Annotated in this window: 109 protein-coding genes and 5 pseudogenes (2 of these 114 running past the window's edge); 54 read left to right on the top strand and 60 right to left on the bottom strand. The window is 67.0% G+C overall.

All coding sequences use genetic code 11. From position 1 onward, the window contains the following. From HWX39_RS00810 to HWX39_RS00785, 6 genes are all read left to right on the top strand, one after another. Window positions 1-293 carry the 3' end of an ABC transporter ATP-binding protein gene (locus tag HWX39_RS00810; RefSeq protein WP_175965132.1) on the top strand. It extends 751 nt beyond the left edge of the window, so only the last 293 of its 1,044 coding nucleotides appear in the window; the start codon falls outside the window, past its left edge; its stop codon occupies window positions 291-293. Between the two features lie 26 nt (window positions 294-319). Then, on the top strand, window positions 320-1,408 hold the full coding sequence (locus HWX39_RS00805) for an extracellular solute-binding protein (protein ID WP_175965131.1): 1,089 nt from the start codon (window positions 320-322) through the stop codon (window positions 1,406-1,408). A 10-nt stretch (window positions 1,409-1,418) separates the two neighbouring features. Beyond that, the gene (locus HWX39_RS00800; protein WP_175965130.1) at window positions 1,419-2,252 is read left to right on the top strand and encodes an ABC transporter permease subunit; all 834 of its coding nucleotides are present in this window, start codon (window positions 1,419-1,421) and stop codon (window positions 2,250-2,252) included. Then, complete coding sequence (locus HWX39_RS00795) at window positions 2,245-2,778, top strand: TIGR00725 family protein (RefSeq protein ID WP_175965129.1); 534 nt, start codon at window positions 2,245-2,247, stop codon at window positions 2,776-2,778. The genes HWX39_RS00800 and HWX39_RS00795 overlap by 8 nt, the downstream gene beginning before the upstream one ends. Window positions 2,779-2,993: 215 nt before the next feature. Continuing rightward, the gene (locus HWX39_RS00790) at window positions 2,994-3,185 is read left to right on the top strand and encodes a YqaE/Pmp3 family membrane protein (RefSeq protein WP_175965128.1); all 192 of its coding nucleotides are present in this window, start codon (window positions 2,994-2,996) and stop codon (window positions 3,183-3,185) included. 62 nt (window positions 3,186-3,247) lie between these two features. Continuing rightward, window positions 3,248-3,400: a hypothetical protein gene (locus HWX39_RS00785; RefSeq protein ID WP_244134865.1), complete on the top strand. Its 153-nt coding sequence runs from the start codon at window positions 3,248-3,250 to the stop codon at window positions 3,398-3,400. Between the two features lie 77 nt (window positions 3,401-3,477). Here HWX39_RS00785 and HWX39_RS00780 read toward each other — a convergent pair whose 3' ends face one another. Further along, entirely contained in the window at window positions 3,478-4,383 is a 906-nt protein-coding gene (locus tag HWX39_RS00780) for a LysR substrate-binding domain-containing protein (protein WP_244134864.1), read from the bottom strand. 181 nt (window positions 4,384-4,564) lie between these two features. On the opposite strand from HWX39_RS00780, the gene HWX39_RS00775 reads away from it, so the two are divergent. Beyond that, window positions 4,565-5,179 carry a hypothetical protein gene (locus HWX39_RS00775; protein ID WP_244134863.1) on the top strand — a complete coding sequence of 205 codons (615 nt, stop codon included), beginning with the start codon at window positions 4,565-4,567 and terminating at the stop codon, window positions 5,177-5,179. 97 nt (window positions 5,180-5,276) lie between these two features. Here the strand turns inward: HWX39_RS00775 and HWX39_RS00770 are convergent, their stop codons facing one another. Genes HWX39_RS00770 through HWX39_RS00760 form a run of 3 tightly spaced genes read right to left on the bottom strand, consistent with a single transcriptional unit; the run spans window position 5,277 to window position 7,878 of the window. After that, window positions 5,277-5,456: a hypothetical protein gene (locus HWX39_RS00770; protein WP_175965126.1), complete on the bottom strand. Its 180-nt coding sequence runs from the start codon at window positions 5,454-5,456 to the stop codon at window positions 5,277-5,279. After that, entirely contained in the window at window positions 5,428-6,435 is a 1,008-nt protein-coding gene (cydB, locus tag HWX39_RS00765; RefSeq protein WP_175965125.1) for a cytochrome d ubiquinol oxidase subunit II, read from the bottom strand. Before cydB ends, HWX39_RS00770 begins: the two co-directional genes overlap by 29 nt. Before the next feature lie 30 nt (window positions 6,436-6,465). Then, on the bottom strand, window positions 6,466-7,878 hold the full coding sequence (locus HWX39_RS00760; RefSeq protein ID WP_175952640.1) for a cytochrome ubiquinol oxidase subunit I: 1,413 nt from the start codon (window positions 7,876-7,878) through the stop codon (window positions 6,466-6,468). A gap of 502 nt (window positions 7,879-8,380) precedes the next feature. On the opposite strand from HWX39_RS00760, the gene HWX39_RS00755 reads away from it, so the two are divergent. The 3 genes from HWX39_RS00755 (at window position 8,381) to ltaE (ending at window position 10,465) form a co-directional block, all read left to right on the top strand. Next, window positions 8,381-8,707 carry a hypothetical protein gene (locus tag HWX39_RS00755; RefSeq protein WP_175965124.1) on the top strand — a complete coding sequence of 109 codons (327 nt, stop codon included), beginning with the start codon at window positions 8,381-8,383 and terminating at the stop codon, window positions 8,705-8,707. 13 nt (window positions 8,708-8,720) lie between these two features. Beyond that, window positions 8,721-9,284, top strand: coding sequence for a YMGG-like glycine zipper-containing protein (locus HWX39_RS00750; protein WP_175965123.1), 564 nt, complete (start codon window positions 8,721-8,723; stop codon window positions 9,282-9,284). 167 nt (window positions 9,285-9,451) lie between these two features. Continuing rightward, window positions 9,452-10,465, top strand: a complete 1,014-nt coding sequence (gene ltaE, locus HWX39_RS00745) for a low-specificity L-threonine aldolase (RefSeq protein WP_175965122.1) — start codon at window positions 9,452-9,454, stop codon at window positions 10,463-10,465. 104 nt (window positions 10,466-10,569) lie between these two features. Here ltaE and HWX39_RS00740 read toward each other — a convergent pair whose 3' ends face one another. From HWX39_RS00740 to HWX39_RS36025, 4 genes are all read right to left on the bottom strand, one after another. Continuing rightward, window positions 10,570-10,782 (bottom strand): DUF1059 domain-containing protein, encoded by a 213-nt coding sequence (locus HWX39_RS00740; RefSeq protein ID WP_175965121.1) that lies wholly within the window; start codon window positions 10,780-10,782, stop codon window positions 10,570-10,572. Window positions 10,783-10,918: 136 nt separating this feature from the next. Then, window positions 10,919-11,824 carry an HTH-type transcriptional regulator ArgP gene (locus tag HWX39_RS00735; protein WP_175965120.1) on the bottom strand — a complete coding sequence of 302 codons (906 nt, stop codon included), beginning with the start codon at window positions 11,822-11,824 and terminating at the stop codon, window positions 10,919-10,921. Between the two features lie 123 nt (window positions 11,825-11,947). Further along, entirely contained in the window at window positions 11,948-12,223 is a 276-nt protein-coding gene (locus HWX39_RS36030; protein ID WP_244134921.1) for a tyrosine-type recombinase/integrase, read from the bottom strand. A gap of 32 nt (window positions 12,224-12,255) precedes the next feature. Beyond that, window positions 12,256-12,468 carry a hypothetical protein gene (locus tag HWX39_RS36025; RefSeq protein WP_244134862.1) on the bottom strand — a complete coding sequence of 71 codons (213 nt, stop codon included), beginning with the start codon at window positions 12,466-12,468 and terminating at the stop codon, window positions 12,256-12,258. A gap of 878 nt (window positions 12,469-13,346) precedes the next feature. Here HWX39_RS36025 and HWX39_RS36020 point away from each other — a divergent pair. Then, the gene (locus HWX39_RS36020) at window positions 13,347-13,493 is read left to right on the top strand and encodes a hypothetical protein (protein WP_244134861.1); all 147 of its coding nucleotides are present in this window, start codon (window positions 13,347-13,349) and stop codon (window positions 13,491-13,493) included. Window positions 13,494-13,837: 344 nt separating this feature from the next. On the opposite strand, the gene HWX39_RS00725 is transcribed toward HWX39_RS36020, so the two are convergent. After that, window positions 13,838-14,305, bottom strand: coding sequence for an avidin/streptavidin family protein (locus HWX39_RS00725; RefSeq protein ID WP_175965119.1), 468 nt, complete (start codon window positions 14,303-14,305; stop codon window positions 13,838-13,840). Window positions 14,306-15,635: 1,330 nt separating this feature from the next. On the opposite strand from HWX39_RS00725, the gene HWX39_RS00720 reads away from it, so the two are divergent. The 3 genes from HWX39_RS00720 to HWX39_RS00710 all read left to right on the top strand — a co-directional run bounded on the left by HWX39_RS00720 (window position 15,636) and on the right by HWX39_RS00710 (window position 18,288). Then, window positions 15,636-16,289, top strand: a complete 654-nt coding sequence (locus HWX39_RS00720) for a peroxiredoxin (protein WP_175965118.1) — start codon at window positions 15,636-15,638, stop codon at window positions 16,287-16,289. A 144-nt stretch (window positions 16,290-16,433) separates the two neighbouring features. Further along, window positions 16,434-17,504 (top strand): MBL fold metallo-hydrolase, encoded by a 1,071-nt coding sequence (locus HWX39_RS00715; RefSeq protein WP_175965117.1) that lies wholly within the window; start codon window positions 16,434-16,436, stop codon window positions 17,502-17,504. Between the two features lie 124 nt (window positions 17,505-17,628). Beyond that, window positions 17,629-18,288 (top strand): glutathione S-transferase family protein, encoded by a 660-nt coding sequence (locus tag HWX39_RS00710; RefSeq protein WP_175965116.1) that lies wholly within the window; start codon window positions 17,629-17,631, stop codon window positions 18,286-18,288. Between the two features lie 103 nt (window positions 18,289-18,391). Here HWX39_RS00710 and HWX39_RS00705 read toward each other — a convergent pair. Then, a pseudogene (locus tag HWX39_RS00705) lies at window positions 18,392-18,544 on the bottom strand (phosphoesterase); the annotation flags it as partial. A 466-nt stretch (window positions 18,545-19,010) separates the two neighbouring features. Continuing rightward, window positions 19,011-20,243 (bottom strand): MFS transporter, encoded by a 1,233-nt coding sequence (locus tag HWX39_RS00700; protein ID WP_175965115.1) that lies wholly within the window; start codon window positions 20,241-20,243, stop codon window positions 19,011-19,013. Between the two features lie 101 nt (window positions 20,244-20,344). Here HWX39_RS00700 and HWX39_RS00695 point away from each other — a divergent pair, with 101 nt between their 5' ends. After that, complete coding sequence (locus HWX39_RS00695; protein ID WP_175965114.1) at window positions 20,345-21,328, top strand: LysR family transcriptional regulator; 984 nt, start codon at window positions 20,345-20,347, stop codon at window positions 21,326-21,328. 37 nt (window positions 21,329-21,365) lie between these two features. Here the strand turns inward: HWX39_RS00695 and HWX39_RS00690 are convergent, their stop codons facing one another. The 3 genes and pseudogenes from HWX39_RS00690 to HWX39_RS36735 form a co-directional block, all read right to left on the bottom strand. Then, the gene (locus HWX39_RS00690) at window positions 21,366-22,004 is read right to left on the bottom strand and encodes a 2-hydroxychromene-2-carboxylate isomerase (protein WP_175965113.1); all 639 of its coding nucleotides are present in this window, start codon (window positions 22,002-22,004) and stop codon (window positions 21,366-21,368) included. Window positions 22,005-22,113: 109 nt separating this feature from the next. Further along, entirely contained in the window at window positions 22,114-22,590 is a 477-nt protein-coding gene (locus tag HWX39_RS00685; RefSeq protein ID WP_175965112.1) for an SRPBCC family protein, read from the bottom strand. Between the two features lie 121 nt (window positions 22,591-22,711). Beyond that, a pseudogene (locus HWX39_RS36735) lies at window positions 22,712-22,870 on the bottom strand (polyketide cyclase); the annotation flags it as partial. Between the two features lie 173 nt (window positions 22,871-23,043). Between HWX39_RS36735 and HWX39_RS00675 the strand changes: the two are divergent. From HWX39_RS00675 to HWX39_RS00665, 3 genes are all read left to right on the top strand, one after another. After that, the gene (locus HWX39_RS00675) at window positions 23,044-23,574 is read left to right on the top strand and encodes a GNAT family N-acetyltransferase (protein ID WP_175965110.1); all 531 of its coding nucleotides are present in this window, start codon (window positions 23,044-23,046) and stop codon (window positions 23,572-23,574) included. A gap of 11 nt (window positions 23,575-23,585) precedes the next feature. Beyond that, the gene (locus tag HWX39_RS00670; protein WP_175965109.1) at window positions 23,586-24,371 is read left to right on the top strand and encodes a YhfC family glutamic-type intramembrane protease; all 786 of its coding nucleotides are present in this window, start codon (window positions 23,586-23,588) and stop codon (window positions 24,369-24,371) included. Window positions 24,372-24,724: 353 nt separating this feature from the next. Next, window positions 24,725-25,303 (top strand): hypothetical protein, encoded by a 579-nt coding sequence (locus tag HWX39_RS00665; protein ID WP_175965108.1) that lies wholly within the window; start codon window positions 24,725-24,727, stop codon window positions 25,301-25,303. A gap of 34 nt (window positions 25,304-25,337) precedes the next feature. On the opposite strand, the gene HWX39_RS00660 is transcribed toward HWX39_RS00665, so the two are convergent. Next, the gene (locus HWX39_RS00660; RefSeq protein WP_175965107.1) at window positions 25,338-25,922 is read right to left on the bottom strand and encodes a TetR family transcriptional regulator; all 585 of its coding nucleotides are present in this window, start codon (window positions 25,920-25,922) and stop codon (window positions 25,338-25,340) included. A gap of 354 nt (window positions 25,923-26,276) precedes the next feature. Here HWX39_RS00660 and HWX39_RS00655 point away from each other — a divergent pair, with 354 nt between their 5' ends. Beyond that, window positions 26,277-26,981 carry an SDR family oxidoreductase gene (locus HWX39_RS00655; protein WP_175965106.1) on the top strand — a complete coding sequence of 235 codons (705 nt, stop codon included), beginning with the start codon at window positions 26,277-26,279 and terminating at the stop codon, window positions 26,979-26,981. Window positions 26,982-27,042: 61 nt separating this feature from the next. Here HWX39_RS00655 and fabV read toward each other — a convergent pair whose 3' ends face one another. Further along, entirely contained in the window at window positions 27,043-28,245 is a 1,203-nt protein-coding gene (fabV, locus tag HWX39_RS00650) for an enoyl-ACP reductase FabV (RefSeq protein ID WP_175965105.1), read from the bottom strand. Between the two features lie 164 nt (window positions 28,246-28,409). On the opposite strand from fabV, the gene HWX39_RS00645 reads away from it, so the two are divergent. The 6 genes from HWX39_RS00645 to HWX39_RS00620 all read left to right on the top strand — a co-directional run bounded on the left by HWX39_RS00645 (window position 28,410) and on the right by HWX39_RS00620 (window position 33,971). Then, window positions 28,410-28,943, top strand: coding sequence for a MarR family transcriptional regulator (locus HWX39_RS00645; protein ID WP_175966017.1), 534 nt, complete (start codon window positions 28,410-28,412; stop codon window positions 28,941-28,943). Window positions 28,944-29,031: 88 nt separating this feature from the next. Further along, window positions 29,032-30,339, top strand: a complete 1,308-nt coding sequence (locus tag HWX39_RS00640) for an SDR family oxidoreductase (RefSeq protein ID WP_175965104.1) — start codon at window positions 29,032-29,034, stop codon at window positions 30,337-30,339. Then, window positions 30,336-30,806 carry a DUF2269 domain-containing protein gene (locus HWX39_RS00635; RefSeq protein ID WP_175965103.1) on the top strand — a complete coding sequence of 157 codons (471 nt, stop codon included), beginning with the start codon at window positions 30,336-30,338 and terminating at the stop codon, window positions 30,804-30,806. The genes HWX39_RS00640 and HWX39_RS00635 overlap by 4 nt, the downstream gene beginning before the upstream one ends. Before the next feature lie 100 nt (window positions 30,807-30,906). Beyond that, a complete protein-coding gene (locus tag HWX39_RS00630; RefSeq protein WP_175965102.1) occupies window positions 30,907-31,779 on the top strand; it encodes a DUF393 domain-containing protein in 873 nt (290 codons plus the stop codon). Beyond that, window positions 31,776-33,275, top strand: coding sequence for a TIGR01777 family oxidoreductase (locus tag HWX39_RS00625; RefSeq protein WP_175965101.1), 1,500 nt, complete (start codon window positions 31,776-31,778; stop codon window positions 33,273-33,275). Before HWX39_RS00630 ends, HWX39_RS00625 begins: the two co-directional genes overlap by 4 nt. Window positions 33,276-33,347: 72 nt before the next feature. Beyond that, window positions 33,348-33,971 carry a glutathione S-transferase gene (locus tag HWX39_RS00620; RefSeq protein ID WP_175965100.1) on the top strand — a complete coding sequence of 208 codons (624 nt, stop codon included), beginning with the start codon at window positions 33,348-33,350 and terminating at the stop codon, window positions 33,969-33,971. An 89-nt stretch (window positions 33,972-34,060) separates the two neighbouring features. On the opposite strand, the gene HWX39_RS00615 is transcribed toward HWX39_RS00620, so the two are convergent. After that, entirely contained in the window at window positions 34,061-35,485 is a 1,425-nt protein-coding gene (locus HWX39_RS00615) for a serine hydrolase (RefSeq protein WP_175965099.1), read from the bottom strand. A gap of 262 nt (window positions 35,486-35,747) precedes the next feature. Here HWX39_RS00615 and HWX39_RS00610 point away from each other — a divergent pair, with 262 nt between their 5' ends. From HWX39_RS00610 to HWX39_RS00590, 5 genes are all read left to right on the top strand, one after another. Then, on the top strand, window positions 35,748-36,167 hold the full coding sequence (locus HWX39_RS00610) for an HIT domain-containing protein (RefSeq protein WP_043181059.1): 420 nt from the start codon (window positions 35,748-35,750) through the stop codon (window positions 36,165-36,167). A 254-nt stretch (window positions 36,168-36,421) separates the two neighbouring features. Beyond that, window positions 36,422-36,586 carry a hypothetical protein gene (locus tag HWX39_RS00605; protein ID WP_011353821.1) on the top strand — a complete coding sequence of 55 codons (165 nt, stop codon included), beginning with the start codon at window positions 36,422-36,424 and terminating at the stop codon, window positions 36,584-36,586. A gap of 163 nt (window positions 36,587-36,749) precedes the next feature. Next, window positions 36,750-37,409 (top strand): isoprenylcysteine carboxylmethyltransferase family protein, encoded by a 660-nt coding sequence (locus tag HWX39_RS00600; protein WP_175965098.1) that lies wholly within the window; start codon window positions 36,750-36,752, stop codon window positions 37,407-37,409. A 378-nt stretch (window positions 37,410-37,787) separates the two neighbouring features. After that, entirely contained in the window at window positions 37,788-38,225 is a 438-nt protein-coding gene (locus HWX39_RS00595) for a hypothetical protein (RefSeq protein ID WP_174942025.1), read from the top strand. Between the two features lie 875 nt (window positions 38,226-39,100). Continuing rightward, window positions 39,101-39,937: a bifunctional allantoicase/(S)-ureidoglycine aminohydrolase gene (locus HWX39_RS00590; RefSeq protein ID WP_039349877.1), complete on the top strand. Its 837-nt coding sequence runs from the start codon at window positions 39,101-39,103 to the stop codon at window positions 39,935-39,937. A 509-nt stretch (window positions 39,938-40,446) separates the two neighbouring features. On the opposite strand, the gene HWX39_RS00585 is transcribed toward HWX39_RS00590, so the two are convergent. After that, window positions 40,447-40,944 (bottom strand): hypothetical protein, encoded by a 498-nt coding sequence (locus HWX39_RS00585; protein ID WP_175965097.1) that lies wholly within the window; start codon window positions 40,942-40,944, stop codon window positions 40,447-40,449. Between the two features lie 73 nt (window positions 40,945-41,017). On the opposite strand from HWX39_RS00585, the gene HWX39_RS00580 reads away from it, so the two are divergent. After that, window positions 41,018-41,914, top strand: coding sequence for an AraC family transcriptional regulator (locus HWX39_RS00580; protein WP_175965096.1), 897 nt, complete (start codon window positions 41,018-41,020; stop codon window positions 41,912-41,914). 315 nt (window positions 41,915-42,229) lie between these two features. On the opposite strand, the gene HWX39_RS00575 is transcribed toward HWX39_RS00580, so the two are convergent. Further along, complete coding sequence (locus HWX39_RS00575) at window positions 42,230-43,024, bottom strand: aminoglycoside phosphotransferase family protein (protein WP_175965095.1); 795 nt, start codon at window positions 43,022-43,024, stop codon at window positions 42,230-42,232. A gap of 239 nt (window positions 43,025-43,263) precedes the next feature. Between HWX39_RS00575 and HWX39_RS00570 the strand changes: the two genes are divergently transcribed. After that, window positions 43,264-45,387: a PBP1A family penicillin-binding protein gene (locus HWX39_RS00570; protein WP_175965094.1), complete on the top strand. Its 2,124-nt coding sequence runs from the start codon at window positions 43,264-43,266 to the stop codon at window positions 45,385-45,387. Between the two features lie 8 nt (window positions 45,388-45,395). Beyond that, window positions 45,396-46,007, top strand: coding sequence for a trimeric intracellular cation channel family protein (locus tag HWX39_RS00565; protein WP_175965093.1), 612 nt, complete (start codon window positions 45,396-45,398; stop codon window positions 46,005-46,007). An 86-nt stretch (window positions 46,008-46,093) separates the two neighbouring features. Here the strand turns inward: HWX39_RS00565 and HWX39_RS00560 are convergent, their stop codons facing one another. The 10 genes from HWX39_RS00560 to HWX39_RS00515 all read right to left on the bottom strand — a co-directional run bounded on the left by HWX39_RS00560 (window position 46,094) and on the right by HWX39_RS00515 (window position 55,676). Beyond that, the gene (locus tag HWX39_RS00560) at window positions 46,094-46,480 is read right to left on the bottom strand and encodes a VOC family protein (RefSeq protein ID WP_175965092.1); all 387 of its coding nucleotides are present in this window, start codon (window positions 46,478-46,480) and stop codon (window positions 46,094-46,096) included. 136 nt (window positions 46,481-46,616) lie between these two features. Further along, window positions 46,617-47,438 carry a heme ABC transporter ATP-binding protein gene (locus HWX39_RS00555; protein WP_175965091.1) on the bottom strand — a complete coding sequence of 274 codons (822 nt, stop codon included), beginning with the start codon at window positions 47,436-47,438 and terminating at the stop codon, window positions 46,617-46,619. 19 nt (window positions 47,439-47,457) lie between these two features. After that, window positions 47,458-48,546 (bottom strand): iron ABC transporter permease, encoded by a 1,089-nt coding sequence (locus HWX39_RS00550; protein WP_175965090.1) that lies wholly within the window; start codon window positions 48,544-48,546, stop codon window positions 47,458-47,460. Window positions 48,547-48,561: 15 nt separating this feature from the next. Then, on the bottom strand, window positions 48,562-49,479 hold the full coding sequence (locus tag HWX39_RS00545) for a helical backbone metal receptor (RefSeq protein ID WP_175965089.1): 918 nt from the start codon (window positions 49,477-49,479) through the stop codon (window positions 48,562-48,564). Further along, window positions 49,476-50,567 carry a ChuX/HutX family heme-like substrate-binding protein gene (locus HWX39_RS00540; protein ID WP_175965088.1) on the bottom strand — a complete coding sequence of 364 codons (1,092 nt, stop codon included), beginning with the start codon at window positions 50,565-50,567 and terminating at the stop codon, window positions 49,476-49,478. Before HWX39_RS00540 ends, HWX39_RS00545 begins: the two co-directional genes overlap by 4 nt. 50 nt (window positions 50,568-50,617) lie before the next feature. Then, the gene (locus HWX39_RS00535; RefSeq protein ID WP_175965087.1) at window positions 50,618-52,885 is read right to left on the bottom strand and encodes a TonB-dependent hemoglobin/transferrin/lactoferrin family receptor; all 2,268 of its coding nucleotides are present in this window, start codon (window positions 52,883-52,885) and stop codon (window positions 50,618-50,620) included. A 238-nt stretch (window positions 52,886-53,123) separates the two neighbouring features. Continuing rightward, window positions 53,124-53,351 carry a hypothetical protein gene (locus HWX39_RS00530; RefSeq protein WP_175965086.1) on the bottom strand — a complete coding sequence of 76 codons (228 nt, stop codon included), beginning with the start codon at window positions 53,349-53,351 and terminating at the stop codon, window positions 53,124-53,126. A gap of 198 nt (window positions 53,352-53,549) precedes the next feature. Beyond that, the gene (locus HWX39_RS00525; protein WP_175965085.1) at window positions 53,550-53,933 is read right to left on the bottom strand and encodes a DUF6232 family protein; all 384 of its coding nucleotides are present in this window, start codon (window positions 53,931-53,933) and stop codon (window positions 53,550-53,552) included. A gap of 123 nt (window positions 53,934-54,056) precedes the next feature. Next, entirely contained in the window at window positions 54,057-54,317 is a 261-nt protein-coding gene (locus HWX39_RS00520) for a DUF2866 domain-containing protein (RefSeq protein WP_011548992.1), read from the bottom strand. A 207-nt stretch (window positions 54,318-54,524) separates the two neighbouring features. Beyond that, a complete protein-coding gene (locus HWX39_RS00515; protein WP_175965084.1) occupies window positions 54,525-55,676 on the bottom strand; it encodes a porin in 1,152 nt (383 codons plus the stop codon). 308 nt (window positions 55,677-55,984) lie between these two features. Between HWX39_RS00515 and HWX39_RS00510 the strand changes: the two genes are divergently transcribed. Next, window positions 55,985-56,791 (top strand): MetQ/NlpA family lipoprotein, encoded by an 807-nt coding sequence (locus tag HWX39_RS00510; protein ID WP_175965083.1) that lies wholly within the window; start codon window positions 55,985-55,987, stop codon window positions 56,789-56,791. 139 nt (window positions 56,792-56,930) lie between these two features. Here HWX39_RS00510 and HWX39_RS00505 read toward each other — a convergent pair whose 3' ends face one another. The 3 genes from HWX39_RS00505 to HWX39_RS00495 form a co-directional block, all read right to left on the bottom strand. After that, window positions 56,931-58,046 (bottom strand): succinylglutamate desuccinylase/aspartoacylase family protein, encoded by a 1,116-nt coding sequence (locus HWX39_RS00505; RefSeq protein WP_175965082.1) that lies wholly within the window; start codon window positions 58,044-58,046, stop codon window positions 56,931-56,933. Window positions 58,047-58,268: 222 nt separating this feature from the next. Further along, window positions 58,269-59,051, bottom strand: a complete 783-nt coding sequence (locus HWX39_RS00500) for an ABC transporter substrate-binding protein (RefSeq protein WP_175965081.1) — start codon at window positions 59,049-59,051, stop codon at window positions 58,269-58,271. A gap of 225 nt (window positions 59,052-59,276) precedes the next feature. After that, entirely contained in the window at window positions 59,277-60,197 is a 921-nt protein-coding gene (locus HWX39_RS00495) for a LysR substrate-binding domain-containing protein (RefSeq protein WP_175965080.1), read from the bottom strand. Here HWX39_RS00495 and HWX39_RS36730 point away from each other — a divergent pair. Next, window positions 60,169-60,514 (top strand): annotated as a pseudogene (locus HWX39_RS36730) (hypothetical protein). The gene HWX39_RS00495 and the pseudogene HWX39_RS36730 sit on opposite strands and share 29 nt — an antisense overlap. A gap of 41 nt (window positions 60,515-60,555) precedes the next feature. On the opposite strand, the gene HWX39_RS00485 reads toward HWX39_RS36730, so the two are convergent. The 3 genes from HWX39_RS00485 to HWX39_RS00475 form a co-directional block, all read right to left on the bottom strand. Continuing rightward, on the bottom strand, window positions 60,556-61,149 hold the full coding sequence (locus HWX39_RS00485; RefSeq protein ID WP_175965079.1) for a hypothetical protein: 594 nt from the start codon (window positions 61,147-61,149) through the stop codon (window positions 60,556-60,558). Window positions 61,150-61,359: 210 nt separating this feature from the next. Further along, on the bottom strand, window positions 61,360-62,748 hold the full coding sequence (locus HWX39_RS00480; protein ID WP_175965078.1) for an NCS2 family permease: 1,389 nt from the start codon (window positions 62,746-62,748) through the stop codon (window positions 61,360-61,362). 527 nt (window positions 62,749-63,275) lie between these two features. Continuing rightward, a complete protein-coding gene (locus HWX39_RS00475) occupies window positions 63,276-63,953 on the bottom strand; it encodes a TetR family transcriptional regulator (RefSeq protein WP_175965077.1) in 678 nt (225 codons plus the stop codon). A gap of 48 nt (window positions 63,954-64,001) precedes the next feature. Between HWX39_RS00475 and HWX39_RS00470 the strand changes: the two genes are divergently transcribed. Continuing rightward, window positions 64,002-64,667, top strand: coding sequence for an O-methyltransferase (locus tag HWX39_RS00470; RefSeq protein ID WP_175965076.1), 666 nt, complete (start codon window positions 64,002-64,004; stop codon window positions 64,665-64,667). A gap of 117 nt (window positions 64,668-64,784) precedes the next feature. Here the strand turns inward: HWX39_RS00470 and HWX39_RS00465 are convergent, their stop codons facing one another. From HWX39_RS00465 to HWX39_RS00445, 6 genes and pseudogenes are all read right to left on the bottom strand, one after another. Beyond that, window positions 64,785-65,306 (bottom strand): DUF3455 domain-containing protein, encoded by a 522-nt coding sequence (locus tag HWX39_RS00465; RefSeq protein ID WP_175965075.1) that lies wholly within the window; start codon window positions 65,304-65,306, stop codon window positions 64,785-64,787. A 159-nt stretch (window positions 65,307-65,465) separates the two neighbouring features. Further along, a complete protein-coding gene (locus HWX39_RS00460) occupies window positions 65,466-66,467 on the bottom strand; it encodes an aldo/keto reductase (protein ID WP_175965074.1) in 1,002 nt (333 codons plus the stop codon). A gap of 22 nt (window positions 66,468-66,489) precedes the next feature. Then, window positions 66,490-67,605, bottom strand: coding sequence for an alkene reductase (locus tag HWX39_RS00455; protein WP_175965073.1), 1,116 nt, complete (start codon window positions 67,603-67,605; stop codon window positions 66,490-66,492). 62 nt (window positions 67,606-67,667) lie between these two features. After that, entirely contained in the window at window positions 67,668-68,474 is an 807-nt protein-coding gene (dkgB, locus tag HWX39_RS00450) for a 2,5-didehydrogluconate reductase DkgB (RefSeq protein ID WP_175965072.1), read from the bottom strand. 139 nt (window positions 68,475-68,613) lie between these two features. Then, window positions 68,614-68,730: pseudogene (locus HWX39_RS36010) on the bottom strand (LLM class flavin-dependent oxidoreductase); the annotation flags it as partial. Between the two features lie 119 nt (window positions 68,731-68,849). Then, window positions 68,850-70,052 carry an MFS transporter gene (locus HWX39_RS00445; RefSeq protein WP_175965071.1) on the bottom strand — a complete coding sequence of 401 codons (1,203 nt, stop codon included), beginning with the start codon at window positions 70,050-70,052 and terminating at the stop codon, window positions 68,850-68,852. A 111-nt stretch (window positions 70,053-70,163) separates the two neighbouring features. On the opposite strand from HWX39_RS00445, the gene HWX39_RS00440 reads away from it, so the two are divergent. Further along, entirely contained in the window at window positions 70,164-71,105 is a 942-nt protein-coding gene (locus tag HWX39_RS00440; RefSeq protein WP_175965070.1) for a LysR family transcriptional regulator, read from the top strand. 87 nt (window positions 71,106-71,192) lie between these two features. Here HWX39_RS00440 and zwf read toward each other — a convergent pair whose 3' ends face one another. Next, a complete protein-coding gene (gene zwf / locus HWX39_RS00435; protein ID WP_175952588.1) occupies window positions 71,193-72,668 on the bottom strand; it encodes a glucose-6-phosphate dehydrogenase in 1,476 nt (491 codons plus the stop codon). A 113-nt stretch (window positions 72,669-72,781) separates the two neighbouring features. On the opposite strand from zwf, the pseudogene HWX39_RS36005 reads away from it, so the two are divergent. Beyond that, window positions 72,782-72,919: pseudogene (locus HWX39_RS36005) on the top strand (TetR/AcrR family transcriptional regulator); the annotation flags it as partial. Window positions 72,920-73,010: 91 nt separating this feature from the next. Here the strand turns inward: HWX39_RS36005 and HWX39_RS00430 are convergent. The 3 genes from HWX39_RS00430 to HWX39_RS00420 all read right to left on the bottom strand — a co-directional run bounded on the left by HWX39_RS00430 (window position 73,011) and on the right by HWX39_RS00420 (window position 75,341). Further along, complete coding sequence (locus tag HWX39_RS00430; protein ID WP_175965069.1) at window positions 73,011-73,589, bottom strand: peroxidase-related enzyme; 579 nt, start codon at window positions 73,587-73,589, stop codon at window positions 73,011-73,013. Between the two features lie 85 nt (window positions 73,590-73,674). Further along, a complete protein-coding gene (locus tag HWX39_RS00425; RefSeq protein WP_175965068.1) occupies window positions 73,675-74,658 on the bottom strand; it encodes an MDR family oxidoreductase in 984 nt (327 codons plus the stop codon). 44 nt (window positions 74,659-74,702) lie between these two features. Next, window positions 74,703-75,341, bottom strand: a complete 639-nt coding sequence (locus HWX39_RS00420; protein WP_175965067.1) for a TetR/AcrR family transcriptional regulator — start codon at window positions 75,339-75,341, stop codon at window positions 74,703-74,705. A gap of 228 nt (window positions 75,342-75,569) precedes the next feature. Here HWX39_RS00420 and HWX39_RS00415 point away from each other — a divergent pair, with 228 nt between their 5' ends. After that, window positions 75,570-76,760: a M20 aminoacylase family protein gene (locus tag HWX39_RS00415; protein ID WP_175965066.1), complete on the top strand. Its 1,191-nt coding sequence runs from the start codon at window positions 75,570-75,572 to the stop codon at window positions 76,758-76,760. Between the two features lie 58 nt (window positions 76,761-76,818). Further along, entirely contained in the window at window positions 76,819-78,150 is a 1,332-nt protein-coding gene (locus HWX39_RS00410) for an MFS transporter (RefSeq protein ID WP_175965065.1), read from the top strand. A gap of 46 nt (window positions 78,151-78,196) precedes the next feature. On the opposite strand, the gene HWX39_RS00405 is transcribed toward HWX39_RS00410, so the two are convergent. Beyond that, window positions 78,197-79,117 (bottom strand): LysR substrate-binding domain-containing protein, encoded by a 921-nt coding sequence (locus HWX39_RS00405; protein ID WP_175965064.1) that lies wholly within the window; start codon window positions 79,115-79,117, stop codon window positions 78,197-78,199. A 135-nt stretch (window positions 79,118-79,252) separates the two neighbouring features. Here HWX39_RS00405 and HWX39_RS00400 point away from each other — a divergent pair, with 135 nt between their 5' ends. Together HWX39_RS00400 and HWX39_RS00395 are read left to right on the top strand one after the other, a co-directional pair. After that, window positions 79,253-80,026, top strand: a complete 774-nt coding sequence (locus HWX39_RS00400) for a transporter substrate-binding domain-containing protein (protein WP_175965063.1) — start codon at window positions 79,253-79,255, stop codon at window positions 80,024-80,026. A 59-nt stretch (window positions 80,027-80,085) separates the two neighbouring features. Then, complete coding sequence (locus HWX39_RS00395) at window positions 80,086-81,201, top strand: succinylglutamate desuccinylase/aspartoacylase family protein (RefSeq protein WP_175965062.1); 1,116 nt, start codon at window positions 80,086-80,088, stop codon at window positions 81,199-81,201. 279 nt (window positions 81,202-81,480) lie between these two features. Here the strand turns inward: HWX39_RS00395 and HWX39_RS00390 are convergent, their stop codons facing one another. Further along, window positions 81,481-82,269 (bottom strand): IclR family transcriptional regulator, encoded by a 789-nt coding sequence (locus tag HWX39_RS00390; RefSeq protein ID WP_043180969.1) that lies wholly within the window; start codon window positions 82,267-82,269, stop codon window positions 81,481-81,483. A 227-nt stretch (window positions 82,270-82,496) separates the two neighbouring features. Here HWX39_RS00390 and pcaF point away from each other — a divergent pair, with 227 nt between their 5' ends. Continuing rightward, a complete protein-coding gene (gene pcaF / locus HWX39_RS00385; protein WP_175952576.1) occupies window positions 82,497-83,699 on the top strand; it encodes a 3-oxoadipyl-CoA thiolase in 1,203 nt (400 codons plus the stop codon). A 196-nt stretch (window positions 83,700-83,895) separates the two neighbouring features. On the opposite strand, the gene HWX39_RS00380 is transcribed toward pcaF, so the two are convergent. Beyond that, the gene (locus HWX39_RS00380; protein WP_175965061.1) at window positions 83,896-84,456 is read right to left on the bottom strand and encodes an N-acetyltransferase; all 561 of its coding nucleotides are present in this window, start codon (window positions 84,454-84,456) and stop codon (window positions 83,896-83,898) included. After that, the gene (locus tag HWX39_RS00375) at window positions 84,453-85,310 is read right to left on the bottom strand and encodes a class I SAM-dependent methyltransferase (protein ID WP_175965060.1); all 858 of its coding nucleotides are present in this window, start codon (window positions 85,308-85,310) and stop codon (window positions 84,453-84,455) included. Before HWX39_RS00375 ends, HWX39_RS00380 begins: the two co-directional genes overlap by 4 nt. Window positions 85,311-85,621: 311 nt before the next feature. On the opposite strand from HWX39_RS00375, the gene HWX39_RS00370 reads away from it, so the two are divergent. Both HWX39_RS00370 and HWX39_RS00365 read left to right on the top strand, forming a co-directional pair. After that, window positions 85,622-87,166, top strand: a complete 1,545-nt coding sequence (locus tag HWX39_RS00370) for a PAS domain-containing methyl-accepting chemotaxis protein (protein ID WP_175965059.1) — start codon at window positions 85,622-85,624, stop codon at window positions 87,164-87,166. Between the two features lie 414 nt (window positions 87,167-87,580). After that, window positions 87,581-89,125, top strand: a complete 1,545-nt coding sequence (locus HWX39_RS00365; RefSeq protein ID WP_175965058.1) for a PAS domain-containing methyl-accepting chemotaxis protein — start codon at window positions 87,581-87,583, stop codon at window positions 89,123-89,125. 119 nt (window positions 89,126-89,244) lie between these two features. On the opposite strand, the gene gabD is transcribed toward HWX39_RS00365, so the two are convergent. Together gabD and HWX39_RS00355 are read right to left on the bottom strand one after the other, a co-directional pair. Next, window positions 89,245-90,714: an NADP-dependent succinate-semialdehyde dehydrogenase gene (gabD, locus tag HWX39_RS00360; protein WP_059665218.1), complete on the bottom strand. Its 1,470-nt coding sequence runs from the start codon at window positions 90,712-90,714 to the stop codon at window positions 89,245-89,247. 91 nt (window positions 90,715-90,805) lie between these two features. After that, complete coding sequence (locus HWX39_RS00355) at window positions 90,806-92,095, bottom strand: 4-aminobutyrate--2-oxoglutarate transaminase (protein WP_175965057.1); 1,290 nt, start codon at window positions 92,093-92,095, stop codon at window positions 90,806-90,808. A 120-nt stretch (window positions 92,096-92,215) separates the two neighbouring features. On the opposite strand from HWX39_RS00355, the gene HWX39_RS00350 reads away from it, so the two are divergent. Next, entirely contained in the window at window positions 92,216-93,727 is a 1,512-nt protein-coding gene (locus tag HWX39_RS00350; protein WP_175965056.1) for a PLP-dependent aminotransferase family protein, read from the top strand. A gap of 120 nt (window positions 93,728-93,847) precedes the next feature. Here HWX39_RS00350 and HWX39_RS00345 read toward each other — a convergent pair whose 3' ends face one another. The 3 genes from HWX39_RS00345 to HWX39_RS00335 are packed head-to-tail and all read right to left on the bottom strand — an operon-like array spanning window position 93,848 to window position 97,037. Continuing rightward, on the bottom strand, window positions 93,848-95,338 hold the full coding sequence (locus HWX39_RS00345) for a YfcC family protein (RefSeq protein ID WP_175965055.1): 1,491 nt from the start codon (window positions 95,336-95,338) through the stop codon (window positions 93,848-93,850). A gap of 29 nt (window positions 95,339-95,367) precedes the next feature. Further along, complete coding sequence (locus HWX39_RS00340; RefSeq protein ID WP_175965054.1) at window positions 95,368-96,141, bottom strand: IclR family transcriptional regulator; 774 nt, start codon at window positions 96,139-96,141, stop codon at window positions 95,368-95,370. Next, window positions 96,138-97,037: an N-formylglutamate amidohydrolase gene (locus HWX39_RS00335; RefSeq protein ID WP_175965053.1), complete on the bottom strand. Its 900-nt coding sequence runs from the start codon at window positions 97,035-97,037 to the stop codon at window positions 96,138-96,140. The genes HWX39_RS00340 and HWX39_RS00335 overlap by 4 nt, the downstream gene beginning before the upstream one ends. Window positions 97,038-97,385: 348 nt before the next feature. Between HWX39_RS00335 and HWX39_RS00330 the strand changes: the two genes are divergently transcribed. Continuing rightward, entirely contained in the window at window positions 97,386-98,489 is a 1,104-nt protein-coding gene (locus HWX39_RS00330) for a porin (protein ID WP_175965052.1), read from the top strand. A gap of 34 nt (window positions 98,490-98,523) precedes the next feature. On the opposite strand, the gene HWX39_RS00325 is transcribed toward HWX39_RS00330, so the two are convergent. Further along, complete coding sequence (locus HWX39_RS00325; protein WP_175965051.1) at window positions 98,524-99,360, bottom strand: DMT family transporter; 837 nt, start codon at window positions 99,358-99,360, stop codon at window positions 98,524-98,526. 114 nt (window positions 99,361-99,474) lie between these two features. Here HWX39_RS00325 and selD point away from each other — a divergent pair, with 114 nt between their 5' ends. The 3 genes from selD (at window position 99,475) to HWX39_RS00310 (ending at window position 102,517) form a co-directional block, all read left to right on the top strand. Then, the gene (gene selD, locus HWX39_RS00320) at window positions 99,475-100,539 is read left to right on the top strand and encodes a selenide, water dikinase SelD (protein WP_175965050.1); all 1,065 of its coding nucleotides are present in this window, start codon (window positions 99,475-99,477) and stop codon (window positions 100,537-100,539) included. Window positions 100,540-100,611: 72 nt separating this feature from the next. Beyond that, on the top strand, window positions 100,612-101,202 hold the full coding sequence (locus HWX39_RS00315; protein ID WP_175965049.1) for a LysE family transporter: 591 nt from the start codon (window positions 100,612-100,614) through the stop codon (window positions 101,200-101,202). 247 nt (window positions 101,203-101,449) lie between these two features. Further along, window positions 101,450-102,517: a purine nucleoside permease gene (locus HWX39_RS00310; protein ID WP_175965048.1), complete on the top strand. Its 1,068-nt coding sequence runs from the start codon at window positions 101,450-101,452 to the stop codon at window positions 102,515-102,517. 94 nt (window positions 102,518-102,611) lie between these two features. On the opposite strand, the gene HWX39_RS00305 is transcribed toward HWX39_RS00310, so the two are convergent. The 3 genes from HWX39_RS00305 to HWX39_RS00295 form a co-directional block, all read right to left on the bottom strand. Further along, window positions 102,612-103,367: a hypothetical protein gene (locus tag HWX39_RS00305; RefSeq protein ID WP_175965047.1), complete on the bottom strand. Its 756-nt coding sequence runs from the start codon at window positions 103,365-103,367 to the stop codon at window positions 102,612-102,614. Window positions 103,368-103,380: 13 nt separating this feature from the next. Then, a complete protein-coding gene (locus HWX39_RS00300; RefSeq protein WP_175965046.1) occupies window positions 103,381-104,067 on the bottom strand; it encodes a M35 family metallo-endopeptidase in 687 nt (228 codons plus the stop codon). A 63-nt stretch (window positions 104,068-104,130) separates the two neighbouring features. After that, a complete protein-coding gene (locus tag HWX39_RS00295) occupies window positions 104,131-104,691 on the bottom strand; it encodes a PAAR domain-containing protein (protein ID WP_175965045.1) in 561 nt (186 codons plus the stop codon). Window positions 104,692-104,983: 292 nt separating this feature from the next. On the opposite strand from HWX39_RS00295, the gene HWX39_RS36000 reads away from it, so the two are divergent. Further along, complete coding sequence (locus HWX39_RS36000; RefSeq protein ID WP_244134859.1) at window positions 104,984-105,205, top strand: purine nucleoside permease; 222 nt, start codon at window positions 104,984-104,986, stop codon at window positions 105,203-105,205. Between the two features lie 220 nt (window positions 105,206-105,425). Here HWX39_RS36000 and HWX39_RS00285 read toward each other — a convergent pair whose 3' ends face one another. Both HWX39_RS00285 and ceoR read right to left on the bottom strand, forming a co-directional pair. Further along, entirely contained in the window at window positions 105,426-105,719 is a 294-nt protein-coding gene (locus HWX39_RS00285) for a DUF4148 domain-containing protein (RefSeq protein WP_175965044.1), read from the bottom strand. A gap of 434 nt (window positions 105,720-106,153) precedes the next feature. Next, a complete protein-coding gene (ceoR, locus tag HWX39_RS00280) occupies window positions 106,154-107,158 on the bottom strand; it encodes a putative multidrug efflux transcriptional regulator CeoR (RefSeq protein ID WP_175965043.1) in 1,005 nt (334 codons plus the stop codon). Between the two features lie 174 nt (window positions 107,159-107,332). Here ceoR and HWX39_RS00275 point away from each other — a divergent pair, with 174 nt between their 5' ends. The 3 genes in view from HWX39_RS00275 to ceoB are tightly spaced (at most 45 nt apart) and all read left to right on the top strand, a layout consistent with a single transcriptional unit that may run on beyond the window. Then, window positions 107,333-108,193, top strand: coding sequence for an alpha/beta hydrolase (locus tag HWX39_RS00275; RefSeq protein WP_175965042.1), 861 nt, complete (start codon window positions 107,333-107,335; stop codon window positions 108,191-108,193). A 32-nt stretch (window positions 108,194-108,225) separates the two neighbouring features. Then, window positions 108,226-109,443: a multidrug efflux RND transporter periplasmic adaptor subunit CeoA gene (ceoA, locus tag HWX39_RS00270; RefSeq protein WP_175965041.1), complete on the top strand. Its 1,218-nt coding sequence runs from the start codon at window positions 108,226-108,228 to the stop codon at window positions 109,441-109,443. Window positions 109,444-109,488: 45 nt separating this feature from the next. After that, on the top strand, window positions 109,489-110,595 hold the 5' portion of the coding sequence (gene ceoB, locus HWX39_RS00265; protein ID WP_175965040.1) for a multidrug efflux RND transporter permease subunit CeoB. It continues 2,094 nt past the right edge of the window; only the first 1,107 of its 3,201 coding nucleotides appear in the window; it begins with the start codon at window positions 109,489-109,491; its stop codon lies beyond the right edge, outside the window.

Raw genomic sequence — 110,595 nt, 5'->3', positions numbered from 1 at the left:
ATGTGCGTTTCGCGACGCTGCGCGCCGAGACCGGCGCGTATCAGCCGGGCACCGAGATCGAAGTGCTGGTGCGGCCCGAGCACGTGGAGGCCGATCCGCCGGAGCACGGCGTGAACCGCATCGACGGCTGTCCGGGCGAAGTGCGCTACTTCGGCGCGACGCAACGCTACGACTTCATTCCCGCCGGTTCGGCCGGCCCGCTGCTGTGCGAAGGCCGCGTGCCGGCCACACGGCGTATCGCGATCGAACCGCGCCATCTGCTCGTGCTGCCGGCCGCGCCGGCCGCCCAATGACCCTTTTCATTCAACGGAGATCCCCGATGCTTGCAGGCCACCCTCTTGTGAAGACCATGCGCGCCGGCGTGCTGGCGCTCTGCGCGTTCGCGGCGCTGGCTGCCGCGCCGGCGTTCGCCGCGCCGCTGTATCCGGGCGAGGACGCGCTGTATGCGAAGGCTGCCGACGAAGGGCTCGTCGTGTCGTTCGACACGGGCCCCGAATGGGCGAACTGGAAGGCGCTGTTCGCCGAGTTCCGCAAGCGCTATCCGAAGGTCGAGATCACGTACAACGACATCGGTTCGGCCGCGACCGTGGTCGCACTCGACAAGTCGCGCCGCCGTCCGCAGGCCGATACCGCGTACTACTTCGCCGCGTCGGCGCTCGATGCCGAAAGCAAGGACGTCGTCGCACCGTTCAAACCGCTGAACTTCGACAAGCTGCCGAACGTGTTTCGCGCCGCGGACGGCCGCTGGTTCGCCGTGCACTCGCTGAACATCGCGTTCCTCGTCAACCGCAAGCTCGTGAAGAACGTGCCGCAGCGGTGGTCCGACCTGCTGAAGCCGGAATACCGCAACGCGGTCGTCTATCTCGACCCGCGTTCGACCGGGCAAGGGCAGGTCGCGGTGTTCGCGGCCGCGTATGCGAACGGCGGCAGCGTCGAAAACCCGAAGCCCGGCGCGGAATTCTTCGGCAAGCTGAAAAGCGCGGGCAACGTGCTGCGCGTCGAGGGCACGACGCCGTATGCGAAGTTCGTGAAGGGCGAGATTCCGATCCTGATCGGCTACGAGAACGATGGCCTCAAAGCGAAGTACGTTGACGGCATGGGCGACGCGACCGACGTCGTGATTCCGCAGGACGGCAGCGTATCGGCGCCGTATGCGATGAGCCTCGTGAAGAACGGCCCGAACCCGTCGGCCGCGCAACTCTGGCTCAACCTGGTGATGAGCGACGTCGGGCAGGCGCTGTTCGCGCAGGGCTTCGTGCGGCCGGCCGTGCCCGGCACGCCGGTCGCGCCGGACGTCGCGGCGAAGCTGCCGAAGGCGCCGCAGGTGCGTCCGCTCGACGTGGCGAAGGCGGCCGCACGCAAGGCCGAGGTCGACCAGCTCTGGTCGCAGGCGACGCTCGGCAACTGAGGCGCGCGCGATGAAGACCTCCCTGGCGGAACGCGGCGCGCTGCGCCGCTTCGGCGCGGTGCCGGCGGCGGGATTGCTGGCGGTGTGCTTCGTGCTGCCGCTTGCCGCGCTGGTCGGCTCGGCCTTCACGGACGGCGGCCGTGCGTTCGGTGTGGTGCTGCGCGATCCGCTCGTCGCCGATGCGATCGCACGTTCGCTCGCGCTGGCGGTCGGCGCCGGCACGCTGTCGGTCGGTGTCGGCGTGCCGGTCGCGTTCGCGCTGGCGGGGCAGTCGCCTGCCCGCCGCCACTGGGCGCTCGCGCTGCTCGGCGTGCCGCTCGCGTTTTCCGGGCTGGTGATCGCTTACGGCTTCATCCTCGCGTTCGGCCGCGCCGGTTTCGTCACCACGCTGGCGGCGTCGCTGGGCGCGGACCCGAACGTGCTGGGCGGCGCGATCTACACGATGCCGGGGCTGGCGGTCGCGTATGCGTATTACCTGATTCCGCGGGTCGCGCTGATGATCTACCCGGCGCTCGCGAACCTCGACCGGCGGCCGCTCGAGGCGGCGCTGACGCTCGGCGCGCGGCCGTGGCGCGCGTGGCTCGACGTCGCGTGGCGCGAACTGTGGCCGTCGGTCGCGTCCGCGTGGTGCCTCGTCACGGCGATCGCGCTCGGCACCTACGGCACGGCGCTCGCGCTGGCCGGCACGCAGATCAACATCCTGCCGCTGCTGATGTACCTGAAGCTGTCGGACGGGCAAACCGATTTCTCGCAGGCGGCCGTGCTGTCGATCGTGCTGACGGCGATCTGCACCTGCGTTCTTGCATTGGGGGAAGGCCTTGTACGGCAACGACGTCATGGATGAGTGGTCGGACGCGGCGCGCGATGCGCTGGCGCAACTCGCGCAGCGGCAGCGCGGCACGCGGCGGCATCGCATGCCGGTCGGCGTGATCGGTCCGCGTGAGGCGACCGACGAGCAGATGCGGATCGCGGAACGGATCGCGCACGCGCTCGCGGCGACGGGCGTCGCGCTCGTCGGCGGCGGCAAGCAGGGCGTGATGGAGGCGGCCGCACGCGGCGCGCATGCGGCCGGCGGATGTGCGATCGGGCTGCTGCCGGAAGACGATGCGACGCTCGCGAATCCCTACCTGAGCGTCGCGCTGCCGACCGGGCTCGGCATCACGCGCAATGCACTCGTCGCGCGTGCGTCGCTGTGCCTGATCGCGGTTGGCGGCGGGCTCGGCACGCTGTCCGAGATCGCGCTCGGGTTGCAGTGGGGCAAGCCGGTGTTCGCGATTTGCGACGCGCCGCGCGTGGCCGGCGCCGAATGCTTCGACGAAGCGGATCCGCTCGTTGCGCGGGTCGCGCGGTGGCTGGCCGATTCGGGTTAGGGCCTGTTCACGCTCATAACGCACGTTCCCCTGTTTGGAAAAAATCATTCGTGGGGCCAGCGCAAGCCCGTTATTAGCGTGAACAGGCCCTAGCCCGGTGGCATGGGGTGACGGCTTCTCGTCCGGCGATCGTCTGCAGCGGACTTGAAATGGCGTGGGCAACTCGTCATATTGGCGATGCACGAACGTTCAACGACACCTCGAGAGGAATCCAGATGCGCCTGCTGCTTGCCCTGCTGCTGCCGTGGTTCCAGTTCTTCACGATCGGCCGCCCGATCGCCGGGATCATCTGCCTGATCCTGCAAATCACGATCATCGGCTGGCTGCCGGCCGCGATCTGGTCGGTGTATGCGCTGAGCCAGTACAAGACCGACCGGAAGATCGAGTCGGCGCTGCGCGGGCGGTGACCGATCGCGGAAGGGAATCCTGGCGCCATCCGAAGAGGACGATGCGGCTCACGAGCGCGGACATGGCCAAGCTCGCGGGTGTGCCGACGAAGACGATTCAGGATATCGAACGAGGTCGGGGCGACGGGACGGTGCAGACGATGAACCGCATCTTCGGCATGCGGGGATTGAAGCCCGGCGTCCTGCGACAGAACACGTCACATAGCCGGACGTGACGGCGCATCCGTCCTGTCGCCGGCAGCGCGTCCGTCTCGGGCTGCTACATCGGATTCTGCTTTCTCCCGCTCGCCGGCTATCCCGGCGTCGCCCCCTCCAGCGCCTCTGCCCGCGCCAGCAGCCAGTCGACGAAGGTGCGCAGCGACGGATCGTCGTCGTCGCGATACAGGCAGTGAAACGGCGGCCCTTCCAGGTGGACCTCCGGAAACAGTGCGACGAGCCGCCCGTGTTCGAGATCGTCGCGCACCACTGCGCGCGGCGCGAGGCACACGCCGAGCCCGCTCGCGGCAGCCTTGGTCATCAGGAAGAACTCGCGATAGAACGGCCCGCGCAGCGTCTCGGTGACGGCCGAGCCCGCCTGGTGGAACCAGTATTGCCACGCCTGCGGCAAGCCCGCGTAATGCAGCAGCGGCGCGTTGCGCAGGTCGGCCGGCGTACGCACCTGTTCGAGCACCGGGTGGCCGGGCGCGCACACCGGCACCGCGACGTTCGCGAGCAGCGGCCGCGACACGAATCCCTTGCGGCGCAGCTCCGGCGTATAACGGCGAACCACGATGTCGCAGGTTTCGTCGAACTGGTCGCGCTCGTTGTCGGGTGTCGCGACGAGTTGCACGTCGATATCCGGATGCTCGGCCTGGAACACGGCCAGTTGCGTGAGCAACCATCCGTGCGCGAATGACACCGACGCGTTGATCCGCACCGGATGGCCGCCGACGGGTTCGAACATCTGCCCCGTCGCCTGCGCGAGCCGGCCGAGACAGCTCGCGACGTCGACGAGGTAGTGCCGCGCGCGCGGCGTGAGCCGCAACGCGCGCCCGTCGCGCTCGAACAGCTTCTGCCCGAAGAACGATTCGAGCACGCGGATCTGCTGCGCGACGGCGCTCTGGGTCACGTTCAGCTCGTCGGCGGCGAGCGTGAGGCTCTGCAGGCGGCCCGCAGCTTCGAAGCTGCGCAGCGCGTTGAGGGGCGGCAATCGGCGCATCGTGAAATCGTGAAGAAAAGCTACACCGTGGGTTAAAAAATGTCGTTTGTGGCGGCTGGGGCGCCTCCCTATGATGGCGCCGACAGGAGAGAACGCCCCGATGACGATCATATCGCCACCCGATGCACGAGCAACCGGAATTCGCCACCGTCTTCGCCTCCGGCGCGCGGCGCGGCGCGCGATGCGCCGCCCGGCCGCAGTGTCGCCCGTGCGCGGCCGCGGCGCGCTGGCGCTCGCCTGTGCCGGACTGTTCGCGGCGCTGACCGGATGCGCGACGAAGCCGGACAACGAACGCCAGATCGGCAGCGGCGGATCGCTGGTGCGCTACAGTTCGAGCCAGACCGAGGTCGACCTGACCGATAGCGAGCAGCAGACGCTGCGCATGCTCAGCGACCGCTGCTATGCGGATGCGACGCAGGCGCGCGCGCTCGACGCGGTGGCTGGAGTGCTGCGCGCGCAGGGTTATGCGCCGGTGACGGTCGATCGCGATTCGGGGCTGGTGGAAGCGGGGCGCAGCGACACGCTGATCCCGAAATGGCGTCAGCTGTTGCGTGGTGCGCTGAAGGCGCGTATCGGAATGCTGCCGACGAAGCCCGATCACGAACGCGTGGCCGCGATCGTGACGGTTCGGGCGGGGCGGGACGCGCACGCGGCGATCGTGCGTGCACGATTCGATCGCACGGTGTGGGACAGTGCCGGCGATTCGCGTACCAAGACCGTCCTGGAGCCCGAGTACTACCAGGCGTTCTTCACGGAAGTGGACAAGGCGATGTGCACGACGAAGTGCGAGCGGTGAGCGGCGTGCCCGCTCGGTGTGTGAAAGCGGGGGCATGCGACCGCCCCGGCGGCGTGGCAGCGCCGGGATGCGCCCCGGCGTGCCACGCGGGTGAGGCCTACTTCACTGCAAACAGCGTCAGGTTCATGAAGATCTTGAACGCATAGCCGAGCGTGACGGCGCCGATCACGCCGCCCGCCCACAGGACGACGAACCACATCCAGCCGCGCATCCGCGACCGTGGCGCCGCGGCGGGGCGTTCGGCGGAATCAGTGGTGGTAGTAATGCTGGTCTTCATGGCGCACCTTGCCTCGGAATACCCAGTAGCCCATCGTCGTGTAGGCGATGATGATCGGGAGGATAACCGCTGCGCCGACCAGCGTGAAGGTCTGGCTGGAACGCGGCGCCGCGGCTTCCCAGATCGTCATCGTCTGAGGAATCGCATACGGGAACAGCGTGACGAGCAGGCCGACGTAGCCGAGCAGCACGAGTGCCAGCGCAAGCACGAACGGGGTCATGTCATGCCGGTCGCGCACCGCGCGACGCATCCACACCGCGCACCCGGCGACCAGGAACGGCACCGGCAGCAGGCGCCAGAACAGCCCCGAATCGAACCAGCGCTGCGCGATGGCCGGATCCTGCAGCGGCGTCCACAGGCTGACGACCGCGATGAAGCCGAGCAGCACGACCGTCAGCGGCCATACGACGCGATGCAGGCGCCGCTGGAGGTCGCCTTCCGTCTTCGCGACGAGCCAGCAGCAGCCGAGCAGCGCATAGGTCACGATCAGGCCGAGGCCGGTCAGCAGGCTGAACGGCGTGAGCCAGTCGAAGGCATTGCCCGCGAACGCGCCGTCCTTCACGTTGATGCCCTGCAGGAACGCGCCGAGCGCGATCCCCTGGAACATCGTCGCGCCGGCCGAGCCGCCGATGAACGCGAGATCCCACAGCTGCTTCGTGCGCCGCGCCTTCGCGCGGATCTCGAACGACACGCCGCGGAAGATCAGGCACACCAGCATGAAGATCAGCGGCAGGTACAGCGCGGACAGCACGGTCGAATAGACGACCGGGAACACCGCGAACAGCCCGGCGCCGCCGAGCACGAGCCACGTCTCGTTGCCGTCCCACACGGGCGCGACCGTGTTCATCATCAGGTCGCGTTCCTTCTCGTCCGGGAAGAACGGGAAGACGATGCCGATGCCGAGGTCGAAGCCGTCGAGCACGACGTACATGAAGAGCCCCAATGCGATGATCGCGGCCCAGATTACGGTGACGTCCATAGGATTTCTCGTGTGCGGAAAGGGTGGGGCTCAGACGGTCTCGAGCGGCTCGTCGACGGCCGACATCGGGCGGCGCGCGGTGTGATCGGGGCGCGTGTCCGGTGTGTCGTCGTGCTTCACGTCGGGCAGCGCGGGGCCGGCCTTCATCAGCTTCAGCATGTAGTACACGCCGGTGCCGAACACGAGGAAGTACACGATCACGAACGTCATCATCGACAGGCTGACCTGCTGTACCGACAGCGGCGACACGGCGTGCGCGGTGCGCATCACGCCATACACGACCCACGGCTGGCGGCCTGCTTCGGTTGTCACCCAGCCCGCGAGCAGCGACACGAAGCCGGTCGGGCCCATCACGAGCGCGAAGCGCTGGAACCCCTTCGATTCGTACAGGCGGCCGCGGCGGCGCAGGAGCCACGCGAGCGCGGCGAGGCCGATCATCGCGAAGCCGAGGCCGACCATGATCCGGAAGCTCCAGAACACGACGGTCGAATTCGGGCGGTCTTCCGGCGGGAATTCCTTCAGGCCGCGGATCTCGCCGTCCCAGCTGTGCGTGAGGATCAGGCTGCCGAGGTGCGGCACCTTCACCGCGTAGCGGGTCGTTTCCGCCTTCATGTCCGGAATGCCGAACAGGTTGAGCGGCGTGCCGCCCTTCTCGGTTTCCCACAGCCCTTCGATCGCGGCGATCTTCGCGGGCTGGTGCTTCAGCGTGTTGATGCCGTGCTGGTCGCCGATCACGGCCTGCAGCGGCGCGAGCACGAGCAGCAGCCACAGCGCCATCGAGAACATCTTCTTCACGCCCTTGTCGCGGCGGCCCTTCAGCAGGTGCCATGCACCGGTCGCGGCCACGACCAGCGCGGCGACGATGAACGCGGCGATCGCCATGTGGAACAGGCGATACGGGAACGACGGGTTGAAGATGATCGCGAACCAGTCGGTCGGCACGACGCGGCCGTCGACGATCTCGAAGCCCTGCGGCGTCTGCATCCAGCTGTTCGACGCGAGGATCCAGAACGTGGAGATCAGCGTGCCGATCGCGACCATCAGCGTCGCGCCGAAGTGCGCGCGCGGGCTCACGCGGTTCCAGCCGAACAGCATGATGCCGAGGAAGCCGGCCTCGAGGAAGAATGCGGTCATGACCTCGTACATCAGCAGCGGCCCGGTAACAGCGCCGGCGAAGCTCGAGAAGCCCGACCAGTTCGTGCCGAACTGGTAGCTCATCACGACGCCGGACACGACGCCCATCCCGAACGCGACCGCGAAGATCTTCGACCAGAACAGGCAGAGGGTCTTGTAGTACTGCTTGCCGGTTTTCAGCCAGCGATATTCGAGCACGGCGATGAAGCTGGCGAGGCCGATGCTCAGCGCCGGGAAGACGATGTGAAAGGAGACGGTGAACGCGAATTGCAGGCGGGCCAGATCGAGGGCCGAAAGAGCGGTGTCCATACCAGTTGACCGAGGCTGACGATACCCGCCGGCGGGTGCCGGCGGACCCCGGCGCACGGGCGTCGGGGTTGGCTGGAGTATGGGCCGCGATGTTGCGCCGCGAAATGCGCCAACTCGTCGCAGATGTCCAGCCCGCCGTGCGCAATTTCGGGATAAATCATTGATTCGTATCAAGAAGGCCGCTTGCGGCGCGCGCGGTCGCGGCGTGGCGGTCTGACGCACGTGCGTCAATATGGCGCGTCGCGTCATCGGAACGGTTTGGTGCGGATGCAAACGCCGCGTGACATTGCCCCATGCGGCGCCGGTGCGCGGCCGAACCGTTGCAATGCGTTATCGCGTAACGCGCCCGGCCGCGCCGGCGGGCCGTGGCCGATGGGGTCTGTCACATTGGTAACGCCGCGCAACATTGGCGCGTGCGCCCGTAATGGATGGCGGATCGCGCGCGGCGTAGCGTTCGGTATGTCGGGTTCGCATCGACGAACCGCCAGCCGGAGAACGTGACGTGAATGGATTGAAGCTCGCACTGGGCGCGGTGGCCGCAGTGGCGATCGCGACGGGCGGCGCGGCGCATGCCGCCCGGGTCGGAGTCTATATCGGCCCCGGCTATCCGTATTACTACCCCGTCGTCCCTGCGCCTTACTACTACCCGCCGCCCGTCGTCGCGGTGCCCGTCGATCCGGGGCCGCCGCCCGAGTACGTCGAGAAGGGGCAGCCGCAGGACGATGGCGACGCGAACGTCTGGTACTACTGCGACGCGTCGAAGCATTACTACCCATATGTGAAGACCTGCAAGTCGGGCTGGCGATCGGTGCCGGCGCGGCCGCAGTGACGGAGACGCGACGATGAAATCCGTATTTCGACCTTTGCGCGTGCCGGCCGCGCTGGCGCTGGCCGGCCTGCTCGGCGCGTGTGCGTACATCCCGACCGGGCCGAGCGTGATGGCGTTGCCCGGCACCGGCAAGTCGTTCGACCAGTTCCGCGCCGACGATGCGAACTGCCGTCAATATGCGTTCCAGCAATCGGGCGGCGTGAGCGCGGGCCAGGCGTCGACCGCGAGCGCGGTCGGCAGCGCGGCCGTCGGCACGGCACTGGGTGCGGCAGCAGGCGCGGCGTTCAACGGCGGCACGGGGGCGGCCGTCGGCGCAGGCGCGGGGCTGCTCGCGGGCAGCGTGGTCGGCGCCGGTGCGGCGCAAGGCTCGGCCTACGACATTCAGCGCCGCTACGACTACGGCTATCTGCAATGCATGTACGCGACCGGCAACCGTGTGCCGGTGCCGGGCGGGATGAGCGGCGGTGGCGGCGGTGGTGGCGGTGGTGGGTATGGCGGTGGCGGATATGGCGGCGCACCGCGCGCGGCGCCGCCGATGCCGCCGGCGGGCGTTCAGCCGCCGCCGCCGCGCTACTGACGGTGGTACGGGCGGTGCCGTGCGGCATGGCGCGCAGGTGCGCCCAGTGCGCCGTGCGCGCTTCAACCGTCGGTACGCACACGCCGCATGAATTGCGTACACTCTGAGTCTCGTTTCGGCAGGGCCGGACGCATCGGTTCCGGTCCGCGTTTACCCAGGACTCAGCGATGATCGATTTACGCAGCGATACCGTGACACGTCCGAGCCAGGCAATGCTGGCCGCGATGACTGCCGCCGAAACCGGCGACGACGTATGGGGTGACGACCCGACCGTGCTGCGCCTGCAGGCGGTGATGGCGGAGCGGGCCGGCAAGGAAGCCGGCCTGTTCTTCCCGAGCGGCACGCAGAGCAACCTGGCCGCACTGATGGCCCATTGCGAGCGTGGCGACGAGTACATCGTCGGCCAGCTCGCGCACACCTACAAGTACGAAGGCGGCGGCGCGGCCGTGCTGGGCAGCATCCAGCCGCAGCCGATCGAGAACGCGCCGGACGGCACGCTGCCGCTCGCGAAGATCGCCGCGGCGATCAAGCCGATCGACAATCACTTCGCCCGCACGCGCCTGCTCGCGCTCGAAAACACGATCGGCGGCCAGGTCTTGCCGGAAAGCTATGTGCAGGAAGCCACCGCGTTCGCGCGCAGCCGCGGGCTGTCCCTCCACCTCGACGGCGCGCGCGTGTGCAACGCGGCCGTCGCGTCGGGCCGTTCGATCGCCGAGCTGTGCGCGCCGTTCGACAGCGTGTCGATCTGCTTCTCGAAAGGGCTCGGTGCACCCGTCGGCTCGGTGCTGGTCGGCAATCGTGTGCTGATCGAGCGTGCGCAGCGCTGGCGCAAGGTGCTCGGCGGCGCGATGCGCCAGTCGGGCATTCTCGCGGCGGCCTGCCTGTATGCGCTCGACCACAACGTCGAGCGGCTCGCGGACGATCACGCGAATGCCGCGCATCTCGCTGAGGGCCTCGCACGCATCGACTCTGTGAAGGTGCTGTCGCACGCGACGAACATGGTGTTCGCGCAATTCCCCGAAGCCGATTGCGCGCCGCTCGAGGCGTGGCTCAAGGCGCGCGGGATCCTCACGCAGATGCTGTACGCGTCGCGCTTCGTCACGCACTGCGACGTGTCGCGCGCCGATATCGATACGTTTATCGACGCGGTCGGGACGTATTTCGCGCAGCGCCGCGCGTAAGGTGGAATGCGCCGGCCGGCGGGGCGCCGGCCCGATGTGGCGCAAAGCAGGAGGCGGAGCGGCGAAGCGGCAATCCGTCTGTCGATATCGGGCGAGCCGGCGGATTACGCTTTGCGGGGTGCGTCGGCGGGCGGTGTGCCGTCGTGGAACAGCGCTTGCAGTTGCGTGCGCAGTTCGGCGCTGTCGGTGTGCTGGTGCACCTGTACCGCATGCTGCACGGCGGCCTCCAGGAGTTCGTTGTCGGAGTCGGCGGAAATCGCGACCGAGCAATGCATCGCGCTGGGAAACTCGCGGCAATCGATGTAGCGGCGAGACATGATCTTCTCCTTGCGGGAAAGGGAATGGCCGGGTGTGCGTGATCGGCCGCGCGGCGCGCGCGAGGCCGATGGAAAAAGTATAGGCGGCGCGGCGGGGATTCTTGCCGTCAGGTGTACCGCGCCGCTCAAACGCGCGTCACGGCAGCGGCGCGAGCAGCCGGCGCGCCGCTTCGACGACCCGCTCGGACAATGACGCCATCGTCGGCGACTGCACGGTCCACGCGTGCCAGTAGAGCGTGACGTCGGTCGGATGCGCGGGCGCGAGATCGACGAGCCCCTGCGTGTCGAGCGGCGCACTGCCGATCAGCGGCTCCGGCACCATCGCGTAGCCGAGCCCGTGGCGCACCGCCGCGAAGTGCGAATGGGTGCCCGGCACGTAGTGGCACGGGTACGCGCCCTCGGGCAACCCGAACTTCTCCTTCAGGAACGACGACTGCAGCGTGTCGCGCCGCGAATACGCGACGACGGGCGCCTTGCGCGCGCTCGTGCGGTTCAGCCCGCGCGGAAACCAGCGCACCGCGAACGCGGCGGCCGCGAGCAGCCGGTAGCGCATCGTGCCGAGCGGCGTCGCGAGGCAGCCGCGCATCGGCTTCGGCTCGGTCGTCACGCAGCCGACCGCCATCCCGCTTTCGAGCAGCGCGAACGTGTGGTCCTGATCCTCGACGATCAACTCGAACAGGATGCGCTCGCCCGCGAGCACCGACGTCAGCGCCGGCAGGAACCACGTACCGAGGCTGTCGGAGTTGAGCGCGATCGTGACGGAGATCGGCGATTCGCGCTCGGTCGCGAGCGTGCTTTGCAGGTCGGCCTGCAGCAGCGCGACGCGGCGCAGGTGCTGCAGCACGCGCTGCCCGGCCACCGTCGGGCGGCACGGCCGCGTGCGCAGCACGAGCGGCGTGCCGAGGCTGGCCTCCAGCGCGCGAATCCGCTGCGTGACGGCGGATGCGGTCACGTGCAGCCGTACGGCCGCCTGCTCGAAGCTGCCGGTGTCGGCGACGGCCAGCAGCGCGGCGGCTTGCTTCGAATCGATCGTCAGAGACATGGATCAGATAGCCCGAGACAGATTGTGATACTCAAAACGATGAAGCCTTGTTGGTTATGGCGTTGCGGCCGATCATGACGCTTGGTGATCCAGTGTGACATGCCAATCGGTTCCACCTTGGGATCAAACCGTGACCGATTCGACATGCGGAGCCAGATGGTCTGGCGTGAGATGCGCATACCGGAGAACCATGTCGTCACTCGACCCTCCACCCGGTTCCTTCAGTCGCTCGAGCGGTGGGCCATGCTGAGCGCGCCAGCTAGCCCAAGTGTGCCGCACACCGTGGAATCGAAAATTCTCGACGTTGGCCCGCACACATGCGGCGAGCCATTGTTCTCGATCCCACGACGTGATCCGCTTGCCGTTTCGGACGAACGCAGACCGGTGATGCTTGCCGATCTGCTTGCGGATGAGTCCGATCGCCTCGCTGTTCAGTGCAGCGCAACGCCGATCGACTTACCCGCCTTCGCCTGATCTGGATGAATCCATGCGCGACCAGTCATCAGATCGAGTTGCGACCATTCGAGGCCGAGAATGTTGTCTTGTCCAAGCCCGGTCGCAAACCCGAAGGCTGCAACATCACGCATCCAGTCGCGATTGAGTTCGCGATCCAGCGAATCCGGTTGCTGGACGCTTTGGTGCACGTCAGTATCGGTGCTCGATCGATCCACTCCGACCTTGCGGCCGCGTTGAGCATGCCGAGTATCGTTGCAAGAGACCGGTTTCGCGTTGCTACCGAGGCCGCCTCGTCCGGACGCCAGCGGCCACACTTTTCCGGAAGCGCTTCCATGATCTCGGCCGACGTTCGGGAGGCGATGCGGCGCCCCTGAAAATACGTGCCGAAGTGTCGTGGGTGGCCCACGAAGTGGACGTCATTTCGCTTCGCCGCGTGCTCGTTGAGGTATCTCGCCACGGCCTCCTCGCAGACATAGCGTCGCCGCTCCCCGAGCTTATGCACGCGTCACCGTTCCGCTTTCAGCTTGTCGTGATACTCGTCCGCTTCCTTCCGGTCGGCAGTCCCACAAGAGCGGCGTATTCTTTCTCCGCCTGGCGTACGAAGATCGAGGCAATAGACGCCGCCGCGCTTTCGGACGGACCTTGGTAACGCGCCTTTCCTTCCGTCCGCGCCGGTCGATCGGCATTGTAACCGGACGATTTCGATTTCAGAATTTCAGGCCGAATTCACCACGCCCCTCGACATCGTCGAGCGGTTCGCGCTCCGGTTGCTGGATGAGAGGGTGAACGGCCAGTGCGTGGAGTGCCGGGGGGCGGGTGTCGTGCGTCGCGTGCGTCCCGTCACGATGTCAATGCACGTGTGCAATGTATGTGGGGGCAGCGGAAAAGTGTGTGTGTCGGAAACGTATCCCGTTCTTCGAAAGGCGTAACGGGTCGTTGGTCTTTCTGGAATGCGAACTAAGCGACGACTGCGGCGGGTGGGGGAGAATCGCTGCGCCGTCGGCTTCGGATCGGAAGGGGCGGCACATTTGTCCCGACTGTTCCGGTTCCGGCAAGCGGCAGGTCGATGACGCTGGTCGGCGCGCACGCGCTCGGCGTATCGCTCGACGCGTATCGGCGGAACCGGTCGTGGCGCTTTCACGGCATGCTCGCGCTGTTGGATACGGTAGATGGATCGGTGTACGACGCATTGTGTCGGCGATTGCGGGGATGAAACGGAGTCCATTTCAAGAGCGGATCGCGTAGATTCCGCGCATCCTTTACCGCGTCACTGGATACGTGGGCGACCGCGCACTCGTGTCGCAACAATCGCACGACAGACGTACTGAATCGCGGGAGCGCCGCGACCAACAACGACAACTGTCTGTCGGGATCTGTTGGGCGGGCGTTCGCCCTGACGAAATGAATGCCGAAGCCCCGAATGCGAAAGTTCTCAGGGCTTTTTTGTGAGCGGCTCAACCCGCGCCCCGGCGCCGATTCTTCGGCAGCGGGGCGCTTTCGTTTCAAGTCCTGACACTGACACGTGAGCTGGGTTCGGGAATAGGGAATGCGGCCTCCTTACTGTGAGCCGCTCGGTGTGAAAACATCTTGCCCTACATTGGTGTGCTTCCACGAAAATTGGGCGAAAGCGTTTGCGTAGTAGTAGAGCGCGGTGATAGTCGGCGTGCCGTTCGTCACTCGACAAAGTCCTGACCACGTCGTAATGCTGTTGTAGCTGGCTGAACTATTGTTCCAGTTTACGGAAAAAGTAAGCAGCGTAACTTGATCAAGCCCGCTATTTGAAGGCGGCGCGGCATAGTACCAACCGGAGAGCGAAAATGTCTGCCCTGTCGTTCCGGAAGGCGAAATATACGTGCCTTGAATGGCACCCGTTCCCGAAACGGCGCCGATTTTCATGGTTGAGCCCAGCTCATTGCGCCACGAGCCGATCGGGTTCTGGCAAGTTGGGGGGGAGAGAGCCGTTTCGGCCCATGAGGGTGATGTGAGCGTCCCCAGGATAGCGAGCGACGCGAGCGTTTTCTTCATTTTGGTTTCCTTTCGTGTGATTGTGCGGATCCCGCATATGGGCTCAACCACGACGTGGTGAACCTGACCCCCAATCCGACACATAATTGCGCGAGCTCGACTGATGATTCCTGGTGGCGGCAATCATCCCTTTAAGAGATTTGATCGAGTGGGTGATTTATTCTCGCGATCGTTTCCATTAACAATGGCGGGAAAAATTGATCAAGCGAGAGTGGTCTTGGATGTTTGATTATTCAATGTGTATTTTTATCTGGGGCGTTAATTTGAAATTCAGAATAGGTTGATCGAGGGGGATTTGCAAGAATGCAAATTGGATTTTGGTGAATTTTTCGGATCAATAAATGTTGGATTTGTGGTGATGCGGGGCTCAATTTTTCGAGCGTCGTGGGGGGTGAATTAAATGAAATTGTTATCGATTCTTTTTTGATTATGTGCTGGATCATTGACGACGCGTAGGCGCGGTCCCTCCCCGTGGCGCGGATGCACCAATAGAAGACGAAATCCGCTAGGTGAAAGCCTCGCGTTTTTTTACTTTGGAGACGCAGCAATACGATGCAAGGCGAGCGTTGGACCGCGTGAGATCTGGTCGACGCGGGATGAAGATCGAAGCATGGGGCGCGTATTCCGAATACGACCCATAGAGTCTGCGCTGTGATTCGGCGGATCGCGACGACGGTGTGGGTGCGCAAACACAGTACGGGGCTAGCATGGCAGTCGATGGTGCCCCATCTTCGAATGCCTGATACAGCAGTGCTTCTTCCCGCTTCTGCCCGCGTGCCTGGCCGACCCGCTGATTCATTGACACAACCAGGGCGTTTAACCCGATGAATGAGGTTCGGCTAGTCGGCGATGGGCGTTTTACCGTGTCTGCAAAACCAACGTTTCATCATTGGTTACCGAACTTTCGCGGTCCTGCAACTGTAGGCAAGAAATTGACCTCGGTGTGGAAATGAAGTCGAACCGGCGGTGGCGGGCAGCGCGCCGGCCGGGCCTCAGCACGGCTCCGCGCTCTTGAGGTGCAGCGAGCCTTGATGATCGATCGTCATCGACATGTCGGTGGAACTCCAGTGAACGTAAGGCGGGAGCCGCCGGAAGTGTAAGTCAGTGCGTACCAGCGGCCGGGTGCGGCGCAACGTCCGGTTGCACCGCATTCTTCGTCGGAATCGACCACGGTAAGCCGCACGCCGGTGGCGCGTGCATTTTGACCTACGCTATAGGAACGCGCGAAACCCGGCATGTGCCATGCCGGCACTTCGCGCGCGGACGATCGCGCGTCGCGCGCAAGCCGCGACGCGGGCGTCGTGACGATTCCCACTTGATGGAGACGAACATGTCGATTCGACTAGGCGAGGACGCGCCCGATTTCACCGCGGAGACCACCGAGGGAACGATCCGCTTTCATGAATGGATCGGCGACCACTGGGCCATCCTGTTTTCCCATCCGAAGGATTTCACGCCGGTGTGCACGACCGAACTCGGCTACATGGCCGGGCTCAAGCCGGAATTCGACAAGCGCAACACGAAGATCATCGGGCTGTCGATCGATCCGGTCAGTGATCACCGGAAGTGGGTGGCGGATATCGCTGAAACGCAGGGGCACGCGGTCAACTATCCGCTGATCGGCGACGACGAACTGAAGGTCGCGAAACTGTACGACATGATTCACCCGAATGCGAGCGGCGGCCCGCGCACGGCGGTCGACAACGCGACCGTGCGCTCGGTGTTCGTCATCGGGCCGGACAAGAAGGTCAAGGCGATGCTCGTCTATCCGATGAGCGCGGGGCGCAACTTCGACGAGGTACTGCGCCTGCTCGACGCGCTCCAGCTCAACGCGAAGCATACGGTGGCGACACCGGTGAACTGGAAGCCCGGCGACGATGTCATCATTCCGACGTCGGTGTCGGACGATGCTGCGAAGCAGAAGTATCCGGAAGGCTTCCGGACGCTGAAGCCGTACCTGCGCTACGTGACGCAGCCGCGCTGACGCGCCGTGCGGGCCGGATGCCGGAGGACCACGACGGGGCGGCCCGCGCGACAGCGGCGGTGCGGCGCGGGCCGGGCAATGCGCATCAAGTCCGTATGAAGCACGCATCAAACAAGCAGCAACCAGCGACGGAGCGACTTCGCGATGATCTTCCGGCAACTCTTCGACCCGCAATCGTCGACGTACACGTACCTGCTCGCCGACCGCGCGTCGCGCGAAGCGCTGCTGATCGATCCCGTGTTCGAGCAGGTGCGCCGCGACGCGGCGCTGCTTGACGAACTCGGGCTGCGGCTCGTCGCGACCGTCGACACGCACGTGCATGCCGATCATGTGACGGGCGCATGGCTGCTGAAGCAACGCACGGGCAGCACGATCGCGATCTCGGCCGCGAGCGGCGCGCAGGGCGCCGATCGTTACCTGAACGACGGCGACCGCTGCGCCTTCGGCGCACGCTACCTGACCGTGCGCGCGACGCCCGGCCACACGAGCGGCTGCATCAGCCTCGTGCTCGACGACGAATCGATGGCGTTCACCGGCGATTGCCTGCTGATTCGCGGCACGGGCCGCACCGACTTCCAGCAAGGCGACCCGCGCGCGCTGTATCGCGCGGTGCACGGCCGGCTCTTCACGCTGCCGGCCGCGTGCCTGCTGTATCCGGCTCACGACTATCGCGGGCTCACGGTGACGAGCGTCGGGGAGGAGCGGCGCTTCAATCCGCGTCTCGGCGGCGATCTGAGCGAAGACGATTTCGCGGGCTACATGCGCAACCTCGGGCTCGCACATCCGCGCCAGATCGACGTCGCGGTACCGGCGAACCTGCAGTGCGGTGTCGCCGCGCACGCGCCCGATGCGCAGGCGACAGCCGACTGGGCGCCGCTCGTCTATACGTTCGCCGGATTCTGGGAAATCGATCCGCAATGGCTCGAGGATCATCTGCCGGCCGTGCAGGTCGTCGACGTGCGCGAACCGGACGAATTCACGGGCCCGCTCGGCCATCTGCCCGGTGCGACGCTTATCCCGCTCGGCCAACTGGCCGCGCGCGCCGGCGAGATTGCGCGCGACCGGCCGGTCGTGACCGTGTGCCGGGCCGGCGGGCGATCCGCACAGGCGACCGTGATCCTGCGGAAGGCCGGCTTCGACGCGGTCGCGAATCTCGGCGGCGGGATGCTGCGCTGGCGCGCCGAAGGGCGCGTCGTGATGGACGGCCGGTCGTAACGGCCCGAGTCGCACGACAAAAAATTCCGGATCGCTGTCGAAACGGCAGCGTGCCGTTCGTCGTCAAGGTATCCGATCATGTGGCGCCGCATCACGCGGCGCCGAAACCCTGAGAGACCGCACGATGATGCCGACCCTGTATGCCCACCCCTTTTCGTCCTACTGCCAGAAGGTGCTGACTGCGCTATACGAGAACGGCACGCCGTTCGAGTATCGCGTGCTCGCGCACGACGATCCGAAGCCGATGCAGGAACTGGCCGCGCTGTGGCCGCTGAAACGCTTTCCGGTGCTCGTCGATGCCGGCCGCACGGTGATCGAGGCGTCGATCATCATCGAGTATCTCGGCCTGAATCATCCGGGCCCCGTGCGCCTGCTGCCCGACGATCCGCATGCGGCGCTCGAGGTGCGGGTGATGGATCGTTTCTTCGACAACTACGTGTCGACGCCGCAGCAGAAGGTCGTGCACGACGCGTTGCGTCCGGAAGCCGAGCGCGATGCGCGCGGTGTTGCCGATGCACGCGCGATGCTGGAGACGTCGTATGCGTGGCTGGACAAGAAGATGACCGATCGCGAATGGGCGGCCGGCGATCGCTTCAGCCTCGCCGACTGCGGCGCGGCGCCGTTCCTGTTTTACGCTGACTGGACGCACCGGATCGATCCGTCGTTCGCGAACGTGATTGCGTACCGCCAGCGTCTGCTGGCGCGGCCGTCGTTCGCGCGCGCGGTCGACGAGGCGCGGCCGTTTCGATCGTTCTTTCCGCTGGGCGCGCCTGAGCGCGACTGATCGGCGCGGCCGTCGCGCGGCGCGCGGTTGCCGCGCATGGCCGGCAGCGGGTGCCGGGGCGACGGCGGAACGTAAGCAGCGGCAGCATCGTGGCGTCTCCCCGTTACATCGTGTGGGTGGCCGACCGTGCAAGCGTCGGCAACGCGTCGAACTGCGCGATCAGCTCGAAGCACGGCAGGAACGTGAGCGTACAGGCCGGCGCGGGGAAGCGCCGGATCATCGCCAGCACCTGCGGCGCGAAGCGCGAGCGGATCGCGTGATGCATCAGCGGACCGCACGTGATGCGGGTGACGAAGATCTGGATCGTGGTGTCGAAATGGTTCATGTCGTGCGGCCGGCAGGATCTGGAAGCGCGCTCGCACCGGAGCGCAACGGGGGGCAAGTATGTCACCCGTTATTTCGAAGAAAATGCAAAAAAATACCGGGAATCCCCTGATAAAACGGGGCCGTGCGGTGGGGCCGGATGGGTGAGCGCCGCGTGGCGGGGCGCATCGAATCGTCCGGCGTTTTCGCATCGATGCATCCGGCCGCCGGAAAAATAATCGGTTGAACTGGACATTCGTTCGAGCCGGTGCGGACCTTGAGCGGATTGGGCGCTTTTCATGCCGAATGCGCACGAATCTGCCAGGCATGCGCAGCGGCATGCGTGCGCTGATCGAAAATGAAAGAAAAGGCGGGCAAGCCCGGTGGGCCTGCCCGCCACGCGTGTGCGATGCGGAAATTCAGTGGCGCCAGATCCGCACGGCGAGCGCGGCCAGCGACGTGACGACGGCCAGCGCGGTCACCGCATTCCAGCCCAGTTGCGCGAGCAACAAACTGCCGATCGCGGCGCCGGCCGCCATTCCGATGAACATGCCGACGAACAGCACCGCATTGAGGCGGCTGCGCGACGCCGGGTCGATCCGGTAGACGATCGCCTGGTGCGCGATCAGCGTGGCCTGCACGCCCAGGTCGAAGCCGATCGTCGCGCCCGCGAGCAGCACGAGCTGCGCATGCGGCGACATCAACGGCGCGGCGGCCATCGACGCGAACGACACCGTCGCGATGCCGATGCCGATGCGCGTGACGCGCTCGGGGCCATGATGGTCGGCCAGGCGTCCGGCAATCGGCGCGGCCAGTGCGCCGGCCGCGCCTGCAAGGCCGAAGGCGCCCGCCGCTGCGCTGCCGAGGTGGAACGGTGCGCCGTGCAGCATCACCGCGAGCGTCGACCAGAACGCACTGAACCCGACGGCCAGCAGCCCCTGCGCGAGCGCGGCGCGGCGCAGCGCCGGATGCTGGCGCCACAGCGCGCCGAGCGACCCGATCAGTGCGCGATACGGCAGGCGCGTGGTCGGCTCGAAGTGCGGCAGCCCGCGCGCGGCCACGATGCCGATCACGGCGACGCTGGCGGCCGCGAGCGCGAACATCGCGCGCCAGCCGGCCGTCTCGGCGACGAACCCGGCCACGACGCGCGACAGCAGGATGCCGAGCAGCAGCCCTGTCATCACCGTGCCCACGATACGGCCGCGATGCGTGTCGTGCGCGAGCGTCGCGGCCGCCGGCACGACGTCCTGCGCCATCGTCGCGGCGAGGCCGATCGCGAAGCTCGCCGCGAGCAGCAGCCCGAGCGACGGCGCGATGGCGGCGAGCAGCAGCGCGATGACCAGCGTCGCGGCCTTGGTCACGATCACGCGGCGGCGGTCGAAGCGGTCGCCGAGCGGTGCGAGCAGCAGGATGCCGAGCGCATAGCCGAGCTGCGTGAGCGTCGGCACGAAGCCGATCGCACGTGCCGACGCACCGAGATCGGGCCCGAGCGCGCCGAGCATCGGCTGCGCGTAGTAGAGCGGGGCGACGCCGAGGCCGGCGGCGGCCGCGAGCAGCAGCACGAGTCGGCGGTCGGGCATCGAATGGGCGGCCGGGTGGGCCGGGGCGTGTGCGGCGCGGGGCGCGGCATCGAGACGGGACGGGGTGGACATCGCGTACATCCTCGGTGGCATAAAGGGATGGACGCGAGTGTGGCGGTACGCAGCCGGCGACGGTAGTGCCGTCCTGCGCAGATTTGTTATACGCTCCACGCATGACCGAAAAACCTCCCTTCTCTCCCGCAGCTGGCGGGTCTCCGCCCATTCGGGCCGTGCCGGTGGACGGCGCGGGCTATCGTTTCGAGCTGATGGAAACCTTCGTGCGCATAGTCGAGGCCGGCAGCCTGTCGGCCGCTGCCGCGCGATTGCATACGACGCAGCCGACGATCAGCCGGCGGCTGCAGGCGCTCGAACGCTCGCTTGGCGTGCGCCTGCTGCAGCGGACCACGCACACGATGCGGCTGACCGTCGACGGCGAGCGCTGCTTCAAGCGCGCGAAGGAACTGCTGGCGAACTGGGCGGCGTTCGAGGCCGATCTGCGCGGCGCCCAGGAGGAGCCCGACGGACTGCTGCGGGTCGCGGTGCCGCACGCGTTCGGGCAGGAGCGTTTCGTCGAGCCGCTCGCGCGGTTCCTGCGCGACTATCCGCGCGTGTCGGTCGAGTGGCTGCTGCAGGACGAGGTGCGGGATTTCGTCGGCAGCGGCATCGATTGCGCGATCCAGGTGGGTGAGCCGACCGATCCGGCCGTCGTCGCGATCCGGCTTTCGAAGGTGCCGCGCTTCGTCGTTGCCGCGCCGTCCGTGCTGAACGGCGCCGACGTGCCGGCCGACCCCGACGCGCTGGCCGCGCTGCCGTGGCTCGCGCTGCGCACGTACTACCGCACTGAACTGGCGCTCACGCATTCGGTCACGGGCGAGACGCGACGCATCGCGATCCGCCCGCGCATCACGACCGCGAACCTGTACGCGCTGCGCAGTGCGGCGCTGCTGGGGGTGGGCGCGTGCGTCGGCTCGTCATGGATGCTGGCCGATCACCTCGCGCGCGGCGAACTCGTGCACCTCGCGCCCGATTGGCAGGCCGCGCCGTTGCCCGTCTACCTGACCTACCCGCATGCGCAGTTCTATCCGTCGCGGCTCGTGCGGTTCGCCGCGATGATGCGCGAGGCGGTGCCGGGGCTCGTCGAAGGGCGCGACGCCTGACACCCGACGCGAGAGGCGCCGGGCGGCCACGGCGGCTTCAACCGCGCCGGATGCCTTCGGGCAGCGCGCTGATGCGGCGCACCTCGGGCGAATCGAGCCATGCGCGCGACGTCGCGCAGTCGGCGAACATGTCGGTCGCATCCTCGCCCCAGAACAGGTCGCCGTCGAGTTCGAAGGTCGGCACGCCGAATACGCCATGTGCGATCGCATCGTCGGTGTTCGCGCGCAGCGCGTCCTTCACCGGCTGGGCGTCGACGGCCGTCACGCCTTCCGGAAAGCCGACGGCTTCGCACAGCGCGGCGAAGCCTTCCGGCGTCGACACGTCCCGGCCGTCGTGCCAGATATGCCGGAAGATCTGCCGGATCGCGTCGGGGGAATTGCCCATCGCGATCGCGAGGCGCAGCGGTTTGATCGGATTGAACGGATGCGCGGGCGGCATCCGGAACGGGATGCCGAGCTTGTCCGCGCGATATTGCGCGTGGCGATAGGTGAAGACGCGTTTCGCCGCGATCTCGGCCGGCGCTTTCTGGCCCCAGTGTGAGAGCAGTGCGCCGAGCACGATGGGCCGCGGCTCGAACGCGGCGGCGGCCGGCAGCCGGTCGAATTGTTCCTGCTGCAGGTAGGCGAACGGAGAAACGAAATCGAAATACCAGGTGGCGGTGCGCGCGGCGTTCATCGCGAGAGTCTCCTCGTGCGGATCCGGATGGGTCGGGTGCGGACCAGTGTCGCACGCGGCGGCGTTTCGCGCTGCCGCATCGCCTGCCCGCCGCCGGCGCGGACGGCCGCTACGTGGCCTCCACCAGCGCCGCGAGCCTCGCCAGCGCCATCTGCCAGCCGGTCTCGTTGTCGGCGGCCGGCACGCCGGGCGGCACCCCGTCGTGCACGGCGTCCACGCGCGTGCCGCCCGCTTCGTCGGACAGCGTGATCGTGATCGTCATCGCGCCGCGCAGCATCGGATCGTCGGTCTCGAACACGTCGATCTCGACGATCCGCTCGTCGGGCACGAGCGTGACGAAGCGGCCGTGATAGGTATCGGTGCGCACGGTGGTCTTGCCGGCGCCGGCCGACGGCGCGTCGTAGCTCAGCGACACGCGCAGCGCGCCGCCTTCGCGCGCGTCGTATGCATGCACGCGGCACGTCATGCCGTCGGGCACCTTCCATTGCTCGACCGCGTGCGGATCGAGCAGCGCGCGGTAGACGCGGCTGCGCGGCGCGTTCAGGTGCCGGCTGACCCGGGTCGATTGCGTGTGCGTGTGCAACATGTTGCCTCCCGCGGAGTGCGCGCGACGGTGCGCGCCGGCGGCCGGCGTGTCGTCACGCTTCCTTCAGGAATCCTAGACGTGCGCGACGCGGCATGCAATGACCGCGCACCCGCCACGCCCAGCGCAGCGCGGCCGCGAAGGCGTCGAATTGCGTGATGCAGATGTTCAGGCCCTCGAAAAAACCGGGCGCTTCATGACGTTCGCGGGTGGGGGCGTCCGAATGCATCACGCCCGCTTCGTAGCGGCTGCCGGCAGCGTCGTCGGCTATCCGAACGGCGCTGCAACGGAAATTTTCATCGCGTAGGATGATGGGGCAGTAACACGCGCCGACCGGGTGCGGCGTTGCCGCAAGCCCGCCGCCGTTGCGCGAGCCGCGACGACCGGCCGGTGCTCCTTCCGATCCGGACGCACGCCGAACCCGCGCGTGCGGCCCACCTGACTACCGGAGATGGCATGACCGAATCCGTTACCGTTCGCCGTGTCGGCGCGGACGAAGCGAAGACCTGTATCGATGCGCTGGCCGACGTGCTGATCGATTGCGTCGAGGGCGGCGCGTCCGTCAGCTTCATGTTGCCGATCGAGCGGCCGACCGCCGTCGCGTTCTGGACGAAGGTCGCCGACGGCGTCGCGAACGGCGAGCGCATCCTGCTCGTTGCCGAGGACGCGGCCGGCCGGATCGTCGGCACCGTGCAGGTCGTGACCGCGCAGCCCGAAAACCAGCCGCATCGCGCGGATATTTCGAAGATGCTCGTGTCGCGGCACGCGCGCCGGCAGGGCATTGCCGCGCGGCTGATGGCGGCGGCCGACACGGCCGCGCGCGACGCCGGCAAGACCGTGCTCGTGCTCGATACCGTGACGGGCGGCGACGCGGAGCGGCTGTACGAGCGGGCCGGCTGGCAGCGTGTGGGCGTCGTGCCGAACTACGCGCTGATGCCTGACGGCACGCTCTGCGCGACGACGTATTTCCACAAGCAACTCGCATAGCCGGGCGCGCGATGCAATCCGTTGCGCCGATGCTCGTGTTCCTCACGCTGGCGGCCGGTCTCGTCGCGCTGCTCGCGCCTGCGTGGCTCGCGGCCGCGTGGCGGCGCCGCACGCAGGTGCCGTGGCGCGTGTTCTTCTACGGGATGCTGACCTTCTTCGTGTTCCAGCCGGTATTGCGCATGTCCTGGCAGATTCCGCTGTACCGCTGGCTCGCGCACGACCCGCGCTGGCACCTGCCGATGCTCGTGTTTGCGGCGTTGACGGCCGGGCTCTTCGAGGAATGCGGGCGCTGGGTTGCCTTCCGCTATCTGCTGCCGAAGCGGCATGACGCGCCGACGGCCGTGATGCTCGGACTCGGGCACGGCGGGCTGGAGGCGATGCTGCTGGTCGGCGTCGGGTTTCTCGCGCTCGGCACGGGCTATCTGCTCGCGCACGCGGGTGTCGTGGTGCCCGAGGGCGTGCGGTCGCTGATCGGGTCGCAGTTCGCCGGCATGACGCTGGCGTCGCCGTTTCTCGCGCTGCTCGAACGCACGAGCGCGCTGGCTGCGCATGTCGGCCTGTCGCTGATCGTGTTGCAGACGTTCGTGCGCGGGACGAAACGCTGGCTGGCGTATGCGATTGCGCTCCATTTCGCATTCGACCTCGCCGTCGTGCTGCTGACGCGGTACTGGCATGTCGATACGGTGCTGATCGAGGCGATCCTGTTCGCATCCGGTGTCGCGCTCCTGTTGCTGGGCATTCGCTGGAGCCGCCGGCCGACGGGTGCCGGCGACGCGGGCACCGGGCATATCGCCTGATGGTCTGGGTCCGGTTCAGCCATGTGCAGCGGGGTTCAGCCGCCGGATGGCCGGCGCATGGCCCGCACGCCACCGGCTGACGAGGCTCAGGGCCATGCCGGCCGTGACGATTGCGAAAGCCGCCCCCAGATGAGCGCCGCGAGCAATCCGTAGCCAATGCCGGCGAGCCGTTCGTTTCCGTTCATGTCCTGTCCCTGTCGTGCGGCCGTTGCGAGCCGGTAGAGGACAAGGATGCGGCGAGCGCAAGCCGGCAATTGGGCGTTGGCCGGGAATCAGGCAGGGCCGGAGATATCGCCAGTCCGTTATAGTCACGCAGGAAAACTGCAGCAGTACGCCCCGGAACCACCGCCTCGATGAAACGCTCCCATGTCGCTTTCGCCCTCACGGGCCTGCTCGTTGCGCTGCCGATTGCCGCGTATGCGCTCGTCAAGCCGTTGCGCGTCGTCGCACCCGCGCTGGTCCCCGGCGTGTCGTGCCCGAGCGCCGATATCTGCACGGACGATGCCGCGAAGCTCGGCGATGCGCGGCAGCTCTATCGCGACGGCTATGCGCGCGCGGCGGCAGCCGTTGGCGCATTCCAGGAGGCGCCGCGCGTCGTGTTCTGCTCGACGCGGGCGTGTGCGGATGCATTCGGCCTGGGCCAACGCGCGGCGTTGACGCTCGGGAATTTCGGCGTGATCGTCGCACCGCGCGGCTGGCAGACCTACTTTCTCGCGCACGAGCTGATCCATCACCGGCAGGCCGAAGTACTCGGCAACCTGGCCGTCGCGACCAAGCCGCGCTGGCTGATCGAAGGGATGGCGTATTCGCTCAGCGACGATCCGCGCCATCCGCTGGCGGAGCCGTTCGAGTCGTGGCGCACGCGTTTCGATGCGTGGCATGCGGCGCTCGGCGGGCAGCCGCTGTGGGAGGCCGCGCGGGCGGTTGAATAGCGCGGCAGGGGCGCTCCGCGCGGCGTCTTGTCCGTCATGCCGGCGCGAGCGGATCGTCGCGCCCGGCGGTGAGCGTGTCCCGCCCTGCGGCGAGGATCTCGTCAGCCAACACCGGATCGGTGCCGGCGATTGCGCGCGACAGCACGAGCGCGCCGACCATCTGGCTGAAGGCCGCGACCGCGTCGCGACGCGTCTGCGCTGGCGTCGCGCCTTCCACGGCCACCATCCGTTCCAGCCGATCGAGATACCTGGCGAGGCCGTGCGCATAGCACGCACGCGCCGCATCGGTCAGTCGCGGCGCATCGCCCGCGAAACCGGACAGCGGGCATCCGGCCTCGACGTTGTCGCGATGCGCGGCCGACAGATACTGCGCCACCTGCGCGTCGAGACTGCCGGCGTTCGGCGAATCCGCGCGGTCCTGCATGGCCTTTTCCATCACCTCGGCGACCAGCGCGTCTTTCGACTTGAAGTGGTTGTAGAAGCCACCCTGCGTGAAGCCGGCTTCCTTCATCAGCTCCGTGAGCCCCACTGCGTCGACGCCGCGCACGCGGAACAGCCGCTCGGCGGCCGCGACGATCGCGCTCCGGTTTTCGGCAGCCTGCTGTCTCGATACGCCCATAGATCCCTCCCTTATTTTGTCGATCGCGTCGATTGGAAAACACAATGGTGATCGCAATTGACATGGGTGAATTGCGCGAACACAATGCACCGCAAAGACAATGGTGATCGACATTGACATCGAGTGTAGCCGACTTGGCGGAGGGTGCAAAGCCACGGCCGGAACACCGGATGGCATTCAGTCGAAGTCTTTGGCGCCGCCGGGTCACGGGCAGCGGGCGGTTCGCCGTCTGCCGGCGGCGGCGCCACGGTTCGGTACGCAGGTTCGGTACGCAATGGCAGGCTGGTTTTCCACCGGATCTCACGCGCGCGGCGAGCCGGCGCGCATGCGATTCATCATGCGAAAGGAACGAACATGAAGATCGAAGGTGCAGTCGTTTTCGTCACGGGCGCGAACCGCGGGCTCGGGCTCGAGTTCGCGAAGCAGGCGCTCGCGAGAGGGGCGCGCAAGGTCTATGCGGCGGCGCGCGATCCGGCGACCGTGACGCTGCCGGGCGTGGTGCCGGTGAAGCTCGACGTGACTGATCCGGCGGCCGTCGCCGCGGCGGCCGATGCCGCGCGCGACGTCACGCTGCTGATCAACAACGCGGGCATCGCGCGGCTCGGCAGCCTGACCGACGACGGTGCGCCGGACGCGTTGCGCGATCACTTCGAAACCAACGTGTTCGGGATGCTGGCGATGTCGCGCGCGTTCGCGGGCATCCTTGCCGGCCATGGCGGCGGCGCGATCCTGAACATCCTGTCGGTTGCGAGCTGGGTGAACCGGCCGATCCTGGCGGGCTACGGCGTGTCGAAATCGGCCGCCTGGGCGCTGACCAACGGGCTGCGCCATTCGCTGCGCGAGCAGCACACGCAGGTCGTCGGGCTGCATGCCGGCTTCATCGATACCGACCTGACGGCCGGCCTCGACGTGCCGAAGGCGACGCCGGCCGACGTCGTGCGCCAGGCGTACGAAGCGATCGAAGCGGGGGAGGAAGAAGTGTCGACCGACGAGTTCACGCGGCAGGTGAAGGCCACGCTGTCGTCGGGCGTGTATCTGGAAGAACCGGCGCCGCGCTGACGCACCGGAATCCCGGGCCCGCCCCCCGCTGCGCGTGCAGCGGGTGCGGCGGGCCGTACCGTCAGACGGTGGTGTCGATGATGCCCGGGATCTTCACGTCGGGGTTCACGTCCGCGTCGTAGTCGACGCCGGCGATCTCGAAGCCGAACAGCCGCAGGAATTCGGTCTTGTAGCCGGTGAAGTCGGTCAGCTCGTACAGATTGTCGTTCGTCACGTGGTTCCACTGCGCGACGACCTTCGCCTGAACTTGCGGATCGAGTTCCTTGTAGTCCGCACGCAGGCGGCCTTCTTCGTCGACGTGCGGGGTCGCGCCGTACAGGCTGTCCTTGAACAGGCCGTACACCTGCTCGATGCAGCCTTCGTGCGTGCCGTTTTCCTTCATCGTCTTGAACAGCAGCGACAGGTACAGCGGCATCATCGGGATCGCCGAGCTGGCCTGCGTGACGACGGCCTTCAGCACCGACACGCGCGCGTCGCCGCCGTGCGCGGCCAGCTTGTCGCGGATCGACAGCACCTTCTTGTCGAGATCCTTCTTCGCTTCGCCGATCGAGCCGTTCCAGTAGATGTCGTGCGTGATCTGCTCGCCGAGATACGTGAACGCGGTGGTCTTCGCGCCGTCGGCCAGCACGCCGGCTTCATCCAGCGCGTCGATCCACATCTGCCAGTCCTCGCCGCCCATCACGGCGACGGTGCCGTCGATCTCTTCCTGCGTCGCCGGCTCCAGCGTGACGTCGCGGATCACTTCCTTGTCGGTGTCGAGGCCGCGGAACGTGACCGTCTTGCCGATCGGCTTGAGCGTCGAGCTGATGGTTTCGCCGGTCTTCGGATGCGTGCGGCGCGGTGCCGCGAGGCTGTAGACGACGAGATCGACCTTGCCGAGATCCTGCTTGATGGTGTCGATCGTGACCTGCTTGACCTTGTCGGAGAATGCGTCGCCGTTGATGCTGCGTGCATAGAGGCCCTTTTCGGCGGCGAATTTCTCGAACGCGGCGCTGTTGTACCAGCCGGCCGTGCCGGGCTTCGTTTCGCTGCCGGCGCGCTCGAAGAACACGCCGAGCGTGTCCGCGTCCGAACCGAAGGCGGCCGAGATCCGGGCGGCGAGGCCGTAGCCGGTCGACGCGCCGATCACGAGCACCTTTTTCGGGCCGTTGGCGATCGGGCCGTGCGAAGTCACGTAGTCGATCTGTTCCTTGACGTTGGCTTCGCAGCCGACCGGATGAGTCGTCACGCAGATGAAGCCACGCACGCGCGGTTTGATGATCATGGAAACCTCTACTCTAGTCAGAAAGGCTGGGACGGCCTGAATTCGGAAAATCCCGCGCATTGTAATGGATGCGGCAGATCGCGGGCGGGCGCGGCCGGAACCCGGCGGGTCGTTTGGTTATTTCTCTCTTGACAGAAATAACTGAAATGCCTAAATTTCACGTCATGGAACTCACACCGATTGTCGAACGATTCATTCTCCACTGGGGCGAAATGGGCTCGCGGTGGGGCGTCAACCGCACCGTCTCGCAGATCCACGCGCTGCTCTATCTGGCCGGCCGGCCGATCGCGGCCGACGAGATCGCGGAGACGCTCAACGTGGCGCGCTCCAACGTCAGCACGAGCCTGAAGGAGTTGCAGGCGTGGCGGCTGGCGAAGGTCGTGCATGTGCTGGGCGATCGCCGCGATCACTTCGAGACGTCGACCGACATCTGGGAACTGTTCAAGCTGATCGTCGAAGGGCGGCGGCAGCGCGAGATCGAGCCGACGCTCACGGTGTTGCGCGATTGCCTGACGAATCCGGAGATCGCGAACGAGAGCCGCGAGACCGAGCAGCGCATCCGCGACACGCTGCAGTTCGTCGAGACGCTCACGACCTGGTCGGACGAGATGCTGCGGCTCAAGCCCGATACGCTGATGAAGGCGCTCGGCATCGGCGCGAAGATCAGCCAGACGGTCCGGCGCAAGCCGTCGAAGTAAGCGGGACGCGCAGTGCGGGCAGCCAGCCCGCTTTTTTCGGGGTTGTTATTTCTGTCTATACAGAAATAACTGTAAATAGAGGATGAAAATGGACGCTGTCTTGCCATCGAGCCGCCCGCATGGCCGCACCGGGGCGCGCAGCATGACCGTCTTCGTGTGCGGCGCGAACGGCTTCATCGGGCGGGCGCTGTGCGCGCAGCTCGAAGCCGGCGGCCACCGAGTGCTGCGCGGCGTGCGTCATGCGCTCGGTCCGTCCGATGTCGGGATCGACTTCGCGCAGGACGTCGACCCGGACACGTGGCTCGCGCGGCTCGAGGGCGTCGACGTGGTGATCAATGCGGTCGGCATCCTCGCCGATCGGCGCGGCGCGACGCTCGACGCCGTGCATCGCGCCGCGCCGTGTGCGCTCTTCACCGCGTGCTGCCGCGCCGGCGTGCGGCGCGTGATCCAGATCTCGGCGCTGGGCGTCGAGCGTGGCGACACGCGCTACTTCGCGAGCAAGTACGCAGCCGACCGCTTCCTGCAGACGCTGCCGATCGACTTCCGGATCGTGCGTCCCGCGCTCGTCTATGGCACGGCCGGCGCGTCGGCGCGGCTGTTCCGGATGCTCGCGAGCCTGCCGGTGCAGGTGCTGCCGGCGGGGGGCCATCAGAGGCTGCGTCCCGTGCACGTCGACGATCTCGCCGAAGTCGTCGCGCGATGCGTCGATGCGCCGGCGGCCGGCCGCGCGGTGATCGACGTGGTCGGCGCCGACGAAATCGAATACCGCGAGATGCTGGCCCGCTATCGCGCCGCGCTGGGGTTTCCGCCGGCCGTCCGCATCGCATTGCCGGGCCCGCTGGCCGGCGCGGTGGCCGTGCTGCTCGGCACGCTGCCGGGGGCAATGTTCACGCGTGACACGTGGACCATGCTGCGCAGCGGGAACACGGGCGATCCGGCAGCGGCCACGGCGATGCTCGGCCGGCCGCCACGCGGGATCGACGGTTTCATCGGCCCGGAATCGGCCGCGCTGCGTCGCGACGCGCTTGCGATGTGGCGTCGTCCGCTGCTGCGCGGCGCGCTTGCGATCGTGTGGATCTGGACGGCCATCGCCAGCGCGTTCATCCATCCGCTGCGCGCGAGCCTCGCGCTGCTCGCGCCCGCGCACCTGACCGGGCTGCCTGCGTTGATCGCGCTCTACGCGGCCAGCGCGCTGGACTTCGCGTTCGGCATCGCAACCGTCGTCGCGCCGTCGCGCCGCCTGTGGGTCGCGCAAGCTGCGCTGATCGTCGCGTATTCGGCGGTCATCGCGGTCACGATGCCGGGCCTGCTCGCCGAACCGTTCGGCCCCGTGCTCAAGAACGTGCCGATTCTCGCGATCCTGTTGATCCTTTTTTCAGAAGAAGAACAAGCATGAATACCTATCTCGTCATCAAGGCGCTTCACATCCTCTCCTCGGTGCTGCTGGTCGGCACGGGGTTCGGCACCGCGTTCTACCTGTTCTTCGCGAACCGCACGCGCTCGGTGCCCGCGATCGCGGCCGTGTCGCGGCTCGTGGTGCGCGCGGACTGGTGGTTCACGACGCCGGCCGTGATCTTCCAGCCGGCATCGGGGCTCTGGCTCGCGCACACGGCCGGCTGGCCGTGGCATACGCCGTGGCTCGTCGCGTCGATCGTGCTGTATGCGATCGCCGGCGCGTGCTGGCTGCCGGTCGTGTGGCTGCAGATTGAACTGGCTGCGATGGCGAAGCTTGCCCATGCGCACGGCGCGGCCGCACTGCCGGAACGGTACTGGCGCTATGCGAAGCGCTGGGAACTGCTCGGCTATCCGGCGTTCTTCGCGATGCTGACCGTCTACTTCCTGATGGTGCTCAAGCCGATGTGAGCGCGCTGCCGCCGCTGCACGGAAGCGGCGATGCGGCATGACGGAAAGCAGTCGATCGATTCATGAGGCATGCGACAGACAAAAAGAAGGAATGCGAATCATGAGCTCAAGTGAACTGGTGCTGTACTTCGACGGACGATGTCCGTTATGCGTTGCGGAGATCAGGCGTCTCGGGGCCCGCGACGCGCGCCGGCGGCTGGCTTTCGTCGATATCGCCGAGCCGGGTTTCGATCCCGCGCCGCTGGGCGTCGACCTGCCCGCGCTGAATCGCGAGCTGCACGCGCGCCTGCCCGACGGACGCATGCTGACCGGCGTGGACAGCATCCTGGCCGCCCATGCGCTGACCGGGCGCCGCTGGCTCGTCCGGCTGCTTCGCGCGCCGGTCGTGCGCGGTGCGCTGGCGCCGCTGTATCGCCGCTTCGCGCGCAACCGGCATGCGGTGTCGCGCTGGCTCGGCTATCGCGCCGACGTGCCGTGCGACGGGGCGACGTGCGGTAGCGGTCGCGGCCGTGCCGCCGAACCCGCGGCGGATCGTGCGGCGGGTGACGCGGCGCGACGCATCGTGGTGACCTGGATGTATGGCGCGGCGATCGCACACCTGCTCGTCGGCATGGCCGTTCCGTGGATGGCCGGCGCGCCATGGCTGGACGCGTATCACCGCGCCGTCGAGCTGCATTTCTGGGCGGGCGCGGCGCCCGAACCGGCGCGGGCGCAGCAGATCTGGTGGATGTCGCTGATCGGCGCGACGGTGCAGTGCGCGTCGGTCTGGATGCTGGCGCTCGTCCACCTCGGCAACCGTCTGCGCCGGCGCGAAGTGTGGGGATGGCTGCTGGCCGGCCTGTCGATCTGGGCGCCGCAGGACATGCTGTTTTCAATGCAGGCCCATGTATCGGGCCACGTGGCGATCGATGCGGCGGCACTCGTCGCGATGGTGCCGCCGCTCGTCTGGCTGTGGAGGAGGGACACCGAATGAACACCTTGCCTGCTTTCGACTGGGCGCTCAACCTGCTGATCGTGCAGGGCGCGATGGGCGCATTCGATACGCTCTATCACCACGAACTCACGCAGGATCTCCCGCACAGCCCGCGCGCGCGGCTCGAGCTGGCGATTCACGCGGTGCGTTCCGTGCTCTACGGCCTCGTGTTCGCGTCGATCGCGAACGTCGCTTTTCACGGCGCGTGGGTCGCGGCAATCGCGGCGGTGGTCGTCGTCGAGGTGGTGCTGACGCTGTGGGATTTCGTCGTCGAGGATCAGAGCCGCAAGCTGCCCGCAACCGAGCGCGTGTTGCATACGCTGCTGGCCGTCAACGGCGGCGCGCTGTTCGGCATGATCGCGATGCAACTGGCTGCGTGGGCGCACGAGCCGACCGCGCTGCAGGCGATCGATCCGGGCTGGCGAGGCCGGGTGCTGAGCCTGTTCGCCGTCGGCGTGACGGTATCGGGAATCCGCGACGGGATGGCGGCCTGCCGGATCGCACGTTCCGCACCGATCGCCAATCCGTTCGCGGGGCAGCCGCCCGGGAACGTGCTCGTGACCGGCGGGACCGGCTTCATCGGCGAAACCCTCGTGAACCAGCTGCTCGATGCGGGGCATGCGGTCACGTTGCTGGCGCGCGATCCGCTGCGCGCGGCCTACCTGTTTCACGGCCGCGTGCGCAGCGTCGCGTCCGTCGAACAACTGCTGCCTCACGAGCGTTTCGACACGGTCATCAACCTCGCGGGCGCGCCGGTGCTCGGGGCGCGCTGGAGCAAGCGCCGGCAGGCGGTGCTGCTCGCCAGCCGGGTTGGCGTCACGGAATCGCTGATGCGCTGGGTCGAGACCGCCGAGGTCAAGCCGCGCACGTGGATCCAGGCATCGGCGATCGGTTACTACGGCGTGCGTCCTGCCGACGAGCGACTGGACGAAAGCAGCAACGCCGGCACCGGCTTCATGTCCGAGCTGTGCCGGCAGTGGGAGCAGTCCGCGCAGCCGCTCGCGCGCCACGGCGTTCGCCCGGTGGTGCTGCGACTGGGCGTCGTGTTCGGCCCCGGCGGCGCGCTGCGCCCGATGCTGTTGCCGCATTACTTCGGGATGGGCGGGCGATTTGGCGACGGCACACAGGTGATGAGCTGGATCCATCGGGACGACGTGCTGCGGATCATCGCGCGGGCGATGGCGAACCCGGGCATGCACGGCGTCTACAACGCGGTCGCGCCCGCGCCGTTGACCCAGCGCGAGTTCGTGCAGGTCGTGTCGAAGGTGCTGCACCGCCCGGCCTGGCTGCATGTGCCGGCCGCGCCGCTGCGCATCGCGATGGGCGAGATGGCCGAGCTGCTGCTGGATGGGCAGCGCGTGATGCCGGCGCGGCTGCATCAGGACGGATTCATGTTCCGGTTCCCGACGGCCGAGCATGCGCTGCGCGACCTGACGAATCGGCCGCATGCGGATTTTTCGCGTACGGCCTGTCGTTTGCCGCGTGGTCGTGTATAAATTCGGCGTGAATGCGTTCGCGACGTGTCGTGCGTCCCGGGCGCTCCGCATCCGACCTCACAAGGAGACTGCATGCTGCACATCCTCGGCAAGATCCCGTCCATCAACGTTCGCAAGGTGCTATGGCTGTGCACCGAGCTGAATCTGCCGTTCGAACAGGAAGACTGGGGCGCGGGCTTTCGCACGACCAACGACCCGGCGTATCTCGCGCTGAATCCGAACGGTCTCGTGCCCGTCATCAAGGACGACGATTTCGTGCTCTGGGAATCGAACACGATCATCCGCTATCTCGCGAACCGCTACGGCGACGACGCGCTGTATCCGGCCGAGCCGCAGGCGCGCGCGCGGGTCGATCAATGGATCGACTGGCAGGGTGCCGACCTGAACCGCTCGTGGGTGGGCGCGTTCCTCGGCCTCGTGCGGAAATCGCCCGATCACCAGGATCCGGCCGGCATCGCGCAGTCGATCGCGGGCTGGACGAAGCACATGCAGGTGCTGAACGCGCAGCTCGAAGCGACCGGCGCGTACGTGGCCGGCAACAGCTTCACGCTCGCGGACATTCCGATCGGCCTGTCGGTGAACCGCTGGTTCGGCACGCCGTTCGAGCATCCGGATTTCCCGGCGGTATCGCGCTATATCGAACGTCTCGCGACGCGCGAAGGCTTCCGGAAATACGCGGGCAGCGCGAACCCGTGATGTCTCGCAGGTCGTGCGCGGCGCGGCGGCGTGGCAATCGCCGCCGCGTCCGCGTCATGAACGGCATGCACGGGCCCGCGGGCCCATTGTCATGCGCCGGGCGCGGGCACCGCGTCGAGCACGCGTGCGAGGAACGCCTCGTGATTCCACGCGGATTCCGGCCGCGACAGCCCGAGCCGCACGACCACCAGTTGCCGGCTCGGCACCACGCTCACGAACTGGCCTTCATGGCCGACCGCATGAAACGCGTCGGCCGGCATCGCGACCGCATGGGGATCGCGATCGTTGAACGGCTCCGGCACCTTGACCCACAGCTGCGCGCCATACTCCTGTCGCTCGGACTGCGGCGTCGCGCGCGTCAGGTAGCGCACCCAGCCTTCCGGCAGCAGCCGTTGCCCGTCCCATACGCCGTCTTGCAGCAGCAACTGCCCGAAGCGCGCCCAGTCGCGTGCGCTCGCATAGATGTACGACGGACTGACGAGCGTGCCGGATGCATCGGGCTCGAACACCGCGCTGCGCATCCCGAGCGGCGCGAACAGCGCGCGGCGCGGAAACGCGAGGTAGTCGTCCTCGCTGCCGCCTAATGCTTCGCGCATCACGCGCGCGATGATCGCGCTCGTGCCGCTCGAGTAGGACCACCGCGCGCCGGGTGTCGCGACGAGCGGCTTTGCCGACGCAAACCGCGCGGTATCGGGCTGCTCGTACAGCATCAACGCGACGTCGGACAGCGCGTCGTCGTAGTTCTCGTTGAATTGCAGGCCGCTCGTCATCCGCAGCAGTTCGTCGAGCGTGATGGCCGCGCGCGGATCGCCGCTGTCGCGCCATTCGGGCAGCAGGGCCGACGCATCGGCCGACAGCTTGTGCTGGGCGACGAGCACGCCGACCAGCGCGGCCGTCACGGTCTTCGTCATCGACCAGCCGAGCAGCGGCGTGTCGGCCGTGAAGCCGGGCGCATAGCGTTCGGCGATCACCTGGCCGCGCCACATCACGACGACCGCGCGCGTGCGTCGCGGCCGCGCCGGATCGGGCTCGTCGAATGCGCGGTCGAGCGCGGTCTGCAGCTTCTGCGCGTCGATGCCGGCCGGCGGCGTGGCCGGTGCCGGCTGCGCGGGCGGCGGATCGGGGAGCGGATCGGGGAGCGGATCGGGGAGCGGCGGCAGCGCGGCCGGCAACGCGCCGGGCGACGGCCCGATCGCGAGCGTGCAGCCGAGCCCGGGCCGAAAGTCGGCTTCACGTTCGGCGAAGCCGGCGAAGGTCGCCGTCGCGCGATGATGGTCGGGGTCGATCGAAGGGCGCACCAGCTTCAGCAGCGGATGCACGCCGGCCATGATGTCGACGTCGATCACGGACGCGGCCGGGCGGCCCGACACGTACACGCCGGAACACAGTGCCTTCGCCGCATAGCCGGTTGCGATCGGCGCGAGCCGGGACAGCATGGTGCCCGTGTAGCCGAGCGCGGCGACGACGGCGAGCGCGACGCCGCGCAGGATCAGCTTCTTGAAGTGGATCGTCATGCGCGAGCGTCCTCGGTGGTATGCCGGCAGGCAGCGATCCGGCAGTGTCGCAGGTTCGGGCGATGCGTTGCAATCACGGCGGCGTGACGCGCGACGGCGACCGTGCGGCGGCCGGTGCGTGACCCGTCATGCCTTCCGCGTCCCACGCGACGATTCGGCTACCGTCGCACGGCGAACGAGTTGGCATCGGTCCCGCCGTCGGCCGATAATCGTCCGGCATCGCTTTCCCACTCTCCCAGTCCAACCGTTATCGGAAAACGCCATGTCCTACGACAACAACAACCCGTTCGCCAAAATCCTGCGCGGCGAACTGCCGTGCGTGAAAGTCGCGGAAGATGACGCGACCCTCGCGATCATGGATCTGATGCCGCAGGCCGACGGCCACGTGCTTGTGATCCCGAAGGAGCCGGCCGCGCAGATCTTCGAGTTGTCCGGCGATGCCGCCGCGGCCGGCATTCGCATGACGCAGCGCGTCGCGGCGGCGGTGCGCGCGGCGCTCGAGCCGGACGGCGTGTTCATCGGCCAGTTCAATGGCGCGGCAGCCGGCCAGACGGTGCCGCACGTGCACTTCCACGTGATTCCGCGCTGGGAAGGCGCGGAGTTGCGGATGCATGCGCGCGAGATCGCCGACGCGGCGACGCTCGAAGCGCTTGCGCAGCGCATTCGCGCGCGCTTCGTGTAACGCGTCGATTGCACGGGGCGACGGCACGGCCGGCGCACCGGCCGGCCGCCGCGCCATCGCCTGTTTCAGCGGTCATGCGAGGTAACACGTGTAACCGCCGGCGAAACTCGGCCCGGCCAACCCGGCGCTAGACTCGGCGCATTGCTTCATCGAGCGACAGGAAGGGCGGATCGCCGCTTCGTGCCGGCCGCCGCCGTTCGCGGCGGCCAGGCGTTCGCGAGGTGCCATTCGTCTTTCGCGCCGGGAATCGAGCCATGACCAGACTTCTCATCACGCTTGCCCTGATCGGCGGCCTGTCCGGCTGCTACGTCGCGCCGCCGTACGGCTACGCGCCCGCGCCCGCCTACTACGGCTATGCGCCGGCGTATTACGCGCCGCCCGTCAGCGTCGGGATCGGCGGCAACTTCCGCATCCGCTGATCCGGCACCGGGCGTTGGCGCGGGCCGCATCGGTCAGCGCCAACGCGTTGCGCGCGAGATTCGCGCGAGATTCGCGTATCGCATGACGGCGATGCGCTGCACGGCGTGCGCGCGGTTCCTATACTTCACAGGAAAGTGCATTCCGCATGCCGGTGAGGCAGCCATGACAGTCACCCGCAAGGTCGCCGCCCTGTCGGGCATCTCCACGCTCGTCTATCTCGGGCTCGCGGTGCTCGGCAGCGGCGGGTTCGCGGCCTTCTTCTCGCATCCGCCGCTGGCCGTCGTCGTCGTCGCGACGTTCGCGATGGCCATCGCCGCGCTGTTCACCGAAGGCAACCTGAGCAGCGGCGAGCGCGAGAACCGCGACAACCGCTGGGTGCTCGCGGCGTTCGGGATCAGCGGATTACTGCTGGCGTACCTGCCTGCCCTGACCGACCGGCTCGACTTCTGGACCTTCGGCGGCGATGCGGTGCGCTGGATCGGTGTCGTGCTGTACATCGCGGGCGGCGTGCTGCGCATCTGGCCCGTATTCGTGCTCGGCAAGCGCTTCAGCGGGCTCGTCGCGATCCAGCCGGGCCATACGCTCGTGACCGACGGCATCTACAGCCGCATCCGCAATCCGAGCTATCTCGGCCTGCTCGTCAATTCGGTCGGCTGGGCGCTGGCGTTTCGCTCGGGCGTCGGCGTGCTGCTCGTCGTGCTGACGATGGTGCCGCTCGTCGCGCGCATCCGCTCCGAGGAGGCGCTGCTGCGTGCGCAATTCGGCGCCGAATACGACGCGTATTGCGCGCGGACCTGGCGTCTGCTGCCCGGCGTGTACTGACCCCCTTCATTGCTTCCCCGCCGTCGTTTCGGGCCCCGCCCACGATTCGTTCCCGATGTGTTGCCACGTGTGTCGCAAACGTGCGACGCCACACATGGCCGGCTTGTCGTCCAGCCGCGCCGGATCCTCCGCGAAGCCAATGCCGGCGCGGGTTTGCGGGCATCCCGTCGGGTGCGTTCGACGTCGCTTATTCGTAAACAACTTGTTACCAGAATGTCCACGGCAAGGATGTGGGACCGGTGCTATTCTTCGCCGCAAGCTCATTGAAATGAATTGGTCCGCGGTTCGGCACAATGCCTGATCCGACGTCGATCGATTCAGATCGTCGTACCGAGCGGACCTTCAATAACCAGATTGCGAACAAGGAAGAATACGGGAATGTGGAAGAAAATCGCCCCCGCTCTCGTCGTCGCCGCGTTGACCGGCGCGACTGCACTGCCGGCCATGGCAGGTGACATGAACAACGCGCTTGGCGGCGCGCTCGGCGGGGTAGCCGGCGCAGCGGTCGGCGGTGCGCTCGGCGGCAGCACGGGCTCGGTAATCGGCGGCGCCATTGGCGGCGGCGCGGGTGGCGCGGTGACGTCGAACCGTCGCGAGCGCACCGGCGCGATCATCGGCGGCGCCCTCGGCGGCGGCGCAGGCACCGCGGCGGGCAACGCGATGGGCGGCCGCACGGGCGGCCTGCTGGGTGCGGCTGTCGGCGGCGGCGCCGGCGCGGCGCTCGGCGGCAACATGTCGCGCAGTTCGTACGAACGCGACCACGGCGATCGCGGCTATCGCCACCGCAAGCACCGTCACCACCGCGACTGGGACTGATCGCCGCTCGCGCGGCTCGGTGCGCGAACGGCGCACCGGCGCGCCGACGGCGTCGGCACCCGACGCGAGAGTCGGCCCGGCGGCCTGCCGGGCCGCCATCGCCGGCCAGACCGGCGAACCCATTCCGGCCGATTTGGCCGCAGCCCGATGCCCGATCGACGGGCTGGCAAATTTCCCTCCTCGCTGCTTCTCCCCGTTTTCCGACGACATCGACTCTCGCGACTGAATGCGTCCAGGCAGTGTCGGCACCATTCGCGTTCCGTTCGATGCCCGTTGGCCCGTTCTCCGGCTTGACGACGGCGCGTGATTGGCGCGGTGCTGCCTGGTGCCGTGCGCACGTCGTCGCACGCCAGTCTGCGTAACCGGATGTATCGCAACCCGCGTGCGCGACCGGAATGGCAGCGGTCATTCGCTTGCGCCGCTTGCACCGCTTGCATCCCGGCGAACGTGCGCGTTGCCCGGCCCGTCACGATTTCCCTGATAGCCAGACCGTCGCGCCACGCGGCCTCAACACGCATCACGGGTGCCGGTGGGTAGTGGGAAATCGAATGGAATCCATCGCAACATTTAATTGGTCGATTGCGAACGACTTCGCTATCGTCGGCGATGCTCGCGTATGGCATCGCACCGTGCCGCTGGCCGCGCCTCGCCGCATGGTCGCGAGCGCCACGGCCCGGTCGCCGGCCCACAAGCATGGGCCGCCGCGTCCGAAGAACCGGACGAACCCGTCGCGAAGCCTGGCCCACCGAACGAAGGCGCATGCGTCTTCAAGCCAGCCCGGCAACGACGTCCCGCCGCCGCATGCGTGCCCTGTGCGTGTGCCGCCCGATGTCGTTGGTGCCCGGGGCCGGACCAACCCATTGCCTGGATGCACTATGTCTAAGACAACGTATTACGCGCCGCATGGCGGCCACCCGCCGCAGACCGATCTGCTGACCGATCGCGCGATGTTCACCGAGGCGTACGCGGTGATCCCGAAGGGTGTGATGCGCGACATCGTCACGAGCTGGCTGCCGTTCTGGACGAACACGCGCCTGTGGGTGATCGCCCGCCCGCTGTCGGGTTTCGCCGAAACCTTCTCGCAGTACATCGTCGAAGTGAACCCGGGCGGCGGCAGCGACAAGCCCGAGCAGGACAAGAACGCCGAAGCCGTGCTGTTCGTCGTCGAAGGTGAAGCCGAGCTGACGCTGCAGGGCACGAAGCACGTGCTGAAGCCGGGCGGCTACGCGTTCATTCCGCCGGGCGCGGACTGGACGCTGCACAACGTCAGCGATGCCGCGGTGCGTTTCCACTGGGTGCGCAAGCATTACCAGGCCGTCGACGGCATTCCGCTGCCGGAAGCTTTCGTGACCAACGAGCAGGACGTCGAGCCGATCCCGATGCCGGGCACCAACGGAGCCTGGGTGACGACGCGCTTCGTCGACATGAGCGACATGCGCCACGACATGCACGTGAACATCGTGACGTTCGAGCCGGGCGGCGTGATTCCGTTCGCCGAAACGCACGTGATGGAGCACGGGTTGTATGTGCTCGAAGGCAAGGCCGTGTATCGACTGAACCAGGACTGGGTCGAAGTCGAAGCGGGTGACTTCATGTGGCTGCGCGCGTTCTGCCCGCAGGCGTGCTATTCGGGTGGCCCTGGCCGTTTCCGTTACCTGCTGTACAAGGACGTGAACCGTCACATGAACCTGTTGCTGAACCCGGCGCGTTAAGCGTCGTTCAGGCAGTTGGATGTGAAAGCCCGCCGGTGGATGCCGGCGGGCTTTTTTGGGAATATTCGCGGGTTTATGGGGACGTTGCTTGCCGACTCGAAGCGGCCATGCGTAGATCTCCGAAGCGGCCGTTTAGCGTGCGCTCGCCTGACAAATACCACTGTCGACGTGGCGAAGTACGCCGATCCCAGCTCCGTTCGCACCGAGCGGTTGACTGGACCGAACACTGGGCTGGACGCGTCGCAAGCGTGCTGACAGCGCCTGCGTTGCACTGGCCGGCGGTCGCATCGAGGATCAGGTTCGCGGCCTCTACCGGATGCGAAATGAGCACGAGGTGACTTGCCTTGAAGCGCACACGATCCGAATTGGTGGTGCGACCTTCTTTCGATACTCTGTACCCGCTTCGATCAGCCCACCGAAGTCGGATCGATATCAGGTCGATATAATCCGGAGTACATAGCTATTGTCGTATTCACACGGCAACGGAAGCGTCGCTTCTCATCCCTTCTCTAGATTTTCACCGAACGGGTAGCCTGCGGTTTCCTGCGAAGATAAAGCGTTTGAGCGATCAGCCCCAGAACGAGCGCGACGAGGAGCGCGGCTTGGGCACCGAGAAGCAGTGGCGACTTCGGATCGCTGACCAGCGGATGTCCGTCGGGCACACGCTTCAACGTTTCGGTAACCGTGGGAACCATCAGCACGAATGCTGTCAACGTCAGGCAGAAGGTTTCCAGGTAGATACCGGCTCGACCGGGCAGAGGCAGATATGCAACGCCATACCCAGCCAGTAACAGCACGACGGCCCCGACTCCGATGATGTAGCTGACACCTTGATGCGCTATGGCGAACACGGTCAGAGAACCAATCAACATGGTAACGAAGTACACCCGCCCGGCAACTGACCGTGGAACGATCCTGCCGTAACGCGCGAACATGTACACGGCCATGGGGATCGCGGGTAGACTGCCGAGAGTATGTATCCAGCCGAGCGGCGAAATTCCAAACATGGTTTCAATCCTTGTCTTGCGTGATTTCGTTGGTGGTCGACGCTTACTTTAGGCTCACGAAACCCGAATTGACATGACTGAACCTGGGAAAAACTTGACCATTTTTCCGGATCGGGCGCTGGCTGGTCTGGCTAACGGTGATCTCCTGTCTCAGGTTCTTGCGCGTATGCGCATGACAGGCGACCGCGTCTTTTCGTCGATGCTGCAGCCATTCGCGCAGTTGGACATGTCGGCGCGGGCGGCGCACGCGTACGCAGTCATGGAAGGCGTGGTGCAAATTGCCGGCGATGAGGCAGACGTTTCCGAGATTCGGTCCGGCGAACTGCTGTTGTTGCCGCGCGGACCTGACGGCCTGCGCATTTCCGCCCTGGACCAACCGGCGAATGTGGTCGTCTGCCACTTCTGGTTTGATCCGGCGAGCCAGCCGGATCTGCTTCTGACGCTACCCGTCATGATCCACCTTCGCCAGGCGGAGACAGGCGACTGGCTGCCGAACATCATGCAGTTTCTTCTGCATGAGGCGGACAATGACGAGGCGGGATCCGCCTTGATGGTCTCCCGCATGATCGATCTCGTGGTGGTGCGTGCGTTGCGTGCCTGGGTTCATCATGGTCACGCATCGAACTGGTTGGGCGGATTGGCGGATAAGCGTATTGCCCGCGCTTTGAAGGCCATCCATGAGCAGTCGCCACGTGGTTTGACAATCGATGGTCTGGCTGCCGTCGCGGGTATGTCCCGCTCCAACTTTTGCGAACGTTTCAATGCGCTCGTCGGCAAGTCTCCGTTGCGTTACCGCAATGAATGGCGCTTGAGCGTCGCCCGGGACATGCTGGCGAAAGGTGACGCGCGCGTGGGCGAGGTTGGAAGGTCGGTTGGTTACGAGTCGGAGGCCGCTTTCAGTCGTGCCTACAAGGCCTGCTTCGGCCATGCACCTCGAGAAGCGAAGCCATCCATCACGCCCGCCGAATGACGGCGCTGCTCACGACGCCACGCGGTCGCTTCGCTCCGTCGATCTGTCAGCAAAACAGATTTCGCTATCGCCTCATTTTCATGCCGCTACGGTCATCGCGAGACTCTCGGCGATCGGAACGACGGGCTCATCAGCCAGCTGTAGCGCTACCCGATCCTCCATCCCGATCCCGTTGAAAGTGCCGATCCCCGATACGCGGATTGCCACCCATCCAGGATGCGTTGTCGAATGTCGCAAACTGGCCGACCGCGGTCGGTCTTCCCCACGTTCCTCGTAAATTCGCGACGAACTTGTTTTCGCTGGCGACGCGTACTGCTACAGGCCGAGCGCAGTCGCCGCGAGCGTAGCGACCTGCAAACGCGTATCGGGTAGCAGCCCGTCCTCGATCAACCACACCGCCGACAAACCCGACCACGCGAGAATCCACTGCAGCAGCCGGCGGCGGTCCAGCTCCGCTGCATCGGCCACGAGCGCGACACGCCGCTCGAAGCGCACGGGATCGGCCGCAATATCGTGCGAGGGATTGCAGAACAGGTTCGCGTAGTCGAACGCGCGATCGCCGCGCAGCCCTTTCGGGTCGATCGCGAGCCAGCCGCGTTCGCCGAAATGGAGGATGTTGCCGTGATGGATGTCGCCGTGCAGGACGACTTCGTCGATGGGCGGCCCGGCCAGCAACTGGTGAGCGACCGTTGCGGAGCGGTGCAGTACGTCGCTGCCTGAGGCGTCCGACAACAGCGCATGGAACCCGTCGTGCAGCGGCACGACTGACGGCGGCTCGGAAGCACGATGCGCATGCAGCCGCGCGACGACGTCACACGCAATGCGCATCGCATCATCGTCGTGCCCCGATGCCGAATAACCGGCCAGCGTGGGCGCCGGCTGCGCGCGTTCGAGCAGGACGGCATCGCCGTCGTGCCGCCACACCTGCGCGGCGCCTTGCCCGTTCCACCAGGTCATCAGCGCATTGCCACGACGTTCTTCATCGCACGTAGCGACCTTCAGCATCGCCGGCCGCGATTGCCAGACGACGGGCAGCAGGCCGCCGCTCGCAGTCAGGATCGGGTCGCCGTCGGGAACGAGGCCCCACAGGCCGAGGTATCGATCGAACATCACGTGATGCTACAGGCGAACCGGATCGCGCGCAGCATTGTTCGCCCGACACGTGCGTCATGCGGTCGCAGATGCCACGTGAGCAGCCCCGGCACACTTTCCTAAATAAAATTTAGCCAGCCAAACTTTGGCTAAAGAATGTTCCGGTTTCGCGCCATCCCTTCGACAATGCGCGCCTTTCGTGACCAGTCGGTGCCTCTCGCGCAGCGGCCGTCACAGCATCGAAGAAGGAGCCCGACATGACCGACCACACCGCATCCCCGCCGTCGCCACCCGCGCCGCGGCCACACCGTCGCCGCGTGTGGCGCACGCTCGCGGGCGCGCTGCTCGGCCTGACGCTCGCATGCGCGGGCATCGGCACATGGACGATCCAGCGCATCTGGACGCAGTTGCCGTCCGTCGAGCACCTCGCCGTCTATCGTCCCGCGCTGCCGCTGCGGATCTTTTCGCGCGACGGCGACCTGCTGGCCGAATACGGCGTCGAGCGGCGCGAGTTCGTGCCGCTCGAACGCATCCCGTCGCTGATGCGGCAGGCGCTGCTCGCGGCCGAGGACGCGAAGTTCTACCAGCACGGCGCGGTCGATTTCGGCGGCCTCGCGCGCGCGACGTTCGCGAACGTCGTGACGGGGCAGCCGGGGCAGGGCGGCAGCACGATCACGATGCAGGTCGCGCGCAACTTCTACCTGACGCGCGACAAGGTGCTGAGCCGCAAGCTCGCCGAGATCCTGATGGCGGCCAAGCTCGAACGCGAATACAGCAAGGACAAGCTGCTCGAGCTGTACATGAACGAGATCTACCTGGGCGAGCGGGCCTACGGTTTCGCGGCGGCCGCGAACGTGTATTTCGGCAAGCCGCTCGACGCGCTGAGCGCGGGCGAGGCGGCCGTGCTCGCGGGGCTGCCGAAGGCGCCGTCCGCGTTCAACCCGGTCGTCAATCCGGCACGCGCGACCGCGCGGCGCAACTACGTGCTCGGCCGCATGCATGTGCTCGGCCAGCTCGACGACGCGACGTATCACGCGGCCGTCGACGCGCCGATCGCGCTGGCGACCACGCCGCCGCCGGGGATCATCGCGGCGCCGTACGTCGCCGAGCGCGCGCGCCGGATGATGGTCGAGCGTTTTCACGACGACGCCTACACGCTCGGCCTCGACGTGACGACGACGATCTCGATGCGCGACCAGCGCGCGGCCGAAGCGTCGCTCGAACGCACGCTGAGCCGCCAGCCGCGCGCGAAGCGCGATGCGCGCAACGGGCTCGAAGGCGCACTCGTGTCGCTCGACGCGGCCACGGGCGACATGCTCGCGCTCGTCGGCGGCGCGGATTTCAACCGCAACGTGTTCGACCATGCGCTGCAGGCGTATCGCCAGCCGGGCTCGAGCTTCAAGCCGTTCGTCTATTCGGCGGCGCTGGAAAAGGGCTACTTCCCGGGCGTGCTCGTCGACGATACGCAGCGCACGCTCACCCATGAGGAAACCGGCGCGCGGCCGTGGCGCCCGCGCAATTTCGCCAACAACTACGAGGGCTTCATTCCGGTGCGACGCGGGCTCATGCGCTCGAAGAACCTCGTTGCGGTCAGCCTGATGCAGGCCACCGACGCGCGCTACGTGCAGCAACATGCGGTGCACTTCGGTTTCGACGCGCAGCGCAATCCGGCCTCGCTGCCGCTCGCGCTCGGCGCGGGCGCCGTGACGCCGCTCGAACTGGCGAGCGCGTACAGCGTGTTCGCGAACGGCGGCACGCGGATGGAGCCGCGCCTGATCCTGTCGGTGAAGCAGCGTCACGGCGGCGCGATGTACGAGGCGACGGCGCCGGCGGGCGAGCGCGTCGTATCGGCGCGCAACGCGTTCGTGATGGACAGCATGCTGCGCGACGTCGTGAAGGCCGGCACCGCGCGCGGCGCGCTGGCGCTGCGCCGCGACGACGCGGCCGGCAAGACGGGCACGTCGAACGGCTCGAAGGACGTCTGGTTCGCCGGCTACTCGTCGGGCATCGTCGCGGTCGCGTGGCTCGGCTACGACACGCCGCGCCCGATGGGGCGTGCGACCGGCGCATCGCTCGCGCTGCCGGTCTGGCTCGACTACATGAAGACGGCCGTCGACGGGCGTACGCCGGTCGAGGCAACCCCGCCGCAGGACGTCGCGCTCGTCGACGGCGACTTCGTCTACGCCGAATACACGCGCGGCACGTGCACGGCCGACGTGCCGTCGTACATCCGCAGCCGCTTCGCGTGCGGCGCGGCGGCGGCGGCGGCCGATACGTCCGACGCGCCGGGCAACAACGGCAAGCTTGCCGAGCCGATGCCTGCCGCGGTCGACGCGGCCGAGCGCGAACGTGTGCTCGACCTGTTCCGGACGGATGACTGACGCGCATCATGCATACGCTTTATCTGATTGCAATCGTCGCGGAAGCGATGTCGGGGGCGCTGATGGGCATGCGCCGCGGGATGGATCGCTTCGGGCTCGCGCTCGTCGGCGCGGTGACGGCGCTCGGCGGCGGCACCGTGCGCGACGTGCTGCTCGGCCACTATCCGCTCGGCTGGATCGCGCATCCCGAGTACCTGGTGATCACGCTCGTCGCGGCGACCGTCGCGTCGTGGGTCGCACGGCATGTCGCGCGAATGAAGACGCTGTTCGTCACCGTCGACGCGATCGGCCTCGCGGCTTTTACGATCATCGGCTGCGACATCGGCGCGTCGACGGGCACCGCGCCGATCATCGTCGTGCTGGCCGGCGCGATCACAGGCGCGTGCGGCGGGATGCTGCGCGACCTGCTGTGCAACGAGATGCCGCTGATCCTGCGCGAGGAGTTGTACGCGAGCGTCGCGTTCGTGACGGGTGCGCTGTATGTCGGGATGCAGCACCTTGGCATCGATGCCGGGGTCGCGACGGTGGTCGCGCTCGCGGCGGGCTTCACGATGCGGATGCTCGCCGTGCGGCTCGGCTGGAAGATGCGGACGTTCGGCGCGGCGGACGTCGGGCATTGAACGGGAGGGCGTGCCGCCCGCTCGGCGCGCGGGCACGGATCAAGCCGGCCACGGCGCACCGGTGAACGCCCAGGCCGGAGCGAACGTCAGTCTGCCTGCATCACCTGGAAGACGTTGCCTTCCGGATCGATGCCGTCGTACATCGTGTACGCAAACCCGTCATAGCGCTTGAGATCTCGCACCGTCACGCCGTTGCCGGCCAGCCGCTCGCGATGCGCGCCGATGTCCTGGCCGATCGAGAACACGAATTTCACGTGGCTGGCTGCCGCACGCGCTTCCGCATGAGTCTGCACCGCGTGGCGGAACGCCGGGCCGGCGAGATGCAGCGCGAGCTCGATGGCGCCGGCACCGAGCACGACCCACTCGTGTTCGATTTCCTCGACGACGGGCAGATCGAAATACCGTTGGTAAAACGTCTTGAGCAACGCGACGTCCTGGACGTACAGGATGATGCGGGTCATGGGAAGCGGCATGTGGGCCTCCTTGAAGGGATGTGCGAGGCGCGAATGATGTGTTGTGAAAGTCGTTGCTATCGATCAAGCGTGACATCGCGCGGCGCAATGCTCATGCGACATGCGACACGCGTCCGTGCCCGCGCCGGCGCCCGCGCTAAGCGGGCACCATCACCGGCGGCGCACCGTCGCCGGTCTCCACCATCTTCACCGCGAATCCGTAGCACCGCGCGATATGCGCCGGCGTCATCACGTCGCGCGGCGTGCCGTGCGCGACGATCGTGCCGTCGGCGAGCATCGCGATCGTATCGGCATGCCGCGCGGCGAGGTTCGGATCGTGCACGATCGCGAGCACGCCGAGCTGCCATTCGCGTGCGACGGCGCGTACGGTGTCGAGCAGGCGGTGCTGATGCGAGAGATCGAGCGCGGCGGTCGGCTCGTCGAGCAGCAGGTAGCGCGGGCCGCTGTCCGTCGCTTCGTCGTCCGGCCACAGCTGCGCGAGCACACGGGCGAACTGCACGCGCGCGAGTTCGCCGCCCGACAACGTCGTGACGTCGCGGCCGACGAGTGCATCGGCCCCCGCGCGTTCGAGCGCGTACCAAGCGATGTCGCGATCGCGACGTGACGTTGCACCGCTGCGCCGTGCATGCGGATAACGGCCGAGCAGCACGATTTCGTCGACGCTGAACGGAAACGCAGGCTGCGCGGCCTGCGGCAGCACCGCGCGCAGGCATGCAAGTCGCGGCGCGTCGATGCGCGCGAGCGGTTCGCCGTTCAGCGTGATGTCGCCGGTCACGCGCACGCCGTTCGGCGCGGTGCCGCCGGTGAGTTCGCCGGTAAAGGTCTTCAGCAGCGTACTCTTGCCCGCGCCGTTGCGGCCGAGCAGCGCGGTCACGCGGCCGGGTTCGATCGACAGCGACAGGTCGCGCAGGATCGCGTTGTGCCGACGGGCAACGTCGAGGTGATGGGCGGTCAGCATGGTCGTCGTGAGAAAATGGTTAGCCGCCGAGCGCGCCGCGGCTCTTCCACAGCAGCGCCAGAAAGAACGGTGCGCCGAGCAATGCGGTCAGCACGCCGAGCGGAATTTCCGCGGGCGCGGCAACCGTGCGCGCGGCGAGATCGGCGCCGAGCGTCAGCAGCGCGCCGAGCAGCGCGGCGCCGGGCAGCACGATGCGTTGGTCGGGGCCGCATGCGAGCCGCACGCAATGCGGCGCGACGAGCCCGATGAAGCCGATGATGCCCGCGCACGACACCAGCGCGCCGACCGCGAGCGCGACCGCGACGAGCACGCGCCGCTTCAGCCGCTGCACGGGCACGCCGAGGTGCAGCGCCTCGGTTTCGCCGAGTTGCAACGCGTTCAGCGCGTCGCGTTCGCGCGCGAGCAGCAGGCAGCCGATCGCGACGCACGGCGCGACGGCTGCCAGCGCGGGCCATTGCGCGCCGCCGAGGCTGCCGAGGCTCCAGAAGGTCAGCGAGCGCAATTGCGCATCATCGGCGACGAACGTGAGGAGCCCGATCGCCGCGCCGACCAGCGCGTTGATCGCGATGCCGGCGAGCAGCAGCAGCGGCAGCGCGAGCCGGCCGCGCGATGCGGCGAGCCGGTAGACGAGCGCCGCGACCGCGAGCGCGCCCGCGAATGCGGCAACCGGCAACGCGGCCGCGTTCACGTGCGCGGCAAAGAGCGCGGGGCCGAGCACGATCATCGTCGTCGCGCCGAGCGCGGCGCCGCTCGACACGCCGACGAGCCCCGGATCGGCGAGCGGATTGCGGAACAGCGCCTGCATCGCGGCGCCGGTCGCGCCGAAGCCGCCGCCGACCAGCAACGCGAGCGCGACGCGCGGCGCGCGGATGTCGAACAGCACCGCGCGCGCCTGCTGTGCGGCCGCATCGCCGGTCAGCGCGGCCCAGGCTTGCGCGAGCGGAATGCGATACGCACCGATGCACAGGGCGACGACGGACATCGCGCACACGAGGCAGGCGAGCGCAACCAGCGCGAACGGCGCGAAGCGGCGCGACGTGCCGATGCACGCGGCGCCGGAGCGCGACGCGGGCGACGAGGCGGGGAAAGGCGAAGCGTGAGCGGGCATCGGGGCATTCCGGAATCAGGCGAGCGCATCCGACAGGCGTCGGTGCAGGGTCGTGACGGCGAGCGGCAGGCGCGGGCCGAAGCCGAGCAGGAACAGCGCGTCGAGCGATACCACGCGTTGCGCGCGGCCGGCCGGCGTCGCGCCGAAGCCGGGCGTCGCGAGCAGCGCGGCGCGGCCGCCGACGGCCGCGAGCCCTTCGTCGGAGATCAGCACGACGTCGGGCGCGGCGGCTGCCAGCGCCTCGGTCGTCAGCGGCTTGTAGTGATCGAAGCCCTGCATCGCATTGCGCGCGCCCGCGTAGCGGATCATCGCGTCGGCGGCCGTACGCTGGCCGGCGACGAGCGCCTGGTTGCCGGTGTGGTTCAGCACGAACAGCACACGCGGCGGCTGCGCGCCGCCGGGCGCGCGGCCAGCGACCGCATCGCGCGCGGCCTGCCAGTCGCGGTCGAAACGCTGCAGCAGCGCGGTGCCCGCGCCACGCACGTCGAGCGCCTGTGCGACGCCCGTGATCTTCGCGCGCACCGAATCGACGTCGTGGCGTTCGTCGAACGTGGTCACCGCGACACCGGCGCTTTTCACCTGTGCGATCGCGGTGGGCGGGCCGGCCTCCGCCGACGCGAGCACGAGATCGGGCCGCAGCGACAGCAGGCCTTCGGCCGACAGCGCGCGCTGGTAGCCGACCTTCGGCAGCCGCTTTGCGGCGTCGGGGTACGTGCAGGTCGTGTCGGCGCCGACGAGCCGGTAGCGCGGCGTCTCGGCGCCGCCGAGCGCGAACGCGGTTTCCGCGAGTGCGCCGCCGATCACGACCACGCGTTTCGGCGCGGCCTGCCCACCCTGGGCGAGCACGCTGCCGGGCAGCGCGCCCGCGAGCGCGCCGGCCGCCGCGCTCGCCAGCACCGCGCGGCGGCGCGGATCGAACGGTCGCGCGCTCACCGCGCGCCCCCGCGTGCCGCGGCCGGCAGCGTCGCGACGAGCGCGCGCCAGTCGTCGCGTTCCACCTTGCCGGGTTTGCGTTCGCCGAACAGCAGCGCGACATGGTCGCCCTGCCGGTCGAACAGCTCGAGCGACGTGACGATGCCGTCGCTCGTCGGCTTCTTCACGACCCACGCGGCGGCGATCAGGTCCTCGCGCACGTGCAGGTTGAAGCCCGGGTCGAGCACGTTGATCCATGCGCCGACCTCGCGCACGTTCGCGACGGGGCCGGTATGGATCTGGATCATTCCCGCGTTGCCGACGAACACCATGATCGGCTGGCCGCTTTGCGCCGCCTGCTGGAGCACGTGACGCAGCGCATGCGCGGTTTCGACCGGATACGCGTATTGCGGATCGGCGAGGCGCAGCGCCTGCATGCGGCTCACGCCGAAGCGCTGCGTGATGCCGAAGAACTGGTGCGTGTCGGTCATCGCGTCCCACGCGGCGCGAAAGCCCGCGACATCGATCTCGGTGTCGGCGCGCTCGGGTGTTTTCGGCGCAGCGGGCGCGACCTCGAGGCCCGGCTCCTGCGACGGCGCACGCCAGCGCTCGACGAACGCGTCGTACGCGGCGTGGTCGCTGTGCGCGCGCAGGTAGACCTTGTGGATCGCATGGCCCTGCGCGTCGAAGAACTGCAGGCTCTTCAGCGGGCCGTGCGCGGTTTCGTCGCGCACGGCGAACGCCGACACCCAGTGGCGATAGAAGATGCGCAGGTCGATATCGCCGAGCGCGAGGCCGACGGGGCCGTCATGGCTCATCTGCGCATATTCGCCATCTTTCTCGTGGACGGCCGTGTCGTTGCGCGTGAGCGCCATTACGCGGCCGAGGCGCGGCATTTCCTCGAACATCGCCGGAAAGCGCGCGTCGAGCCGCACGACGTGCTCGCCGACGAACGCGGCGAGCGCCTCGCCTTCGCTGACACCGAGCGCCTGCGCGGCGTCGCGGTTGCGCAGCTGGCGCTCGGTCTTGAGCTTGACGAACGCGTCGCGCAGCGCGGCGGCCGCGCGGGCCGGCGTGGCCGGTTGACCGGGAAGGGCGGATTGCATCATGTCGGACTCCTTCAAGTAACGGTTGGGGGAGGCAGCGCGGGCGGCGCGCATCAGAAATCCACTTTCATGCTGACGGCGACCGTGCGTCCGGATGACGTATAGGCATCGAGCACCTGCGAATCGGCCGCGATGCCGCGCACGTCCGACCAGTTCCAGTACTTGCGGTCGAACAGGTTGCGGATGCCGATCGTCGCGCTCACGTGCTTGTTGAAGCGGTAGCCGCCGCGCAGGTCGACGACCAGTGACGACGGCGGCGAGAAGCACGCCTTGTTCGAACAGTCGGACTTGTCGATGTCCTTGCCGCGCTTCGCGGCCTGGAACAGCAGGTCGGTCTGCACGTACCAGCGCTCGGTCGGCTCGTAGCGCACGCCGAACACGGCCGAGAACGGGTTGACGGTGTTGAGCGGCTGGCTGGCCGCGCCATCGTTCTGCGTCGAACCCTTCGTGAACGCCATCGCCGTCTTCAGCGTGACGCCGTTCGGCATCACCCATTCGGCGCGGCCTTCGAGGCCGTGAATGCGCGCGTCGGCGAAGTTCACGTACTGGAACACGAACGGGTCGGTTGGCCGGCCGCTGCCGGCGATCGTCGTGCGCGAGATGAAGTTGCGGTAGCGGCCCGTGAACGCGGCGGCGCTGTAGCGCACGACGCCGTAGCCGGTGCCGGCCTTGCCGCGCAGGCCGGCTTCGAACGTATCGCTCGTCTCGGGCTTCAGGTTCGGATTGCCGATCGACGTGTAGCCGTGCACCGGGTTCGAGAAGCTGCTGTTCACCTGGTCGGGCGTCGGCGCGCGGAAGCCGTGCGCGTACTGCACGTACGGAATGACCGCGGGCGTGATCTCGTAGAGCACGGCGACGCGCGGCGACAGTTCGTTCGCGCTCGTCGACACGGCCTTGCCGGTGAACAGCGGATCGTTTTCGGTCGGGCTCAGCCGGTACGTGTCGAAGCGCAGGCCCGGCGTGACGAGCAGGCGGCCGTAGCCGATCTGGTCTTGCACGAACGCGCCGAACAGCGTGTAGTCGGTGTCGGGGAACGCCTTGTTCGGGAACGCTTCGCCGACGCCCGGCACCGTGCCGTCGCGCAGGTTCGTCACGCGCGACACGCTGCCGTCGACGCCATACAGCAGCTTGTGCGCGAACGGGCCGGTCGCGAAGCCGCTTTCGGCGAACGCGGAGCCGCCGAACGTGCGCTCCTTGTACTGGTTGTCGCGCGAACGCGAAGCCGCCCTGCCGCGCGTCTCGAACGCATACTGGTCCTGCTTCGCGTCCTGATAGTAGAACTGCACGTGCGCGGACTGGAACCAGCGGAATCCATCGTCGCGGAAGTCGTAGCCGACGCTGAAGCGGTTGCGCTCGAGCCGGTCGTAGGTCGTGAGGCCGAGCGTGGTCGGCGGGCTGATCGCCGACAGCACGTCGGTGCTCACGCGGCGCTGCACCGTTTCGGCGGTGAACTTGATCGTGTCGCGCGTGGTGGGCGTCAGCACGAGCTTGCCGAGCAGCGATTCCGAATAGACGTCCTGCGGGTTCGACGTGGTGCGCAGCGTGCTCGCCGAGTTGTTGCTGCCGCGCGTGTCGACTTCGTGGCCGCGCCGGCCGTCGGCGATGATCATTCCCTGCACGCGATCGTTGCCGCCCGCGGCCGATACCGTCGCGCCGACGCTGCGATCGGCCGAGTCGTAGCTCGGCCGGAACGAGAAGTAGTAGGGCTTGTTGTAGATCGACAGCAGGTCGCGCGGATCCTTCGTGATGAAGTTCACCGCGCCGGTCAGGCCGTCGCTGCCGTAGAGCGCCGAGGCCGGCCCGCGCAGGATCTCGATGCGCTTGAGCGTGTCGAGATCGGCGTAGTCGCCGCGCCCGGCTTCGAGCGGCCCGAACGAAAACGCGTTCGGCAGGCGGATGCCGTCCTCCATCAGCAGCACGCGATTGCCTTCGAGGCCACGGATGTTGATGCTCGAATCGCCGTCCCGGCCGCCGCCGAGCGCGGCGCTGCCGGGCCGGTACGCGGTGCGGCGCACGGTGACGCCCGGCTCGTAGCGCAATGCGTCCTTGATGTTGGTGGCCTGCTGTTCCTCCAGATCCTCGTCGGTGATCACCGAGACGGACGCCGCCGTGCGGCTCGCGGCCGTGGCGGTGCGGTTGGCCGTGACGGTCACGGGGTCGAGCAGCGCCGGGTCGCCGCGCGTGGATGCGGCGACGAGGATGGCGGAAGGCGGGGTGGCGCCTTGCGGCGTCGAATCGGCGTGAGCCGAGGCGGCGGACAGGCCGAACGCGCCGAACAGCGCGGCACAGATCGGCCGCCGCGCCAGCGTATAGCAATGCACAGGTGGTCTCCCATTGATGATGACAAGCCCGGAGGCTGGCTGGGTGACGCGTTCACCTGGCTGGCCCGCCCGCGCACGGAAGGCGGCGAGCGGCGAATTGAAAGGATACTGATAACTTTACCAGTGTAAATGAGAATTATTATCAATACAAGAACGGAAAGCGGCTCGTGTGGGTGAGCGCTTACCTGCGCGGCTCGGGCGAGCCGTGGCGGGAAATTCGGGAAAAAGCGCTGGCGTGTCAGGCCAGCGCTTCGATGCGGATCAGCAGGTTGCGAGCATGCGTGATGAACGCGTCATGCGTCGCGCGATCGCCGTGGCCTTCGAGGCCGGCCTGTTCGGCGAATGCGATCTGTTCGGTGTAGAGCTCGACGAGCACACGGCGTGCGTCAGGGGGAAGCGCGCGGATCATCGATACGATCAGCAGTTCCTGCGCGCGAAGCGTGCCGGACAGCGCCTGGACGTTCATGCTGGCCTCCTCGGACGATGCGGCGGCGAGCCGCTCTTTCCATACTAGGCGGTCAGCGTATGCAGCGCAGGCGCGGTGTTGGCGAGGGGGGCGGAACGCGATTCGAAGAGGTAATCGGCTGCGCCGTTGCGCGACGCGAAACGCGCTGCGCACAGCCGGGCGCAGCGTTTCGAAGCGTGCAGGGGAGGGCGAACGGAATCAGCCGGCCGTCGTTGCGGCCTGCGCATCGCGCACGACCTGTGCGACGCGTTCGACGAACTCGACGTCGACGCTCGACAGCGCTTCGCGCTTGCCGTCGGGCATCTCGACCATCAGGCGGTACGTGACATCCTGCGTGGTCCACGCCAGATAGCCGACGACGGCGAGCATCACGCCGACGACGAGCACGGCGCTTGATCCGGCGATGCCGCCTGCGACGGCGGCGGCCACGCCGATCAGCGAGATCAGCGACGGCACGAGGCGGTTCTTCGGAATCTTGACGACATCGACCTGGCGGATGTCACGCAGTGCGAATACCTGACCGGCGGCCGACAGGCCGTTGCGCGTGATCATCACGCCACGTTCGTTGAATGCGTTTTCCATCGTGTGTTGCGTGGACGAAAACGCGCAGCGTAGCAGGTTTCATTGCAGCATCAAACGAGGCCAACTGCCGCACGATGCGTGCGGCGTGACCGAAATGCGGGAAGCGGATGAACGGGAAGGCGTTCAGAACTGCAGGCGGCCATCGCCGTAAAGCCGCCCCGGCACGTGCGAGGCGACGACTTCGGCGATCTCTTCGTCGGTCGATTCGGCCGGTACGATCTGGCGCCGCGCGGGCGCGTCGAGATGCATCGTCCATTCGACGAGCCGGTACGGGCGGCCCCACGGGCGCTGCATTTCGACCGATACGCGGCAGCTCTGGACCGGCAGCGAGTGTTGGCACGTCAGAATCGCGTGCAGATGGCTGAAAACGGTATCTTCGATCATCATGGCCTCCGATCCTGTCTTGTGGGCAATCGATGGCGGCGCCGTCGGCGGTTCAAAAAAAAAGCCGCCGATGCTCAGGCGGCCAACAGGGGGGGTGAGAGCATCCTCTCAGCCCAGAATTAAGCGAAACTTAAAAGCACATAAAAAAGCGCCCCGCGTGGAGCGGGGCGCTTCTTGCCGTCGTGATCCGCGAGTTAAGCGGACGCTTTAGAACTTGTGACGGATACCGACGCGAGCGGCGAGCTGGTTCGACGAGCCGGTGCCCGACGTGCTGAAGTAGCTCGTGCTCGAACCGATCTGCGCCTGCACGTTGTTGCCCGACGCCTTCTGGTAGATCACCAGGCCGTACACGTCCGTACGCTTGCTGAGTGCGTAGTCGAGCGCCAGGTTGCCTTGGTTCCAGTGCGCCGAGCTGCCGCTCTGCGTGGCGTTCGTGTACGTGTAGCCAGCTGCTGCCGACAGGGCCGGCGTGATCGCGTACTTCAGGCCTGCTTCGTATGCGTTGTAGAACGTGCCCGATGCGCCGGCAGCGATCGGGGTGAACTGCGTGCGCGTCCACAGGGCCCATGCGGTTGCCGGGCCGAAGACGTAGCGGCCGCCGACGCCGTACGTGCGCAGGTCGCGGATGTTGGTCAGCGCGATGTTCGCGATCGACGTCGAGAACGCCGGCGTCGACTGGCTCGGGAAGCGGATGTCCGTGTAGGCGGCGCCGAGCGAGAACGGGCCGTTTGCATAGTTCAGGCCGAAGCTGTATGCGCGCGACGAGCCGCCCGTGTTCGTGGCGCCCGTGCCCGGTGCGCCAGCGAAGTCGGTCGAGTTCGAGAAGCCGTACAACGCGCCGAACGTGAAGCCCGAGTAGTTCGCGCTCTGGAACTTCACCGAGTTGTTGATGCGGCTCGACGTGAGCTGGTCGATGTCGTTCACGTGGTACGCGTAGTTACCCGCGACCGTGTTGCCGCCCGTCGAGTAGTTCGAGCCGAGGACGTCGGTCGAGAACGAGTACTGGCGGCCGAACGTGACCGTGCCGTATTGCGACTGGCTCAGGCCGACGTAAGCCTGACGACCGAAGATCGCGCCGCCCTGGCCGATCGTGCCGTTGCCGCTGTTGAAGCCGTTTTCGAGCACGAAGATCGCCTTCAGGCCGCCACCGAGGTCTTCGGTGCCGCGCAGGCCCCAACGGCTGCCCTGGGCCACGCCGTCGTCATACTTGAACAGCTTGCCGCTGCCGGTAGCGGTCTTGCTGTGGTTCACGTAGCTGATACCTGCATCGATGACGCCGTACAGGGTCACGCTGCTTTGTGCGTGAGCTGCGCCGGTCGTTGCTGCCAGAACGGCGATGGTCAACAGTTTCTTGTTCAAAGGATTCTCCGAGCGAATAAATGGCGTGTCCAGTTGCGGTTCCGGCGCTCTCTCTGGGCGCTTTCACGGACCGGCGGCAACTTTATCGAGAGGCCACGTAATGAATATGACAGCGACTGTCATATGAAGAATGTGTGGCGTCGATGCGACACCGAATTCTGCCCGGTTGCGCTATCGGGGGTTATACCGAATTCGGCTGAGAATCGATCAGCGGCGGGAATATGCACATGAAATAAGCTTGGTTGGCGGCGTTCCGGCCCCATGCCACGATCCGTGTTCCAACAAACGACACGGGACAAGAGGACACCATGCGACGTTCATTCCTGACCGGCCTCGGCGTACTCGCCGCGGCGCTGGCATTCGCGGCGCCCGGCGCACACGCCGACCCGCAAACGCTGAAGATCGGCACGATGAGTGGCCCCGACGCGCAGATCTGGACCGAGGTGACGAAGGTCGCCGCGCGTGAAGGCCTCGCGATCAAGGTCATCGAATTCAACGACTACGTGCAGCCGAACGCGGCGCTCGATTCCGGCGATCTCGACGCGAACGGTTTCCAGCACCAGCCGTTCCTCGACAGCCAGATCAAGCAGCGTGGCTACAAGATCGTCAACGTCGGGCTCACGTACACGGCGCCGATGGGCTTCTACTCGAAGAAGCTCAAGTCGCTGAAGGACTTGCCGGCGGGCGCGAAGGTCGGGATCCAGAACGACCCGTCGAATGGCAACCGCGCGCTGCTGCTGTTGCAGAAGTACGGCGTGATCAAGCTGAAGGCGGGCGCCGGCACCAACGGCGTGAACGCGACGCCGCTCGACGTCGCCGAGAACCCGAAGAAGATCAAGATCGTCGAACTCGACGCCGCGCAGTTGCCGCGCGCGCTGCCCGATCTCGATGCCGCGTCGATCAACACCGACTACGCGGTGAAGGCCGGGCTCACGCCGGTGAAGGATGCGATCGCGATCGAGGACCTGCGCGGGCCGTACGCGAACCTGATCGCGGTGCGTGCGCAGGACAAGGACAAGCCGTGGGTGAAGAAGCTCGTCGCGGCCTATGAATCGGACGACGTGCGCAAGTTCATCGACCAGAAGTTCGGTGGCGCGATCGTGCCGGCGTTCTGAGCGCTCACGCGTGCCGCCGCCCGGCCGGATGGATCGCCCGGGCATTCCGAAAAGCAAATCGCCCGCGCAAGCGGGCGATTTCGTTGCTGCGCGCGGGTGAGCGCGGTGCGCGCCGTTCTCCGGCGCGCGGGCCGGCCGCTCAGGCCGACAGCAGCGAACCCGTGCGGATCGCGGTCGCGCCGGCAATCCGCGCGACTTCCATGCCGGCCGTCGCGAAGCGCACGATCTGGCGCGCGTACAGCACGCCCGACACGCTGCTCTTCAGCGTGACGACGCGATCGGTCAGCGGATCGACGATGTCGGCCACGGCCTGGCCGGCCTCGATCATCGCGCCGACCGGCGTGCGGAACACGATCACGCCCGACACCGGCGCGACGAGCGGATCGGTGCCCGCGAGCGGCGTGGCCGGATGCGCGAGCGGCGGCAGCGGCGCCGGCGTGCCGTCGACGACACCGCGCTCGGTCAGGTATTCGACGATCGCCTGCGCGTCCTTCTCGGCGAACTCGTACGACACGTCGCGCTCGCTGCGCAGCTCGACGGTGACGGAAATCGCGCCGTTCGGGATCGGGAAGCGGTCGCCGAAGCGGCTGCGCAGGTCCGACCAGCAGAAGCTGTGGATCTCGTCGAACGGGTTGCCGACCGAATTCAGCGCGAGCAGCGACGCCTGCGCGTCGAGATAGCGCGACAGCGGCTCGACGTCCGCCCACAGATCGGGATTTGTGTAGAGGTGCATCACCGCGTCGCTGTCGCAGTGCAGGTCGAGCACGATATCGGCGTCGAACGACAGCTTCTGCAGCGCGAGGCGCTGCGAGTCGAGCTCGGTGCGCGGCTTCTGCTCGTCGAGCGCTTCGCGCATCGCGGCGCGCACGGCGACGAGGTTGTGCTGCGCGTCGTGCGTGAGGCGGCTTTCGACGCGCGGCAGCACGAGTGCCGCGAGATCGTAGAAATTGCGGTTGAAGTTCTGCATCGAGCCGAGCTCGAAGCGGCCGAGGTGATCGCCGAACACGTGCTGCGACAGGCCGATCGGGTTCGGCACGGGCACGATGACGACTTCGCCGCGCAGCTTGCCGGCCGTCTCGAGCGCCGCGATCTTGCGGCGCAGCAGCGTGGCGACCAGCATGCCGGGCAGTTCGTCCGCATGCAGCGACGACTGGATATAGACCTTCTTGCCGCCGCGCGGGCCGTAGTGAAAGCTCGTGATGTGGCGTTCGGTACCGACGGCGGGGGAAATCAGCGGATGGGTCTGCGTTTGCATGATGGGGGTGCGGCGCAGCCGCGAATGATCCGGTGTGCGTGGAGGATCGATTGTACGTTGCCCCCTCGCCGCCATCAAACCGGCGCCAGAGCACGTCGATTTTCTTTGAGAATCATCAGGTTGGCGCAGAAAAAATAACGCAGCCGGCGCCGCGCGCGTAAAAAAAACGGGCTCCTTGCGGAGCCCGTTCGTGCCGAAGCGAAGCGTGCCTTCGCTGGCGGATTACTTGCCGTAGACGTCGAAATCGAAGTACTTCTTCGCGATCTTGTCGTACGTGCCGTCTTTGCGCATGCCGGCGATCGCGCCGTCGATCTTCGCCTTCAGGTCGGTGTCTTCCTTGCGCAGGCCGATGCCGGCGCCGTTGCCGAGCGTCTTCGGATCGTCGATGTCCTTGCCGGCGAAATCGAAGTTCGCGCCGCGCGGGGTCTTCAGGAAGCCGATTTCAGCCTGCACCGCGTCCTGCAGCGCGCCGTCCAGACGGCCCGAGATCAGGTCGGCGTAGACCTGGTCCTGGTTCTGGTAAGGCACGACGTTCACGCCCTTCGAGGCCCAGTAAGTCTTCGCATAGGTTTCCTGGATCGTGCCCTGCTCGACGCCGACCGACTTGCCCTTCAGCGATTCGGCCGTCGGCATCAGGCCGGCGCCCTTCTTCGCGACGAGGCGCGTCGGCGTGTTGAACAGTTTCGCCGAGAAGGCGATCTGTTCCTCGCGCGCCGGCGTCATCGACATCGACGACAGCACGCCGTCGAACTTGCGGGCCTTCAGTGCCGGAATCATGCCGTCGAAGTCGTTTTCGATCCACACGCACTTCGCGTTCATGCGGCGGCAGATTTCGTTGCCGAGGTCGACGTCGAACCCGACCACCTTGCCGTCAGCGCCTTTCGATTCGAAAGGCGGGTAGCTTGCGTCGACGCCGAACCGCACGGTCGTCCAGTCCTTCGCATACGCGGTGCCTGCCGATACGGCGAGCAGGGCTACGGTCACAGCCGCAAGAATCTTTTTCACTCGGTGACTCCTCGTTTTGTTCGATGGGTGCGCGGTTGTGCCGCGCCGTAAGCCTTCGGCCCGGCGCGGCTTCGCGACAGGCTGTCCGTTTCGCCCACCCGATGCGGGCGTGCGACGTGCGCAAGATTATCAAGACAAAATACCGGCAGGGCGCCTAGGACAAGCCCCGATACCGGGCCCGGCGGCGGCGCGCGGGGGTGCCGCCGTTTCAGACACAGGAACGATTCAGCCGAGCGTTTCGTTGACCGCGCGCTGCAGGCACGTGATGAATTGCGTGACGGCCGGCGTGGGCAGCAGGTCGCGCCGCGAGATGATCGACAGGTCGAAGCGCGGCATGCTTTCCTCGAGTTCGGCCGTGCGGATGCCGAGCGGCGCGACCATCGCGGCGAGCGGGCGCGTGAAGCAGCCGATCACGTCCGAGCGCGCGACGAGCCCGAGCGTCACCGCGAACGACATCGGCGATCGCAGCAGGCGCTTCGGCAGCGGCAGCCCGCGCGCCTCGAACATCCCGACCATCACGCTGTGCGGAAACTGCTCGGCGCCGACGGTGACGATCCACTCGGCGTCGAGCAATTCCTCTAACCGGCGCGCATGCGCAAGCGGGTGGCCTTCGCGCATCACGATGGAGAATTCGGTCGACAGCAGCGGCGATTGCGTGAAGTCGCGGTCGAGCGCGGGCACATGGTGCATTGCAGCGACGTCGAGCGTGCCGTTGCGCAACTGCGTGAGCGCGTCGGGCACCGTCACTTCCACCAGATGCAGGCTGACGTTCGGCATCGTCCGGCGGAACGCCGTCACTGCGTGCGGCAGCGCCGTCAGCGCGATCGACGGCATCGTGCCGACCGCGACGCGCCCCGACATCTCGCCTTTCACCTGCTCGACGGCCTCGACCGTGCGGCGGATGTCGCCGAGCAGCTGCTCGGCGCGCGGCAGCAGCGCCTGGCCGCACGCGGTCAGCTCGACGCCGCGCACGCTGCGCGCGAGCAGCTCCGCGTTGAGCGCGGTTTCGAGCTCGCGGATCGTATGCGTGATCGCGGGCTGCGTGACGCCGAGTTCGCGCGCGGCGGCGCGCAGGCTCTTGAGATGCGCGGCGGAGACGAACGCCTGGAGCTGCGCGATGTTCAGGGGATTGCGGATGCGGGTCATCGGTCGGGTCGGGTTAGCGTGATTCTGTGGCGGGCGACGAGGTATGGCGGCATTCTGTAGCGATCCTGACGGTTGCGTGCGCATGGTTTGCGCCACGGGGGTGACGTATCGCGAGCCGGGGCGCTGCGTGGCTTTCGTTGAAGCTCGCGGTCTTCGTCGCGCGGTCGGTGCTGCACGGGATGCTGGCCGGCACGCTGCGGCGCATGGAGCGCGACGATCTCGTCGTCGCGCCGGCGCCCTGGCTCGGGCAGGCGGCAGGGGCGGTCGTGATTGCGACGGCAATCGTCGTCGAGTTCGTCGTGATCAAGTCGTTTTGATGTGCAGGCCGGTGCGAATCGGCCATCGGCAGAGGCAGTCGCTACGCCAGCGCCATCTCGACCGCCGTCAGCGTGCGGCGCCGAATCCAGCCGCTCGCCATCCGGATCGCGAGCCAGTACGGCATGAACAGCAGCCGCGTGCGGGCGGTCGGGCAATGCACGAAGGTTTCGGTGCGCAGCAGGTGCGCGCCCGACGCGAGCCCGACGACTTCGAAGCACAGCACCAGCTTCGCATCGCGCGGGTCGTCGTGCTGCACGAACGCCGCCGCGTCGGCGATCTTGAGCACGCCGAGGTCGGGACGCCAGAAGCGGCCGATCAGGCCGAGCGACAGCGACGTTTCGTCGCGATGCAGCAGCGTGAATGCGTGGAGGCCGAAGCGTTCGCGTTCGACTCGCGGGGTGCCGTGGCGCAGCGATGCGGCAACGGTTGCCGGGAATTCGCGGACGTTGAGCAGCGCATCGACGACCGGATCCGTGCGCATGTCGAGCGTGGAGACCGTGTCGATGATGCGCGCCGGCGCGGCATCGATCGGCCTCGATTCGTGCACTTCATGGAAGCCGAACGACGGGATGAACGGCGGCTTGCGCGCCGAGGTCCGGGTGCTCGATTCGGAGACGATGCCGAGCGCGTCCATGGGGGCTCCTGAAGGCAAAGTGCGATCGTAGCACCGGGTGCGGATTCGCGCGCGCCGTTTACGCAATGCGCGCGCGCTGCGCGCATCAACAAAAAAAGCCCGGAAACTTGCGTTCGCAGGCCCGGAGACCATCAACGACGATAGTGGAGGAGACGATGTCGTCCCGATGCGCGCCGTCCTTCTGCTGGCGACGTCGCGCACGATTCGCGGTCAGATCGCCCAGCCGCCGAGATAGAACGTGACGAGCACGGCCGCGATGAGCACGGTGCCGACGTTGAGCTTGCGGAATTCGCCGCTGGCGATGCGCCCGATCACGAGCGTCGAGAAGCCGAGCATGATGCCCGTCACGATGTTCGCGGTCAGTACGATGAACACCGCGCACACGAGGCCCGACATCGCGTCGACCATGTCGTCCATGTGCAGCTTGCTCACGCTGCCGAGCATCAGCAGGCCGACGTACATCAGCGCCGGTGCCGTGGCGTACGACGGCACGAGGCCCGCGAGCGGCGAGAAGAACATCACGACGAGGAACAGCAGGCCGACCACGGCGGCCGCGAGGCCCGTCTTCGCGCCCGCGGCCACGCCGACGCTCGACTCGATGTAGGCCGCCGCCGGCGCGCCGCCGAGGATGCCGGAGAAGATCGAGCTGAGCGAATCGGCGGTCAGCGCACGGCCGCCGTTGATGATGCGACCGTTCTCGTCGAGCTGGCCGGCCTGCCCCGCAACTGCGCGGATCGTGCCCGTCGCGTCGAACACGGCGGTCATCACCAGCGCGAGCACGCTCGGCAGCACGGCCATCGACAGCGCACCCTTGATGTCCATCGCGCCGATCAGCGACGCATGGCCCGGTGCGCTCAGCGACGGCAGCGCGAAGATGCCGTGGTACTTCACGTTCGGATCGAAGATCAGGCCGAACACCGAGATCGCGATCACGACGAGCAGGATGCCGCCCGGCACGCGACGCTTTTCGAGGCCGAAGATCGCGGCGAGGCCGATGACCGACATGATCACCGGGAACGCGGTGATCTGGCCGAGCGAGACCGGCAGGCCGGCGCCCGGGTTCTTGATCACGAGGCCGACGTCGTTCGATGCGATCAGCAGCAGGAACAGGCCGATGCCGATCCCGGTGCCGTGCGCGACGCCCGCGGGCAGGTTGCGCAAAATCCACGAACGCACGCCGGTGACGGAAATGCCGGTGAACACGAGGCCCATCAGGAACACGGCGCCGAGCGCGACCGTCGGCGACAGCCCCTTGCCGAGCACGAGGCCGAACGCGGTGAACGCGGTCAGCGAGATCGCGCAGCCGATCGCGATCGGCAGCTTCGCCCACAGGCCCATCAGCAGCGAACCGAACGCGGTGGTGAGGCAGACCGCGACGAACACGGCACTCGTGTCGAAGCCGGCCTTGCCGAACATGCCGGGAACGACGAACACGGAATAGACCATCGCGAGGAAGGTCGTGACGCCGGCAATGATCTCGCGGCGCTGCGTGCTGCCGCGCGACGAAATGCCGAAGTACCGGTCGATGACTCCCTTGGTGCCAAAGTCAGTTTCTTCCGCGCCGACGCCGACCGTCGGCTGCACCGGGGTATCACTCATGAGCTTGCTCCTTTATCAGCATGCTGAAACGGCCCGTAGCGAGCCGTCGTCAGGGTGTCTCGTATCTAGTTGGGATTGTCGGCAACGTCGTGGGGACGAATGACGCGTGATCCGTGTCGTTACGTGCGAATCGAAACGATCGCGAGGGTGTCGCGTCGTGCGACGCGTTATGGTGTCGACCCCGTCACGTGCGCTTTGCCGTAGCGAAGGTTAGGCGAACCGCCCATCACGTCCCATTGGGGGATGAGCATGCAGCGCATGTCTCAGCGCTTATATCGGCGTGCAACGGGGCTCCGTCGTGACGACACGCGTGTATACGCCTAGTTCGAATCCGTTAAGGCGATTATTTGAATGCGGGGTCGACGGGGTGGGGGGAAGCGGGGGAGGCATCGAAAATTACAAATGTCTTGCATGGCAGCCGGGCAGGCCGGTGGAAACGGGAGCCGGGGACGGCGTTCGACGCCACGCGCAACCTGCATCCGGACGATATCGCCATCGCGCGGGCGGTTCTCGTCGTCGCCCCGGCCTCAATGGTGCGCGAGATGGTCGAGATAGGCGCAGAACATGTCGGCCATCGCGTTCGAATATGCGTCGATTTCGTCGGGCGAGCGCGCGCTTTCCGAAAACGCCTTGCCCGCCGTGGTGAGCGTGGTGGTGATCAGGTCGCACGCGAGCGCGCGCGTGGCCGCCGGCGCATTCGGCAGCGCCTCCCGCATGAACGCCTGGAAGATGCGGTTGCCGGCCGCCTTGGCTTCCTGCGCCTCGGGCGCGTCGCGATAGAGCGGCGCGGCGTCGTCGAGCGCGATGCGCATCCGCGCCTCGTCGCATTCCGAGCGGATGAACGCGTGAACGGCCGTGCGCAGCCGCTCGGGCGGCGTCCGGTTCACGTCCTCCAGCATCCCGCGCAGCATCTCGGCCGTCTGCCGCCACTCGTCGTGCTGCAGCCGGAACAGTACGGCCGCCTTGTTCGGGAAGTACTGGTACAGCGAGCCGACGCTCACGCCGGCGCGTTCCGCGACCCGCGCCATCGTGAAGCGCTGCGCGCCTTCGCTCGCCAAAACCTGAACAGCGGCCTGCAGGACGTCCTCGACGAGCCGGGTGGAGCGGGCCTGCCGAGGCTGTTTGCGCGTGGCAATCCGGGTGTTCGGGCGGTCGGTCATGAGCGATGTGCCAATGCGAATAGTAAAACCTGAATACTTCGTCATATTCTAATCGGGTGCAACGACGCACTCAACCCGAACCCGGAGATTCGCATGACCACCCTGACGCTCGACCCGCTGGCTTCGCTGCTGGCCCGCCTGTTCGACGAAGCCGACGCCGCGTCGCCCGCGACGAGCCCGGACTTCGCCCGCCTGTCGCGCGACGAGCAAGCGCGGCTGATGCGCAGCAAGACCGACTACACCGATCTGTATGCGCGCCTGAAGGACTATCCGCTTGCCGTGTCCCGCGAGACGGGCATGCTGCTGTACATGCTCGCGCGCAGCGGCGGTGCGCAGTCGATCGTCGAATTCGGTACGTCGTTCGGCATTTCGACGCTGCATCTGGCGGCCGCGCTGCGCGACAACGGCGGGGGCCGGCTGATCACGAGCGAATTCGAGCCGTCGAAGGTCGTGCGGGCGCGGGCGAACCTGAGTGCGGCAGGGCTTGCCGATCTCGTGGAGATTCGCGAGGGCGATGCGCTGCGCACGCTGGCCGCCGATTTACCGGATTCGGTCGACCTGTTGCTGCTCGACGGTGCGAAGGCGCTGTATCCCGAGGTCCTTGCACTCGTCGAGCAGCGGTTGCGGCCCGGTGCGTTCGTCGTTGCCGACAATGCCGAATACAGCCCCGACTATCTCGCTTACGTGCGCTCGCTGGAGAACGGCTATCTGTCGGTTCCGTTTGGCGGCGATGTCGAGCTGTCGATGCGGATCGGCTGAGCGCAGCGCGACCTGAATGCCGGTTGCATCCGTTGATCAAGGATAGGATGACTGATCAATCCGTCGCATGTCGGACACCACCGCGACGGTGCCCGGCGCGTCGAGCGCCGTCGTGCGTTATTTCAGGAACACGTAGCGCGCGAAATACGGGAAGCGGCCGACCGCATGCTCGGTCGGGCACCCTGCATCCGGCGGTGTGCCGCCCACGGTATCGAGCCGCTGCACGAAGCGCACGCCGGCGAGCGTGCCGGTCGCGCCCGTTGCGGCCGGCGTCGCGGCGAGCAGGAGTTGCGGAATGCTTCCGGCGCGCGCGCTCGGCGCTTCCGCGAGTTTCTTGCCGGTGATGCGGCTGCCGTCGAGCGCTTCCCACGACGGCCCCGCGCCGTGCCGGACCACGAGCGTGCCGCTCGCGTCGAACAGCATCGCCTCCGGGCGCTGGAATGTCCACGCGAGCCGATGGTCGTGATCGTATTCGCACGCATAGATCTGCACGCCGGTCGCGGTGGTCGACAGCACGGCCGTCGCGGGTTCGGGCGGCGTGAGACCGGCGTCGGCATACGCTGGCGCCGTGCAGGCCGCAAATGAAACGCCGGCTACGAGGGCCAGCAGCATGTCGCGTGTCGGGGAGCGGCTTGGCATGGCGGGCGTCCTTTCAGGTCAGGGGCACGGGGCGGAGTCGATCCCGTAAAGGCTAGACGCCGATCGTACAGGCCGCCATTCGGAAATGGCAATCGCGACGATAGCCGCCGCGGATGCACGCGGTTGCGCGGGCGCATGCTGCGACGCAACCGCGCGCCATTACGCGCCTGCCGGCGTTGGTGCATGCGCGGCAATCAGGTGCCCGGCCTTCAGCACATCCCACAGTTCGGACGGAATCGACACCGCCGCGAGACGCAGGTTGTCGTCGATGCGATCGGGCCGGCTCGCGCCGGGGATCGCGGCCGTGACGGCCGGGTGCGCGAGCGAGAATTGCAGCGCCGCCGCGCGGACATCGACGCCGAATCGTTCGCAGATCTGGCGGATGCGCGCAACGCGGTCGAGCATGGCCTGCGTGGCCGGCTGATACTCGTAATGGGTTCCGCCCGCCAGCACACCGGAGTTGTACGGGCCGCCCACGATGATGCCGAGCCCGCGCGCCGCGCTTTCCGGCATCAGCCGTTCGAGCGCGCCTGCATGGTCGAGCAGCGTGTAGCGCCCGGCGAGCAGGAAACCGTCCGGGTCCGCGCGTTCGAGTGCGAGTTCGCACGGCTCGATGCGGTTCACGCCGAGGCCCCAGCCGCGGATCACCTTCTCGTCGCGCAGCCGCGTGAGCGCCCGGGCCGCGCCCGACATCGCGACGTCGAACACGTCGCGCCACGCGTCGCCGTGAAAATCGACGGCCGGATCGTGAATCCACACGGTGTCGAGCCGGTCGGTGCGCAGCCGCTCGAGGCTCGCGTCGATCGAGCGCAGCGTGCCGTCTTCGGTGTAGTCGTAGACGATCCTGTTCGGCAGCCCGTGGCGGAACAGGCCGCCCTTTTCGCCGAGATCGCGTTGCGACGCGTCCTCGTGTTCGTCGAGTACGAGCCGGCCGACCTTGGTGCCGAGCGAATACGCGTCGCGCGGACGTCCCGCAAGCGCTTCGCCGAGACGCAGCTCGGCGAGGCCGGCGCCGTACAGCGGCGCGGCGTCGAAATAGCGGATACCGCTTTCCCACGCCGCGTCGACCGTGGCCAGCGCCTCTTCGTGCGGGATGTCCCGGTACATGTTGCCCAGCGGCGCGGTGCCGAAACCCAGGCGGGAAGGGAGCGTGATTCTCATGAGCAGTCTCGGGTATGCCGGCTCAGGCCGCGGCCTGCGCCAGCGTCGGATAGTCGGTCAGGCCGCGCTCGCCGCCGCCGAACAGCGTGGCGCGGTCGTGCGGCGCGAGCGCCGCGCCGGTGCGCAGCCGCTCGGGCAGGTCGGGGTTCGCGACGAACGGGCGGCCAAACGCGACGAGGTCGGCCCAGCCGGCGGCGATCGCGTCGCGCGCGCGCTCGGCGGTGTATGCGCCAGCGTAGATCAGCACGCCCGGGTACGCGGCGCGCAGTTGCTGCTTGAATGCGACCGGCATCAGCGGCGCGTCGTCCCAGTCGGCTTCCGCGATGTGCAGGTAGCCGACACCGAGTTCGCCGAGCAGCGTCGCAGCGGCGAGGTAGGTCGCTTCCGGATCGTCGTCGACGCAGCCGTTCAGCGTCGTCAGCGGCGCGAGGCGGATGCCGACGCGCGATGCATCGCCCGTGCCTTCGATCAGCGCCTGCGTGACTTCGCGCAGGAAGCGCAGCCGGTTTTCGAGCGAGCCGCCGTACGCGTCGGTGCGCGTGTTCGCATTCGAGTCGATGAACTGGTTCACGAGATAGCCGTTCGCGCCGTGCAGCTCGACGCCGTCGAAGCCGGCCTCGATCGCGTGGCGCGCGGCGGCGCGGTACTGATCGACGATCTCGCGGATCTCGTCGATCGTCAGCGCGCGCGGCTCGGACGCCTGCACGAAGCCCGGCGTGCGGCCGTCTTCACCGGCCACGAACACGTTCACGCCTTTCGCCTGCAGCGGCGACGACGACACCGGCTGCTGGCCGCCGAGCAGGCTCGTGTGGCTCAGCCGGCCGACGTGCCACAGCTGCGCGAAGATGCGGCCGTGCGCGGCATGCACGGCCTCCGTCACCTTGCGCCAGCCGGCCACCTGCGACGGCGTGTGTATGCCGGGCGTCCACGCGTAGCCCTTGCCGAGCGGTGCGATATAGGTGCCTTCGCTGACGATCAGGCCGGCGCTCGCGCGCTGCGCGTAATACGCGGCCATCAGTTCGTTGGCTTCGTCGCCGGGCTGGCTCGCGCGCGAGCGCGTCATCGGCGGCATCACGATGCGGTTCGGCAGCGTCAGCGCGCCGAGTCGCAGCGGTTGAAAAAGCGGGTCCTGGGTCATGGGGATGTCCTGTCGGTGCCGCGGCCTGCGGGCCTCGGCGGATCAAAAGAGGCGTGGCGCATTCAGTCCCACGCCGGTGCGAGGCCGGCCGGATCGACTTCGCGGCCGTTGCGTTCGAGCGCGGCGATCTGCGCCATGTCTTCGTCGGTCAGGCGCAGCGTCTGCGCGAGCAGGTTGCTCGCGAGGTTCTCGCGCTTCGTCGACGACGGGATCACCGAGTAGCCGAGCTGCAATGCCCACGCGAGCGCGACCTGCGCGGGCGTCGCGTCGTGACGCCGCGCGATCGCACCGATCACCGGATTGCCGAGCACCTTGCCGTACGCGAGCGTCATGTACGACGTGACGTGGATGCCTTCGGCGTTCAGGAACTCGACGAGCTTGCGGTTCTGCAGGTACGGGCTCAGCTCGATCTGGTTCGTCGCGATCGCATCCTTGCCGACGGCCGCGATCGCCTGCTTCGTCAGTGCGATGTTGAAGTTCGAGATGCCGATCCGGCGCGTGAGGCCCTGCGCCTTCGCATCGGCGAGCGCGGTCATGAACGTGTCGAGCGCGACGCCGTTGTCGGGGGCCGGCCAGTGGATCAGCGTCAGGTCGACATGGTCGGTGCGCAGCTTGCGCAGGCTTTCCTCGAGGCTTGGCACGAGCTTGTCCGGCGCGTAGTTGTCGACCCAGATCTTGGTCGTGAGGAACAGGTCATCGCGGGCCACGCCCGAGGCGGCGATCGCTTCGCCGACTTCGGCTTCGTTGCCGTAGATCTGCGCGGTGTCGATCGCGCGGTAGCCGACTTCGAGACCATTGCGCACCGAGTCGATGACAACCTGGCCTTGCAGGCGGAAGGTACCGAGGCCGAATGCGGGAATCTTGCTCATCATCTGCTCCTGGGAGAATGGAACGGGTTCGATATGGAAGTCATTCTGGCGTTTTGGATTGGTGAGATAAACGCCGTTTCAAGTCAAAAATATTTGATCTGAAATCAAGTATCCGGCGTGGTGGCCACGGGCTCTATGCGGCGGGGGCGTACACCGGCACGTCGCGCACCCGGCGCGCACGGAGGCCAAGCGTGTCGGCGCGTTGCGCGAGCGTCGCGTGGCGAGCGAGGCCGGGTACGCCGGGGCGGCGGCCGTCACCGTCGTACGCGTTGAGCGTGGTGAGGCCGTCTCAGCGCACGTCGAACGTCTTGCCGGCGAACGGCGGGCGCGAGGGCGATGCGTTCACGTGTGCAAATTCCTGCAACGAGATGGCGTTCAGTGCGCGAGCTGAACCGGTTCGGCCGTGCGCTCCGGCAGGCCCGCGCTGCGGTCGAGTCGGCCGCTCAGCGCGGTGAGCGCGAATGCGCCGAGCGTGACGGCTGCCGCGATCCACGGCGTATGGCCGAGGCCGACATGCGCGACGATCGCGCCACCGAGTGCCGAGCCGCCCGCGACGCCGAGGTTGAACGCGGCGATGTTGAAACCGGACGCGACGTCGGTGGCGTCGGGCGCGAAGTGCCGCGCCTGCTTGACGACGTACACCTGCAGGCCCGGCACGTTGCCGAATGCCACCGCGCCCCACGCAAGCATCGTCAGCACGGCGAGCCATTTGACGTGGATCGTGAAGGTGAGCGCGAGCAGCACGATCGCGAGCAGCAGGAAGATCCGCTTGAGCGCCTTCACGGGGCCGGCGCTATCCGCGAGCTTGCCGCCCCACACGTTGCCGAACGCGACCGACACGCCGTAGCCGACGAGTACGAGGCTGACCTGCGACGGCGTGAAGCCGGCGATCTGCTCGAGCAGCGGTGCCATGTACGTGAACGCGATCAGCGAGCCGCCGTAGCCGACGGCGGTCATCGCATAGACCAGCAGCAGGCGCGGCTGCGCGAGCACGCGGAACTGGCGGGCGAGCGGCGCCGGCGCCGTTTGCCGCAACCCGCGCGGCACGAACGCGACTGCGCCGACGAACGCGACGAGGCCGAACAGCGCGACAACCAGAAACGTTGCGCGCCAGCCGAAGTGCTGGCCGATGAAGGTGCCGAGCGGAATGCCGGCGACGAACGCGACCGTCATCCCGCTGAACATCGTCGCGATCGCGCTGGCGGCCTTTTCCTTTGGCACGAGCGTGGTCGCGATGATCGAGCCGACCGAGAAGAACACGCCGTGGGCGAGGCCGGTGAGGATGCGCGCGACGATCAGCGATTCGTAGCCGGGCGCCTGCCACGCGACGAGGTTGCCGACGGTAAACAGCGCCATCAGCGCCGCGAGGAGTGTCTTGCGCGGCACGCGGCCGGTGAGCGCGGTGAGGAGCGGCGCGCCGATCGCGACGCTCAGCGCGTAAAGACTGACGAGCAGGCCGGCGGACGGCAGGCTGACGCCGAGGTCGGCGCCGATCGTCGGGATCAGCCCGACGATCACGAATTCGGTGGTACCGATGGCGAATGCGCTGATGGTCAGCGCAAGCAGGGCGAGTGGCATGATGGATGCTCCAGGGTCCGGTGAGGATGGAGCGCAGTGTGCCGCCTTTACTTTTGCTGAAAAACGGGGCTATAAACCAAATTGTTTTGATTTGAAATCAAGAATGAGGCGATGAAGATTACGCTCGACGAACTCCAGGCCTTTGCCGCCGTGGTCGATTCCGGTTCGATCACGGCGGCCGCGCAGCAGCTCGACCTCACGGTGTCGGCGACGAGCCGCACGCTCGGGCGGCTCGAGGAGAAGCTGAAGACCACGCTGTTGCGCCGGACCACGCGCCGGCTCGAACTGACCGAGGAAGGGCGCGCGTTCCTGCAGGACGCGCGCGCGATCATCGAATCGGTCGAGACGGCGGAAGAGCAGATGCTCGCGCGGCGCGAGATGCCGTCGGGGCGGCTGCGCGTCGATGCGGCGACGCCGTTCATGCTGCACGTGATCGTGCCGCTCGTGCGCGGCTACCGCGAACGCTTCCCGAAAGTCGAGCTGGAGCTGAACAGCAACGAGGGCATCATCGACCTGCTGGAGCGGCGCACCGACGTCGCGTTCCGGATCGGCCGGCTGAAGGATTCGACGCTGCACAGCCGGCGCGTCGGCACCAGCCGGATACGCATCCTTGCAAGTCCCGGATATGTTGCCGCGCACGGCCAGCCGCGCAAGGTGGAGGATCTCGACAAGCACACGCTGCTCGGCTTCACGCAGCCCGAATCGCTGAACGTGTGGCCGATCCTCGGCACCGACGGCGAGCCGCGCCGCATCGAGCCGGACATCCGGTCGTCGAGCGGCGAGACGCTGCGGCAGCTCGCGCTCGATGGCGCGGGCGTCGTCTGCCTGTCGGATTTCATGACGGCGCAGGATCGCGACGCGGGGCGGCTCGTGCAGGTGCTCGCGCGCCAGACGCTCGAGGTCGAGCAGCCGATCCACGCGGTGTACTACCGCAATACCGCGATCTCGTCGCGGATCGCGTCGTTCGTCGACTACCTGATCGAGGCGCTGGGCGGCAGCGGCAACGATGTGCCGGGGCGGCGCAAGGCTGCATCGTGGATGGAGCCGCGCTAGGCGGCGGGAACGACGGGGCGGGTCATGCCCCGTGCGATCTGACGCGCGATCCGGCGTGCCGTACCCCGGCACGCCGTCGCGTGGCGGTTACGCCTCTTCGGACCAGGACATCCCGTCGCGCGCGAGCAGCGCCGACGAAGCCGCGGGCCCGAACGTGCCGGCCGTGTACAGGCGCGGCCGGTCGCCGAGCTGCTTCCAGCCGTCGAGGATCGGCTCGACCCACGACCATGCGGCTTCGAGCTCGTCGCGGCGCATGAAGTGCGTGAGGCGACCGCGGATCACGTCGATCAGCAGCCGCTCGTACGCTTCCGCGCGCCGCTCCGGAATCGCCTGCTGCAGGTCGAGGTTCAGGCTCACGGGCACCATGTTCATGCCGCTGCCCGGTTCCTTCGCGAGCATCTGCAGCTGGATCGACTCTTCCGGCTGGAGCTGGATCACGAGACGGTTGCTGTAGTGGCGCGGGCCGGTCGGGATGATCGAGAACGGCATGTCGGCGAACTCGATCACGATTTCCGACTGGCGGCGCTGCAGCCGCTTGCCGGTGCGCAGGAAGAACGGCACGTTCGCCCAGCGCCAGTTGTTGATGTGCGCGCGCAGCGCGACGAAGGTTTCCGCGCGGCTGTCCGCCGGCACGTTGTCTTCCTCGAGATAGCCCTTCACCGGCTGGCCGTCGACCGCGCCGGCCGTGTACTGGCCGCGCACCGTGTCGCGCGCGACGTCGGCCACCGCCATCGGCCGCAGCGAGCGCAGCACTTTCAGCTTCTCGTCGCGCACCGCGTCCGGGTCGAGCGACACCGGCGGTTCCATCGCGACGATGCACAGCAGCTGCAGCAGGTGGTTCTGCACCATGTCGCGCAGCGCGCCGGTATGGTCGTAGAAGCCCGCGCGGCTGCCGACGCCCACCGTCTCCGCCACCGTGATCTGCACGCTGCGGATGCTCGGCGCCTGCCACAGCGGCCCGAAGATCGGGTTGCCGAAGCGCAGCACCATCAGGTTCTGCACGGTTTCCTTGCCGAGATAGTGGTCGATCCGATAGATCTGCGATTCCTCGAAGTGCTTGCCGACCGCATCGTTGATCGCCTTCGCGGACGCGAGATCGTGGCCGAGCGGCTTTTCGAGGACGACGCGCGAATGCTTGTCGACGAGATGGGCGGCCGACAGGTTGTCGCAGATGGTGGTGAACAGCTCCGGCGACGTCGACAGGTAGAACACGCGGATCGCATCGCCGCGCGCCGCTTCCGCGAGCCGCAGGTAGTCGTCCGGCGCGTTCACGTCGATCAGCACGTACTTGAACAGGTCGAGGAAACGGCTCCACGCCTGCGGGTCGAACGCCTTTTCGTCGATGAACGGGCGTGACTGCTCGTCCATGAACTTGCGATAGCCGTCGATGCCCCAGTCGCGGCGGCCGACCGCGATGATGCGCGTCTCGGGCGGAAGGTTGCAGTGCAGGTGCGCCATGTACAGCGCGGGCAACAGCTTGCGGGCGGCCAGGTCGCCGCCGCCGCCGAAGATGATCATGTCGACGGGCCGGTCGGCTCCGGTCTGGGTAGGCTGATTCGTCATGGGAGGTTCGCGGTTTGAAACGGTGAACATGAAACGAACGTCGAGGTACCGGGCGCCGATACGAGAACGCACCCGTACGTGAAAACACTAATAGTGCACGGTTTTGATGGATTGCGCATGCGTTCTGCTCGGCGTTGTTTACGTCGATCGCGGAAATGGCGATGGAGTCGATCGCGCGCGATCCGGCGCGGGCCGATGCGTACCGGGAGGCCGGGTTTCGCGCGTTGTGGGCCGTGTTGCACGCGGTATAAGTCACGAGTTGCCGTCGAGGCGGCGTGTGCGGTTGGACGTTCGCGTGCCGCGGCGATGACGGGCAGCGGGTTTCAGGCGGGGCGAAGGTACTCAGCGTCCCAGCGCGTAGAACTCCGCATTCGGCCGCATGTTCGTCACGTTCGCGATGCGGTTGGACATGGCGAAGAACGCCGAGATCGCCATGATGTCCCACACGTCTTCTTCGACGAAGCCATGCGCGTTGAGCGCGTCGAAGTCTGCTTCTCCAACCTGATGCGCGGCCTGCGATACCTTCATCGCGAAGTCGAGCATCGCCTTCTGCCGGGCGGTGATGTCGGCCTTGCGGTAGTTGGTGGCGACCTGGTCGGCGATCAGCGGATCCTTCGCGCGAATGCGCAGGATCGCACCGTGCGCGATCACGCAGTACTGGCACTGGTTCACGCTGCTGGTGGCCACGACGATCATCTCGCGCTCGGCCTTGCTCAGGTTGCCCGGTTTGTCCATCAGCGCGTCGTGGTAAGCCATGAACGCGCGAAACTCGTCGGGACGATGCGCGAGTGTCAGGAACACGTTCGGGATGAAGCCCGACTTTTCCTGAACGGCCGCGATGCGTTCGCGAATGTCCTCGGGCAAATCGTCGAGCGCGGGCACGGGAAAGCGGCTGATGGCGGCGGGGTTCGGGGCGGTCATGAGGTCTCCTGGATAAAGTGGCGCGGGTGCGCTCGATGCGCGAGCCACCGGCCTGGAAAAGATACGCCGGTGGCCGTCAGCGGCGTCACGCGTTGACGTCGACGACGATGCGGCCGCGAACCTTGCCGGCGATCAATTCCCCTGCAAGCGGGATGACGTCGCCCAGGCCGACCTGGTGACCGATCGCGCCCAGCTTCTCGACGTCGAGGTCGGACGCGAGCCGGCGCCACGCTTCCAGGCGGTCGGCGCGCGGGCACATGACGCTGTCGATCCCGACGAGCGTGACGCCGCGCAGGATGAACGGCATGACGGTCGCGGGGAAATCCATGCCGGCGGCCAGGCCGCAAGCCGTCACGACGCCGCGGTACCGCGTGGTCGCGCATACGTTGGCGAGCACGTGGCTACCTGCCACGTCGACCGCGCCGGCCCATCGTTCCTTGCCCAGCGGCCTGCCGGGTTCGCTGAATAGCGACCGCTCCAGGATCTCCGCCGCGCCGAGCTGCCGCAGGTAGTCGGCGTCGGCGGGGCGGCCCGTCACGGCGACGACGCGGTATCCGAGCCTGGCGAGAATGGCCGTGGCGACGCTGCCCACGCCGCCTGCCGCGCCGGTCACCACGATCTCGCCGTCGTCCGGGCGCACGCCATGCCGCTCCAGCGCCATCACGCACAGCATCGCGGTGTAGCCTGCCGTGCCGATGGCCATCGCCTGTTGCGGCGAAAAGGCGGACGGCAGCGGCACCAGCCAGTCGCCATCGACGCGGGCTTTCTGCGCGAGGCCGCCCCAGTGCGTTTCGCCGACGCCCCAGCCGTTGAGCACGACCTGGTCGCCGGGACGATAGTCCGGGTGCGTGCTCGCTTCGACTTCGCCAACGAGATCGATGCCGGGCACCATCGGGAACGTGCGGACCACCGGGCTCTTGCCGGTGATCGCCAGCCCGTCCTTGTAGTTCAGCGTCGAATAGCCCACGCGTACCGTGACGTTACCCGCGGGCAACTGCGCGTCGTCCAGCGTCTGGAGCCGGGCCTGCTGGCCGGTTTCATGCCTGTCGATCACGATGCCTCGAAACATGTGTCCTCCTTTCTAGACCGATCGTCTAGTTAATGGCAAAAAAATCAGCGGCGGGGCAGTCCATCGAAGAAAAACTGCGCGAACAGCGTCAGCGGCCCGTCGTTGCGCTCCAGCTTCGCGCGCAGCACGGCGCCTTCCCAACCGATCCAGAAGAATGCGGCCAGCTCGGCGGGATCGGCCGAACCGGCCAGTTCGCCGGCTTGCTGCGCGGCGGCCAGGCATTCGGCGAGGCGGCGTTGCCAGTCCTCGAACGTGGTGCGCAGGCGTGCGCGGAAACTTTTGGGCAGCGCGCCCATTTCCTGCCCGAGGTTGCCGATCAGGCAGCCGCGGCTGTAGGCGTAGCGGGCCATGCCGTCCCGGGCATCGTCGACGAACGCGCGCACGCGCTGCAGCGGCGAGCGTGCCGGGTCGCTGAAATGACGGTCCAGCTTGCGCGCGAAGAAGTCGGCATAACGGTCGATCAGTTCGAGACCGAACGCTTCCTTGCTGTCGAAGTAGTGATAGAAGGAGCCCTTGGGCACGCCGGCGCGACCCAGGATCTCGTCGAGCCCGGTGGCCGAAAAGCCTTTCTCGGTGAGCACTTCCAGCCCGGTGCGCAGCAGCATGTCCCGCGTGGCGACGAGGTCCTCGTGCTGTTTCGGTGGCCTGCCTCGACGGCGAGGCGGATCAGTTCGAACGTCCATGTGAGAATAATAGACCGTTCGTCTCAAAAATCAATGGGGCGCGTGTCGAGCGCGCCGGGCATCGCCGATCCGGCAAGCCATACCCGTACTAACCCTGATTAAAAAATCTTATCGCGGTGAAAAATTCAGCATCTTATTGAACCGATATCGGCTCGCTATAGTGGCTCGCTTTCCCGCACGCACCGTCCGCGTGCGGCCGACACGCAGACAAACAGCAGGAGCCCCTTGATGACCACCGATACCCGATTCACCGAAATCGAGGATCTGATGCCCGCCGCCGGCGGGTTGCGCGAGATCCGTCACCACATCCATCACCACCCCGAACTCGCGTACGAAGAGCACGACACGGCCGCGCTCGTCGCCGACAAGCTCGAACAGTGGGGCTGGCAGGTGACGCGCGGGGTCGGCAAGACGGGTGTGGTCGGCACGCTGCGCGTGGGCGACGGCACGCGCAGCATCGGCATCCGCGCCGACATGGACGCGTTGCCGATCGTCGAGGCGACGGGGCTGCCCTATGCGAGCGGCACGCACGGCAAGATGCACGCCTGCGGCCACGACGGCCACACGACGATGCTGCTCGGCGCCGCGCAGCATCTCGCGAAGACACGCAACTTCTCCGGCACCGTGCACCTGTATTTCCAGCCCGCAGAAGAGCATGGCGTCGACAGCGGCGCGAAGAAGATGATCGACGACGGCCTGTTCGAACGCTTCCCGTGCGACGCCGTGTTCGGCATGCACAACCATCCGGGCGCGGCGCCCGGCGTGTTCCTCACGCGGCGCGGCCCGTTCATGTCGGCCGGCGACAAGGCGATCATCACGATCGAAGGCGTCGGCGGCCACGCGGCGCGGCCGCACCTGACGGTCGACCCGGTGGTCGTCGCGGCGAGCATCGTGATGGCGCTGCAGACGATCGTCGCGCGCAACGTCGATCCCGCGCAGCCGGCGGTCGTCACGGTCGGCTCGATGCACGCAGGCACCGCGAACAACGTGATCCCGAACGGCGCGCGCCTTGAACTCAGCGTGCGCTCGTTCAGTCCCGACGTGCGTGCGCTGCTCAAGCGCCGCATCACCGAGCTGGCCGAAACGCAGGCCGCGAGCTATGGCGCAACCGCGAACGTCGAGTACATCGAAGGTTATCCGGTTGTCGTCAATTCGGATGCCGAAACGGATTTCGCCGCGCAGGTCGCGCGCGAGCTCGTGGGCGACGCGCACGTGGTCGAGCAGACCGATCTGCTGATGGGCAGCGAGGATTTCGCGTTCATGCTGCAGCAGCGACCGGGCTCGTTCGTGCGGCTCGGCAACGGCGAAGGCGAGGACGGCTGCATGGTGCACAACCCGAAATACGATTTCAACGATCGCAACCTGCCGATCGGTGCGGCGTACTGGACGCGTCTCGTTGAGCGTTACCTGGGGCGGTGAGGCCGGCGGCGAGGCGAGCGGCCGGCGTTGCCGGCCGCATTGAGAGGAGACGATAACGATGCAGAAAGACCATCTCGCGCTGCACCCCGCTTCGACGGGGGCTGCCGAAACCAGCACGCCGGGCGCGCCGGCCGTCACGCGGCGCGGCGCGATCGCCGCGGCCGTGATCGGCAACTGGCTGGAATTTTTCGATTTCACCGTGTACGGGTTCTTCGCGGTGCTGATCGGCAAGCTGTTCTTCCCGTCGAGCGACCCGACCACGTCGCTGCTGCTGTCGGTCGCGACGTTCGCGGCCGGCTTCTTCACGCGGCCGCTCGGCAGCGTTGTGCTCGGCGTCTACGCGGATCGCAAGGGGCGCAAGGCCGCGCTGAACCTGACGATCATGCTGATGGCGCTCGGCACGGGCCTGATCGCGATCGCGCCGACGTACGCGCAGGCCGGCGTGGCCGCGCCGCTGCTGGTCGTGTTCGCGCGGCTGATGCAGGGCTTCTCGCAGGGCGGCGAATTCGGCGCGGCGACGTCGACGCTGCTCGAACAGGGCGGCACGTCGCGCCGTGCGTTCCGCGCGAGCTGGCAGCTCGCGACGCAAGGCGGCGCCGCGCTGATGGGCTCGGGCTTCGCGGCGCTGTTGTCGAACACGATGACCAAGGACGCGCTGGAGAGCTGGGGCTGGCGGCTGCCGTTCCTCGTCGGCGTGCTGATCGCGCCGGTCGGCATGGTCCTGCGCCGCCGGCTCGCCGACGATGCGCCCGGCGACAGCCATCACGGCATCGAACGCGGCGTGCTGCACGAGTTGTTCTCGAAGCACGCGCGCACGGTGCTGCTGCTGATGCTCACGGTGATGGGCGGCACGGTGTCGACCTACATCCTGACGTTCTACATGCCGACCTATGCGATCCACACGCTCGGGCTGCCGATGAAACTGTCGATGTTCGTGGGTGTCGCATCGGGCTGCGTGATGCTGGTCACGTGCCCGCTGTTCGGCTGGCTGTCGGACAAGCTGGGCAGCCGGCGCCTGCCGATCTTCGTCGGCCGCGGCGTGCTGGTCGCGCTGCTGTTTCCGGCGTTCTGGCTGATGAACCATCACCCGACGTTGTCGGTGATCCTGCCGCTGACCGCGCTGATGCTGCTGTTCTATTCGCTCGGCTCGGCATCGGAAATGGCGCTGATGTGCGAGTCGCTGCCGCGCCACGTGCGCGCGACCGGCATCTCGATCGCGTATGCGCTCGCGGTGACGATCTTCGGCGGCAGCGCGCAACTGATCGCGACGTGGCTCGTCAAGACGACCGGCAGCAAGCTCGCACCGGCCGGCTACGTGGCCGCGTGCGTGGTGCTGTCGCTGATCGCGGTGGCGATGCTGCGCGAGACGGCGCGGGATTCGATCGACTGACGCAAAGCATCGCGCAGCACGACGGGCGGCAAGCGGCGATACGCGCTTACCGCCCGCGCACCACCCTCAGGTACGACGCGAGCATCGTCGCGAGTTCCTGCGCGGCCGGCGTGAGCGGCACGGCCGCGCGCTGCAGCAGGCAGATGTCCTGCGATTCGGCCTGTTCGCGCACGGGCACCTTCGCGAGCGCGCCGGAAAACGGGCCGTGCCGCGTCACGGCTTCGGTTTCGAGCGACAGGCAATCGGTCTGCGTGACGAGTTGCAGCGTCTCGAACATCCCTTCGACGGTGGCGAGGATCTTCGGCGGCGGCAGGCCGTGCGCGTCGAAGTACGCGAGCAGGCGGTTGACGACGGGGTCGGCGCTCAGGTTCGGCGAGCGCGTCGACACCCACGCGTAGTCGGCCAGTTCGGCGAGCGATCGCGCATGCATTGCCGGATGCCCGTTGCGGCACACGACCACCGGCGCCGATGTCCGCAGCGGCGTGACCGCGAGATCGGTCGTGTCGGTCTGCTTCGCGACGAGCGCGATCGCGAAATCGACCGCGCTTTCCCGCAGCCAGCCGATCATCATCCGCGACGTGCCGGTGCGCAGGTGCACGTCGACCTTGTCGAAGCGCGCGCGGAACGCGCTCAGCACGGGCGCGAACGCGTCGATCAGCGGCTCGGCCACGAGGCCGAGCGTGACGGTGCCTTCGTACGCGCCGCTCAGTTGCCGGATTTCCCGCTCGACCTGTTCGCATTCGCCGAGGATCGAACCGGAGCGCGCGAGCAGCCGCTGGCCGACTGCCGTCGGCACGATCCCGCGATTGGTGCGCGTGAACAGCGTCGCGCCGAGCGTTGCCTCGAGGCTCTGCAGCTGCTGCGTGACGCCGCTCTGCGCGAGATCGAGCGCGCGCGCGGCGGCGCGCAGGCTGCCGTGCTCGACGACGGCCTGGAAGATGCGGAGCTGGGAGAGCGTGAACGCCATGGGCAAGCGCGAGGCCGGTGATCGGGAAATGTGATCATGATAAGGCAGCGGGCGATTCCGGCGGGGGCGCGGGCGCACTACGATCGCAGCAGTCCGGCTCGTGCCGTTTGCTCATCGTTCCGCCCTTCGTCGACCATGAAACGCACCCTCATTCCGCTCGTTTCCCTGTGCCTTGCGTTCGCGGCCAGCGCCGCGCACGCGCTCGATGCGCGCCCGGTGCGCCTCGGCATCGATCCGACCTATCCGCCGATGGATTCGAAGGCGCCCGACGGCAGCCTGAAGGGCTTCGACGTCGATCTGGGCAACGAGATCTGCCGCCGCGCGCAGTTGCGCTGCCAGTGGGTCGAGCTCGAATTCTCCGGGATGATTCCCGCGCTGCAGGCGCGCAAGATCGACGCGATCCTGTCGTCGATGGCGATCACCGAGAAGCGCGAGAAGCAGATCCTGTTCTCGTCGAAGCTGTTCCGCTTCAAGTCGCGGCTCGTCGCCCGGCCCGGGAGCGGTGTGGACAGCACGGCCGCGTCGCTCGCGGGCAAGCACGTCGGCGTGCAGTCGGGCACGCAGTTCGAATCGTGGGCGCTCGCGCACTGGGCGCCGGCCGGCGTGGGCGTGGTGCCGTACAAGAGCCAGGACGACGTGTTCGCCGATCTCGCCAACGGCCGCCTCGATGCGGCGCTGCTCGGCACCGTGGAAGCCGACTACGGTTTCCTGCGTACGCCGAAGGGCAAGGGCTTCGCGTTCGTCGGCGCGCCGCTCGACATGGGCGATCGCGGTGTCGGCATCGGCATGCGGCAGTCGGATACGGCGCTCAAGGCGTCGATCGACGGCGCGATTGCGTCGATGCTGAAGGACGGCACGTACGAGCGGATCGCGAAGCAGTATTTCGACTTCAACCCGTACGGCGACTGAGCGCCGCGCTTGCTGCCGTTTTCACCCGCTTCCCCGTTTTCATCCGTTCGAGACCATCGATGCAGATTCGCACCACGCCGCTCCTGTCGCCGTCGCTCGGCACGCAGCGCACGCTGACGAGCTTTCATTTCGGGCCGGCCGGCACCGGCCGCAAGATCTACCTGCAGGCCGCGCTGCACGCGGACGAGACGCCCGCGATGCTCGCGGCGTTCGTGCTGAAGCAGCGGCTCGCGCAGCTCGATGCCGAAGGCCGGCTCGCGGCCGAGATCGTGCTCGTGCCGGTCGCGAACCCGGTCGGCCTCAATCATCATCTGCTCGGGCAGTTCGTCGGCCGTTTCGATCTTGCGAGCGGCCGCAACTTCAATCGCGGCTTCCTGCCGCTCGCGGAGATCGCCGCGCGTGCGCGCGACCGCCTCGGCGACGACGGCGAACGCAATCGCACGATCGTGCGCGAATGCGTGGGCGCGGCGCTCGACCAGATCGCGCCGCGCACCGAATTCGATGCGCTGCAGCTGGCGCTGCTGAAACTGTCGCTCGACGCCGATGTGGTGATCGACCTGCATTGTTCGCTCGAAGCCGTGATGCACGTGTACACGAGCGACACCGCATGGCCGGAGGTCGAGCCGCTCGCGCGTTATCTCGGCGCGGCGGTGTCGCTGCTCGCCGAAGATTCGGGCGGGCACGCGTTTGACGATGCGCATCACCTGATGTGGTCGCAATTGCGGCAGCACTTGCCGGCAGGCACGCCGATGGCGGCCGGCACCGTGGCCGTGACGGTCGAGTGCCGTGGCCAGCGCGACGTGACGTACGAACATGCGGAACGCGATGCCGATGCGCTCGTCGACTATCTCGTGTGGCGCGGCGCGGTGCACGGCGAGCGCGCGCCGCTGCCGCCGCTCGCCGCGCCGGCCACGCCGCTCGCGGGCAGCGAGCAGTTCTACGCGCCGGTGAGCGGGATACTCGTGCACCGCGCAGCGATCGGCGCGACGATCCGCGCCGGCGATCCGCTGTTCGACATCGTCGATCCGCTGACGGATGCGATCACGACGATCTCGAGCGGCACCGACGGCGTGTTCTACATGCGCCGCGCGATCCGTTTCGTGACGGCGGGTGCGCCGCTCGGCCGCGTGACGGGCACGGTGCCGGTGCGCAAGGGGATGTTGCTCGGTGCATGAGCGGCGCGGTGTCCTACCGGTGTGCGACGTAATTTCGTTCTTGTCAAATTGACCGGGTTTGCGCGCGTCACTAAATTGTGTCGCGCGGAGTTTGCTCCGTGTTCCGTGAGAAGAACGTTGCAACAGAGTCAGAGCATTGAGCGGGCGGCCGGGTGCCGCCCGTCTTTTTTTCGGGAATCGCGGTGTCGCCGATACGGCCATCGAGCCGGATGTTGGCCGGGTTCGCGGGGGAGGCGCCGTGCAGGCGCGGCCCACCGCGCGCGACGCGCGCCCCTTCGCTCATCCGCGCCGCGCGACCAGCTCCGACACCGTCTGCGCGGCCTGCTGCAGCGGCCCGAGAAACTCCTTCACCATCTGCTTCGCCGTATGCCGCTGCGCGTTGCCGCTGATGTTCATCGCGGCGATGATCTGCCCGCGCCGGTTGCGAATCGGCGCGGACAGCGACATCAGGCCCACTTCGAGTTCCTGGTCGACCACGGCCCAGCCCTGCTGGCGCACCTGTGCGATCGCCGCCTTCAGTTCGCCGAGGTCGGTGATCGTGCGCGGCGTATGCGCGCGGATGCCGCTTTGCGCGAGCGTTTCGTCGAGCGCGGCGTCGTCGAGCGCGGACAGCAGGACGCGGCCCATCGACGTGCAGTACGCGGGCAGCCGGCTACCGATCGACAGGTTGATCGTCATGATCTTGCGGGTCGGCACCCGCAGCACGTAGACGATCTCGGTGCGGTCGAGCACGGCCGCCGAGCAGCTCTCGTGGATCTGCGCGGACAACTGCTCCATCACCGGATCGGCGAGATTCCAGAAGGGCATCGACGTGAGGTACGCGAAGCCGAGTTCCAGGATCTTCGGCGTGAGCCGGAACAGCCGGCCGTCGGCTTCGACGTAGCCGAGCGTCTGCAGCGTGAGCAGGATCCGGCGTGCGCCCGCGCGCGTGAGCCCGGTGGCCGACGCGACCTCGGTGAGCGTCTGCTCCGGACGGGCCGCGTCGAACGCGCGGATCACCGCGAGGCCGCGCGCGAACGACTGCACATAGGAGTCGCCGGGTTTCGTCTGAGTGTCTTCGGTTGTCATGAGCGCCTGGAATATCGTGCAGCCGAGAAGATAGCGCATGGGGCCCGACACGCCAACCGCACGGCGGACCGGGCGCTTGACAGGTCGTCCCCGCACTCCCTATGATGCGTTGAACGTTCGATACACGATCTTATGTTCGTATATAGAACATTTAAGCGCATCCCGGTGGGCAATGCAAGGGGCGCGACCTGTTCATTCCCCAGCCTGTCCTGGGACCGGAGACACTGATGACCGAAGCTTTTCTGTGTGATGCGATCCGTACGCCGATCGGGCGTTACGGCGGTGCACTGTCCGGCGTGCGCGCCGACGACCTGGGCGCGGTGCCGCTCAAGGCGCTCGTCGAGCGCAACCGCGACGTCGACTGGACGGCGATCGACGACGTGATCTACGGCTGCGCGAACCAGGCCGGCGAGGACAACCGCAACGTCGCGCGCATGTCGGCGCTGCTCGCGGGGCTGCCGCAGGGCGTGCCGGGTTCCACGATCAACCGCTTGTGCGGTTCGGGGATGGATGCGGTCGGCGTGGCCGCGCGTGCGATCAAGTCCGGCGAGGCCGCGCTGATGGTCGCGGGCGGCGTCGAGAGCATGACGCGCGCGCCGTTCGTGATGGGCAAGGCCGCGAGCGCATTCGCGCGCCAGGCCGACATCTACGACACGACGATCGGCTGGCGCTTCGTCAATCCGCTGATGAAACAGCTGCATGGCGTCGATTCGATGCCCGAGACGGCCGAGAACGTCGCGGTCGACTACAACATCAGCCGCGCCGATCAGGATCTGTTCGCGCTGCGCAGCCAGCAGAAGGCCGCGCGTGCGCAGCAGGACGGCACGCTCGCCGAGGAAATCGTTGCGGTCACGATTCCGCAGAAGAAGGGCGATCCGGTGGTGGTGTCGCGTGACGAGCATCCGCGCGAGACGTCGCTCGAAACGCTCGCGAAGCTGAAGGGTGTCGTGCGCCCGGACGGCTCGGTGACGGCCGGCAATGCGTCGGGCGTCAACGACGGCGCCGCCGCGCTGCTGCTCGCGAACGAAGCCACCGCGAAGCGCTTCGGCCTGACGCCGCGCGCACGCGTGCTCGGGATCGCGACGGCCGGCGTTGCGCCGCGCGTGATGGGCATCGGCCCCGCGCCGGCCACGCAGAAGCTGCTCGCCCGGCTCGGGATGACGATCGACCAGTTCGACGTAATCGAGTTGAACGAGGCGTTCGCATCGCAAGGTCTCGCGGTGCTGCGCATGCTCGGCGTGGCCGATGACGATCCGCGCGTGAACCCGAACGGCGGCGCGATCGCACTGGGTCATCCGCTCGGCGCGTCGGGCGCGCGTCTCGTGACGACCGCGATGTATCAGCTGCATCGCACGAACGGCCGCTTCGCGCTGTGCACGATGTGCATCGGCGTCGGCCAGGGCATCGCGATCGCGATCGAACGCGTCTGACCCGCGTCTCGTGGCGAAGCGGCCGGGCACGGCCTGCTTCGCTGCTTGACCGCATTAGCGTTTCCGAATCGATGCGCGGCACGAGCTTCTCGTGCCGCGCATCGTCGTTATCCGGCCTGCGACAATCGCATGAGGCGCGCATCGCGCGCGTCGATCCCGGTGTCCGCGAACGCTTCTTCACCCGCGTGCCGGTGCGTCAGGCGGTCGGTCCTTCCAGATGAATGTCTTCCGGCTCGAGCGCGTACAGCGCCGGGTCGGGCGATGCGCTGACCGTGAAGCCGAGCCGCAGGTAGAAGTCGATCGTGTTCTGCGATGGCGTGGCCGACACATACAGGCGCGCAGCGCCCATCGCGCGCGCCTGCTCGCGGGCCGCGCGGTAGAGCTGCTCGCCGAGCCCGCAGCCGCGCCAGTCGCGGCTCACGTGCAGGAACTTCAACTGCAGCATGTCGCGGTGCGGGCCGAGCGGCTCGCTGTCGACGACGACCGTCGCGACGAGCCGTGCGCCGTCGAACATGCCGAGGCACCAGCCGCCGCGATCGTGGCAGTCGAGCAGGATCGGCGTGTAGTGGTCGGCTTCGCCGTCGGGCCAGCCCGCGACGTCGTAAAAGTCGGGAACGAGATGGAGCGCGCCGTCGCGCAGCACATACAGGTGTTCGATGATCTCGCGCCGGTCGATGGTCCACACGCGTGGCACCTCGTCGCGCGTGAGCAGGCGGGCGGAAAGTGCGTCGCGCTCGGCGGCGGTGCGGCGCGTCATGCGGCCTCCCGATGCGCGGCGATCGCATACATCAGCGGCAGGCGCGGCATGCCGTCGGGCGGCACCATCCGGCGGCCATCCAGCTCGCGCATGCCGTCGAAGCCCTTCCAGCCGTTCGCATACGGATATTCGGTCAGGCGGTCGATCGCGAGCCCGGCCGATACGAGCGCGTTCACGACTTCGCCGATGCCCCACATGAACTCGTAGCTCGGATGCGGGTTCGCGAAATCGACGACGCCCGGATGGTCGTGCAGCGCGCCGAGCCCTGTGCCGGATGCGGCGACGTAATCGCCGACACCTGTCGGCTCTTCGGTCGCGTCGCCGTTGAAATAGTCGTAGTGCGGTTTCCAGCGTTCGTCGAAAACCAGCGCAAACGGATGGAACTCGACCATTGCGAAACGGCCGCCCGGCGCGAGCAGCGCGGCGATCCCGCGTGCCCACGCGTTCAGGTCGGACAGCCAGCAGATCGCGCCGTACGACGTGAACACGCGATCGAAGCGCTCGCCGCGCGCGGCGGCCTCGGGCATCCAGTCGAGCACGTCGGCGCGCTCGAAACGCGCGGGCAGGCCCGCGTCGGCCGACAGTTGCCGTGCGAACGCGATGGCTTCGTCGGAGATGTCGACGCCCGTCGCATCCGCGCCTTCGCGCACGAGGCTCAGCGTGTCCTGCCCCGCGTTGCACTGCAGGTGCAGGAGCCGCAGCCCGCGGATGTCGCCGAGCAGTTCGCGTTCTTCCGGAAACAGCGTCGAGCCGCCGTCGCGGAAGTACGCGGCCTGGTCGCCCTTGTGACTGTTATGTGCGACTGTCGCCGTATTCCAGGACAGCCGATTCAGTTCGTGCAATGCCTTTTTCATCGAATTCGAATGCCGATTGAATGGAGCAGGATAAACGGAATCGTTTCGCCGCGTGCAACGGCTGACGGCAATGACATGCCGTGCAGCGCGGCGTGACATGCGGATGGACACGCGCCGAGATTATTTCCGGATTATTTGATCGAAATCATGGCGGCAGCCGAATTGAATATTTTATGCGATGAAAGGGTAAGGTTTTTCCCCAATATGCCGACAGTACGATGAAGACTGTCGTAAAGCGATAAACCGTTTTTCGGCTACTGAGCGTGAAGTCAGCGCGGCGCGGACGACAGATCCGCTTTTCGGAGCCTTGCATGCGCAATAACCAGCCCGTTACCCAACAGGAATTCGATTTTTCCGACGACGTCACGCTGATGTCGACGACCGACGCAGACAGCATCATCACCTACGCCAACACGACGTTCGCGCAGGTGAGCGGCTTCACGAACGAGGAACTCGTCGGCCAGCCGCACAACGTGGTGCGCCACCCGGACATGCCGCGCGAAGCGTTTGCCGACATGTGGGCGACGCTCAGGCGCGGCGAGCCGTGGACCGCGCTCGTGAAGAACCGCCGCAAGAACGGCGATCACTACTGGGTGCGTGCGAACGCGATTCCGGTGATGCGCAACGGCGAGCCGCAGGGCTACATGTCGGTACGCACGAAGGCGCCGCACGACGAATCCGAGGCCGCCGATGCGCTGTATCGCGCGTTCCGCGAAGGCAAGGCCGGCCAGCGCCGGTTCCACAAGGGGCTGGTGATCCGCACGGGCCTGCTGCGCATCGCGTCGCTGTCGCAGACGATGTCGGTGCGCGCGCGCGTGCATTCGGCGCTGTGCGTGCTCGCCCCGGCGGTCGTCGGCGCGGGCTGGGCGTGCGGGCTGGCCGGCGGTGGGCTCGCGGCGTTTGCCGGCGTGACGGTCGGCGTGGCGGCGGCGGCCGGCCTGTGGCTCGATGCGCAGATCGTGCGTCCGCTGAAGCGGCTGCACGAGCAGGCGCTGAACGTCGCGACCGGTGAAAGCCGGCGCGGGGTGCGAATGAACCGCGTCGACGAGATCGGCATGACGCTGCGCACGATCAACCAGCTCGGGCTGATGTTCCGCTGGCTCGTCGACGACGTCAGCGAACAGGTGCTGAACGTGCAGCGTGCGAGCAACGAGATCGCGCAGGGCAACAACGACCTGAGCGCGCGCACCGAGCAGGCGGCGTCGAGCGTGCAGGAGACGGCCGCGTCGATGGCCGAGATGACGGCGACCGTCGACAGCAACGCGGAGACCGCGCTGCAGGCGAACCGGCTCGCGATGTCGGCCAGCGAGGCGGCCGGGCGCGGCGGGCAGGCGGTGGGCGAAGTGGTCGCGACGATGAGCGACATCACCGCCAGCTCACGCAAGATCGCCGACATCATCGGCGTGATCGACGGCATCGCATTCCAGACCAACATCCTTGCGCTGAACGCGGCCGTGGAAGCGGCACGCGCAGGTGAACAGGGGCGCGGCTTCGCGGTGGTCGCCGGCGAGGTGCGGGCGCTCGCGCAGCGCAGCGCGAATGCGGCGAAAGAGATCAAGACGCTGATCGGCGCGAGCGTCGAGCGCGTCGAGTCGGGCGCGCGGCGCGTGGACGAGGCGGGCAAGACGATGGAGGACATCGTCACGCAGGTGAAGCGTGTGTCGGATTTGATCGCGGAGATCAGCTCGTCGACGGCCGAGCAGAGCACCGGCGTGTCGCAGGTCGACCAGGCGGTGGTGCATCTGGACAACATCACGCAGCAGAACGCGGCGCTGGTCGAGCAGAGCACGGCGGCGTCGGAGAGCCTGAAGCAGCAGGCGACGCGTCTCGTGGATGCGGTGAACGTGTTCCGGTGATCGTCAGGGCGCGCACGCAATGTGCGCGCCCGATCCATGCATCGTATTTGACGCGCGCAATACGCGTTCAGGTTTTCCATTCAATCAAAAATGCACCAAACGAGAAGTATTCGTATTTAATATTTTGCGTGTATGCATCGACCGGAGATTGGATAAATTACGCCGAATGATCAGACGAATGGCCGCCAAACCGTTGCCTGATCTGGTGTTTAGTTTCACCAATAAACAAATTGTTTGATAAAAGAAAGATTGTGCATTTTTAATGCATATTTTCCCGAATACACCATCATGTTTTCGTGGAATGTGCCGAAAGCGCAGGTGTCAGACCAATGCGCATGCGGATAGACCGAAATGCGCGGGGTCGCGAATCAATCGCCAAGCGGACGCAAGATCCGTTACCCGGAGCTCCACACCATGCGCAACAACCAGCCCGTCACGCAACGCGAATTCGATTTTCCCGATGACGCGACGCTGATGTCGACCACCGACGCGAACAGCTACATCACCTACGCGAACGCGGCATTCATCCAGGTCAGCGGATTTTCCCCCGAAGAGATCGAAGGTCAGCCGCACAACGTGGTGCGCCACCCGGACATGCCGAAGGAGGCGTTCGCCGACATGTGGGCAACGCTCAAGGGCGGCGAGCCGTGGACCGCGCTCGTGAAGAACCGCCGCAAGAACGGCGATCACTACTGGGTGCGTGCGAACGCGATTCCGGTGATGCGCAACGGCGAGCCGAAGGGCTACATGTCGGTGCGCACGAAGGCGACGCGCGACGAGATCGCGGCTGCGGAGGCGCTCTACAAGGACTTCCGCGAAGGGCGGGCCGGCAACCGGCATTTTCACAAGGGGCTGATCGTCCGCAAGGGCGTGGCCGGTTTAACGTCGCTGTTCCAGACGATGTCGGTGCGCGCGCGGCTTCATCTGTCGCTGTGCGTGCTCGCGCCGGTCGTGGTGGCCGGCGGGTGGGCGTGCGGGCTGGCCGGCGGCGGGCTCGCGGCGTTCGCGGCGGTGACGGCCGGCGCTGCGGCTGCTGCGGGGCTGTGGCTCGATGCGCAGATTGCGCGCCCGCTCATGCAGTTGCGCGACGAGGCGTTGCGCGTGGCGACCGGCGAGAGCCGTAGCGGCGTGCGAATGAATCGGGTCGACGAGATCGGCATGACGCTGCGCACGATCAACCAGCTCGGGCTGATGTTCCGCTGGCTCGTCGACGACGTCAGCGAACAGGTGCTGAACGTGCAGCGCGCGAGCAACGAGATCGCGCAGGGCAACAACGACCTGAGCGCACGCACCGAGCAGGCATCGACGAGCGTGCAGCAGACGGCCGCGTCGATGGCCGAGATGACGGCGACCGTGTCGAGCAATGCGGAGACGGCGCTGCAGGCGAACCAGTTGTCGGTGTCCGCGAGCGAAGCGGCGGGGCGCGGCGGGCAGGCGGTGAGCGAGGTGGTCGCGACGATGAACGAGATCACCGCCAGCTCGCGGAAGATCTCGGACATCATTGGCGTGATCGACGGCATCGCATTCCAGACCAACATCCTTGCGCTGAACGCGGCGGTCGAAGCCGCGCGGGCCGGCGATCAGGGGCGCGGCTTCGCGGTGGTTGCCGGCGAGGTGCGGGCGCTCGCGCAGCGCAGCGCGAATGCGGCAAAGGAGATCAAGACGCTGATCGGCGCGAGCGTCGAGCGCGTCGAATCGGGCGCACGGATCGTCGACGGCGCGGGCAAGACGATGGAGGACATCGTCACGCAGGTGAAGCGCGTGTCGGACCTGATCGCGGAGATCAGCTCGTCGACGGCTGAACAGAGCACCGGGGTTGCGCAGGTCGACCAGGCGGTGGTGCATCTGGACAACATCACGCAGCAGAACGCGGCGCTGGTCGAGCAGAGCACGGCAGCGTCGGAGAGCCTGAAGCAGCAGGCAACGCGGCTGGTGGAGGCGGTGAACGTGTTTCGGTGAGCGCGCCGGAAGAGATGACGCGGGCACGACGGAGAGGGACGCCGGCCCGCGTCGGACCGCCCGGTTCCGGCCGGGCGGTCAGGGCCTGCCGTTAACGCGACGGGCCCTGAACCGTTACGTCAGACGGCGAGGCAGAGGTACTTGATCACGACGTAGTCGTCGATGCCGTAGTGCGAGCCTTCGCGGCCGAGGCCCGATTGCTTCACGCCGCCGAACGGTGCGACTTCGTTCGAGATCAGGCCCGTGTTCACGCCGACCATCCCGTATTCGAGCGCTTCGGCAACCTTCCACACGCGGCCGATGTCGCGGCTGTAGAAGTACGCGGCCAGGCCGAACTCTGTGTCGTTCGCGAGGCGGATCACTTCATCGTCGCTGCCGAACTTGAACAGCGGCGCGAGCGGCCCGAATGTCTCTTCCTTCGCGACCTTCATCGCCGGCGTGACACCCGTCAGCACGGTCGGCTCGAAGAAGCCGTGGCCGAGCGCGTGGCGCTTGCCGCCCGTCACGACGGTCGCACCCTTCGCGAGCGCGTCCTCGATGTGCGCCTCGACCTTCAGCACGGCCGCTTCGTTGATCAGCGGACCCTGCGTGACGCCCGGCTCCGTGCCGCGGCCCACCTTCAGCTGGCCGACGGCTGCCGCGAGCTTCTGCGCGAACTGGTCGTACACGGCTTCATGCACGTAGAAGCGGTTCGTGCACACGCAGGTCTGGCCGCTGTTGCGGTACTTCGATGCGATCGCGCCCTGCACGGCCGCGTCGAGGTCGGCATCGTCGAACACGATGAACGGGGCATTGCCGCCGAGCTCCAGCGACACCTTCTTGACCGTCGCCGCGCATTGCGACATCAGCAGGCGGCCGACCGGCGTCGAGCCGGTGAACGACAGCTTGCGCACGATCGGGTTCGACGTCAGTTCGCCGCCGATCGCCTTCGGGTCGCCCGTGACGACGCTGAACACGCCGGCCGGCACGCCCGCGCGCTCGGCCAGCACCGCCATCGCGAGCGCGGAAAACGGCGTCGCCTCGGCCGGCTTCACGACGATCGGGCAGCCTGCGGCGAGCGCCGGGCCGACCTTGCGCGTGATCATCGCCGCCGGGAAGTTCCACGGCGTGATCGCCGCGCACACGCCGATCGCTTCCTTCGTCACGACGATGCGCTTGTCGCTCGCCGGCGTCGGGATCGTGTCGCCGTACACGCGCTTGCCTTCTTCCGCGAACCACTCGAGGAACGATGCGGCATAGCCGATCTCGCCCTTCGCCTCGGCCAGCGACTTGCCCTGCTCGGTGGTGAGGATCAGCGCGAGGTCGTCGGCGTTTTCCATCATCAGGTCGTGCCACTTGCGCAGGACGACCGCGCGTTCCTTCGCGGTCTTCTTGCGCCATGCCGGCCACGCGGCGTTCGCGGCTTCGATCGCGTGACGCGTCTCGGCCGCGCCCATCGCCGGCACGGTGCCGAGCAGGCCACCCGTCGCCGGGTTGCGGACCTCGAACGTCTCGCCGTTCGTCGCGCCTTGCCATTCGCCGTTGACGTACGCCTGCTGGCGGAACAGCGATGGGTCTTTCAGTGCCAGGGTTTCCTGAACCGTGCTCATGTGAATCACCTGCTTCGAAAAGGACGGATAAAACGGCCGCCGCCGTCGTAAAGACGGCGGCGGCGCATTCAATTGAGAAGTCGACGGAAACTCAGGCCGGCACGCCGACCGTTTCCTTCAGCACTTCCTCGAGGATCACGAGCGCTTCGTCGAACACGGCTTGCGGGATCGTCAGCGGGAACAGGAAGCGCACGACGTTCGAGTACACGCCGCACACGAGCAGCAGCAGGCCGCGCTCGAGCGCACGCGCCTGCACGCGCTTCGTGAACTCCGCATCCGGCTCGCCCGAGCCCGGCTTCAGGAACTCGACCGCGATCATCGCGCCCGGGCCGCGCACGTCGGCGATCTGCGGCACGTCCGCCTGCAGCGCGTTCAGCTTCGCCTTCAGCACGTCGCCGAGTTGCGTCGCGCGTTCGCACAGCTTCTCTTCGTCGATGATCTCGAGCACCGCGTGTGCCGAGGCGACGGCCAGCGGGTTGCCCGCGTACGTGCCGCCGAGGCCGCCGGGCGCTGCCGCGTCCATCACGTCCGCACGGCCGACGACGCCCGACAGCGGCATGCCGCCCGCGAGGCTCTTTGCCATCGTGATCAGGTCGGCCAGCACGTCGTAGTGCTGCATCGCGAACAGCTTGCCGGTACGCGCGAAGCCCGTCTGCACTTCGTCGGCGATCAGCAGGATGCCGTGCTCGTTACAGATCTTGCGCAGCGCGCGCACGAATTCGGCCGGCGCCGGGTTGAAGCCGCCTTCGCCCTGGACCGGTTCGAAGATGATCGCGGCGACGCGCTTCGGATCGATGTCGGCCTTGAACAGCATCTCGATCGCCTTGATCGAATCGGCGGTCGTCACGCCGTGCACGGCGTTCGGGTACGGCGCGTGGAACACGTCGCCCGGGAACGGGCCGAAGTTCAGCTTGTACGGGGCGACCTTGCCGGTCAGCGCCATGCCCATCATCGTGCGGCCGTGGAAGCCGCCCGAGAACGCGATGACGCCCGGACGGCCGGTGGCGGCGCGCGCGATCTTGATCGCGTTCTCGACGGCTTCGGCGCCGGTCGTGAAGAACGCGGTCTTCTTCGGGAAATCGCCCGGCGCACGTTCGTTGATCTTCTCGGCCAGCTCGACGTACGACGCGTACGGGACGATCTGGTAAGCGGTGTGCGTGAAGTTGTTCAGCTGATCCGCGATCGCCTTGACGATCTTCGGGTGGCGGTGGCCGGTGTTCAGCACCGCGATGCCCGCGGCGAAATCGATGAAGCGGCGGCCTTCGACGTCCCACAGCTCCGCGTTCTCGGCGCGGGCTGCGTAGAAATCGCACATCACGCCGACGCCGCGCGGGGTGGCGGCGTTCTTGCGGGCCTGCAGGTCGGCATTCTTCACGGTCATCTCCTTGATGTTCTTTCCGGTGAGTAGAAAATCGGGCGCATTGGCAGCCCATGGAGGCGACTATAATCACATTTGGCTCTGGTAATCAGAGCCATTTCAATAAATATTCAGGAGCCAATCATGCGCGCGAGCGTGTTGTCGGACTGGCTCGCGCAGCGCCTCGTGCGCGGCGGCGAGCAGCCGATCTACCGGCAGCTTCACCGGCTGCTGCAGCAGGCGATCCTGTCGCGCGAACTGCCGGCCGGCACGCGCGTGCCGTCGTCGCGGCTGCTGGCCGCCGAGCTCGGGATCGCGCGCAACACGGTCACGCAGGTTTACGAACAGCTTTCCCTCGAAGGCTACGTGAACTCGGCGACCGGCCGCGGCACGTTCGTCGCCGACAGCGCGCCGGACGAGATCGTCGGCGCGCCGCCCGACGCGGCCACTGCTCGCCCGGCGTTCGTGCAGCCGTCCGTGCGGCGGCTGTCCGCGCGCGGCACGCGGCTCGTCGAAGGGGCCGGCGTGTCGAAACGGCAGGGCGGCGCGTTCATGCCGGGCGTGCCCGACGTGTCGCGATTTCCGGCGCGTGTGTGGACGCGGCTGCACAACAAATACTGGCGGCGGCTGCGCCCCGACCTGCTGACCTACGCGCCGGGCGGCGGCCTCGCGCTGCTGCGCGAGGCGCTGGCCGACTACCTGCGCACGTCGCGCTCGGTGCGCTGCACGCCCGAGCAGATCGTGATCACGACCGGCATCCACCAGTCGATCGACCTGGCGGTGCGGCTGCTGACCGATCCCGGCGACGTGATCTGGACCGAGGATCCGTGCTACTGGGGCGTGCGCAGCGTGCTGAACGTGTCGGGGCTGACGACGCGGCCGATCCCGGTCGACGACGAAGGGATCGCGCCGAGCGCCGCCGATCTCGCCGAGCCGCCGAAGCTGATGCTCGTCACGCCGTCGCACCAGTATCCGCTCGGGATGGTGATGAGTCTCGCGCGGCGGCGGATGCTGCTCGAATACGCGCGCCAGCACGGCTGCTGGATCATCGAGGACGACTACGACAGCGAATTCCGCTACGGCAGCCGGCCGCTCGCGTCGCTGCAGGGGCTCGATACCGCCGGGCAGGTGATCTATGTGGGCAGTTTCGGCAAGACGCTGTTCCCGGGGCTGCGGGTCGGTTACCTGGTCGCGCCCGAGCCGCTCGCGGAAAGTTTCGCGACCGCGAGCGCCGAACTGTATCGCGAAGGGCAACTGCTGCAGCAGGCGGTGCTGGCCGAATTCATCGCGGAAGGGCACTTCGTGTCGCATATCCGCAAGATGCGCACGCTGTACGGGCAGCGCCGCGAGGTGCTGCTCGACGCGGTCGCGCAACGCTACGGCGACACGCTGCACGCGCTCGGCAGCGATGCGGGGCTGCATCTGGTCACGCAGTTGCCGGAAGGCGTCGACGATCGCGCGGTCGCGCAGGCCGCGCTCGAACGCAATATCGTCGTGCGGCCGTTGTCGGGGTATTACGCGGACCGCGAACGTGCGGCGTCGGGGTTGCTGCTCGGCTATGCGTGCGTGCCGGAGGACGAGATCGCGACCGCGTTCGCGACGCTCGCCGAGGCGATCGACGAGCGGGCGTTTGGCAAGGCGGTCGAGGTGGCCTGAACGGCGCCCGCGGTTGCGGCATTGCGTGGCGATGGTCGCCGCCGCCATCGAGGCCGGACGGTGTCATGCTCGCTGGACGGCCGGGAGAGCATGCGCGTCCTGCGCTACCTGCCGCGAATCTCAATACCCGATCCACACCGCGAACGTCAGCACGACGCACGACAGCGCGAGCAGCGTCAGGAACAGCGGCAGCACGAAGCGGATCCACGCGCCGAAATCGACGCGCGCCGTGGCCAGATACGCGAGCAGCATTCCGGACGTCGGCGTGACGAGGTTCGTCAATCCGCCGCCGAGCACGAACGCGAGCACCGACGTCTGGCCGCTCACGCCGGAGAGCTGCGCGATCGGCCCGATGATCGGCATGCTGACCGCGGCCTTGCCGGACACCGACGGAATGAACACGTCGAGCACCATCTGCACGCCCATCAGCCCGTTCGCGACCCACACCGGCGACTGCCCGTCCGCGAGCCGCGTGAAGAAGTTGATCAGCGTGTCGAGCACGAGGCTGTTCTGCAGCAGCAGCTCGACGGAAGCGGCGAGCCCCATCAGCAGCGCGGCGAGCATCATGTTCTTCATCCCGTCGACGAACGCGTCGGCCGCGCTGCGCGAATCGAGCCCACCGATGATGGCCGTCGCGATGCTCACGGCCGTGTAGAACGCCGCCAGCTCGACGTTGCCCCACTTCAGCTCGCGCGTGCCGTAGATCAGCATCGCGACGGCGGCGGCGAACACGACCAGTGTTGCCTTGTGGCGCAGCGACAGCTTCGCGGCCGCGTGCGCGGCATGGCCCGCGGCGGTCTGCCCGGCCCGATAGCCGGTGCTGCGCACGTAGCGCAGCAGGTACAGGATGCCGATCGTCAGGAATACGACGAATACGACCGCGCGCAGCGCGACGCCGCTGAACAGCGGCACGCCGACGAGCGGCTGCGCGACGGCCAGCGCGAGCGGGTTCGTGACCGACGCGATATAGCCGATCTTCGCGGCGAGCGCGACGAGGGCGACCGCGAACAGGTCCGAGAGACCGAGGCGCCGCGCGATCACGACCACCATCGGAATGATCACGAGGTACTCGGAGATGAAGCCGAGCAGCGTACTGCCGAGCCCGATCAGGATCATCAGCATCGGTGTCAGCAGGTATGCGTTGTTGCCGGTGAGCTGCAGCAGCCGGTCGATGCCCGCGTCGACCACGCCGGTGCGGCGCATCACCCCGAACATCCCGCCGACGAACATCACCATCACGATCAACGGCGCGTTCTTCAGCAGCCCTTGCGGCACCGCGACGAACGCCGAGACGAGGCTTGCCGGCAGCGCTTGAGCGGACGTGCTGTGACTGACGGCCGGGGCGACGAGCGTCGTGAGGGCGGTGGTCTTTGGCACCACGTGATAGGTGCCCGGCACGACGAGCCGGCCGTCGCGCGCGAACTGGCCGGAGTCGACGACCCACGTGAGCGCAATCGCCGCGGCGAGCACCCACAGCATCATCACGACGGGATGCAGCATCTTGCCGTGCGGATGCGGCGCGTGACCGGCGGGCGCCGTCGGATCGTCAGCCGCGAGTGCGGGGGTGTCGGCGCCGTGCGCGCCGGCCGGGTTCGGGGAAGAGGCGGACATCGGATCCTCGTCGAAGAAGAAGCGGGCCGTCAGGCCGGTTGCAGCGCGGCGCGCGCCGGGACGTAGCCGAGTTCGGCGGAAATGGCGAGGCTGCACGCCTGCAGGCGTTCGAGATAGTCGGGTATGTCGGCGTGGCTCACGCGCACCTCGGGCCCCGTCACGCTGACCGACGCAACCGTCGCGCCCGTCAGGTCGCGCACCGGCACGGCGATCCCGACCGCGCCGGGCGTCACTTCGCCGCTGCTCACCGCGTAGCCCTTGCGCGCGACCGCGTCGAGTTCGCCGGCGAGCTTCGCCGGGTCGTCGGCTTGCCCGTTCCTGCGCAGTTGCGCGAGATATTCGTCGCGCACCGCGTCGGGCGCGAACGCGAGCAGCACCTTGCCCGATGCGCCGAAATGGATCGGCCGGCGATTGCCGACCGCGCCGACGGTGCGTACCGCGTGTGTCGTTTCGCAACGCGCGACGCACACCGATTCGAGCCCTTCGCGTACGCGCAGAACAATGGTCTCGTTGATCGCCTGGTTGAGCGCGAGCATGTGCCGGTGCGCGGCGCGCACGAGCGCGTTCTGCTGCGACGCGGCCACGCCGATCACGAACGCCTGCGGGCCGAGCGCATAGGTGGACGTGCGCGGGTCCTGCACGACGAAGCGATGCAGTTCAAGCGTGCACAGCATCCGGTACGTGCGCGACTTGTTGATGCCGAGTTGCGACGCGAGCTCGGTCACGCCGAGGTTCGGATGCTCGGCCACGTAGGTCAGCAGCTTCAGCGCACTGTCGACGGCGTCGACGATGTAGGTCGTCATGCGGAGTCTCCCTGCGGTGCGATGCGCGCGCGGACGTACTCGGCGAGCGCGTCGAGGTACGCGTCGACCGAGCGCTTCAGCGTGGCGAAGCCTGCATGTTTCGCGAATGCGGCCTCGTCCATGTACAGCGCGCGGTTGAATTCGATCTGGATGCCGTGGCGCTGCCGTGCGGGATCGGCGAGTGCGGTCAGCAGGTCGCCGCCCTGATACGGGTCGTTGACCTGCACGCGATAGCCGGCGCCGGCGAACCACTGCGCGGTCCACTCGGTGAACGCCGGATCGGCGGTCGTGCCGCGCCGGTCGCTGACGACGACGTCCGGCCGCAACGCACCCGCGTCGACGTTCATCGCGTTGCCGCGCGACTTCATCGAATGGCAGTCGATGTGCCACAGCGCGCCGTGCGCCGCATGCAGCGGCTCGGCGATGCCGGCGAGCGCGCGGCGGTACGGCAGGTAGTACGCGTCGATCCGGTGGCGTACCTCCGCGAGCGACAGCTTGCGGTCGTACAGCGGCACGCCGGGCAGCGCGTCGCGCCGGATCAACCCCATCCCGCGCTGCGTGTACGGCTGTGGCGACAGCGGCTCGGGCCACGGCTCGGCGAGCAGCGTCGCGTCGATATCGGTTTCCGCACGGTTCGGATCGATGTACGCGCGCGGAAACGTCGCGCCGAGCAGCGTGCCGCCGCGCGCAGGGGCGCCGGCCCACAGTTCGTCGATGTACGCGTCCCACGTCGTGCGGATCGCGTCGTCGGGTGCGACGGTGGCGAAGTCCGGCGGATACGCGATGCCGCTGTGCGGCGAGTCGACGACGATCGGCAGCGCCGGCACCGTCGGCGTCGCGACGAAATAGGCAGGCGATGCGCCGGCAGTCGCGTTGTTGCAATTAAACGTCAGCATGGGGATCAGGTTCTTTACCTAGTTTCTCGAGGCGTCTCGTGCAAATGTTTTAATCATTAAAACAGCGTATCAATATTTCACAACGGCTGAAAATCGCGGTCAAGGGCTTTTTGCGATACCGGGATTGCGCGCCATGATCGGCCTGTCATGCCCATGATTATTGGGCTTGTTTCATTCCTCGAAACACCTTGCGATTCAGGTGAATTTGACCCGCGCGTACGATTTTTGACGTCACTTGACGCTTCAAATCAGCAAATTCAACAATAAATAAGACGATGTTTTATTCAATAAAACACGTTTCGAGCGAAATAAATCGCTCCCCATATTCAACCGATAAAGGGGTCGGAGATGAAGCGAAAAGGGATGATGGTTGCGCTGGCGGGTATCGCAACGGCGGCCGGTGCGATGCACGCGCACGCACAGTCGAGCGTGACGCTGTACGGCGTGGTCGATTCGGGGATCACGTACACGAACAACCAGAACGGCCACGCCGCGTGGCAGGCGACCGGCGGCAACGAGCAGGGCACGCGCTTCGGGCTGCTCGGCAAGGAGGAGCTCGGCGGCGGCACGCGCGCGGTGTTCCGGCTCGAGAACGGCTTCAACATCGAGAGCGGCGCCGCGAGCCAGGGCGGCCGGCTGTTCGGTCGCCGGGCATACGTCGGGCTGGAGAACGACCGCTGGGGCACGCTGACGATGGGCCGCCAGTACAACGCGGCGCAGGAAGTGCTGGAGCCGCTGCAGATCGGCGCGACCACCGCGCTCACGCAGTACGCGCTGCATCCGTTCGACACCGACGACCTGAACAACACGTTCCGCACCAACAACTCGGTGCAGTACCAGACGCCCACCTGGTACGGGCTGCGTGCGGTCGGCCTGTACGGCTTCTCGAATTCGACGTCGTTCGCGCAAAACCGCGTGTGGAGTATCGGCACGAGCTACGAGAACGGGCCGCTGCAACTCGGCGCGGCCTACGTGCGCGTCGATCATCCGGCGCTCGACACCACCGGCGCGGCGGCATCCGACAACTACTACACGTTCATCAAGGGCGTGACGCGCCAGCAGATCTGGGGCGCGGGTGGCGCGTATGCGTGGGGGGCCGCGACGTTCGGGCTGCTGTACACGAGCTCGCTGTTCAACCTGCAGACGGGCGGCGCCATGCGCTTCAACAACTACGAGGGCAGCGTGCGCTACCTGATGACGCCCGCGCTGCAGTTCGCGCTCGGCGAAACCTATACGCAGGTGCTTGCGTCGCAGGGGCCGAAGCCGAGCTCGCACTACCTGCAGACGAGCGTCGGTGCGCAATATTTCCTGTCGAAGCGCACCGATATCTACGTGAACGCGTTCTACCAGCGTGCGTCGTCGAACACGGTGGCCGCGATCGAAGGGATCTCGAATCCGTCGAGCACACGCACGCAGGTCGTCGCGGTGACGGGGATCCGCCACAAGTTCTGACGCGGCGGCAGGCCGCGGGCGCGGCGCTTTCCGCTTACAACCGGATCAGCGCCGCGCCGGCGACCACCAGCGCGCACGCGGCGAGCCGCTGCGCGCCGGGCCGCTCGCGCATCACGACCCAGCCGATCGCGACCGCAAAGATCGAACTTGTTTCGCGCAGCGCCGACACCGTCCCGACCGGCAAGTATCGGTACGCGAGGATCACGATGCCGTACGCCGCGAGCGAGAGCGTGCCGGCGATCGCGCCCTGCGCGAGTGCGGTGCGCGAGCCGAGCACCGCGCGCGGGCCGCCTCGCACGGCGCAGACCAGCACGAACTGCGGCACGCTCCACAGTACGTACACCCACGCGATGTAGCCGAGCGCGCTGCCGGACACGCGCGAGCCGATGCCGTCGCAGATCGAATACGCGGCGATGAACACGCCCGTGAGCAGCGCAAACGGCACGCCTTCGCCGGAGAACCGGAAGCCGCGCCGCAGTGCGAGCGACATGATGCCGAACGACACGAGCGCGATACCTGCGAAGCCGAACGGCGTTGGCTGTTCGTGGAGGAATACGAGCGCGAGCATCGACACGAGCAGCGGCGAGATCCCGCGCGCAATCGGGTAGATCTGCCCGAACTCGCCGCTGCGGTAGGCGCGCGCCAGCGTGAAGCAGTACGCAACCTCGAGCGCGGCCGACCCGGCGATATACGGCCATGCGGCGCGCGCCGGTGCGGGCAGCAGGGCCGCGCCGGCGAAGCCGAACGCGAAATACGGCAGGGACATCGTGCCGAGCTGGACGAGCCGGTCTTCGCTGACGTGGAGGAAGGCGTTCCAGATGGCGTGCAGCAATGCGGAGCACAGCACGAGGCCGATGAAGAGGTGGTCCATGAACGAAGGTGCGGACAGGGGCGGGAGCGGAGGGGCGCCGTCATTATGTGGGTATCGGGCGCGCTCGCATGGAATTGTCGATAATGGAGTGCTGTTATTCACCGGATGCCGACAATGACCGAAGCCACTCAAGCCCAGCCTGCCGTTCCGCGCCTCACGAGCCTGTCGCATGGCGGCGGCTGCGGCTGCAAGATTGCACCGGGCGTGCTGTCCGAGCTGCTGAAGCGCACGACGCCGCCCGCGCTGTTCCCGGATCTGCTGGTCGGCACCGAGACGTCCGATGACGCGGCCGTCTACCGCCTCAACGACGAGCAGGCGATCGTCGCGACCACCGACTTCTTCATGCCGATCGTCGACGATCCTTTCGACTTCGGCCGCATCGCCGCGACCAACGCGCTGTCCGATGTCTATGCGATGGGCGGCAAGCCGATCCTCGCGCTCGCGTTGGTCGGCATGCCGATCAACGTGCTGCCGCACGAGACGATCGCGGCCGTGCTGCGCGGCGGCGAATCGGTGTGCGCGGACGCCGGCATTCCGGTTGCCGGCGGCCATTCGATCGATTCGGTCGAGCCGATCTACGGGCTCGCGGCGATCGGCGTCGTGCATCCGTCGCGCGTGAAGCGCAATGCGGCGGCGCGCGCGGGCGACGTGCTGGTGCTCGGCAAGCCGCTCGGCGTCGGCGTGCTGTCGGCCGCGCTGAAAAAGAACCAGCTCGATGCCGCGGGTTATGCGCAGATGGTCGCGACGACCACCAAGCTGAACCGGCCGGGCGCCGAGCTCGCCGCGCTGCCGGGCGTGCATGCGCTGACCGACGTCACGGGCTTCGGGCTGCTCGGCCATACGCTCGAACTGGCGCGCGGCGCGCACCTCACCGCGCGCGTGCACTATGCGTCGCTGCCGTGGCTCGCGGGCGTCGAGGCGTTCGTCGCGGACGGCGTGTTCACCGGCGCGTCGGGTCGCAACTGGGCCGCGTACGGCGCGGACGTGCGACTGGCCGCGACGCTGCCGCCCGTCGCGCAGGCGCTGCTGACCGATCCGCAGACTTCGGGCGGCTTGCTGGTCGCGTGCGCGCCCGAGGCCGTCGACGACGTGCTCGCGTGCTTCCGTGCCGACGGCTTCGACCGCGCGGGCGTGATCGGCGAGATGGTGGACGGGCCGGCACGCGTCGATGTCGCCTGACGCCGAAGCGCCACGCCGGATCATTTTGCGGTCGCCGGAATCGATGCCTTCCATCGGAGACATCGACGACCGATGAACGACTTCCTGTTCGGGCTGATGATCGCGCTGTCGGTCGGGCCCGTTGCGCTGATGATCGCGAACTACGGGATGCGCGCCGGCACCGCGAGCGGCGTGCGCGCGGCGGTGGGTGTCGCGACGGCCGACGGCTGCTATGCGGTCGTCGCGTTCACGCTTGGCGCGATGCTTGCGAGCACGCTCGCCGCGCATCTGTCGCTGTTTCGTCTGGCCGGTGCGCTCGTGCTGCTCGCGATGGGGGCACGAATGCTGTGGCAGGCGCTGCGAGATCGTCGCCGCACGCTCGATGGCGACGCGCGACAGCCGGGCAGCCGGCCGTTCGCATCGATGTTCTTCGTCACGCTGGCGAACCCGCTCACGATCCTGTTGTTCTATGGCTATGCGACGGCTTCCGCCGGTGCGCATCGGCACTGGCTGCTCGGTGCCGCGTGCGTGTTTGCGGGCAGTCTCGCGGGGCAACTCGTGTTCGCATTCGGCGGCAGCGTGATCGGCCGCATCGTGAAATCGTCGGGGCTCCTTGCGGTGAGCCATGTGGTCGCGGCGCTGGTCGTGCTGGGTTACGGGGTGGCGGGGCTGGCGCGGTTGTAGCGGTTCGCCGGGCGATGTGCATGCAGGTGCGATTGGCGTGCCGGTGTCGATCAACCGGATAGTATTCCTGATGGTATGTCGTCGCGCGGAGAGCATGTCCGCCACGATTTCCGCGCACACCCCACCCGCACCGGCGCACCGGCGCCGTTTCGTAGTCGGGTTCCGCATCGGGCACGCGCGTTCTATACTCCGTCGCGCAGTCTCCGAGAGCCGTTCTCACCCAACATCCTCGAAACAAGGAACGCCGATGCTGACTCGCTCCATTCTTTCCGCTGCCGCATTCTCGCTCGCAGCCTGCGCAACCGCGCCGTCGATCGCGCAGGACAACCAGGGCAACAACGCATTGTCCGAGACCGGTGCACAGGGCCGCCCGGTCAAGGTCATGATCATCACGATGTTCGGTCCGGAGGGCCAGGCCTGGCTCGACCGGCTTGGCCCGTGGCGCGACATTGCCGTGCCCGGTCTGTCGCCCGACTACCCGAACGTGCATTGCAACAAGCAGGACGTGTGCGTGGTCACGACCGGCATGGGCTATGCGAACGCGTCGGCGACGATCATGGCGCTCACGTTCTCGCAGCGTTTCGATCTGCGCCGCACGTACTTCCTGATCTCCGGCATCGCGGGCGTCGACCCCGCGCAAGGCACGGTCGGTTCGGCCGCGTGGTCGAAGTACCTCGTCGATTTCAGCCTGCAGTGGGAACTCGATGCACGCGAGATTCCGGCCGGCTGGAATACCGGCTTCCTCGGCATCAACACGAAGAGCCCGAACGACAAGCCGCCGCTCGACTATCGCACCGAAGTGTTCCAGTTGAATCCGCAACTGACCGACGCCGCGGTCGCGCTGTCGCGCAACGTCGTGCTCGCCGACAGCGCGCAGGCGCAGGCCGCACGCGCGAAGTTCAACTACGCGCCGGCGAACCGGCCGCCGACGGTGATTCAGTGCGACACGTCATCGGGCAACACGTGGTTCTCGGGCACGCTGATCGGCGAACGCGCGCGCCAGTGGACGAAGATCCTGACCGACGGCAAGGGGACGTACTGCATGACCGCGCAGGAAGACAACGCGACGTATGAAGCGCTCAAGCGCGCGGCGAGCGTGAAGCGGGTCGACCTGTCGCGCGTCGCGGTGCTGCGTACCGGATCGGATTTCGACCGGCCGTATGCGGGGCAGACGAGTGCCGACAACCTGCTCAACTACGCGGACCAGGGCGGCTTCGCCCCGGCGACCGAAAACCTGTATCGCGCGGGCAATCCGCTTGTTCAGGACATCGTGACGCACTGGGGCGAATGGCGCGACGGGGTGCCGCGCCGGTAAGTTGACCGAGCGACGCGTGGGAACAGCTCAATCGTCCGCGCGTGGCAGAACTCCGGGTGACGCTGTGTCGCCCGGAGCGACCGGACGCAGGAAATCACCGTGTGGGCCGGGCGAGCTTGAGTTCGATTCGCGTATATTCAGGCCCTAATAGCTGCATGGTTGCAGTTTGACCGCGCTCATCCGTCATTCCGATGTATTGCGTTGCACTGGTGCTGATCCGATAGCAGATGCGTGCCAGCGGCTTCTTGTCGCCATCCAGTAAAAACAACGTTTGGTTCCGTGTTCGAGCGGTCCAGTGCTCGGACGTCACGAAACGTGCCTGCGCGGGTTCCCTGTCGTCATCGCATGTAAAGCGGTTCGAGCCGGGCGGGGGGCCGGGTGTCTCGGGTGTCACTGCATAACTGGCGACGCCCTGTGTGCCAGGCGAATTGCAGAGGCTCTGGCACCCTGCGGGCGGGCACTTGGGAACGAACTGGACCCAAAGCTGCTTTGCGTCGTCGGGATCGAGCTTGCCGTTCCGGCGCGACACGATTCGCTCGCCGACATGGATGTCGTCGGGCACCATGCCGAGTTGCACGAGGAATGATTTCATCTGTACGCCGCGTTGTCGTGCGAGGTGAACCGGTTGTTTTTCCCAATCGTAGGCTGTCGCCTCAATCGATACTGAGGTGCCCTCGCGCGTCCACTCCTTGGCGGTCAGGTAGTGTCTGACGACGGAGAGTCTGTCGCTGTTGCCGATTTCCACCGAATTCACCGGTAACTGCATGCTGTCGGTCAACATGATCTTGCATGCATCGGCTTGTATCGGGAGTGACAGGACGGCAGTCAGTGTGGCAATGGCATATCGCATGAGTCGCTCCGATCTAACGCGCCAGAATGAACCAGGCGATGTTGTCTGCGTTGCTGATCGCCATGTCCGGATAATGTCTCGCGAACTGGGCACAGGCAGTGCGGCCGTATGCCCCTGGATGGTCGCCCGCGCCGAACGTGTCAGCAAAATGGGCGCATTCGTGAACGATGGTCAGTTGCTGCGAGGAGAGATTGCCGGCCGATCGCTCGGGTAGCGAGCAGAACGGGAGATTGATGGCAATGGTATGAGTCGCGGTGTCCGGACGGCAAACATGCGCAACCTCGGCGTCAAGATGCTTCATGTTCGGAAGGCATCCTGTCGCGCGGTCGGCATCGGAGCCGGTGCGAACGAAGTTTTCCGGGCCGAGGCCGGCCATCACGCTGGCAAGCGCGTCGAGTCCCGACGCCAGCCTGCGTCGAACATCAACATGTGATGAGCCGAACCATTCGATCACGCGTGCTTCCGTGGACGGCCACCATCGCGTCATTTCCAAATGGCGCTGCCGGGTGATCGCAACCGCATCGTCTCGCAATTCAAGCATCCGCTTCCTGAACGCTGAATCCGTCATGTTCGGACAAATTGGCGGTCCGTCGAGTGATAGCGAGATGGGGGCGCGGGAATCGGTTTTCGTATTGGTCGGTACGGTTGCGACTCGGATCCATTCCTCGTCGTTCGCGGGATCGGAATTTCTAGGCGGCATCGGTTTTCCTGATGTAGGCGGGGTGATGTGGCGTGTGGCGGTGCATGCCCGGGCGCAAGAGATTCAACCTGTCTGGATGTCCAGATGCAGCTTTCCGTAGCCAAAGGTGATAACGCGTCGCGTCAGCCCGGCGTCGTCGGTCGTGCCCTGGATGGTTGAGTGAGGGTTTGTGTCCGAAGTAATGCGATAGCGGACGTTTGCTAACGGGCGCCCGGTGATCTGGTCGATCAATTGAAACTGTTCGTCGTAGACCTCGCCGGTGGAGGAAACTGCCTGGGAGGCAGTGGACAGATGACTGGAGCCGAGGCCGTGTGCAAGAAAAATGCTTGAATCCTGCCCGGCCATGACACGGTTGCTTCCGCATGGGCACATCACCAGGTCGCCGTCGACGACGGCATCCCGTCCGTTCCCGAACAATCCTTTGCCAGTCCCGAAAATGCTGAAGCTTCCCTCGCAGTTGCCGCATGTCGCGCGATCTCCGTTGAGCGCGACATGCTTGCCGTGGTCGAATATCGTGGAAGAGTGGGCAACGACGCGGCCACGAGTCGTCGTCCGATCACCGTCTCGAACGGCCGGCCGGTATGTTCGGACGTTCCGTTCGCCGCTTTGGGATGACGCAGTCATACAAGCTCTCCATAGGAACATCATTGGGAGTGCTCATGCTAAGTACCCGGGGCGAACAATGGACTTGCCGGAAAGAATCGGGGAGAGAGATGAAGCTTGAGAAGTGTGAATAAAGGCGCGACAAGACTCACGCTTTCTCTAGCCAATAGGCGTTTCCTTGCGAAACATGCAGTCTGGCGGAAGTCGAGAGCGAAACGGCTTCGTATTGCCCGGAACGGTTGATCGGGCTCCGACGAATACGTAAAACGCGATCAAACAGGCGACTTTTCCTGTGTCAATCGAGGCGCCTCGCATGGCCAAGGTCAGGTCGCTGGAATTCGCTTGTTTAACGTCACAAATCGTGTCGCAGCGATCGCGGCTGCGGCTGTGTGTCTCAAGCGTTCGCGGGCCCCAGGCACTGCTCGGAGACGGCTTCGCCCCGGCGACCGAAAACCTGTACCGCGCGGGCAATCCGCTCGTTCAGGACATCGTGACGCACTGGGGCGAATGGCGCGACGGGGTGCCGCGCCGGTAAAGGCCGGGTGATGGTCCAGCCGGCGATCAGTGCGCGTGCGGGGCCGAACGGAACGGCGTCCACACCGGCGTGGTGTCGTCCCAGTGATCGAGCGGCGAAGGAAGTTGATCGTTCATCATGTGCTCCTGCAATTCACTATCCAACTGACTGACTCGGCGAGTCGTCGATAGGGGAATCGCGACGCCGTGTACGGGGCAACCCGTTGCGCGGCGTTGCGCGTTTACCGGCCTCCGCCGGCGAGTTGGTTGCTTTCGGGCATCGAGCGATACGCCCCTTGTGCCAGTTCGAGCCCTTGCGGATACGAATTGGCCTTGCGCAGATACGCGAGCGTGCCGTCCTTGCGTGCTTGCTCGACTTCCGCGCTGACTTCGGCGCGCGTGCGCGGGCCGTAGTGCTGCGAGTACCACGACGTATTGCCGTAGTCGCCGGCATGCGGCGTACCCGAATCGGCGAAGGCCGGTGCGGACACGGCGAGCGCGAGGGCGAAGGCGGAGAGAAGATGGCGGCGGTTCATGGCGAAACTCCTGTGTCGATATGAGTGAGCGCTTCAGCGCTGACTCCGGTCCCATCAAGCGGGATCTGTTCGATGCGCAACGAGGTGCGCGACAGGGTTTACTCTAGGTATCTGTTCCGTCGCGATAAATGCGGCGGATGCGAATTGAATTGTCGCGTCAGTGGAACAATCGACATCCGTACACCCGGCAGGGTTATGCGGAAACCGCTCGAACCGGCTTGCAGCGGGCCTCGCACGGGAGCGACGACGGTACGCGGCGACGCACGCGGACGATTGCGTCGCACGGCACAAAGGTTTGCTGCGGATTCGGGAAGGATCGGGTGCGCCGGGCGGGAAACGGGGCACCGAGGCGGGGCGCGGAGGCGGGGCGACGCGCGGGCCTCGCGGCCCGCGCGTGTCGTTCAGTTGCGCGATTCGGTCGCGCGGGTCGGACGTTACGCGACCCACTCGTTGATGACCGGCGTGTCGAGCGCCGGTGCGCGCTCGGCTTCCTCGAACGTGCGCTTGCTGCAGGTCGCGTCGAGGCTGCCCTTGCCGCTCAGCAGCGGGCAGCGGTCGAACACTTCGGCGACCCAGTCGACAAACACGCGCACTTTCGGTGACAGATGACGGCTGTGCGGATACACGACCGAGATCGGCATCGGCAGCGGCTTGACGCCGGGCAGCACTTCCTTGAGCCGGCCTTCGCGCAGATGCGGCAGCACCATGAAGAGCGGCGGCTGGATCAGCCCGAAGCCTTCGAGCCCGCAGGTCACGTACGCATCCGCGTCGTTCACCGACACGATGCCTTCCATCTTCATCTCGACTTCCTTGCCTTCGATCAGGAACGTCCAGTCGATCGTGCGGCCGGTGCGGCTCGAGAAGTAGTTGACGGCCTTGTGCTGGTTCAGGTCGTCGATCGTTTGCGGCTCACCGTGGTGCTCGAGATAGTCGGGCGACGCGACCGTCACGCATTCGAACAGGCCGACCCGGCGCGCGACCAGCGACGAGTCCTGCAGTGCGCCGACGCGGATCACGCAATCGACCCCTTCCTGCAGCAGGTCGACCGGCCGGTCGGACAGGCCGAGCTGCAGGTCGATGTCCGGATAGCGCGTATGAAATTCGCACAGGGACGGAATCACGAGCAGCCGTCCGATCGAACCCGGCATGTCGATACGCAACTTTCCGTGCGGCTTCCGGTTGTTCGCCTGGAAGCTCGCCTCGGTTTCCTCGACGTCCGCGAGGATCCGCACGCATCGTTCGTAATACGCGGCGCCGTCCGGCGTGAGCGACAGCCGGCGGGTGGTCCGGTGCATCAGCCGCACACCGAGGAATGCTTCGAGATTCTGGATGATCGTCGTGACGGACGCTCGCGGCAAGCTGAGCGTTTCTGCTGCCTTGGTGAAGCTGCTTGTATCGACGACGCGAGTAAACACCTGCATGGCCTGAAGCCGGTCCATCACAACCTCCGCAATCTAATGAGCCTCCGGAACGACAAGGCTGCGCTACCTCGTGGGTAAACGCAGCCTCGGATTGTTCGGGGGCGTTGAATTGTGTTGCCGGATTATAGGCATTTATCCCAATGTCTGCCGGACCCAGAATTCGTTCCATCTCGAAATGGATGCTGCATCGTCATGGACGCTTCTGAATTCAGCAAATTCCTGAAAGCCGCTTTGCCCGCGCCAGCCACGGCGGGCGTGGCGCTGACGGTCGCCGAAGTGGAAATTCCCGGCTACGCGCAGGACATCGTGCTGCGCCTCTACCGCCGCCCGGACAAGACCGGGTTGCCGGTAGTGCTTTATTTCCACGGCGGCGGCTTCGTCCGCGGTTCGCTCGAAGACGCCGATTTCGCCGCGCGTTTTTTAGCAGAACGCTTACCAGCGCTCGTCGTGTCGGTCGATTATTCGCTCGCGCCGGCCTTTCCTTTTCCGGCCGCGCCGGAGGATGCGTATCGCGCCGCCGTGTGGGCCGCGACGCGCGCCCGCGCGTTCGGCGGCAACCCGAAGAAAATCGGTGTCGCGGGTCACGACGCGGGCGGCCAGCTCGCGAACTGCCTCGCGTTCATCGCACGCGACCGCGGCGAGGTGTCGATCGCCGCGCAGGCGCTGTTCGGGCCGATGCTCGACCCGAGCATGACGCGCATCGGCGACGCCGAGCGCCTCGCGTCGGACATTACCGCGCGCGAATGCGCGGCATGTTATCGCGCGTACCTGCCGCAGGCCGCGCAGCGCATGCACCCGTACGCGGCGCCGCTCGAATCGGTGCGCCTCGCGGGGCTGCCGCCGACGCTCGTCGTCACCGCGCAGAACGACGTGCTGCACGTCGAAGCGGAGAAATATGCGAGCTGCCTGATCTCGTCGGGCGTGCTCACGCAGGTGATCCGCTATCCGGACATCACGCACGCCGCGCTCGCGACGCACGAAGCCGCATTCGAGGAAGCCGTGCGCTTCTTCCAGTGCCGCTTCCAGGCGCGCCAGCCGAATCGTTCCGAATAACCAAAACCAATCCACGTTTACTGGAGATCCACATGGCCATCCTACGCACCTCCCGTTCCCGAATCGCGACAGCGGCGATCGTGACGCTCGCCGTCGTCGGCCTCGGAACGTTCGGCGCGATGCGCGTGAACGCAAACGCACCGGAGAAAGCGGCAGCACCGCTGCCCGAAGTCGACGTCGCGACCGTCGTGCCGCAGACCGTGACCGACTGGCAGAGTTATTCGGGCCGCCTCGAAGCGGTCGAGAAAGTCGACGTGCGCCCGCAAGTGTCGGGCACGATCGTCGCGGTGAATTTCAAGGACGGCGCGCTCGTGAAGAAGGGCGACGTGCTGTTCGTGATCGACCCGCGCCCGTACCAGGCCGAAACCGATCGTGCGGCTGCGCAGCTTGCGGCCGCGCAGGCGCGCAACGGCTACGCGCAGACCGACTGGCAGCGCGCGCAGCGGCTGATCGGCGACAACGCGATCGCGAAACGCGACTACGACGAGAAGCAGAATGCGGCGCGCGAGGCGGCGGCGAACCTGAAGGCCGCCGAAGCGGCGCTGGAAACGGCGCGCATCAACCTCGGCTATACGCGGATCACCGCGCCGGTGTCGGGCCGCGTGTCGCGCGCGGAAATCACGCTCGGCAACGTCGTGTCGGCCGGTGCATCGGCCGCGCCGCTGACGACGCTGGTGTCGGTGTCGCCGATCTACGCATCGTTCGACGCGGACGAGCAGACCTATCTGCAATACATCAGCGGTGCGCGCAGTGGCCGCAAGGTGCCGGTCGAGCTCGGTCTCGCGAACGAAACGGGCTACTCGCGCAGCGGCGAGATCGACTCGGTCGACAACCGGCTCGATACGTCGTCCGGCACGATCCGCGTGCGCGCGCGCTTCGACAACGCCGACGGCGCGCTCGTCCCGGGCCTCTACGCGCGTGTGAAGGTGGGCGGCAGCGCGCCGCACGAGGCACTGCTCGTCGACGACGCGGCGATCAACACCGACCAGGACAAGAAGTTCGTGTTCGTCGTCGACCAGCAGGGCCGCGTGTCCTACCGCGAGGTGCAGCAGGGGATGCAGCACGGCAACCAGCGCGTGATCGTGAGTGGGCTCTCCGCCGGCGATCGCGTGGTCGTGAACGGTACGCAGCGCGTGCGCCCCGGTGAACAGGTGAAGCCGCACATGGTCCCGATGACGGGCGGTGACGCGCCGTCCGCGCCGCTCGCGGGCACCGCGAAGCCGGCCGCACCGGCGAAGGCGGATTCGTAAGCGGCCCGCCGCTTCGTATCCGCGTTCAACCAGACAGAGCCACACATGAACATTTCAAAATTCTTTATCGACCGACCGATCTTCGCAGGAGTCCTATCGGTGATCATCCTGCTCGGCGGGGTGATCGCGATGTTCCTGCTGCCGATCTCGGAATATCCGGAAGTCGTGCCGCCTTCGGTGATCGTGAAGGCGCAGTATCCGGGCGCGAACCCGAAAGTGATCGCCGAGACGGTCGCGTCGCCGCTTGAAGAGCAGATCAACGGCGTCGAGGACATGCTCTACATGCAGTCGCAGGCGAACAGCGACGGCAACATGACGATCACCGTCACGTTCAAGCTCGGCACCGATCCGGACAAGGCCACGCAGCTCGTGCAGAACCGCGTGAACCAGGCGCTGCCGCGCCTGCCGGAAGACGTGCAGCGGCTCGGCATCACGACGGTGAAGAGCTCGCCGACGCTGACGATGGTGGTCCACCTGATCTCGCCGGACAACCGCTACGACATGACCTACCTGCGCAACTACGCGCTGATCAACGTGAAGGATCGCCTGTCGCGGATCCAGGGCGTCGGCCAGGTGCAGCTGTGGGGTTCGGGCGACTACGCGATGCGCGTGTGGCTCGATCCGCAGAAGGTCGCGCAGCGCGGGCTGTCGGCCGAGGACGTCGTTCAGGCGATCCGCGAGCAGAACGTGCAGGTCGCGGCCGGCGTGATCGGCGCATCGCCGTCGCTGCCGGGCACGCCGCTGCAGTTGTCGGTGAACGCGCGCGGCCGTCTGCAGACGGAAGACGAGTTTGGCGACATCGTCGTGAAGACGACGCCGGACGGCGGCGTCACGCACCTGCGCGACATCGCGCGGATCCAGCTCGACGCGTCGGAATACGGGCTGCGCTCGCTGCTCGACAACAAGCCGGCCGTCGCGATGGCGATCAACCAGTCGCCGGGCGCGAACTCGCTGCAGATCTCGGACGAAGTGCGCAAGACGATGGCCGAGCTCAAGCAGGACATGCCGGCGGGCGTCGACTACAAGATCGTCTATGACCCGACGCAGTTCGTCCGTTCGTCGATCAAGGCGGTCGTGCACACGCTGCTCGAAGCGATCGCGCTGGTCGTGATCGTCGTGATCGTGTTCCTGCAGACCTGGCGCGCGTCGCTG

The organism is Burkholderia sp. BCC0322 (assembly GCF_902833045.1).
Taxonomy (GTDB): domain Bacteria; phylum Pseudomonadota; class Gammaproteobacteria; order Burkholderiales; family Burkholderiaceae; genus Burkholderia.
The sequence above is the reverse complement of the archived record's forward strand: the minus strand, read 5'-3'. Positions and strand labels throughout refer to the sequence as shown.

Excerpts from the sequence above, each read along its gene's own strand:
- HWX39_RS00805 (WP_175965131.1), top strand. The coding sequence starts at position 320 with ATGCTTGCAGGCCACCCTCTTGTGAAGACCATGCGCGCCGGCGTGCTG.
- HWX39_RS00800 (WP_175965130.1), top strand. The coding sequence starts at position 1,419 with ATGAAGACCTCCCTGGCGGAACGCGGCGCGCTGCGCCGCTTCGGCGCG.
- HWX39_RS00795 (WP_175965129.1), top strand. The coding sequence starts at position 2,245 with ATGGATGAGTGGTCGGACGCGGCGCGCGATGCGCTGGCGCAACTCGCG.
- HWX39_RS00790 (WP_175965128.1), top strand. The coding sequence starts at position 2,994 with ATGCGCCTGCTGCTTGCCCTGCTGCTGCCGTGGTTCCAGTTCTTCACG.
- HWX39_RS00785 (WP_244134865.1), top strand. The coding sequence starts at position 3,248 with ATGGCCAAGCTCGCGGGTGTGCCGACGAAGACGATTCAGGATATCGAA.
- HWX39_RS00780 (WP_244134864.1), bottom strand. The coding sequence starts at position 4,383 with ATGCGCCGATTGCCGCCCCTCAACGCGCTGCGCAGCTTCGAAGCTGCG.
- HWX39_RS00775 (WP_244134863.1), top strand. The coding sequence starts at position 4,565 with ATGCGCCGCCCGGCCGCAGTGTCGCCCGTGCGCGGCCGCGGCGCGCTG.
- HWX39_RS00770 (WP_175965126.1), bottom strand. The coding sequence starts at position 5,456 with ATGAAGACCAGCATTACTACCACCACTGATTCCGCCGAACGCCCCGCC.
- cydB (WP_175965125.1), bottom strand. The coding sequence starts at position 6,435 with ATGGACGTCACCGTAATCTGGGCCGCGATCATCGCATTGGGGCTCTTC.
- HWX39_RS00760 (WP_175952640.1), bottom strand. The coding sequence starts at position 7,878 with ATGGACACCGCTCTTTCGGCCCTCGATCTGGCCCGCCTGCAATTCGCG.
- HWX39_RS00750 (WP_175965123.1), top strand. The coding sequence starts at position 8,721 with ATGAAATCCGTATTTCGACCTTTGCGCGTGCCGGCCGCGCTGGCGCTG.
- ltaE (WP_175965122.1), top strand. The coding sequence starts at position 9,452 with ATGATCGATTTACGCAGCGATACCGTGACACGTCCGAGCCAGGCAATG.
- HWX39_RS00740 (WP_175965121.1), bottom strand. The coding sequence starts at position 10,782 with ATGTCTCGCCGCTACATCGATTGCCGCGAGTTTCCCAGCGCGATGCAT.
- HWX39_RS00735 (WP_175965120.1), bottom strand. The coding sequence starts at position 11,824 with ATGTCTCTGACGATCGATTCGAAGCAAGCCGCCGCGCTGCTGGCCGTC.
- HWX39_RS36020 (WP_244134861.1), top strand. The coding sequence starts at position 13,347 with ATGACGCTGGTCGGCGCGCACGCGCTCGGCGTATCGCTCGACGCGTAT.
- HWX39_RS00725 (WP_175965119.1), bottom strand. The coding sequence starts at position 14,305 with ATGAAGAAAACGCTCGCGTCGCTCGCTATCCTGGGGACGCTCACATCA.
- HWX39_RS00720 (WP_175965118.1), top strand. The coding sequence starts at position 15,636 with ATGTCGATTCGACTAGGCGAGGACGCGCCCGATTTCACCGCGGAGACC.
- HWX39_RS00715 (WP_175965117.1), top strand. The coding sequence starts at position 16,434 with ATGATCTTCCGGCAACTCTTCGACCCGCAATCGTCGACGTACACGTAC.
- HWX39_RS00710 (WP_175965116.1), top strand. The coding sequence starts at position 17,629 with ATGATGCCGACCCTGTATGCCCACCCCTTTTCGTCCTACTGCCAGAAG.
- HWX39_RS00700 (WP_175965115.1), bottom strand. The coding sequence starts at position 20,243 with ATGTCCACCCCGTCCCGTCTCGATGCCGCGCCCCGCGCCGCACACGCC.
- HWX39_RS00695 (WP_175965114.1), top strand. The coding sequence starts at position 20,345 with ATGACCGAAAAACCTCCCTTCTCTCCCGCAGCTGGCGGGTCTCCGCCC.
- HWX39_RS00690 (WP_175965113.1), bottom strand. The coding sequence starts at position 22,004 with ATGAACGCCGCGCGCACCGCCACCTGGTATTTCGATTTCGTTTCTCCG.
- HWX39_RS00685 (WP_175965112.1), bottom strand. The coding sequence starts at position 22,590 with ATGTTGCACACGCACACGCAATCGACCCGGGTCAGCCGGCACCTGAAC.
- HWX39_RS00675 (WP_175965110.1), top strand. The coding sequence starts at position 23,044 with ATGACCGAATCCGTTACCGTTCGCCGTGTCGGCGCGGACGAAGCGAAG.
- HWX39_RS00670 (WP_175965109.1), top strand. The coding sequence starts at position 23,586 with ATGCAATCCGTTGCGCCGATGCTCGTGTTCCTCACGCTGGCGGCCGGT.
- HWX39_RS00665 (WP_175965108.1), top strand. The coding sequence starts at position 24,725 with ATGAAACGCTCCCATGTCGCTTTCGCCCTCACGGGCCTGCTCGTTGCG.
- HWX39_RS00660 (WP_175965107.1), bottom strand. The coding sequence starts at position 25,922 with ATGGGCGTATCGAGACAGCAGGCTGCCGAAAACCGGAGCGCGATCGTC.
- HWX39_RS00655 (WP_175965106.1), top strand. The coding sequence starts at position 26,277 with ATGAAGATCGAAGGTGCAGTCGTTTTCGTCACGGGCGCGAACCGCGGG.
- fabV (WP_175965105.1), bottom strand. The coding sequence starts at position 28,245 with ATGATCATCAAACCGCGCGTGCGTGGCTTCATCTGCGTGACGACTCAT.
- HWX39_RS00645 (WP_175966017.1), top strand. The coding sequence starts at position 28,410 with ATGGAACTCACACCGATTGTCGAACGATTCATTCTCCACTGGGGCGAA.
- HWX39_RS00640 (WP_175965104.1), top strand. The coding sequence starts at position 29,032 with ATGGACGCTGTCTTGCCATCGAGCCGCCCGCATGGCCGCACCGGGGCG.
- HWX39_RS00635 (WP_175965103.1), top strand. The coding sequence starts at position 30,336 with ATGAATACCTATCTCGTCATCAAGGCGCTTCACATCCTCTCCTCGGTG.
- HWX39_RS00630 (WP_175965102.1), top strand. The coding sequence starts at position 30,907 with ATGAGCTCAAGTGAACTGGTGCTGTACTTCGACGGACGATGTCCGTTA.
- HWX39_RS00625 (WP_175965101.1), top strand. The coding sequence starts at position 31,776 with ATGAACACCTTGCCTGCTTTCGACTGGGCGCTCAACCTGCTGATCGTG.
- HWX39_RS00620 (WP_175965100.1), top strand. The coding sequence starts at position 33,348 with ATGCTGCACATCCTCGGCAAGATCCCGTCCATCAACGTTCGCAAGGTG.
- HWX39_RS00615 (WP_175965099.1), bottom strand. The coding sequence starts at position 35,485 with ATGACGATCCACTTCAAGAAGCTGATCCTGCGCGGCGTCGCGCTCGCC.
- HWX39_RS00610 (WP_043181059.1), top strand. The coding sequence starts at position 35,748 with ATGTCCTACGACAACAACAACCCGTTCGCCAAAATCCTGCGCGGCGAA.
- HWX39_RS00605 (WP_011353821.1), top strand. The coding sequence starts at position 36,422 with ATGACCAGACTTCTCATCACGCTTGCCCTGATCGGCGGCCTGTCCGGC.
- HWX39_RS00600 (WP_175965098.1), top strand. The coding sequence starts at position 36,750 with ATGACAGTCACCCGCAAGGTCGCCGCCCTGTCGGGCATCTCCACGCTC.
- HWX39_RS00595 (WP_174942025.1), top strand. The coding sequence starts at position 37,788 with ATGTGGAAGAAAATCGCCCCCGCTCTCGTCGTCGCCGCGTTGACCGGC.
- HWX39_RS00590 (WP_039349877.1), top strand. The coding sequence starts at position 39,101 with ATGTCTAAGACAACGTATTACGCGCCGCATGGCGGCCACCCGCCGCAG.
- HWX39_RS00585 (WP_175965097.1), bottom strand. The coding sequence starts at position 40,944 with ATGTTTGGAATTTCGCCGCTCGGCTGGATACATACTCTCGGCAGTCTA.
- HWX39_RS00580 (WP_175965096.1), top strand. The coding sequence starts at position 41,018 with ATGACTGAACCTGGGAAAAACTTGACCATTTTTCCGGATCGGGCGCTG.
- HWX39_RS00575 (WP_175965095.1), bottom strand. The coding sequence starts at position 43,024 with ATGTTCGATCGATACCTCGGCCTGTGGGGCCTCGTTCCCGACGGCGAC.
- HWX39_RS00570 (WP_175965094.1), top strand. The coding sequence starts at position 43,264 with ATGACCGACCACACCGCATCCCCGCCGTCGCCACCCGCGCCGCGGCCA.
- HWX39_RS00565 (WP_175965093.1), top strand. The coding sequence starts at position 45,396 with ATGCATACGCTTTATCTGATTGCAATCGTCGCGGAAGCGATGTCGGGG.
- HWX39_RS00560 (WP_175965092.1), bottom strand. The coding sequence starts at position 46,480 with ATGCCGCTTCCCATGACCCGCATCATCCTGTACGTCCAGGACGTCGCG.
- HWX39_RS00555 (WP_175965091.1), bottom strand. The coding sequence starts at position 47,438 with ATGCTGACCGCCCATCACCTCGACGTTGCCCGTCGGCACAACGCGATC.
- HWX39_RS00550 (WP_175965090.1), bottom strand. The coding sequence starts at position 48,546 with ATGCCCGCTCACGCTTCGCCTTTCCCCGCCTCGTCGCCCGCGTCGCGC.
- HWX39_RS00540 (WP_175965088.1), bottom strand. The coding sequence starts at position 50,567 with ATGATGCAATCCGCCCTTCCCGGTCAACCGGCCACGCCGGCCCGCGCG.
- HWX39_RS00530 (WP_175965086.1), bottom strand. The coding sequence starts at position 53,351 with ATGAACGTCCAGGCGCTGTCCGGCACGCTTCGCGCGCAGGAACTGCTG.
- HWX39_RS00525 (WP_175965085.1), bottom strand. The coding sequence starts at position 53,933 with ATGGAAAACGCATTCAACGAACGTGGCGTGATGATCACGCGCAACGGC.
- HWX39_RS00520 (WP_011548992.1), bottom strand. The coding sequence starts at position 54,317 with ATGATCGAAGATACCGTTTTCAGCCATCTGCACGCGATTCTGACGTGC.
- HWX39_RS00510 (WP_175965083.1), top strand. The coding sequence starts at position 55,985 with ATGCGACGTTCATTCCTGACCGGCCTCGGCGTACTCGCCGCGGCGCTG.
- HWX39_RS00505 (WP_175965082.1), bottom strand. The coding sequence starts at position 58,046 with ATGCAAACGCAGACCCATCCGCTGATTTCCCCCGCCGTCGGTACCGAA.
- HWX39_RS00495 (WP_175965080.1), bottom strand. The coding sequence starts at position 60,197 with ATGACCCGCATCCGCAATCCCCTGAACATCGCGCAGCTCCAGGCGTTC.
- HWX39_RS00485 (WP_175965079.1), bottom strand. The coding sequence starts at position 61,149 with ATGGACGCGCTCGGCATCGTCTCCGAATCGAGCACCCGGACCTCGGCG.
- HWX39_RS00480 (WP_175965078.1), bottom strand. The coding sequence starts at position 62,748 with ATGAGTGATACCCCGGTGCAGCCGACGGTCGGCGTCGGCGCGGAAGAA.
- HWX39_RS00475 (WP_175965077.1), bottom strand. The coding sequence starts at position 63,953 with ATGACGAAGTATTCAGGTTTTACTATTCGCATTGGCACATCGCTCATG.
- HWX39_RS00470 (WP_175965076.1), top strand. The coding sequence starts at position 64,002 with ATGACCACCCTGACGCTCGACCCGCTGGCTTCGCTGCTGGCCCGCCTG.
- HWX39_RS00465 (WP_175965075.1), bottom strand. The coding sequence starts at position 65,306 with ATGCCAAGCCGCTCCCCGACACGCGACATGCTGCTGGCCCTCGTAGCC.
- HWX39_RS00460 (WP_175965074.1), bottom strand. The coding sequence starts at position 66,467 with ATGAGAATCACGCTCCCTTCCCGCCTGGGTTTCGGCACCGCGCCGCTG.
- HWX39_RS00455 (WP_175965073.1), bottom strand. The coding sequence starts at position 67,605 with ATGACCCAGGACCCGCTTTTTCAACCGCTGCGACTCGGCGCGCTGACG.
- dkgB (WP_175965072.1), bottom strand. The coding sequence starts at position 68,474 with ATGAGCAAGATTCCCGCATTCGGCCTCGGTACCTTCCGCCTGCAAGGC.
- HWX39_RS00445 (WP_175965071.1), bottom strand. The coding sequence starts at position 70,052 with ATGCCACTCGCCCTGCTTGCGCTGACCATCAGCGCATTCGCCATCGGT.
- HWX39_RS00440 (WP_175965070.1), top strand. The coding sequence starts at position 70,164 with ATGAAGATTACGCTCGACGAACTCCAGGCCTTTGCCGCCGTGGTCGAT.
- zwf (WP_175952588.1), bottom strand. The coding sequence starts at position 72,668 with ATGACGAATCAGCCTACCCAGACCGGAGCCGACCGGCCCGTCGACATG.
- HWX39_RS00430 (WP_175965069.1), bottom strand. The coding sequence starts at position 73,589 with ATGACCGCCCCGAACCCCGCCGCCATCAGCCGCTTTCCCGTGCCCGCG.
- HWX39_RS00425 (WP_175965068.1), bottom strand. The coding sequence starts at position 74,658 with ATGTTTCGAGGCATCGTGATCGACAGGCATGAAACCGGCCAGCAGGCC.
- HWX39_RS00420 (WP_175965067.1), bottom strand. The coding sequence starts at position 75,341 with ATGGACGTTCGAACTGATCCGCCTCGCCGTCGAGGCAGGCCACCGAAA.
- HWX39_RS00415 (WP_175965066.1), top strand. The coding sequence starts at position 75,570 with ATGACCACCGATACCCGATTCACCGAAATCGAGGATCTGATGCCCGCC.
- HWX39_RS00410 (WP_175965065.1), top strand. The coding sequence starts at position 76,819 with ATGCAGAAAGACCATCTCGCGCTGCACCCCGCTTCGACGGGGGCTGCC.
- HWX39_RS00405 (WP_175965064.1), bottom strand. The coding sequence starts at position 79,117 with ATGGCGTTCACGCTCTCCCAGCTCCGCATCTTCCAGGCCGTCGTCGAG.
- HWX39_RS00400 (WP_175965063.1), top strand. The coding sequence starts at position 79,253 with ATGAAACGCACCCTCATTCCGCTCGTTTCCCTGTGCCTTGCGTTCGCG.
- HWX39_RS00395 (WP_175965062.1), top strand. The coding sequence starts at position 80,086 with ATGCAGATTCGCACCACGCCGCTCCTGTCGCCGTCGCTCGGCACGCAG.
- HWX39_RS00390 (WP_043180969.1), bottom strand. The coding sequence starts at position 82,269 with ATGACAACCGAAGACACTCAGACGAAACCCGGCGACTCCTATGTGCAG.
- pcaF (WP_175952576.1), top strand. The coding sequence starts at position 82,497 with ATGACCGAAGCTTTTCTGTGTGATGCGATCCGTACGCCGATCGGGCGT.
- HWX39_RS00380 (WP_175965061.1), bottom strand. The coding sequence starts at position 84,456 with ATGACGCGCCGCACCGCCGCCGAGCGCGACGCACTTTCCGCCCGCCTG.
- HWX39_RS00375 (WP_175965060.1), bottom strand. The coding sequence starts at position 85,310 with ATGAAAAAGGCATTGCACGAACTGAATCGGCTGTCCTGGAATACGGCG.
- HWX39_RS00370 (WP_175965059.1), top strand. The coding sequence starts at position 85,622 with ATGCGCAATAACCAGCCCGTTACCCAACAGGAATTCGATTTTTCCGAC.
- HWX39_RS00365 (WP_175965058.1), top strand. The coding sequence starts at position 87,581 with ATGCGCAACAACCAGCCCGTCACGCAACGCGAATTCGATTTTCCCGAT.
- gabD (WP_059665218.1), bottom strand. The coding sequence starts at position 90,714 with ATGAGCACGGTTCAGGAAACCCTGGCACTGAAAGACCCATCGCTGTTC.
- HWX39_RS00355 (WP_175965057.1), bottom strand. The coding sequence starts at position 92,095 with ATGACCGTGAAGAATGCCGACCTGCAGGCCCGCAAGAACGCCGCCACC.
- HWX39_RS00350 (WP_175965056.1), top strand. The coding sequence starts at position 92,216 with ATGCGCGCGAGCGTGTTGTCGGACTGGCTCGCGCAGCGCCTCGTGCGC.
- HWX39_RS00345 (WP_175965055.1), bottom strand. The coding sequence starts at position 95,338 with ATGTCCGCCTCTTCCCCGAACCCGGCCGGCGCGCACGGCGCCGACACC.
- HWX39_RS00340 (WP_175965054.1), bottom strand. The coding sequence starts at position 96,141 with ATGACGACCTACATCGTCGACGCCGTCGACAGTGCGCTGAAGCTGCTG.
- HWX39_RS00335 (WP_175965053.1), bottom strand. The coding sequence starts at position 97,037 with ATGCTGACGTTTAATTGCAACAACGCGACTGCCGGCGCATCGCCTGCC.
- HWX39_RS00330 (WP_175965052.1), top strand. The coding sequence starts at position 97,386 with ATGAAGCGAAAAGGGATGATGGTTGCGCTGGCGGGTATCGCAACGGCG.
- HWX39_RS00325 (WP_175965051.1), bottom strand. The coding sequence starts at position 99,360 with ATGGACCACCTCTTCATCGGCCTCGTGCTGTGCTCCGCATTGCTGCAC.
- selD (WP_175965050.1), top strand. The coding sequence starts at position 99,475 with ATGACCGAAGCCACTCAAGCCCAGCCTGCCGTTCCGCGCCTCACGAGC.
- HWX39_RS00315 (WP_175965049.1), top strand. The coding sequence starts at position 100,612 with ATGAACGACTTCCTGTTCGGGCTGATGATCGCGCTGTCGGTCGGGCCC.
- HWX39_RS00310 (WP_175965048.1), top strand. The coding sequence starts at position 101,450 with ATGCTGACTCGCTCCATTCTTTCCGCTGCCGCATTCTCGCTCGCAGCC.
- HWX39_RS00305 (WP_175965047.1), bottom strand. The coding sequence starts at position 103,367 with ATGCGATATGCCATTGCCACACTGACTGCCGTCCTGTCACTCCCGATA.
- HWX39_RS00300 (WP_175965046.1), bottom strand. The coding sequence starts at position 104,067 with ATGCCGCCTAGAAATTCCGATCCCGCGAACGACGAGGAATGGATCCGA.
- HWX39_RS00295 (WP_175965045.1), bottom strand. The coding sequence starts at position 104,691 with ATGACTGCGTCATCCCAAAGCGGCGAACGGAACGTCCGAACATACCGG.
- HWX39_RS36000 (WP_244134859.1), top strand. The coding sequence starts at position 104,984 with ATGGCCAAGGTCAGGTCGCTGGAATTCGCTTGTTTAACGTCACAAATC.
- HWX39_RS00285 (WP_175965044.1), bottom strand. The coding sequence starts at position 105,719 with ATGAACCGCCGCCATCTTCTCTCCGCCTTCGCCCTCGCGCTCGCCGTG.
- ceoR (WP_175965043.1), bottom strand. The coding sequence starts at position 107,158 with ATGGACCGGCTTCAGGCCATGCAGGTGTTTACTCGCGTCGTCGATACA.
- HWX39_RS00275 (WP_175965042.1), top strand. The coding sequence starts at position 107,333 with ATGGACGCTTCTGAATTCAGCAAATTCCTGAAAGCCGCTTTGCCCGCG.
- ceoA (WP_175965041.1), top strand. The coding sequence starts at position 108,226 with ATGGCCATCCTACGCACCTCCCGTTCCCGAATCGCGACAGCGGCGATC.